This window comes from Phaeobacter porticola, from assembly GCF_001888185.1.
In the GTDB taxonomy this organism is placed as follows: Bacteria; Pseudomonadota; Alphaproteobacteria; order Rhodobacterales; family Rhodobacteraceae; genus Phaeobacter; species Phaeobacter porticola.
In genome coordinates, this window is the sequence record NZ_CP016364.1 from 1867938 (window position 1) to 1979108 (window position 111171).

117 protein-coding genes, 1 tRNA gene and 1 pseudogene (1 of these 119 cut by a window edge) are annotated in these 111171 nt (G+C 58.7%); 44 read left to right on the plus strand and 75 right to left on the minus strand.

Annotation, left to right across the window (positions count from 1 at the left end):
* The first annotated feature begins 117 nt into the window (after positions 1-117).
* Positions 118-723 carry a translation initiation factor IF-3 gene (gene infC / locus PhaeoP97_RS08955; RefSeq protein ID WP_072504787.1) on the plus strand — a complete coding sequence of 202 codons (606 nt, stop codon included), beginning with the start codon at positions 118-120 and terminating at the stop codon, positions 721-723.
* A 201-nt stretch (positions 724-924) separates the two neighbouring features.
* Positions 925-1566: a methyl-accepting chemotaxis protein gene (locus PhaeoP97_RS20835; protein ID WP_269466227.1), complete on the plus strand. Its 642-nt coding sequence runs from the start codon at positions 925-927 to the stop codon at positions 1564-1566.
* 104 nt (positions 1567-1670) lie between these two features.
* On the opposite strand, the gene PhaeoP97_RS08965 is transcribed toward PhaeoP97_RS20835, so the two are convergent.
* From PhaeoP97_RS08965 to phaC, 8 genes are all read right to left on the minus strand, one after another.
* Positions 1671-2459 (minus strand): FAD binding domain-containing protein, encoded by a 789-nt coding sequence (locus PhaeoP97_RS08965; protein ID WP_072504789.1) that lies wholly within the window; start codon positions 2457-2459, stop codon positions 1671-1673.
* 86 nt (positions 2460-2545) lie between these two features.
* Positions 2546-4909 carry a xanthine dehydrogenase family protein molybdopterin-binding subunit gene (locus PhaeoP97_RS08970; RefSeq protein ID WP_072504790.1) on the minus strand — a complete coding sequence of 788 codons (2364 nt, stop codon included), beginning with the start codon at positions 4907-4909 and terminating at the stop codon, positions 2546-2548.
* Between the two features lie 189 nt (positions 4910-5098).
* Positions 5099-5584 carry a (2Fe-2S)-binding protein gene (locus tag PhaeoP97_RS08975; protein WP_027247004.1) on the minus strand — a complete coding sequence of 162 codons (486 nt, stop codon included), beginning with the start codon at positions 5582-5584 and terminating at the stop codon, positions 5099-5101.
* 118 nt (positions 5585-5702) lie between these two features.
* Entirely contained in the window at positions 5703-6707 is a 1005-nt protein-coding gene (locus tag PhaeoP97_RS08980) for a molybdopterin-binding protein (protein ID WP_072504791.1), read from the minus strand.
* Positions 6704-7714: an XdhC family protein gene (locus tag PhaeoP97_RS08985; protein WP_072504792.1), complete on the minus strand. Its 1011-nt coding sequence runs from the start codon at positions 7712-7714 to the stop codon at positions 6704-6706. The genes PhaeoP97_RS08980 and PhaeoP97_RS08985 overlap by 4 nt, the downstream gene beginning before the upstream one ends.
* Before the next feature lie 187 nt (positions 7715-7901).
* Positions 7902-8459: a polyhydroxyalkanoate synthesis repressor PhaR gene (gene phaR, locus PhaeoP97_RS08990; protein WP_072504793.1), complete on the minus strand. Its 558-nt coding sequence runs from the start codon at positions 8457-8459 to the stop codon at positions 7902-7904.
* Positions 8460-8695: 236 nt separating this feature from the next.
* Complete coding sequence (locus tag PhaeoP97_RS08995; RefSeq protein WP_072504794.1) at positions 8696-9139, minus strand: phasin, PhaP; 444 nt, start codon at positions 9137-9139, stop codon at positions 8696-8698.
* 132 nt (positions 9140-9271) lie between these two features.
* Positions 9272-11101: a class I poly(R)-hydroxyalkanoic acid synthase gene (gene phaC / locus PhaeoP97_RS09000; protein WP_072504795.1), complete on the minus strand. Its 1830-nt coding sequence runs from the start codon at positions 11099-11101 to the stop codon at positions 9272-9274.
* Between the two features lie 145 nt (positions 11102-11246).
* Between phaC and phaZ the strand changes: the two genes are divergently transcribed.
* Both phaZ and PhaeoP97_RS09010 read left to right on the plus strand, forming a co-directional pair.
* Entirely contained in the window at positions 11247-12521 is a 1275-nt protein-coding gene (phaZ, locus tag PhaeoP97_RS09005; protein WP_072504796.1) for a polyhydroxyalkanoate depolymerase, read from the plus strand.
* Positions 12522-12586: 65 nt separating this feature from the next.
* Positions 12587-13159 carry a DUF6151 family protein gene (locus PhaeoP97_RS09010; protein WP_072504797.1) on the plus strand — a complete coding sequence of 191 codons (573 nt, stop codon included), beginning with the start codon at positions 12587-12589 and terminating at the stop codon, positions 13157-13159.
* Positions 13160-13179: 20 nt separating this feature from the next.
* Here PhaeoP97_RS09010 and PhaeoP97_RS09015 read toward each other — a convergent pair whose 3' ends face one another.
* The 4 genes from PhaeoP97_RS09015 to PhaeoP97_RS20800 form a co-directional block, all read right to left on the minus strand.
* The gene (locus PhaeoP97_RS09015) at positions 13180-14055 is read right to left on the minus strand and encodes an alpha/beta fold hydrolase (protein ID WP_072504798.1); all 876 of its coding nucleotides are present in this window, start codon (positions 14053-14055) and stop codon (positions 13180-13182) included.
* A gap of 6 nt (positions 14056-14061) precedes the next feature.
* On the minus strand, positions 14062-14505 hold the full coding sequence (locus tag PhaeoP97_RS09020; RefSeq protein ID WP_072504799.1) for a VOC family protein: 444 nt from the start codon (positions 14503-14505) through the stop codon (positions 14062-14064).
* 106 nt (positions 14506-14611) lie between these two features.
* Entirely contained in the window at positions 14612-15391 is a 780-nt protein-coding gene (locus PhaeoP97_RS09025) for an alpha/beta hydrolase (RefSeq protein ID WP_072504800.1), read from the minus strand.
* Positions 15392-15430: 39 nt separating this feature from the next.
* Positions 15431-15559 carry a hypothetical protein gene (locus PhaeoP97_RS20800; RefSeq protein ID WP_257786522.1) on the minus strand — a complete coding sequence of 43 codons (129 nt, stop codon included), beginning with the start codon at positions 15557-15559 and terminating at the stop codon, positions 15431-15433.
* A gap of 74 nt (positions 15560-15633) precedes the next feature.
* Between PhaeoP97_RS20800 and PhaeoP97_RS09030 the strand changes: the two genes are divergently transcribed.
* The 6 genes from PhaeoP97_RS09030 to PhaeoP97_RS09055 all read left to right on the plus strand — a co-directional run bounded on the left by PhaeoP97_RS09030 (position 15634) and on the right by PhaeoP97_RS09055 (position 21518).
* Positions 15634-16638, plus strand: a complete 1005-nt coding sequence (locus tag PhaeoP97_RS09030) for an Lnb N-terminal periplasmic domain-containing protein (RefSeq protein WP_072504801.1) — start codon at positions 15634-15636, stop codon at positions 16636-16638.
* 185 nt (positions 16639-16823) lie between these two features.
* On the plus strand, positions 16824-18770 hold the full coding sequence (gene thrS, locus PhaeoP97_RS09035; protein ID WP_072504802.1) for a threonine--tRNA ligase: 1947 nt from the start codon (positions 16824-16826) through the stop codon (positions 18768-18770).
* Positions 18771-19003: 233 nt separating this feature from the next.
* Positions 19004-19309, plus strand: coding sequence for a BufA1 family periplasmic bufferin-type metallophore (locus PhaeoP97_RS09040; RefSeq protein WP_014880417.1), 306 nt, complete (start codon positions 19004-19006; stop codon positions 19307-19309).
* Between the two features lie 68 nt (positions 19310-19377).
* Positions 19378-20226 (plus strand): MNIO family bufferin maturase, encoded by an 849-nt coding sequence (gene bufB, locus PhaeoP97_RS09045; protein WP_072504803.1) that lies wholly within the window; start codon positions 19378-19380, stop codon positions 20224-20226.
* Complete coding sequence (locus PhaeoP97_RS09050; RefSeq protein ID WP_072504804.1) at positions 20223-20978, plus strand: HvfC/BufC N-terminal domain-containing protein; 756 nt, start codon at positions 20223-20225, stop codon at positions 20976-20978. The genes bufB and PhaeoP97_RS09050 overlap by 4 nt, the downstream gene beginning before the upstream one ends.
* Positions 20979-20981: 3 nt before the next feature.
* Positions 20982-21518, plus strand: a complete 537-nt coding sequence (locus PhaeoP97_RS09055; RefSeq protein ID WP_072504805.1) for a DoxX family protein — start codon at positions 20982-20984, stop codon at positions 21516-21518.
* 77 nt (positions 21519-21595) lie between these two features.
* Here PhaeoP97_RS09055 and PhaeoP97_RS09060 read toward each other — a convergent pair whose 3' ends face one another.
* Positions 21596-21964, minus strand: a complete 369-nt coding sequence (locus tag PhaeoP97_RS09060) for a hypothetical protein (protein WP_072504806.1) — start codon at positions 21962-21964, stop codon at positions 21596-21598.
* 40 nt (positions 21965-22004) lie between these two features.
* Positions 22005-22325, minus strand: a complete 321-nt coding sequence (locus PhaeoP97_RS09065; protein WP_072504807.1) for an ArsC/Spx/MgsR family protein — start codon at positions 22323-22325, stop codon at positions 22005-22007.
* 222 nt (positions 22326-22547) lie between these two features.
* On the opposite strand from PhaeoP97_RS09065, the gene PhaeoP97_RS09070 reads away from it, so the two are divergent.
* On the plus strand, positions 22548-22754 hold the full coding sequence (locus tag PhaeoP97_RS09070) for a cold-shock protein (RefSeq protein WP_072504808.1): 207 nt from the start codon (positions 22548-22550) through the stop codon (positions 22752-22754).
* A gap of 123 nt (positions 22755-22877) precedes the next feature.
* Here the strand turns inward: PhaeoP97_RS09070 and PhaeoP97_RS09075 are convergent, their stop codons facing one another.
* Genes PhaeoP97_RS09075 through PhaeoP97_RS09095 form a run of 5 tightly spaced genes read right to left on the minus strand, consistent with a single transcriptional unit; the run spans position 22878 to position 27709 of the window.
* Positions 22878-24344 (minus strand): aldehyde dehydrogenase, encoded by a 1467-nt coding sequence (locus tag PhaeoP97_RS09075; RefSeq protein WP_072504809.1) that lies wholly within the window; start codon positions 24342-24344, stop codon positions 22878-22880.
* Between the two features lie 11 nt (positions 24345-24355).
* The gene (locus PhaeoP97_RS09080; RefSeq protein WP_072504810.1) at positions 24356-25393 is read right to left on the minus strand and encodes an LLM class flavin-dependent oxidoreductase; all 1038 of its coding nucleotides are present in this window, start codon (positions 25391-25393) and stop codon (positions 24356-24358) included.
* Positions 25394-25406: 13 nt separating this feature from the next.
* Positions 25407-26330 (minus strand): flavin reductase, encoded by a 924-nt coding sequence (locus PhaeoP97_RS09085; RefSeq protein ID WP_072504811.1) that lies wholly within the window; start codon positions 26328-26330, stop codon positions 25407-25409.
* The gene (locus PhaeoP97_RS09090) at positions 26317-27135 is read right to left on the minus strand and encodes an alpha/beta fold hydrolase (RefSeq protein ID WP_072504812.1); all 819 of its coding nucleotides are present in this window, start codon (positions 27133-27135) and stop codon (positions 26317-26319) included. Before PhaeoP97_RS09090 ends, PhaeoP97_RS09085 begins: the two co-directional genes overlap by 14 nt.
* Positions 27107-27709 carry an amino acid synthesis family protein gene (locus PhaeoP97_RS09095; RefSeq protein WP_072504813.1) on the minus strand — a complete coding sequence of 201 codons (603 nt, stop codon included), beginning with the start codon at positions 27707-27709 and terminating at the stop codon, positions 27107-27109. The genes PhaeoP97_RS09090 and PhaeoP97_RS09095 overlap by 29 nt, the downstream gene beginning before the upstream one ends.
* A gap of 102 nt (positions 27710-27811) precedes the next feature.
* Here PhaeoP97_RS09095 and PhaeoP97_RS09100 point away from each other — a divergent pair, with 102 nt between their 5' ends.
* The 3 genes from PhaeoP97_RS09100 to PhaeoP97_RS09110 are packed head-to-tail and all read left to right on the plus strand — an operon-like array spanning position 27812 to position 29244.
* Complete coding sequence (locus tag PhaeoP97_RS09100) at positions 27812-28522, plus strand: GntR family transcriptional regulator (RefSeq protein ID WP_072504814.1); 711 nt, start codon at positions 27812-27814, stop codon at positions 28520-28522.
* The gene (locus PhaeoP97_RS09105; RefSeq protein WP_072504815.1) at positions 28515-28808 is read left to right on the plus strand and encodes a DUF1330 domain-containing protein; all 294 of its coding nucleotides are present in this window, start codon (positions 28515-28517) and stop codon (positions 28806-28808) included. Before PhaeoP97_RS09100 ends, PhaeoP97_RS09105 begins: the two co-directional genes overlap by 8 nt.
* Positions 28809-28821: 13 nt before the next feature.
* On the plus strand, positions 28822-29244 hold the full coding sequence (locus tag PhaeoP97_RS09110) for a carboxymuconolactone decarboxylase family protein (protein ID WP_072504816.1): 423 nt from the start codon (positions 28822-28824) through the stop codon (positions 29242-29244).
* Positions 29245-29294: 50 nt separating this feature from the next.
* Here the strand turns inward: PhaeoP97_RS09110 and PhaeoP97_RS09115 are convergent, their stop codons facing one another.
* Positions 29295-29744, minus strand: coding sequence for an Lrp/AsnC family transcriptional regulator (locus tag PhaeoP97_RS09115; RefSeq protein ID WP_072504817.1), 450 nt, complete (start codon positions 29742-29744; stop codon positions 29295-29297).
* 226 nt (positions 29745-29970) lie between these two features.
* Here PhaeoP97_RS09115 and PhaeoP97_RS09120 point away from each other — a divergent pair, with 226 nt between their 5' ends.
* The 5 genes from PhaeoP97_RS09120 to PhaeoP97_RS09140 all read left to right on the plus strand — a co-directional run bounded on the left by PhaeoP97_RS09120 (position 29971) and on the right by PhaeoP97_RS09140 (position 33878).
* Complete coding sequence (locus PhaeoP97_RS09120) at positions 29971-30810, plus strand: transporter substrate-binding domain-containing protein (protein ID WP_072504818.1); 840 nt, start codon at positions 29971-29973, stop codon at positions 30808-30810.
* Between the two features lie 66 nt (positions 30811-30876).
* Positions 30877-31542: an ectoine/hydroxyectoine ABC transporter permease subunit EhuC gene (gene ehuC / locus PhaeoP97_RS09125; protein WP_072504819.1), complete on the plus strand. Its 666-nt coding sequence runs from the start codon at positions 30877-30879 to the stop codon at positions 31540-31542.
* Positions 31543-31545: 3 nt separating this feature from the next.
* Positions 31546-32211: an ectoine/hydroxyectoine ABC transporter permease subunit EhuD gene (gene ehuD, locus PhaeoP97_RS09130; protein WP_072504820.1), complete on the plus strand. Its 666-nt coding sequence runs from the start codon at positions 31546-31548 to the stop codon at positions 32209-32211.
* Positions 32212-32215: 4 nt separating this feature from the next.
* The gene (gene ehuA, locus PhaeoP97_RS09135; protein ID WP_072504821.1) at positions 32216-33043 is read left to right on the plus strand and encodes an ectoine/hydroxyectoine ABC transporter ATP-binding protein EhuA; all 828 of its coding nucleotides are present in this window, start codon (positions 32216-32218) and stop codon (positions 33041-33043) included.
* 40 nt (positions 33044-33083) lie between these two features.
* Positions 33084-33878, plus strand: a complete 795-nt coding sequence (locus PhaeoP97_RS09140) for a maleate cis-trans isomerase family protein (protein WP_083570346.1) — start codon at positions 33084-33086, stop codon at positions 33876-33878.
* Here the strand turns inward: PhaeoP97_RS09140 and PhaeoP97_RS20290 are convergent.
* From PhaeoP97_RS20290 to PhaeoP97_RS09150, 3 genes are all read right to left on the minus strand, one after another.
* The gene (locus PhaeoP97_RS20290; protein ID WP_157891240.1) at positions 33841-34248 is read right to left on the minus strand and encodes a hypothetical protein; all 408 of its coding nucleotides are present in this window, start codon (positions 34246-34248) and stop codon (positions 33841-33843) included. The two genes, PhaeoP97_RS09140 and PhaeoP97_RS20290, sit on opposite strands and share 38 nt — an antisense overlap.
* A 157-nt stretch (positions 34249-34405) precedes the next feature.
* Positions 34406-34981, minus strand: coding sequence for a YceI family protein (locus PhaeoP97_RS09145; RefSeq protein WP_072504822.1), 576 nt, complete (start codon positions 34979-34981; stop codon positions 34406-34408).
* Positions 34982-35212: 231 nt separating this feature from the next.
* Positions 35213-35794, minus strand: a complete 582-nt coding sequence (locus PhaeoP97_RS09150) for a hypothetical protein (RefSeq protein WP_072504823.1) — start codon at positions 35792-35794, stop codon at positions 35213-35215.
* A 644-nt stretch (positions 35795-36438) separates the two neighbouring features.
* On the opposite strand from PhaeoP97_RS09150, the gene rpsF reads away from it, so the two are divergent.
* The 7 genes from rpsF to PhaeoP97_RS09185 all read left to right on the plus strand — a co-directional run bounded on the left by rpsF (position 36439) and on the right by PhaeoP97_RS09185 (position 42656).
* Complete coding sequence (gene rpsF / locus PhaeoP97_RS09155; RefSeq protein WP_072504824.1) at positions 36439-36792, plus strand: 30S ribosomal protein S6; 354 nt, start codon at positions 36439-36441, stop codon at positions 36790-36792.
* Positions 36793-36820: 28 nt separating this feature from the next.
* The gene (gene rpsR, locus PhaeoP97_RS09160) at positions 36821-37048 is read left to right on the plus strand and encodes a 30S ribosomal protein S18 (protein ID WP_005982441.1); all 228 of its coding nucleotides are present in this window, start codon (positions 36821-36823) and stop codon (positions 37046-37048) included.
* A gap of 12 nt (positions 37049-37060) precedes the next feature.
* A complete protein-coding gene (gene rplI / locus PhaeoP97_RS09165; protein ID WP_072504825.1) occupies positions 37061-37675 on the plus strand; it encodes a 50S ribosomal protein L9 in 615 nt (204 codons plus the stop codon).
* Positions 37676-37940: 265 nt separating this feature from the next.
* Entirely contained in the window at positions 37941-38123 is a 183-nt protein-coding gene (locus PhaeoP97_RS09170) for a peptidyl-tRNA hydrolase (RefSeq protein WP_072506384.1), read from the plus strand.
* A 387-nt stretch (positions 38124-38510) separates the two neighbouring features.
* Complete coding sequence (locus PhaeoP97_RS09175; protein WP_072504826.1) at positions 38511-38981, plus strand: transglycosylase SLT domain-containing protein; 471 nt, start codon at positions 38511-38513, stop codon at positions 38979-38981.
* 149 nt (positions 38982-39130) lie between these two features.
* Positions 39131-41089 carry a bifunctional 2',3'-cyclic-nucleotide 2'-phosphodiesterase/3'-nucleotidase gene (locus tag PhaeoP97_RS09180; protein WP_072504827.1) on the plus strand — a complete coding sequence of 653 codons (1959 nt, stop codon included), beginning with the start codon at positions 39131-39133 and terminating at the stop codon, positions 41087-41089.
* A gap of 298 nt (positions 41090-41387) precedes the next feature.
* On the plus strand, positions 41388-42656 hold the full coding sequence (locus PhaeoP97_RS09185) for a calcium-binding protein (RefSeq protein ID WP_072504828.1): 1269 nt from the start codon (positions 41388-41390) through the stop codon (positions 42654-42656).
* Between the two features lie 188 nt (positions 42657-42844).
* Here the strand turns inward: PhaeoP97_RS09185 and tig are convergent, their stop codons facing one another.
* The gene (gene tig / locus PhaeoP97_RS09190) at positions 42845-44176 is read right to left on the minus strand and encodes a trigger factor (RefSeq protein WP_072506385.1); all 1332 of its coding nucleotides are present in this window, start codon (positions 44174-44176) and stop codon (positions 42845-42847) included.
* Between the two features lie 229 nt (positions 44177-44405).
* A complete protein-coding gene (locus tag PhaeoP97_RS09195) occupies positions 44406-45524 on the minus strand; it encodes a porin (RefSeq protein WP_072504829.1) in 1119 nt (372 codons plus the stop codon).
* 477 nt (positions 45525-46001) lie between these two features.
* Between PhaeoP97_RS09195 and PhaeoP97_RS09200 the strand changes: the two genes are divergently transcribed.
* From PhaeoP97_RS09200 to istB (PhaeoP97_RS09210), 5 genes and pseudogenes are all read left to right on the plus strand, one after another.
* Complete coding sequence (locus PhaeoP97_RS09200; RefSeq protein WP_237028914.1) at positions 46002-48182, plus strand: methyl-accepting chemotaxis protein; 2181 nt, start codon at positions 46002-46004, stop codon at positions 48180-48182.
* A 284-nt stretch (positions 48183-48466) separates the two neighbouring features.
* Positions 48467-48910, plus strand: coding sequence for a hypothetical protein (locus tag PhaeoP97_RS20495; protein WP_217525901.1), 444 nt, complete (start codon positions 48467-48469; stop codon positions 48908-48910).
* Between the two features lie 12 nt (positions 48911-48922).
* A pseudogene (locus tag PhaeoP97_RS20900) lies at positions 48923-49360 on the plus strand (IS21 family transposase); the annotation flags it as partial.
* Entirely contained in the window at positions 49337-49966 is a 630-nt protein-coding gene (locus PhaeoP97_RS20905; protein WP_420849006.1) for a Mu transposase domain-containing protein, read from the plus strand. The pseudogene PhaeoP97_RS20900 and the gene PhaeoP97_RS20905, both read left to right, overlap by 24 nt.
* Positions 49963-50694, plus strand: a complete 732-nt coding sequence (gene istB, locus PhaeoP97_RS09210; protein WP_072503358.1) for an IS21-like element helper ATPase IstB — start codon at positions 49963-49965, stop codon at positions 50692-50694. The genes PhaeoP97_RS20905 and istB (PhaeoP97_RS09210) overlap by 4 nt, the downstream gene beginning before the upstream one ends.
* Positions 50695-50954: 260 nt before the next feature.
* Here istB (PhaeoP97_RS09210) and PhaeoP97_RS09215 read toward each other — a convergent pair whose 3' ends face one another.
* From PhaeoP97_RS09215 to PhaeoP97_RS20500, 36 genes are all read right to left on the minus strand, one after another.
* Positions 50955-56615: a hypothetical protein gene (locus PhaeoP97_RS09215; protein ID WP_157891241.1), complete on the minus strand. Its 5661-nt coding sequence runs from the start codon at positions 56613-56615 to the stop codon at positions 50955-50957.
* Between the two features lie 271 nt (positions 56616-56886).
* Positions 56887-57087 (minus strand): transposase, encoded by a 201-nt coding sequence (locus PhaeoP97_RS09220; RefSeq protein ID WP_237028915.1) that lies wholly within the window; start codon positions 57085-57087, stop codon positions 56887-56889.
* Between the two features lie 382 nt (positions 57088-57469).
* A complete protein-coding gene (locus tag PhaeoP97_RS09225; protein ID WP_072504832.1) occupies positions 57470-58477 on the minus strand; it encodes a phage late control D family protein in 1008 nt (335 codons plus the stop codon).
* Positions 58468-58689 carry a tail protein X gene (locus PhaeoP97_RS09230; RefSeq protein WP_072504833.1) on the minus strand — a complete coding sequence of 74 codons (222 nt, stop codon included), beginning with the start codon at positions 58687-58689 and terminating at the stop codon, positions 58468-58470. The genes PhaeoP97_RS09225 and PhaeoP97_RS09230 overlap by 10 nt, the downstream gene beginning before the upstream one ends.
* Positions 58658-59068 (minus strand): phage tail protein, encoded by a 411-nt coding sequence (locus tag PhaeoP97_RS09235; protein ID WP_083570426.1) that lies wholly within the window; start codon positions 59066-59068, stop codon positions 58658-58660. The genes PhaeoP97_RS09230 and PhaeoP97_RS09235 overlap by 32 nt, the downstream gene beginning before the upstream one ends.
* Positions 59068-61563, minus strand: coding sequence for a phage tail tape measure protein (locus PhaeoP97_RS09240; RefSeq protein ID WP_072504835.1), 2496 nt, complete (start codon positions 61561-61563; stop codon positions 59068-59070). Before PhaeoP97_RS09240 ends, PhaeoP97_RS09235 begins: the two co-directional genes overlap by 1 nt.
* Before the next feature lie 114 nt (positions 61564-61677).
* Positions 61678-61971: a phage tail assembly protein gene (locus PhaeoP97_RS09245; RefSeq protein WP_027247859.1), complete on the minus strand. Its 294-nt coding sequence runs from the start codon at positions 61969-61971 to the stop codon at positions 61678-61680.
* Between the two features lie 9 nt (positions 61972-61980).
* Positions 61981-62487 (minus strand): phage major tail tube protein, encoded by a 507-nt coding sequence (locus PhaeoP97_RS09250; protein ID WP_014880200.1) that lies wholly within the window; start codon positions 62485-62487, stop codon positions 61981-61983.
* Complete coding sequence (locus PhaeoP97_RS09255; protein WP_072504836.1) at positions 62487-63704, minus strand: phage tail sheath C-terminal domain-containing protein; 1218 nt, start codon at positions 63702-63704, stop codon at positions 62487-62489. The genes PhaeoP97_RS09250 and PhaeoP97_RS09255 overlap by 1 nt, the downstream gene beginning before the upstream one ends.
* Before the next feature lie 99 nt (positions 63705-63803).
* A complete protein-coding gene (locus tag PhaeoP97_RS09260; RefSeq protein WP_072504837.1) occupies positions 63804-64286 on the minus strand; it encodes a hypothetical protein in 483 nt (160 codons plus the stop codon).
* Between the two features lie 11 nt (positions 64287-64297).
* A complete protein-coding gene (locus PhaeoP97_RS09265) occupies positions 64298-65164 on the minus strand; it encodes a hypothetical protein (protein WP_072504838.1) in 867 nt (288 codons plus the stop codon).
* On the minus strand, positions 65161-65499 hold the full coding sequence (locus PhaeoP97_RS09270) for a hypothetical protein (protein WP_072504839.1): 339 nt from the start codon (positions 65497-65499) through the stop codon (positions 65161-65163). The genes PhaeoP97_RS09265 and PhaeoP97_RS09270 overlap by 4 nt, the downstream gene beginning before the upstream one ends.
* 4 nt (positions 65500-65503) lie before the next feature.
* The gene (locus tag PhaeoP97_RS09275) at positions 65504-66061 is read right to left on the minus strand and encodes a phage tail-collar fiber domain-containing protein (RefSeq protein WP_072504840.1); all 558 of its coding nucleotides are present in this window, start codon (positions 66059-66061) and stop codon (positions 65504-65506) included.
* Positions 66058-66777 carry a phage tail protein I gene (locus PhaeoP97_RS09280; protein ID WP_082760469.1) on the minus strand — a complete coding sequence of 240 codons (720 nt, stop codon included), beginning with the start codon at positions 66775-66777 and terminating at the stop codon, positions 66058-66060. Before PhaeoP97_RS09280 ends, PhaeoP97_RS09275 begins: the two co-directional genes overlap by 4 nt.
* The gene (locus tag PhaeoP97_RS09285) at positions 66770-67669 is read right to left on the minus strand and encodes a baseplate assembly protein (protein WP_083570348.1); all 900 of its coding nucleotides are present in this window, start codon (positions 67667-67669) and stop codon (positions 66770-66772) included. The genes PhaeoP97_RS09280 and PhaeoP97_RS09285 overlap by 8 nt, the downstream gene beginning before the upstream one ends.
* Positions 67669-68145, minus strand: coding sequence for a GPW/gp25 family protein (locus PhaeoP97_RS09290; RefSeq protein ID WP_237028916.1), 477 nt, complete (start codon positions 68143-68145; stop codon positions 67669-67671). Before PhaeoP97_RS09290 ends, PhaeoP97_RS09285 begins: the two co-directional genes overlap by 1 nt.
* A complete protein-coding gene (locus tag PhaeoP97_RS20845) occupies positions 68057-68347 on the minus strand; it encodes a PAAR domain-containing protein (protein WP_044041510.1) in 291 nt (96 codons plus the stop codon). Before PhaeoP97_RS20845 ends, PhaeoP97_RS09290 begins: the two co-directional genes overlap by 89 nt.
* A complete protein-coding gene (locus tag PhaeoP97_RS09300; RefSeq protein WP_014880209.1) occupies positions 68347-68772 on the minus strand; it encodes a phage baseplate assembly protein V in 426 nt (141 codons plus the stop codon). Before PhaeoP97_RS09300 ends, PhaeoP97_RS20845 begins: the two co-directional genes overlap by 1 nt.
* The gene (locus tag PhaeoP97_RS09305; protein WP_072504842.1) at positions 68769-69302 is read right to left on the minus strand and encodes a hypothetical protein; all 534 of its coding nucleotides are present in this window, start codon (positions 69300-69302) and stop codon (positions 68769-68771) included. The genes PhaeoP97_RS09300 and PhaeoP97_RS09305 overlap by 4 nt, the downstream gene beginning before the upstream one ends.
* A gap of 3 nt (positions 69303-69305) precedes the next feature.
* Complete coding sequence (locus PhaeoP97_RS09310; protein WP_083570350.1) at positions 69306-69899, minus strand: phage tail protein; 594 nt, start codon at positions 69897-69899, stop codon at positions 69306-69308.
* Complete coding sequence (locus PhaeoP97_RS09315; protein ID WP_072504843.1) at positions 69859-70170, minus strand: head-tail joining protein; 312 nt, start codon at positions 70168-70170, stop codon at positions 69859-69861. The genes PhaeoP97_RS09310 and PhaeoP97_RS09315 overlap by 41 nt, the downstream gene beginning before the upstream one ends.
* Positions 70170-70400, minus strand: coding sequence for a hypothetical protein (locus PhaeoP97_RS09320; protein ID WP_072504844.1), 231 nt, complete (start codon positions 70398-70400; stop codon positions 70170-70172). The genes PhaeoP97_RS09315 and PhaeoP97_RS09320 overlap by 1 nt, the downstream gene beginning before the upstream one ends.
* A gap of 74 nt (positions 70401-70474) precedes the next feature.
* Positions 70475-72562, minus strand: coding sequence for a phage major capsid protein (locus PhaeoP97_RS09325; RefSeq protein ID WP_237028917.1), 2088 nt, complete (start codon positions 72560-72562; stop codon positions 70475-70477).
* Entirely contained in the window at positions 72498-74024 is a 1527-nt protein-coding gene (locus PhaeoP97_RS09330; RefSeq protein ID WP_027247873.1) for a phage portal protein, read from the minus strand. The genes PhaeoP97_RS09325 and PhaeoP97_RS09330 overlap by 65 nt, the downstream gene beginning before the upstream one ends.
* A gap of 65 nt (positions 74025-74089) precedes the next feature.
* A complete protein-coding gene (locus PhaeoP97_RS09335) occupies positions 74090-74620 on the minus strand; it encodes a hypothetical protein (protein ID WP_072504845.1) in 531 nt (176 codons plus the stop codon).
* A gap of 9 nt (positions 74621-74629) precedes the next feature.
* Positions 74630-76579: a phage terminase large subunit family protein gene (locus PhaeoP97_RS09340; protein ID WP_072504846.1), complete on the minus strand. Its 1950-nt coding sequence runs from the start codon at positions 76577-76579 to the stop codon at positions 74630-74632.
* Positions 76576-77052 (minus strand): terminase small subunit, encoded by a 477-nt coding sequence (locus tag PhaeoP97_RS09345; RefSeq protein WP_237028918.1) that lies wholly within the window; start codon positions 77050-77052, stop codon positions 76576-76578. Before PhaeoP97_RS09345 ends, PhaeoP97_RS09340 begins: the two co-directional genes overlap by 4 nt.
* 246 nt (positions 77053-77298) lie before the next feature.
* Complete coding sequence (locus PhaeoP97_RS09350; protein WP_072504847.1) at positions 77299-77682, minus strand: bacteriophage spanin2 family protein; 384 nt, start codon at positions 77680-77682, stop codon at positions 77299-77301.
* Positions 77682-78410, minus strand: coding sequence for a lysozyme (locus tag PhaeoP97_RS20080; RefSeq protein ID WP_083570352.1), 729 nt, complete (start codon positions 78408-78410; stop codon positions 77682-77684). Before PhaeoP97_RS20080 ends, PhaeoP97_RS09350 begins: the two co-directional genes overlap by 1 nt.
* A 41-nt stretch (positions 78411-78451) precedes the next feature.
* The gene (locus tag PhaeoP97_RS09360; RefSeq protein ID WP_072504848.1) at positions 78452-78688 is read right to left on the minus strand and encodes a hypothetical protein; all 237 of its coding nucleotides are present in this window, start codon (positions 78686-78688) and stop codon (positions 78452-78454) included.
* Positions 78689-78761: 73 nt separating this feature from the next.
* The gene (locus PhaeoP97_RS20295) at positions 78762-79301 is read right to left on the minus strand and encodes a hypothetical protein (protein WP_157891242.1); all 540 of its coding nucleotides are present in this window, start codon (positions 79299-79301) and stop codon (positions 78762-78764) included.
* 42 nt (positions 79302-79343) lie between these two features.
* Complete coding sequence (locus tag PhaeoP97_RS09365; protein ID WP_072504849.1) at positions 79344-79892, minus strand: hypothetical protein; 549 nt, start codon at positions 79890-79892, stop codon at positions 79344-79346.
* Positions 79893-79952: 60 nt separating this feature from the next.
* Entirely contained in the window at positions 79953-81488 is a 1536-nt protein-coding gene (locus PhaeoP97_RS09370) for a DUF6161 domain-containing protein (RefSeq protein WP_072504850.1), read from the minus strand.
* Positions 81489-81930: 442 nt separating this feature from the next.
* A complete protein-coding gene (gene istB / locus PhaeoP97_RS09375; protein ID WP_072503358.1) occupies positions 81931-82662 on the minus strand; it encodes an IS21-like element helper ATPase IstB in 732 nt (243 codons plus the stop codon).
* Entirely contained in the window at positions 82659-83675 is a 1017-nt protein-coding gene (locus tag PhaeoP97_RS09380) for a Mu transposase domain-containing protein (RefSeq protein ID WP_237029005.1), read from the minus strand. Before PhaeoP97_RS09380 ends, istB (PhaeoP97_RS09375) begins: the two co-directional genes overlap by 4 nt.
* A 39-nt stretch (positions 83676-83714) precedes the next feature.
* Positions 83715-84158, minus strand: coding sequence for a hypothetical protein (locus tag PhaeoP97_RS20500; protein ID WP_217525901.1), 444 nt, complete (start codon positions 84156-84158; stop codon positions 83715-83717).
* Positions 84159-84260: 102 nt separating this feature from the next.
* Between PhaeoP97_RS20500 and PhaeoP97_RS09385 the strand changes: the two genes are divergently transcribed.
* Positions 84261-84743, plus strand: a complete 483-nt coding sequence (locus PhaeoP97_RS09385; RefSeq protein WP_237028919.1) for a tyrosine-type recombinase/integrase — start codon at positions 84261-84263, stop codon at positions 84741-84743.
* A 95-nt stretch (positions 84744-84838) separates the two neighbouring features.
* Here the strand turns inward: PhaeoP97_RS09385 and PhaeoP97_RS09390 are convergent.
* Positions 84839-84923, minus strand: a tRNA-Leu gene (locus tag PhaeoP97_RS09390).
* Between the two features lie 110 nt (positions 84924-85033).
* Complete coding sequence (locus PhaeoP97_RS09395) at positions 85034-86734, minus strand: bifunctional ADP-dependent NAD(P)H-hydrate dehydratase/NAD(P)H-hydrate epimerase (protein ID WP_072504851.1); 1701 nt, start codon at positions 86732-86734, stop codon at positions 85034-85036.
* A 192-nt stretch (positions 86735-86926) separates the two neighbouring features.
* Between PhaeoP97_RS09395 and PhaeoP97_RS09400 the strand changes: the two genes are divergently transcribed.
* The 3 genes from PhaeoP97_RS09400 to PhaeoP97_RS09410 all read left to right on the plus strand — a co-directional run bounded on the left by PhaeoP97_RS09400 (position 86927) and on the right by PhaeoP97_RS09410 (position 90248).
* Positions 86927-87265 (plus strand): P-II family nitrogen regulator, encoded by a 339-nt coding sequence (locus PhaeoP97_RS09400; RefSeq protein WP_014874894.1) that lies wholly within the window; start codon positions 86927-86929, stop codon positions 87263-87265.
* A 93-nt stretch (positions 87266-87358) separates the two neighbouring features.
* Positions 87359-88765 carry a type I glutamate--ammonia ligase gene (gene glnA, locus PhaeoP97_RS09405; protein ID WP_072504852.1) on the plus strand — a complete coding sequence of 469 codons (1407 nt, stop codon included), beginning with the start codon at positions 87359-87361 and terminating at the stop codon, positions 88763-88765.
* A 508-nt stretch (positions 88766-89273) separates the two neighbouring features.
* Entirely contained in the window at positions 89274-90248 is a 975-nt protein-coding gene (locus PhaeoP97_RS09410) for a hypothetical protein (RefSeq protein WP_072504853.1), read from the plus strand.
* Positions 90249-90271: 23 nt separating this feature from the next.
* Here the strand turns inward: PhaeoP97_RS09410 and PhaeoP97_RS09415 are convergent, their stop codons facing one another.
* Positions 90272-91036 (minus strand): heme-dependent oxidative N-demethylase family protein, encoded by a 765-nt coding sequence (locus PhaeoP97_RS09415; RefSeq protein ID WP_072504854.1) that lies wholly within the window; start codon positions 91034-91036, stop codon positions 90272-90274.
* Between the two features lie 151 nt (positions 91037-91187).
* Between PhaeoP97_RS09415 and dddP the strand changes: the two genes are divergently transcribed.
* On the plus strand, positions 91188-92540 hold the full coding sequence (gene dddP, locus PhaeoP97_RS09420; RefSeq protein ID WP_072504855.1) for a dimethylsulfonioproprionate lyase DddP: 1353 nt from the start codon (positions 91188-91190) through the stop codon (positions 92538-92540).
* A gap of 78 nt (positions 92541-92618) precedes the next feature.
* On the opposite strand, the gene PhaeoP97_RS09425 is transcribed toward dddP, so the two are convergent.
* Positions 92619-93104 carry an NUDIX hydrolase gene (locus PhaeoP97_RS09425; protein WP_157891269.1) on the minus strand — a complete coding sequence of 162 codons (486 nt, stop codon included), beginning with the start codon at positions 93102-93104 and terminating at the stop codon, positions 92619-92621.
* 170 nt (positions 93105-93274) lie between these two features.
* Between PhaeoP97_RS09425 and PhaeoP97_RS09430 the strand changes: the two genes are divergently transcribed.
* The 5 genes from PhaeoP97_RS09430 (at position 93275) to PhaeoP97_RS09450 (ending at position 99499) form a co-directional block, all read left to right on the plus strand.
* A complete protein-coding gene (locus tag PhaeoP97_RS09430) occupies positions 93275-94531 on the plus strand; it encodes a bifunctional alpha/beta hydrolase/OsmC family protein (RefSeq protein ID WP_072504857.1) in 1257 nt (418 codons plus the stop codon).
* A gap of 281 nt (positions 94532-94812) precedes the next feature.
* Positions 94813-96117 carry an adenylosuccinate lyase gene (gene purB / locus PhaeoP97_RS09435; RefSeq protein WP_072506389.1) on the plus strand — a complete coding sequence of 435 codons (1305 nt, stop codon included), beginning with the start codon at positions 94813-94815 and terminating at the stop codon, positions 96115-96117.
* Between the two features lie 239 nt (positions 96118-96356).
* A complete protein-coding gene (locus PhaeoP97_RS09440; RefSeq protein WP_420849007.1) occupies positions 96357-96905 on the plus strand; it encodes a tetratricopeptide repeat protein in 549 nt (182 codons plus the stop codon).
* Between the two features lie 76 nt (positions 96906-96981).
* Entirely contained in the window at positions 96982-98169 is a 1188-nt protein-coding gene (locus PhaeoP97_RS09445; protein WP_072504859.1) for a flagellar motor switch protein FliG, read from the plus strand.
* A 394-nt stretch (positions 98170-98563) separates the two neighbouring features.
* Entirely contained in the window at positions 98564-99499 is a 936-nt protein-coding gene (locus PhaeoP97_RS09450; RefSeq protein ID WP_072504860.1) for a lysophospholipid acyltransferase family protein, read from the plus strand.
* Between the two features lie 26 nt (positions 99500-99525).
* Here PhaeoP97_RS09450 and PhaeoP97_RS09455 read toward each other — a convergent pair whose 3' ends face one another.
* Complete coding sequence (locus PhaeoP97_RS09455; RefSeq protein ID WP_072504861.1) at positions 99526-100257, minus strand: DUF1223 domain-containing protein; 732 nt, start codon at positions 100255-100257, stop codon at positions 99526-99528.
* A 245-nt stretch (positions 100258-100502) separates the two neighbouring features.
* Here PhaeoP97_RS09455 and acnA point away from each other — a divergent pair, with 245 nt between their 5' ends.
* Both acnA and PhaeoP97_RS09465 read left to right on the plus strand, forming a co-directional pair.
* Positions 100503-103190 carry an aconitate hydratase AcnA gene (acnA, locus tag PhaeoP97_RS09460; protein WP_014880253.1) on the plus strand — a complete coding sequence of 896 codons (2688 nt, stop codon included), beginning with the start codon at positions 100503-100505 and terminating at the stop codon, positions 103188-103190.
* Positions 103191-103457: 267 nt separating this feature from the next.
* Entirely contained in the window at positions 103458-103742 is a 285-nt protein-coding gene (locus PhaeoP97_RS09465) for a putative quinol monooxygenase (RefSeq protein WP_237028920.1), read from the plus strand.
* An 88-nt stretch (positions 103743-103830) separates the two neighbouring features.
* Here the strand turns inward: PhaeoP97_RS09465 and PhaeoP97_RS09470 are convergent, their stop codons facing one another.
* From PhaeoP97_RS09470 to yajC, 9 genes are all read right to left on the minus strand, one after another.
* Complete coding sequence (locus PhaeoP97_RS09470; RefSeq protein WP_072504862.1) at positions 103831-104370, minus strand: DsbE family thiol:disulfide interchange protein; 540 nt, start codon at positions 104368-104370, stop codon at positions 103831-103833.
* Positions 104363-104533, minus strand: a complete 171-nt coding sequence (ccmD, locus tag PhaeoP97_RS09475) for a heme exporter protein CcmD (protein ID WP_072506391.1) — start codon at positions 104531-104533, stop codon at positions 104363-104365. The genes PhaeoP97_RS09470 and ccmD overlap by 8 nt, the downstream gene beginning before the upstream one ends.
* Positions 104533-105264, minus strand: a complete 732-nt coding sequence (locus tag PhaeoP97_RS09480) for a heme ABC transporter permease (RefSeq protein WP_014874910.1) — start codon at positions 105262-105264, stop codon at positions 104533-104535. The genes ccmD and PhaeoP97_RS09480 overlap by 1 nt, the downstream gene beginning before the upstream one ends.
* A 45-nt stretch (positions 105265-105309) precedes the next feature.
* Positions 105310-105966, minus strand: a complete 657-nt coding sequence (gene ccmB / locus PhaeoP97_RS09485) for a heme exporter protein CcmB (RefSeq protein ID WP_014874911.1) — start codon at positions 105964-105966, stop codon at positions 105310-105312.
* The gene (ccmA, locus tag PhaeoP97_RS09490; protein WP_072504863.1) at positions 105963-106589 is read right to left on the minus strand and encodes a heme ABC exporter ATP-binding protein CcmA; all 627 of its coding nucleotides are present in this window, start codon (positions 106587-106589) and stop codon (positions 105963-105965) included. Before ccmA ends, ccmB begins: the two co-directional genes overlap by 4 nt.
* 97 nt (positions 106590-106686) lie before the next feature.
* The gene (locus tag PhaeoP97_RS09495) at positions 106687-107040 is read right to left on the minus strand and encodes an Mth938-like domain-containing protein (RefSeq protein WP_014880259.1); all 354 of its coding nucleotides are present in this window, start codon (positions 107038-107040) and stop codon (positions 106687-106689) included.
* A gap of 168 nt (positions 107041-107208) precedes the next feature.
* On the minus strand, positions 107209-108177 hold the full coding sequence (gene secF, locus PhaeoP97_RS09500; protein ID WP_072504864.1) for a protein translocase subunit SecF: 969 nt from the start codon (positions 108175-108177) through the stop codon (positions 107209-107211).
* Position 108178: 1 nt separating this feature from the next.
* Positions 108179-109840: a protein translocase subunit SecD gene (gene secD, locus PhaeoP97_RS09505; protein WP_072504865.1), complete on the minus strand. Its 1662-nt coding sequence runs from the start codon at positions 109838-109840 to the stop codon at positions 108179-108181.
* A 34-nt stretch (positions 109841-109874) separates the two neighbouring features.
* Positions 109875-110159, minus strand: coding sequence for a preprotein translocase subunit YajC (yajC, locus tag PhaeoP97_RS09510; protein WP_027247153.1), 285 nt, complete (start codon positions 110157-110159; stop codon positions 109875-109877).
* Positions 110160-110335: 176 nt separating this feature from the next.
* Here yajC and PhaeoP97_RS09515 point away from each other — a divergent pair, with 176 nt between their 5' ends.
* A protein-coding gene (locus PhaeoP97_RS09515) for a pentapeptide repeat-containing protein (RefSeq protein ID WP_072504866.1) crosses the window boundary here: on the plus strand, positions 110336-111171 show its 5' portion. The gene runs 580 nt beyond the window's last position; only the first 836 of its 1416 coding nucleotides appear in the window; its start codon is at positions 110336-110338; its stop codon lies off the right edge, out of view.

Here is a 111171-nt window from a genome sequence, read left to right on the forward strand (position 1 = left end):
CCCCCGCTCGCTGACATCAGCGCACGTCGAAATTAACCCTTTGCTGACAGTCCATGGTGCAAAGAAACCTTGAAAACCGCGATATGCGCGGTCATACCCGCAATTGACTTGAATCGAATGCCCGGTACCGTTAGTTTCCGGGCACTTTTCCGCAGTGACAGAAGGATAGACGTCATAGCCCGCAGACCCCATAACGCGCCGCCGCAACGCGACACCGGCCCGCGCATCAACGAAAAAATCCGTGCTCCTGAGATTCGCCTGATTGGCGCTGAGGGAGAAAATGCCGGGGTTGTTCACCCCGCCAAGGCGATGCAGATGGCAGAAGAGGCCGGTCTCGATCTGGTCGAGATCTCCCCCAACGCCACCCCGCCCGTGTGCAAAATCATGGATTACGGCAAGTTCAAATATGAACAGCAAAAGCGGGAAAGCGAAGCACGCAAGAAGCAGAAGATTATCGAAGTCAAAGAGGTGAAGTTCCGTCCCAATACGGACACCCATGACTACGAAGTCAAAATGCGCAACGTGTACAAATTCCTGGAAAACGGCGACAAGGTAAAGATCACCCTGCGGTTCCGTGGCCGCGAGATGGCCCACCAGAACCTGGGCCGTGACCTGCTGCTGCGTGTGGCCGAAGATACCAAAGAAATGGGCAAGGTCGAAAACATGCCCAAGATGGAAGGCCGCCAGATGATCATGCTGATCGGTCCCCTGCCGCAGAAATAACCCGCAGCGACAGACCCGTATGTTTGAACCCCGCCCCACCTGGAGCGGGGTTTTTTCATGTCCCGCGTCATCTGGTCGTGAATTCTGGCGTCGTTTGCAATTGATGCATCCCATCGTCACGTTTTCTTTACCCCCGACGCTTAGCTCCTGAAAGGAGATCGGTCGCCTCCGACAAAAACCAATGCACATATGGAGCCTCCTTTGAAGCCTCTCAGCGACGTACAAAATAGCGCCTTCATGGCCATCGCCCCCTGCCGCGCCGCCTCTCTGGCGCTGGTGGTTCTGGCCAGCGAAGACACCCAGCATGCACCGGACACAAAGCAGGACCTGCTGGAGCAATCTGTGCGCCGGATCACTGCCGCCTATGAGATGCTGAACACCGGCCTGGACAAGCTCTTGGCCGAAAGCGAGCACGAGCTTCCCGAGGCGCTGAGCGCACAACGTCAGAAATCCATCGACGCCCTGGCCCCTTTTGCCGAGGTTCTGGACACCCGCGCCGATACCGATCTGCTGAAACGCGTCCGCGGCATGCCCTCACTAACCGCACAGGCGCTCTATAAGGTTGAGCCGGATGTCTCAGCCTTTTTGATCGACATGACAAAGAATATGTTCGACACGCAAAAGTCCCGCGACAGCGCCCGCGATGATGGCATGCGCGAGGCAATTGAAAACGCAGGTACGGTTGGTCGCCACATTCAGTTGATTGCCTTCAATGCCTCGATCGAGGCGGCGCGCATTGGCGATCAGGGCAAGGGGTTTGCGGTGATCGCCTCAGAAATCCGCAACCTATCGGGACGCACCCAAACGCTGCTGGACACAATGTCAGGTTACCTGCGGGCCTGAGCCGCGCATCCGGTTCCGAACCTCGGATAAAAAACGACACCGGCCCCGACAACAGGTCAGGGCCGGTGCTTTTTGCATGTGTTTCCTTTGCCGGTGCAGGCGGATTATCCTGCGGCAGCAACGGCCCGCTTGGTGATGACCCCAACCAGATGCGCCCGGTAGGCCTTGCTGCCATGCAGATCGCCGATCATCCCCTCCGGATCCACACTCAGCCCATCAATCGCATCGGGGGAGAAATTCGCCGATAGCGCCGCCTCTGCCGCGCTCCAGCGGAACACGCCTTCTTCCGAGGCGCCGGTGACCGCCACACGCACAGCGTCAGCAAAGCGCGCCACAAACACCCCAACAAGGGCAAAGCGCGAGGCCGGCTGGACAAATTTCTCGTAATGCGCCGCCGCAGGGATCGGCATACGGACCGATGTGACGATCTCCCCCTCGTCCAGCGCGGTGGTGAACAGCCCCTGAAAATAATCATCCGCCTCAATCTCGCGGGTGTTGGTCACGATGGTGGCCCCACTGGCGAGTGCTGCCGCCGGATAACAGGCAGACGGGTCGTTATTGGCAAGCGAGCCGCCAATGGTGCCGCGGTTGCGCACCGCCGGATCGCCGATCTGCCCTGCCAGCGCCGACAAGGCGGGGTAACTCCCTGCGGTGGCCGCTTCGACCTCGCCGTGGGTGGTGGCGCCGCCGATGGCCAGCCCGTCGCCATCCGGGCAGACGCCGCGCATTTCTGCAATACCGCTGAGGCTCACCAATGTGCTGGGCATCGCCAGGCGCTGCTTCAACGTCGGGATCAGGGTCTGCCCCCCACCAAGCGCCTGGGCGTCCTCTTCGCCCAATGCTTTAACCGCATCGGCGATGGTCGAGGGTTTCTCGAACTCGAATTCATACATGTCGTATCCTTTCCGAAAACCGGCTGGCCGGCTGTCATCTTTCCGAAAATACTCCGGGGGTATGGGGGCAGCGCCCCCATGAACCCTTAGCCATTCATCGCCGCCCAAACCCGCGCGGGGCTCAGCGGCATGTCGATATGGGTGACATCCTTGCCCGCCGATTGCAGCGCGTCTACCACGGCATTGACCACCGCAGGCGGGGTGCCAATGGCGCCCGCCTCACCGCAGCCCTTCACGCCCAATGGGTTATGCGTGCAGGGCGTCTGGCAGGAATGATCGACGGTGTAGAATGGCAGATCATCGGCGCGCGGCATGGCGTAATCCATGAAGGACGCCGACAGTAGCTGCCCGTCATCGTCATAGACGCACCCCTCCAACAGCGCCTGACCGATGCCCTGGCCAATGCCGCCATGGACCTGGCCGTCGACGATCATCGGATTGACGATATTGCCAAAGTCATCCGCCGCGGCAAAGCGCTCGATGGTGACTTTTCCGGTGTCAGGATCAACCTCCACCTCGCAGGCATAGGCACCCGAGGGATAGGTGAAGTTCGCCGGATCATAGAACGCTGTTTCCTCCAGCCCCGGTTCGATATCCTCCAGCGGATAGTTATGCGGCACATAGGCTGCGAGGGTCACATCGCCCCAGGCCAGCGATTTATCTGTGCCGGCAACAGTGAACTGACCGTCCTTCAGCTCGATATCGGCGTCCGAGGCCTCCAGGATATGGGCCGCGATTTTCTTGGCCTTGGCGATGATCTTCTCGGTCGCGCGCACCATGGCAGAGCCACCCACCGCCAGCGAGCGCGAGCCATAGGTGCCCATGCCCATCGGCGCCTTATCGGTGTCGCCATGTTCGATCTCAACCATATCCTCGGGGATGCCGATCATATCGGCGATCACCTGCGGGAACGACGTCTCATGCCCCTGCCCATGGCTGTGGCTGCCGGTCATGACCACAATGCCGCCGGTGGCATTCACCCGCACTGTCGCACTTTCATACAGGCCCGCGCGGGCGCCCAGCTGCCCAACGAGGTTGGAGGGCGCGATGCCGCAGGCCTCGATATAGCAGTTGACGCCAAGCCCCCGCAGCTTGCCTTTGACCTTGCTGGCAGCACGGCGCGAATCAAAGCCGGCGAGATCAGCGATCTCCTCCAGCTTGTCCATCGTCGCCACATAATCCCCGGTGTCATATTCCACCGCCACCGGCGTGGCATAGGGGAATTCAGTGATGAAGTTCTGGCGACGCAGTGCAATCGGGTCCACGCCCAGCTCGCGCGCGGCCTTATCAATGACGCGCTCCAGCTGATAGGTCGCCTCCGGTCGACCAGCGCCACGATAGGCATCAACGGCAACGGTATTGGTGAACACAGCCTTCACGTTCACGTAGATCAGTGGCGTCTTGTAATTGCCGGCCATCAGCGTGCCATGCAGCCAGGTTGGAACCGAGGGCGCAAAGGTCGACAGATACGCGCCCATATTGGCATAGGTTTCGGTGCGCAGCGCGGTGAAGGTGTTGTCCGCGTCCAGCGCCAGCTCAATCTTGGTCACGTGATCGCGGCCATGGGCGTCAGACATAAACGCCTCCGACCGCGAGGAGGTCCATTTGACCGCCCGGTTCAGGGCCTTGGCGGCAAAGGTGCAGAACGCCTCTTCGGCGTAGTGGAAGATCTTGGAGCCAAACCCCCCGCCCACATCCGGGGCCACAACGCGCAGTTTATGCTCGGGGATGCCCAGTACAAAGGCGCCCATCAGGAGACGGATCACATGCGGGTTTTGCGAGGTGGTATAAAGCGTGCTGTCGCCGGTGGCGCGGTTGAAATCTCCAACCGCCACGCGCGGCTCCATCGGGTTGGCAACCAGACGGTTGTTGACCAGCTCCAGCGTGGTGACATGGGCCGCCTCCTTGATGGCCTTGTCCACAGCATCGCGGTTTTCCTCGACAAATCCCCAGTCATAACAGAGGTTTGAAGTCAGATCGTCATGCACCTTTGTGGCGCCATCCTTGATCGCTTCTTTCATATTGATGACGGCAGGCAGGTCCTCGATCTCGACCGCGATGGCCTCTGCGGCATCGCGCGCCTGCTCGGCCGTTTCGGCGACAATGGCAGCGATGGGATCGCCGACATGGCGCACCTTACCCTGAGCCAGAACCGGGTGAGCCGGTTCCTGCATCACCTCGCCATGACGGTCGGTCACCTGCCAGCCGCAGGGCAGCCCGCCGACGCCTTCAAAATCAGCGCCGGTAAAGATCCGCACCACACCGGTCATGGCGGCTGCGTCAGAGGTATCAACCGAGGTCAGTCGACCATGGGCCACATCCGAGCGCAGGAAATGCACATAGGCTTGGCCACGCATATTGATGTCATCTGTGTAATTGCCGGTTCCGGTCAGGAACCTCACGTCTTCGCGCCGTTTTGGGCTGGCGCCGATGCCGCTATCCTTTGGCATTGTCCAAATCTCCTCCCTGGACGGTCTGCGCGGGGCAGACCTCTTGGTCATGCTTTGGTTCTGTCTGTCGCCGGATGCCCCTTGCGGGATCTGTCCGATGCCCGGCCGCGTCTTGTGGCGGCCTGTTGCGAAATCTGCTGGGTTGCTGCGGTCAGATGCCTCTTTGCATCGCCCGCATCCTGTCGCGCGTTATTCCGCGGCGAGGACAGAAACATCCTGACCCGAGGCCGCCATGATCGCCTTGACGATATTGTGGTAGCCGGTGCAGCGGCACAGGTTGCCCTCAAGGTATTCGCGGATTTCCTGTTCGCTGGGTTTTGGGTTGTCCTTCAACAGCGCGGCGGCGGACATCACCATGCCCGGCGTGCAAAACCCGCATTGCAACCCGTGGTGGTCCTGAAATGCCTGCTGGATCGTGTTCAACGTGCCATCTGGGGCGGCCTGCCCCTCGATCGTGGCAACATCTGCGCCGTCAGCCTCTGCCGCCAGCATGGTGCAGGCTTTCACCGCCTTACCATCCACATGGACGACGCAAGCGCCGCATTGGCTGGTGTCGCAACCGATATGGGTGCCGGTCAGCCCCAGTTCCTCTCGCAGGAAACCGGACAGCAGCGTGCGCCCCTCGACCTCTCCGCTGGCAGTCCGACCGTTTACGGTCATTGTGACTTTCACCATCAACTCCTCCCTTGGCTCGCATAAACTCGCTGAACGAAGTTAAGCACGGGGAGGTTGCTGGCGCGAAGCATTAATCGCAGCGTCACGACTAAAGTCGCAGGGAACCGCCAAGGCCCGCTCAGACGTCGCTGCGGCGTGGGCGGGGGCGTGTGGGGATTTCTTTCAGCAAACCGCCAACACCCATGGCGGCGATATCGGCACTGCTGACATCGATCCCGCAGACCAGCCGTTCCAGCACCCAATCGGCGCCATTCAAGGCGGGCGAGCGCGCACAGCCCGGCAGGCCCAGCACCGGACGCCCCGCTAGATGGCCGAGGAACAGCAGGTTGCCCGGATCCACCGGCATGCCAAAGCGCGTGACCTCTCCGCCCGCGGCACGCACGGCGGCGGGTGCCACATCCACCGGGTCCGAGGTGGCAGACCCGGTGAGGACCAGGATCAGATCGCTGTCAGCGCCAACCGTTTGCAGGGCCGTCGCCAGCTCTGCCTCGCGGTGCGGCACTACCTGCCGGGGGGCCATCGACATGCCGAACCGGTCGAGCCGTCCGATCATCGCCGCGCGCCCCTTGTCTGGCGGGGTCTCCGCGCTGGTGCGGGTTTCGATCAGGGTGGCGCGGCGCAGCTGTGGCGAGATGAGGCGGATCGCCCCGGCCACATCACGGGTGGCGGCTGCAAGCGCGCTGTCCTCCACCGCGTAGGAGATGATCTTGGCCGTGGCCACCATCCCCCCCGCATCTGCGCGGTGATAATCGGGCACGGTCGCCAGCGTGATCATCGGATCGACCGCATTCAGCGCATTGATCCGTTCAGCATCGACCCGGATCAGACCGGGGCCAAGCGCATAAAGGTTGACCCGCCCTGCCCCGGCACCGGAGATCCGCAGACCCAAGGCTGCGGCGTCGGGCAGCAGCGCCTCTGCCAGCATCTCTGCGGCACGGTCCTCGTGGATATCGCCCGGTTCCAGCTGCGCCACGGTCAGTTGTCGATGGCCAGCGGCGGCAAGATCGGCCAGATCCTGCGCCGCCAGCCTGGTGCCCTTGGCGATACGATGCTCCGCGCCCTGCAGGGAATGCGCCAGATAACAGCCTGACGCCTCATTCAGGGGCAGCGCGCCAAAGATCATAGGCTGCGCCCGCGCAGGGTGGCCGTCATCTCGGCAATGATGGACACAGCGATTTCAGCCGGCCCAGCGGCACCGATATCCAGGCCGATGGGGCCGTTGATGCGATCAATAGCGGCTGCGTCAAATCCGGCCTCCTGCATCCGCGCGACCCGTTTGGCATGAGTGCGGGTTGATCCCAACGCACCGATGTAAAAACACTCCGAGCGCAGGGCGACCTCCAGCGCGGGGTCGTCAATCTTCGGATCATGGGTGAGCAGCACAACGGCGGTACGTGCATCGGGCGCAAGCTGCGCCATCGCCTCATCCGGCCAATCCTCCGTCAGTGTCTCTCCCGGAAAGCGGTCGGCGGAGGCAAAGGCCGCGCGCGGGTCGATAATCACGGGGTCATAGCCCGCAATGCGCGCCATCGGCACCAGCGCCTGCGCGATATGCACCGCGCCCACCACGATCAGCCGCAGGGGCGGATTATGGACCGCAACAAAAGTCTTGCCATCCACCTCGACCCCTGATTGGTCCATGCGCTTGCGATCAGTGTAGCCATCCGCGTCCAGATGTCCCGCGCCACTGTCGAGATCGACAACATAGGCCACCGCGCGGCGTTCGGCGCGGGCGGTGACCAGATCAGCCAGCGTGCCCTCGGCCAACGTGCCGCCGATGGGTTCAACCAGAATGCGGATGGTGCCGCCACAGGCAAGCCCCACGGCAAAGGCATCCTCATCGCTGACGCCAAATTCAAGGAGCTGATGACGGCCTGAAGCAATCGCCTCCTGCGCCGCAAGAATCACCGCGCCCTCGACACAGCCGCCTGAGACGGAGCCTTCGATCCGACCATCACTGGCGACCACCAGTTGGGAACCGGTGCGACGCGGGGCAGATCCCCAAGTCTCCACCACTGTAGCAAGTGCCGCGCCCCGGCCGTTTTTCTGGCAGGTCTCCTTCCCCGCCCGGTGCCAATCGAGCGCCGTTTCAGGAATATTATCAAAGCGCTGCAAACCGGACGTAGACATAAGAAACCTCTGGGTTGGGGGGCGAATGCCGCGTCATGATCCATCGCAGGACGAAGCCGACCACAAACAGGGCGGGTCGTGACCAGACGGGGATAGTCTAGCGCCAGTGCGCAACAAGCGGGAACAAAAACACAAGAGCGACCCCTGCGACTTTGGTCGCGGGGCGGCTCTGGGGGTGTCGCTCGGATCACTTTAGTTTGGACAGCTTGTCCTGTAGTTCAGCCAACTGGCGCTTGATGTCGTCCAGCCCATCACCATCGCCGCTTCCGCCAGCCTCTTCAGTGCTGCTGCCCTGTGGCCAAGTGCCAGAAAACCCGCCCGTCATCGCCTTCAGGAACGCTTCCTGCTGGGCTTTCATCGCCTCAAACCCCGGCATCTGTGCCATTGGATTCATCGCGCTCATATTCTCGACCATCTTGCTTTGGTTTTCGCGCAGCATCTCGAACGAGCTTTGCAGGAACTGCGGCATCACACCACCACCGGGCACCATATAGCTGCGCACCAGATCGTTAAGCACATTGACCGGCAGAATGTTTTCGCCCCGGCTTTCGTGTTCAGCGATGATCTGCAGAAGATACTGACGCGTGAGGTCGTCGCCGGATTTCAGATCAACGATCTGGACCTCCCGGCCTTCGCGGATAAACCCGGCGATATCCTCCAGCGTGACGTAGTCGCTGGTCTCAGTATTATAAAGCCGCCGGCTGGCATATCGTTTGATCAACAAGGGCTTATCCTTATCCGGCATGTCGCTTCTCCCCAGACATGATGCGTTGCAGCAAAGCCTATGCGAGTGCAGAACAAAAGGGAAGCGTTACGCCTGGTGGCGCAACAAATGATCGCCGGATTCAATATCAACGCGTTGACCCTTTGGGAATGCGCCGCCCAAACGAAAAAGGGGCAGGTCCGGTGACCTGCCCCTCTTCAGTGCAAAGAGATCTCATGGGGAGGAGTGCGAAACCTCTTTACACACACACTCAGCGCTTACTTCGCTGCGGCTTTTTTCGCAGCAGTGGTCACGTCATCGGTGGCCTTTTTCACAGCGGCGGACGCCTCTTCGGACATGTCTTTGCCAGCCGACATCAGCAGCTCAACCGTGTCCATCTGGACCTTTTTAGCAACTTCAGCAAAGGCTGCCATGTTTTCAGCTGCGACTTCTGCGGACGCAGAAGCGAAATCGGTTGCCGCTTTTGCATAGTCAGCAGGCTCGGTCTGTGCTTTGGACACGCCACCCAGCTTGTTCAGGGTTTCTTTGGCCCAGCTGTTGGAAATCTCGGCAGATTTTTCGGCAGCCTGCAGAGCAACGCTGGACAGTTTTTCGTTCAGGGCTGCGGTGGTCTTGAACGCATCTTCCATCGCGGTTGTGTCAACCGGGAACGCACCCATCATGTCTTTCATCATCGCGGTAAAATCTTGGGTCTTAGCCATTGTACTGGTTCCTCTTGGTTACGCGGCCAGATCGTTCTGCCGCCTTCGCATGACATCAATATTGTTTCTGCATTGCAGCATTTCAAGATTTTTCTTGCTGCAATGCAGAATAATTTGCGAAATCGCGCGAAATCAGGAGGTTGCCTGACGGCTTGCCTTGACCCGCACATAGTCGCCCGGCGCAGGTGTCAGCGGTGAATGCTGCGAATCGCCCGGATCACGGGCCTCGACCTGCTTGCCAGATCGTTTGGAAAGCCATCCCTCCCAACGTGGCCACCAGGAACCTTCGTGAAAGCTGGCCGCCTCCATCCAGGCATCGGCATCGCCCTTGAGATCGGTATTGGTGTAATGGCCGTATTTGTTGCGGCTCGGCGGGTTGACGATGCCCGCGATATGACCAGACTGCGCCACGACAAAGGTCTTGGACCGCGACCCCATCTGCTGCACGCCGCGATAGCAGTCTTTCCAGCGGGCGATATGGTCAGTCTCGCAGGTGATTGCCATCACCGGCACGGTCACATCGCGCACATGCAGCGTGTGGCCCATCAGCTCAAACCCGTCACGCACAAATTCATTGCGTTGGCACAGGCCGCGCAGATATTGCATCGCCATTCTGCCCGGCAGGTTTGCCCCGTCGCCGTTCCAGTATAGCAGGTCAAAGGCGGGTGGCGTCTCCCCCATCATATAGCTGCGGATCGCAGGCCCGTAGACCAGATCGTTGGAACGCAGGAAGGAAAACGTCCGCGCCATGATATAGGACCGCAGCAGACCGTTGTTGGTGATCTCCTCCTCGATTCCATCGATGAAATCATTTTGCAGGAAGGGCGTGAATTCCCCCTGATCGGAGAAATCCGTCAGCGCCGTAAAAAACGTCGCCGATTTGACCGAGGTATCGCCCCGCTGTTTCAGAAGCGACAGCGTCAGGCATAGGGTGGTGCCCGCGATGCAGTAGCCGACAGCATTGACCTGTTTGACCTTGCAGATCGACTTGGCGGCTTCAATCGCAGTCAGGAAGCCTTTGTCGACGTAATCTTCCAGCCCCAGTTCGGCCTGCTCCGGGCCGGGGTTGAGCCAGGACACCACAAACAATGTATAGCCCTGTTCGGTCACCCATTTGATCAGGCTATTCTGTGCCTTGAGGTCGAGGATATAGAATTTGTTGATCCAAGGCGGGAACAGCACGATGGGGATCTCATGCACGGTTTCCGTGGTGGGGCGATATTGGATCAGCTCCATCATCTCGTTGCGGAACACAACTTCACCGGGTGTGGTAGCGATATTGCGGCCAATTTCAAAGGCGCTCTCATCCGCAAGCCGCACCACCAATTCGCCGTCGTTGGCCTCCAGATCGGCAACCAGATTCTCCAGCCCATTGATCAGCGACTGGCCTTCCGTTTCCACCGCTTTTTCCAGCGCGTCGGGGTTCGTCGCCAGAAAATTGGTGGGGGCCATCATCTGTACAATCTGATCGGCAAAATAGCCAAGCCGACGTTTGTCGAGTTCGTCCAGATCCTCAACCTCGGCCACGGCGTTGCGGATCGTTTCGGCGTTGGTCAGATATTGCTGCTTGATGTAGTGAAAATACGGGTTGGATTGCCACATAGGATTGCCAAACCGCCGATCAGCGGGTTTGGGTTCATCCATAACTTTGGGACCCTCGCCTTCGAGGGATTTTGCAAAAAGCGTCTGAGCTTCGGCGAAATTGACCACCGCCTGTCCCCAATACGACACCTGATTTTCGAGCAGCTTGGCCGGATTCTTGGCCATCTCGGACCAATAGGCTGTTGCTGCGCGTGCAAAAAGCTCCTGATTCGGACCATCCAGAGATGTGGGGTGAGATTTTTTCTGAGCAAGGACATCCATCAGGCGTTTTGAAAGTTGCTCAACCTGCTCCATGTTTTTTTTAATTCGTTCAATATGTTCCGGCGATACTGCCGGATCCGTACTGTCGCTTGTTGTCATCTTAACAAATCCCCCGTAATCTTTCTGCTATGCAGAATACTGTCCGCCCATCATACGACAAAGTCGTGAAACATCCGATGGGTTGTGACACAACCGCACGTGGATTCAGATCGGATCTGGGCGGTCAACGCAATGGAGATATAACATGCGTTACATGATGTCGTACGATCTGATGGAAACCATGCGCAACACCAACCAGTGGCTTGGCGCAACGGCCCTATCTATGGCGTCAAACCCCGCCCTTGCCGCAATCCCCAATCCAGCCCTTAGCTGGATGGCCGCCTGGGGCGAGGTCACAGAACGCAGTTATCAGCGTATGGTGACCAAGCCGGACTGGGGCATCTACACCCAGACCTGTGCTGATGGCCGCGATCACGTGGTGGAGATCGACACGGTGGTGGAACGCCCCTTTGGCGATCTGATCCACTTCCGCGTGGCAGGCCGCGCCGAACAACCACGCAAGGTCCTGCTGGTCGCCCCGATGTCCGGGCACTACGCAACCCTGCTGCGCTCCACCGTCAAGAGCCTGATCGAAAATTGCGAGGTCTATGTCACCGACTGGCATAATGCGCGCGATATTCCGGTGTCCGCAGGCAAATTCGATATCGAAGATTATACGCTCTACCTCGTTGATTTCATGCGTGAGATGGGCCCCGACACCCATGTGATTGCGGTCTGTCAACCAGCCCCGCTGACATTGGCCGCCACCGCCTATCTGGCGGAACAGGACCCGGAGGCGCAGCCCTGCTCGCTGACGTTGATCGGCGGGCCGGTGGATCCCGATGCGACACCCACAGATGTCACCGATTTTGGCCGCCGGGTCACCATGGGCCAACTGGAAGAGACTATGATCCAGCGCGTCGGCTTCAAGTATAAGGGTGTGGGCCGCAAGGTTTATCCGGGCCTGTTGCAGCTCAGCTCCTTCATGTCGATGAACGGCGAGCGCCATTCCAAGGCGTTCATGGACCAGATCCAGCGGGTCAGCCGGGGCGAGGCATCGGATCACGATGCCCATAACCGGTTCTATGATGAATATCTCGCGGTGATGGACATGACGGCAGAGTTCTATCTTTCCACCGTGGAGCGTGTCTTCAAAGGGGGCGAAATCGCGCGCAATGAATTTATTGTGGCCGGACACAAAGTGGATATTGGCAAGATTACCAATGTGGCGGTCAAGACCGTCGAAGGTGCCAATGATGACATCTCCGCCCCCGGCCAGTGCATCGCGGCGCTGGATCTCTGTACCGGTCTGCCGGAGGCGAAGAAGGCCAGCCATGTGGAACCGGGTGCGGGACATTATGGCATCTTTGCCGGACGCAGCTGGCGCGATAACATCCGCCCGCTGGTGATTGAATTCATGAACGCCAACGCCCGCAAGACAAAGACACCGGCTGCAAAACGCGCCAAGGCCAACGCCTGATCGGTTAAGGTCGGGCGCAACCACTCATAAACGGGCGTTGCGCCCCAACCGAGGATTTACTGGCGATGGCTGACCCGCTGATATTTGCATGTGACTGCGGCAAAATCCGTGGCGAGCTGTCCCAAGACGCGCGCAAGGCAGGCACCCGCATCGTCTGTTTCTGCGCCGATTGCCGCGCCAATGAGATCTATCACAACCAGCCTGACCCGGCCCCCGGCCCGGTCGATCTGTTTCAAGTCAATCCCGACGGGCTAACATTTCATCAAGGTGAGGATCTGCTGCGGCTCATGCGGCTCAGCCCGAAGGGGTTGTTTCGCTGGTACGCAGGCTGCTGCGGCACACCAATGGCCAATACGCTGGCGAAACCCACGCTGCCCTTTGCCGGAATACGTTCAGATCGGTTTGTCGATAAGAATGCCCTTGGCAAGGTGCGCGCGCGGGCATTTGTACAGAAACCGGGCAAACAACCGCGCACCGAAGGCGCATTTCGCATGGTCACCTCTCTGCTTAGCCGGATGATTTCGGCACGGCTGTCGGGCCGTTGGAGAGAAACCCCCTTTTTCGACATCGAGAGCGGCGAACCGGTATCAAAGCCAGAGGTGATCAGCAAAAAAGAGCGCGCAGCCCTGCTCCGCTAGACCTCTTACAATCTACTGATTTAGCTGGTCTTTAGTGGGTTGGTCAGCGTCAATGGCGGCAGTGGTGGCGCTGAGGACTGCGCCTCGCCCGCTGCGGCGATTGCGATATCCGGCACCGGGTCTGACCTTTCGTCCTGACGGGGAGTGACCTCCGCCAACCACTCGGCCATGGCGCCGGTCACCTGATCCGGTTGCTCCAGCGTTGGCAGATGGCCTGCCCCCTCAACTACACGTAGCCGGGCGTTTGGCATCAGGGCAGCCATGAATTCATGACGTTTCAGCGGGGTCAGCCGGTCCTGCGCACCGCAGAGGATCAGCGTCGGCCCTTTGAAACGGCGCAGCGCCGCCTGCTGATCAGTGCGCCGCTGCAAAGCCCGCGCCTGCGCCACAAACAGCTCTGACCCAAGGGCGCAGCCCTGCTTGTAGATCATGTTGAGGATATCAAGCCGCTGTGGCGACGGCGCCAGACAGTCTACCGGCAGGCAGCTGCGCAGAACATCCTCCAGCCGACCACTGCGGGCTGCGATGATCAGCGGCTCCCACTCAGCGGCCTGCGTCGGCGTATCGGGCAAGGGGCTGGTCGATATCAGGCAAAGCCTGCTCACCCGCTCCGGCGCGCGACGCAGGATTTCCATCGCAACGATGCCGCCCATCGACAGCCCGGCCAGCGAAAACCGCGCAGGCAGCTGTGTCAGCAGATGATCGGCGATGGTCTCAATCCGCTCGCCCCCCAGCAGCGGCGCCACCATGGTTGGCATCACACCAGAGAGCGCCCGCAGCTGCGGCACGAAGACCTCTGCCGTGCCCATCAGCCCCGGCAGCATCACTAAGGGGGCAATGCCCTGCCCGCCTGCGCGCGTTTCGGTCTGCCCTGCTCCGCCCTGCTGATCTGCCACCTGCGCCTATCCCCCTGCCTCGGTCCCGTAGCCGTTCCAGCGAAACGCGCCTGCGTCAGACAGCGGCGAGAACGGGTTATGCGCGATTTCCCAGATATGGCCGTCAGGGGCGCGAAAATAGCCGATGGTGCCCCCCCAGAACACCTCTCCTGCCGGGCGCAGGACGCTCGCGCCCGCCGCCTCGGCCTTGGCCAGAAGCGTGGCCACATCCGCAGCACTGCGGGTGTTGTGGCTCAGGGTCATCGCCCCGGTGCCCAGGTCTTCCACCGGCAGGCCGATGTCCTCAGCGAGCGCCGCCAGAGGATACAGCCCCAAGGTCTGCGAAATCAGGTCAAACGCAATGACGCCATCGGGGCTCTCCGCCCGCTGCCAGCCAAGCGCCTCGTAGAAGGCTGCGGCCTGCTCCATATCCGGCACCCCAAGGGTGATCAGGCTGATGCGTTGTTCCATCGGTTCCTCTCCTGCCCGTGGCGTCCCTGATGAGGGAGGCCTCGTATTTTCGATAACTCGTGGTGCGCGTTAGGATGCCCCCTGCGAAGGGCGCTCTCCTTCCAGCTTAGCTGATCCCATCCGCGCCAGATAGCCCCAGAACCTCTGCAACAGCCGTTTCGATCAGGGCCAGACAGGCGGGATCCGAAAACCGGTGATCGGCATCTTTGACCAGTTGCAGGCGCATATCGGCGCAGCTGGCATGATCCAGCAACCGCAGCGCGGTTTCCGTGCTGACGGCAGTATCGGCGGTGCCTTGCAGGCAGCGCACCGGCATCGACATCACCAGCGGATCGCGCAACACCAGATGGTTGCGCCCATCCTCGATCATGCGTTTGGTGATCACATAAGGCTCCATATAGTCGCTTGGCAGTTCGACCTGCCCGCGCGTCTCCAGCTCCGCTTTCTGGGTATCTGTGAAATTGGCCCAATAGCCATCCTCGGTAAAATCAGGCGCGGCGGCGATGGTGACCAGACCGGCCACCCGTTCGGGCAGGGTCCGCGCCAGCAAGAGCGCCTGCCAGCCACCCATGGAGGATCCAACCGGCAGAATTTGCCCCTTCGTCAGCGCCTGAACCGCCGCCAGCGTGTCCTGATGCCAATCGCCAATGCAGCCCTCTTCAAACGTGCCGGAGCTTTCGCCGTGGCCGGAGTAATCAAACCGCAGAAAGCCTAGCCCCCGCGCCTTGGCCCAGGCTTCCAGATGTATCGCCTTGGTGCCTTCCATGTCGGATTTCAGTCCGCCCAGAAACACCACCGTGGGCGCCGTTGCATCGCTGCTTGCGGGGGTCAGATGATAGGCCAGGCGGCGGCCCGTATCGGTGTCCAGAAATTGGGTTGCGGCCATGGTCTCCCCCGCGCTGAAAATATGCCAAATCACATACCCTCAGATCTGCCACGGCAACAGCGCCACGGCAATGGCGTGTTTCACCGAAGCCCTATGCGATGTCAGCACAGGTTGGCCAAGATGCAGCGCGGCAACGCCTTCGCGTTTGGCGACTTTTGTCCGGCGCAAGAGCCTTGCGACCCATCGCCGCCCTGCATAGGGTCCGCGCGATATTCCTATTTGCCCCGATCAGGAGCCAGCCCTTGCCCCGTGCCCTTCGTCTTTTCTGTCTCGGCCTCCTCTGCCTGCTGATCCTTTTGACCACCCTCTGGGGGGCCATGGCGCTGTGGTATCGGCTGCCCGTCGACAGCCTCTGGCGTACAGCTGCGGCCTCCGGCTTTGAGGGCCTCGGTCTGGCAACCCTCTGGGCGGTGATCCGGGGCCGCGCGCTGCGTGGGCTGTCGACCTTCTGTCTCGCGCTTGCGGCGCTGATCTGGTGGTGGTCCAGCCTGACCCCACCGGCCGAGGCGCATTGGTCGCCCGATGTTGCGCGGCAGGTCACTGGCACCCGCGACGGCGATATTCTGACGCTGACAGATGTGCGCAATTTCGACTGGACCACCCCAACCGAATTCACCCCCCGCTGGGAAACCCGCAGCTATGACCTCAGTCAATTGAACAGCGTCGATCTCTTCATGTCCTATTGGGCGGGGCCGGAAATGGCGCATATGGTGGTCAGCTTCGGCTTTGAGGATGGCGCACATATTGCCTGGTCGGTTGAGGTGCGGCGTCAGGTCGGCGGCGGTTTCTCCCCCATCGCGGATCTGTTCAAGACCAACACGCTGGTGCTGATCGCCGCCGATGAGCGCGACGTTGTGGGCACCCGCACCAATGCCCGCGGCGAGGATGTGCAGCTGTTTCGCATCAATACCGATCCGGACACGACCCGTGCGCTGCTGATGCAATATGTCGAGGCCGCCAACCGGCTGGCCGCACAGCCGCAGTGGTACAACTCGCTCACCTCAAACTGCACCACCGTGGTCATGACGATGATCCGCACCATCGTTGAGGACGTGCCGCTGGACTGGCGGGTGCTGGCCAATGGCTACCTGCCCGAATACGCCCATGATCAGGGGGTACTGGCTGCAGGCTACAGCACCGAGGAGCTGCGCAAGCGCGGCAGTATCACTGCCAAGGCGCAGGCCCAGGGCATCACGCCAGACTACTCAGCCCTGATCCGCGAAGGCGTGCCAGTCCCCGCCCCCTAAGTCCGACCCGTGATCCAGCCCCCTGATCTGGCTTTTGCATCTTCTGGCAAAAATATCCCGTGGCGGGCGCGGGGCAGGCCCCTCGCCCGCTTGACAGCCTCGCGCGCCCCTGCCAAACGGGAAAAACACATATAACCCGCAACCGGGCGTTCAGTGGGCGCCAAACCGACGAGGAGTGCCGATCTATGGCCCAAATCTCTCTCACCTTCCCCGATGGCAATGCACGATCCTATGACGCAGGCGTCACCCCTGCCGAGGTCGCCGCGTCCATCTCGACCTCGCTGGCCAAGAAGGCAATCTCCGCCACCGTGAACGGTGCGCATTGGGATCTGCAGTGGCCCATCGATTCCGATGCCGCCATCGCCATCCACACAATGAAAGACGAAGAGCAGGCCAATGAGCTGATCCGTCACGATCTGGCCCATGTGATGGCGCGCGCGGTGCAGGAGATCTGGCCCGACACCAAGGTCACCATCGGCCCGGTGATTGAAAACGGCTGGTACTACGACTTTGATCGCGCGGAGCCATTCACCCCCGAAGATCTCGGCACCATCGAAAAAAAGATGAAAGAGATCATCAACAAACGGGATGCCGTCCGCACCGTGGTCTGGGAGCGCGACCGCGCGATCCAGCACTACACCGACAACAATGAACCCTATAAGGTCGAGCTGATCGAGAGCATCCCCGGCGATGAGCCGCTGCGGATGTACTGGCATGGCGACTGGCAGGACCTTTGCCGTGGCCCCCACCTGCAGCACACTGGCCAGTTGCCGGGTGATGCCTTCAAGCTGATGTCCATCGCAGGCGCCTATTGGCGCGGCGATAGCGACCGCGCCATGCTGCAGCGGATCTATGGCGTTGCCTTCACCGGCAAGGAGAAGCTGAAAGCGCATCTTCACATGCTGGAAGAGGCTGCCAAGCGCGATCACCGCAAGCTTGGCCGCGAGATGAACCTGTTCCACATGCAGGAAGAGGCTCCCGGCCAGATCTTCTGGCATCCCAACGGCTGGAAAATCTATACCACCTTGCAGGACTACATGCGCCGCATGCAGGACCGCGACGGCTATGTGGAGGTCAACACCCCGCAGGTGGTGGACCGCAAACTTTGGGAAGCCTCCGGCCACTGGGACAAATACCAGGAAAACATGTTCATCGTTGAGGTCGACGAGGATCACGCCCGTGAAAAGGCCGTGAACGCGCTGAAGCCGATGAACTGCCCCTGCCACGTGCAGGTGTTCAATCAGGGCCTCAAATCCTACCGCGATCTGCCGCTGCGCATGGCCGAGTTTGGCTCCTGTGCGCGCTATGAACCCTCGGGCGCGCTGCATGGCATCATGCGGGTGCGCGGATTTACGCAGGACGATGGCCATATCTTCTGCTCCGAGGATCAGATCGAGTCGGAAACTGCAAAATTCATCGCCTTCCTGTCCAAAGTCTATGCTGATCTCGGTTTCCACGATTGGACCATCAAGCTCTCGACCCGCCCGGAAAAACGGATCGGCAGTGATGAGAGCTGGGATCTGGTCGAGAAGGCCCTTGGTGATGCCTGCAAGGCGGCGGGCTATGAGTATGAGCTGCTGGAGGGCGAAGGTGCCTTTTACGGTCCCAAGCTGGAATTCACCCTGACCGACGCCATCGGCCGGAACTGGCAGTGCGGCACCCTGCAGGTAGATCCTAACCTGCCGGAACGGCTGGATGCGAATTTCATCGGTCAGGACGGCAGCAAGCATCGCCCGTTCATGCTGCACCGCGCCACGCTGGGCAGTTTTGAACGCTTCATCGGCATCCTGATCGAAGAACACGCAGGCAAGCTGCCGTTCTGGCTGGCCCCGCGTCAGGTGGTTGTCGCCTCCATCACATCGGATGCAGATGACTATGTGAACGAAGTGGTTGAGACCCTGCGCGCCGCCGGTGTGCGGGCCGAGGCCGACATCCGCAACGAGAAGATCAACTACAAGGTCCGCGAGCATTCGGTGGGCAAGGTGCCTGTCATTCTGGCCGTGGGCCACCGCGAAGTCGAGGAGCGCACCGTTTCCGTCCGGCGTCTTGGCGAGAAGCAGACCAAGGTCGAAGCGCTGGACGCTGTAACAAAAGCATTGGCGGTTGAGGCAACTCCGCCGGATCTTCTGTAACATTTCTGCGGTCTTTTGCTGATCTTTACCGATTTACCGGCCCCCACTTGCGGGGCCGGTTTCTTTTTGCGCATGTTTTAAGGGTTATGCAGCTTCTGGTATGTCATACCCGCTCACAGCTGCTGACGCCCGCGTGAGACACAGGCTCGTGAATTCAAAGACTTCTCGGCCTGAGCTAATGTCTGACTTGTAACACCACCCTCGCAACCAAGTTCCAAAGAAGGAAGACACCGATGTCCAACACTGCAAAATCCCTCGCCGTCGCTGGTGCCGTTGCTGCCGCGCTGACCTCTGCCATGGTCACCCCGGCTGCCGCCCAGTCCAAAGAGAAATGCTATGGCGTCTCCCTCGCCGGTCAGAATGACTGCGCCGCCGGTCCCGGCACCACCTGCGCCGGCACCTCCACCGTTGACTATCAAGGCAACGCCTGGACCCTGGTGGACGCAGGCAGCTGTGAAGGCATGGACCTGCCTGCAATGGCGGATGGCGGCGACCGCAAGGGCTCGCTGGAGCCGCTGGAGCGTGACCTGCCTGCATAAGCAAAGGCTTAAGGCCGAGGGCGGGGGTAGTCTCCCGCCCTTTCTGTAACCGGATCAGAGGACCTGCCATGCTGGACGCCGCCCCTTTCCTGCCTGCTGCCACAGGTGTTGGCTACAAGCCGCAGCATTTTGCCGATATCCTCGCCGATGCAGGCCCGGTGAAATGGCTGGAAATCCACGCCGAAAACTACATGGGCGACGGTGGCCGCCCGATCGCGCAGCTGCGCCACCTCAGCGAACAGTTTGCCATCTCCGTCCATGGCGTCGGCCTCTCCATCGGCGGCGAGGGGGCACTGGATGCCAATCATCTGGCACGGCTGAAACATCTGGTCGGCTGGCTCAATCCCGCCAGTTTTTCTGAGCATCTCGCCTGGTCCACCCATGACAGCCATTTTTACAACGATCTGCTGCCGCTGCCCTATACAGATGCCACGCTGGCGCGGGTCTGCGATCATATCAATCAGGTGCAGGACACCATCGGCCGCCGGATGCTGCTGGAAAACCCCTCCAGCTACCTCGCTTTTGCCGAGAGCAGCTGGTCCGAGCCGGAGTTTCTGACCGAGATCACCCGCCGCACCGGCTGCGGGCTGCTGCTGGATGTGAACAATGTCTTTGTCTCCGCCACCAATCTCGATTTTTCGCCTCAGGGTTATATCGACGCCTTTGCTCTGGATCAGGTCGGTGAAATCCACCTTGGCGGCCATGACGAGGATGAGGACGACCACGGCAAGCCGCTGCTGATCGACAGCCACGGCGCTGAGGTGGTGGATCCGGTCTGGGCGCTGCTGGATTATACGCTGGCGAAATCCGGCCCCAAACCTGTGCTGGTCGAATGGGACACCGATGTGCCCGACTGGCCTGTGTTGGCAGCTGAGGCCACCCGCGCCGCAACCGCGCTGGAGCGCGTGTCGGCATGACTGTAAGCCAGACAGAATTCACCCACGCCATGATGGATGCGGGCCAGCCGGTGCCCGAGGGACTGCTGGATGCGACCGGCCAGCCTGCCGGGCGGCGGTTCAGCGTCTATCGCAATAATATCGCGGTCTCCCTTTCCGAGGCGATGCAAAGCGCCTTTCCCCTGATAGGGAAGCTGCTGGGTGAGCAGAACCTCGACGGGCTGGCGGGCATGTACCTGCGCGCCCATCCGCCCTCCTCGCCGCTGATGATGCACTATGGCGCTGAATTTCCCGCGTTTCTCGCCGGGATGGAGCAGCTGAAACACCTCGGCTATCTGCCCGATGCGGCGCGGCTCGACCTCGCCCTGCGCCGGGCGTATCACGCAGGCGACGCCACAGCGGTTGCCCCGGCGCGTCTGGCAGCCCTGCCCCCGGAGGCGCTGATGGCGACCCGACTGACGCTGGCCCCCGCCGTTGCCCTGCTGCGCTCGCCCTGGCCGGTCTATGACATCTGGCGCTTCAACACCGAAGAGAACGCGCCAAAACCCCGGCATATGGCGCAGGATGTGCTGATCACCCGGCCCGAATTCGACCCCATCATTCAGGAGCTACCTCCGGGTGGCGCGGACTGGATCACCGCCCTCACCTCCGGTGCCACATTGGAAGAGGCCCTGACCGAGGTGCAGGCCGACCACCCGGATTTCGACCTCTCACACCCGCTCGCCCTGTTGCTGCAAGGCGGTGCAATCATTGACCTAGATCGCAAAGGATAACCGATGCACGCGCTTGTTTCCTCCTACACCTCTCTCACCGGCAGGGCCGACAGATTGTCGGCGTTCCTCGTCCCAACCCTGGCGCGGCTGGTTTTTGCGGCGGTCCTGTTGGTTTACTACTGGAACTCCGCCGGGCTGAAGACGGACGGGTCGATCTTCTCGCCCTCCGCCGGGGCCTTCGGCCAGATCTTCCCCCATGCGGCTGAGGCAGTGCTCTATGATGTCTCCCAGCTCAATATCTTTCAGCGGCTGGTGATCTTTGCCGGGACAGTGGCAGAATATGTCCTGCCTGCACTGATCCTGGTCGGGCTGCTCACCCGGCTTGCCGCCCTTGGCACTATTGGCTTCATCTGGGTGCAGACCATCGTCGATGTGACCGGCCATGGCGTCAAGCTGGGCAGTCTTTTTGACAATGCCATCGGTCTGGTGGATCAGCGGGTTATGTGGACATTCCTACTGCTGGTTCTGGTGTTCAAGGGCGCAGGCCCGCTGTCGCTGGATGCGCTGGCGCGGCGCGCCACGGCACCTGCCGCCGCCTGACCTGCTGAGCTCTCAAACACAAAAGGCGCCCTGCATCCGCAGCGGCGCCTTTTTTCATGACCGTTAGTCACCTCGGGTCAGAAATGCGCCTTCGGCTCATCCGGTTTGCCCGCCGCCAAGGCCAGCAACCCGCCCAGAAGCGCCAGTGAGATCGGGAAGATGGTAAAGACGTTCAAGCCGAACCCGGCATATAGCCCTGCCGCCGACGCAAGCAGCAGCACCCCGCCCCACAGCGCGCGGGAGATTGCCATCGCGCCGCCCGCCAGCGCCAGAATGGGCGAGATCACCGCCAAGAGCCGCAGCTGATCAACATTCTCGACCTGCCGGGCAATCCCGTCGACCTCACCAAAATACGCCACGGCGGCGGTATAGCCATAGCCCGCAAACCCAACCACCATCCCAATCAGCCCGGCCACGATGCCCAGCACCAGCGCTGCATTGCGCATTGCCGCTCTCCTCATCTACTCTGGAACTGACATGGGGATCCTAGCCCTCAACGCCAAGGGCCGCCTTGGTTTTGGCATCCCAGCCGAGATGCAGATCGTCCCCTGATTTGATTAGCGGACGTTTCATCAGCGTAGGATGGGCCTTAAGCAGCGCCATGGGATCCTCCGCCCGCTCCGCCTCGCTCAATCCGCGCCATGTGGTGGAGCGGTTATTGACCAAACGGTCGCCAAACTGCGCCAGCGCTGCGGTGAGAATGGCATCAGGCACACCATCGGCGCGCACATCGACCAGCTCCGCCTCCGGCAACTGTTTCAGCGCCTTGCGACAGGTGTCACAGGTCTTCAATCCGTATAGCTGCACGTTTTTTCCTTTCCCGAGGGGGCCACTCAACACAATTTATGGTAGAGCCACACTGTTTTGCTTGATTTTTACACGGTCCGTGCAAAAGTTAAAACCGGGTTGGGAAAGAATTCCCCCAACCTGTTTTGTCAGCACACTGCGGCAGAACCGATCACACCGCCCTGTAACGCAAAAATACTGTGTATTCAGAGCGGATCACTAACAAGAAGGAGACACGGGAACATGGCAAGTGGCACCGTGAAATGGTTCAATACAACCAAGGGCTATGGCTTTATCGAGCCTGAAGGCGGCGGCAAAGACGTGTTTGTACACATCTCACAGGTTGAGCGATCTGGACTTACCGGTTTGGCGGATAATCAGAAAGTCGATTTTGAGATGTCCGAGGGGCGTGACGGTCGCCAGATGGCCAGCGACATCCGCCCCCAATAGATGAAGATTCGGCTGCGCCGGGATCTAACCGCGGGCGCAGCCAATCTGTTGTGGGCCGGGACTGGCTCCGTTTGTGTTCGGTTCCGCCCCAGTCTCGCAACAGTCTCGCCTCTGGCACCATCATCACCGCATCACAAACGGATCCGGGATCGGGTCATCGCTGGTGCGCAACCAGACTGTCTTGACCCTTGTGTAGTCCAGTGCTGCCTGTAGCCCACCCTCGCGGCCATGACCGGACAGCCCTTGCCCGCCAAAGGGCGCAATCGGGCTGACGGCACGATAGGTATTGACCCAAACAATGCCTGCACGAATGCCCCGGATCATCCGGTGCGCCCGTGTCAGGTCGCGGGTAAACACGCCAGAGGCCAGCCCATGGGCGGTATCATTGGCCAGCGCCAACGCCTCTGCCTCGGTGTCAAATCCGCACACCGACAGGACCGGACCAAAGAATTCCTCCCGCAAACAGGGCGCCTCGGGTGCCTCAGAGCAATCGAGTATGGTCGGTGGAAAGAAATTGCCCTCCCCCTCCAGCGGCTGGCCTCCGGTCACGATCCGCGCACCCGCTGCAAGTGACGCTGCCACCAGCTCTACGGCCCGGCGCATTTGCGCGTCGGTGCAAAGCGGACCGACCTCGGTCTCGGGTAGCTCTGGCGCACCAATGCGGATGTTTTCGGCCTTTTCCTTCAACCGGTGCAGAAACTGCGCCTTGATCTGATTGGAAATAATCAGCCGTGAACCGGCCACGCAGCTCTGTCCCGTAGCGGCAAAGATGGCAGAGACCTGCGCATTGACCGCGCTGTCGATGTCGACATCCTCAAACACGATAAAGGGCGATTTTCCGCCCAATTCCAACGAGGTGGAGGCAAGGTTTTCCGCCGAATTGCGCACCACATGGCGGGCGGTGTCCGGCCCGCCGGTAAAGGCGATGTGATCAATGCCAGGATGGGCTGTCAGCACCGCGCCGCAATCCGCACCAAAACCGGTAATGGCATTGAGCACACCGCGTGGAAAACCGGCCTGATCAAAGATGCGGGCAAATTCCAGCAGCGGCGCAGGCGCTTCCTCAGACGCTTTCAGCACCACAGTGCAGCCCGCTGCCAGTGCCGGGCCGATCTTGACCGCCGCCAGAAACAACTGCGAATTCCACGGCACCACAGCCGCCACCACCCCAAGCGGTTCGCGGCGCAGCCAGACCTCTATATCCGGTTTATCAATCGGCAGATGGGCGCCTTCGATCTTGTCCGCGAGGCCCGCGTAATAGCGATAGTAGTCGGCCACATAGGCAATTTGGGCCGAGGTTTCGCGGATGATCTTACCGGTATCGCGGGTCTCCAACTGGGCCAGGGTCTCTGCATTCTCTGCAATCAAATCGGCCAGCCGATAAAGCAGCTTGCCGCGCCCAGTGGCGGTCATGCCCGCCCAATCCGGCGCGTGGAAGGCCGCGCGCGCGGCTGCAACCGCGGCGTCCACATCCGACGCACGAGCCTCTGGCATCATCGCCCAGACCTCTCCGCTTGCCGGATCACGGCTCTCAAAACGGGCGGAGCCATCGGAGAACACCCCGCCGATATATTGCTGGAATTGCTGCATGGTGATCCCCTTCAGGCAAAGGCCGGCATGACATCGCGGATGAACCGCTCAAGCGAGGCGCGCTTGCGTTCAAAACTCATGCCGCTGTCGATCCAGAAACTGTATTCATCATACCCGAGTGCCTCATATCCACGGATCCGGGCAATCGCATCCTCAGCGGTGGCGATCACATTGTCACGCAACATCGCCTCCGGCGAATAGAAGGGATGGGCCGCGATTTCGGCTTCGCTCAGCGGCGCGATCAGCCCCTGCGACACCGGGCGCTCGTTTTTGAACCAGGCGCCGAAGTAGCAGTAAAACCGGTTGATTTCTTCCGCCGCCTGCTGCGCATCGGCGGCATCTGCGGCAATATAGGTGTGGTTCAACAGCATGATATCCGGGCGCTGCACGTCAGGGTATTTGGCGCAGGCATCGTTGAACGTCTCGATCAGCCGGGTGATCTCCTCATCCCCTTGCCATAGCGGCGTCACCTGCACATGGCAGCCATTGACGACGGCAAATTCATGGCTGTTGGGATCGCGCGCGGCGACCCAGATCGGCGGGCCGTTTTCCTGTCGCGGCTTGGGTGAGGACGTCGTGGCCGGGAAGGAATGATAGGTGCCCTCCTGTGCGTGGTCACCCCGCCACAGCCCCTGGATCGCCGGGACCAGCTCCCGCATTCGCTGGCCTGCGTCCCAGGCATCCATACCCGGCACCATCCGTTCGTATTCGTAGCTATAAGCCCCCCGCGCAATGCCAAGTTCCAACCGCCCCTCGGTAATCAGATCGGTCATCGCCGCCTCTCCAGCCAGACGGATCGGATGCCAGAAGGGCGCGATAATCGTGCCGGTGCCCAACCGCACATGCCGGGTCTGGCGTGCCAGATCGACAAGGTTCAGAAACGGGTTTGGCGCGATGGTAAAATCCATCCCGTGATGCTCCCCGGTCCAGACCGCGTGCATTCCGCCATCGTCGGCAATCTTGGCCAGGGCGACGAACTCGTCATAGAGCCGCTGTTGATCCTGTTCCGCCGAGGTCCGTTCCATATGGACAAAAAGAGAAAAGCGCATGTGTCACCTGTCGTTATGCGATCTGGCGGATTTCGCCGCTGCGTTGATTGCCGGAATAAATCCCGAAATCTCCCAATGTTGCCTCGCGGGCGAACCGCTCCAGCATGGTCAGGATCGCCGGATCGCTGATGTCCTCAAGACCCGCTTCACCCGCTCCATCCTGCGCCAGCGGCACAAAGGTTCCGCGCACCGGCGCGCCTGCCCCTGCCTGACAGAGAAAGGCGATATGCTGGCGTTTGCGCGCTACATCCTCAAACACCGAATAGACAAAACCCGGCTCAGCCGTGAGCCCGGTGTCGGCGATCAGCTGGCGCACCGTGGCAGAGGCACCATCGGGACCTGCCAGCGCCTCTGGCAGCATCGCGCCACCTTGACCATCATCGACCAGCAGCACCTCTCCGTTGCGCTCAATCAATGCTGAGACCACCAGATCGGGACCGGTTCCGGCAGGCTCTGCCGTGGTGGCCGCCGTTACATAGGCACCACGCGCGTAGCCCAGCCCCGGATGCGGGCTGACGTCGAAGGCCTTCACCTCGCCAATCAGGATCACATGATCGCCCGCCTCAACCGTCTTGTGCAGGGTGCAGTCAAACCAGGCAGACACCCCGTCGATCAGCGGTGATCCCGCTGGTCCCTTGTGCCAGTTGACCCCGGCAAAGCGATCTTCGGCCGGTCGGGCAAAGGTGTTGGATATCTCAATCTGGGTTTCCGCCAGCACATTGACGGCAAACCCGTCGCCGTTGACCAGCGCATCATAATTGCGCGACTGGTTGGCCAAGCACACCAGCACCAGCGGCGGATCAAGCGAGACAGAGGTAAAAGAATTGGCGGTAAAACCAATCGGCTGGCCGCTTTGGTCATGCGAGGTCACAACCGTCACCCCGGTCATGAAACTGCCAAAGGCATGGCGCAAGGCGCGCGGATCAAGCGATGTCATGATACGTCTCCTCAGAGGGGATTGCCAGCCAGTCGCGCAGATGGGCCGTGACCACATCAGGCGCTGTCAGGTTCAGCATGTGGCGGTGGCCGGTGATGACGATGGCGCGTCCGTGCCGCACTTGCGCGGCCATCTCCTGCGCCATGGCCGGTGTGGAATTGGGATCGCCGTCGCCGGTAATGGCAAGGAAGGGGTAAGTGATCTCGTCCAGACGGTCGGCGTAAGTGGCATCGCCCCGCGCAAAAGCGCCATAGGCGGTGGCATAGCCTGCCGGATCAACCGTCCCCAGCCAGCCCGCAACCCGGTCGCGGGCGCTGATGTCAGCAGGCGTCTTACCAAACCAGCGCGCCAGCGGCGTTGCCAGATCCACCTGACCGGCCCCGATTTCGGCAGCACGGGCGAGCACAGCCGCGCGCGCCTGCGGTGTGCGGCGGTAGACGCCATTCAGCAGCGCCACCCGGCGGGTCATAACAGGATGGTCGACGGCAAAACCAGTCGCGATCAGCGCCCCCATCGAATGGCCAGCCAGGCTGACAGGGCCGAGATCCAGCGCCAGCACCACATCATGCAGCCAGCTCACGAAATCCGGCAGGTCACTGCCCGCAGGCAAGGGGTCGCTGCCGCCATGACCCGGCAGATCAAGGGCGATGACCCTGTGGCTGCGGCTCAGATCCGCAATCTGCGGTGCCCAGGCGGCGGATTGCATACCGACGCCATGCAACAGGACCAGCGGCGCACCCGCCCCGGTCTCCCGCAGGGCGACGGTAGGTCCAGCCTCAGACAGCTGCAGGGTTGTCAACGTCATGGCCAAGCTCTTTCAGGTCCTGATAGCGGTCGCCGATCCGGTGGTGCGGACGCCCCCCGATAGAGGCCCCCAGCGCGATCAGGATTTCGTCCGCCGCGGGCGCATCCGCAACCGAGGTCTGGATCGTCAGATAATGCGACCGCCTGCCCCCGTCGTTCTTGTCCATCAGCGGGATCATCAAGGGCGCATTGGCCGGCCCGCGCGTGTTGCAGAACGACAGATAGGATTTCGCCCCCACCGCATTGCGGTAATGATTGCCGAATTGCAGTGTGTGGATCAGGGCGGAGGCGTGTTCGACCTCGCCGCTCAACCCGACAATCGCGGATTTCCCATAGCCCTCAACCCGGTCACCGCCGCCTGAGGCCTCCAGAATCATCTCTGTCAGCAGGGTTCCCAGACCCGGTGCGCAGTCGCGGATCATCGGACCCAGATCCTCAACAAAGCCCTGCCCGGCCCAAGGGTTCCGAATGACCGCCATAGCCGCGATCAGCGTCAATGGTGTCGGCGCCGCCTTGCCGCCCTCAATCAGTGTTTTTTCAACATGAAGCAGCGTTTTGCGGATTTCTGCGGGCATGGGAATCTCCTGGTCGCTCGGTTAGCTCATATCATGGTATACCATTATACGATATGTCAATCATACTTGCCGGCCGGAAGCCGCGCTGCTATTGAGATCCCTATGAACACCAGCCAGACGACACTCCGCAAAATCGACAAAGCCCCGAAAACCCTGCGTGATATCGTGCAGGAGAGAATGCGCGAGGCCATCATTGACGGACATTTTGCGCCCGGTGAACGTCTGGTGGAACGTCCGCTCTGCGACCAGCTGGGTGTCAGCCGCACTGTCGTGCGCGAAACCATCCGCTATCTGGAGGCCGAAGGGCTGGTCGAGATTATTCCCAACCGCGGCCCTGTGGTTGCTCGGCTGTCCTGGGATCAGGCGCAGCAAATCTATGACGTACGCCGCCAGCTGGAAGGCTCTGCCGCAGCGGTCTGCGCCGCGGTCCAAGGCCCGGAATTTGCTGATGCACTCAGCCGTGCGCTGGCGGCGGTCAAGGTCACGATGAATGATACCGAATGGGGCAGCCTATTGCGGGCCACCACCGATTTTTATCGGCTTATCTTTCTGGAAGCGGGCCACAGTATTGCCTGGGACATCGTGCAGCGTCTGAATGGGCGGATCAGCCGGTTGCGGGCCCTGACCATCGCGGCAAAGGACCGCGAAACCTCTGGGATGAGCCATATGACCGCGATCCATGACGCCATCCTCAGCCGCGATCCTGACAGGGCGCGCAAGGCGGTTGAGGCGCATATTGCCGATGCGGCCCAAACTGCGCAGCGGTTTCTGAAAGAAACTGCGCCAGCAGCTGGAGAGGCGCCAAATGGCTAAAGGCTATTGGATCGCGTTTGTCACGGTCACCGATCCTGACCGCTATGCGGGCTATCAACAGCAGGCACCTGCCGCCTTTGCCAACTATGGCGCGCGGTTCCTGGCACAGGGTGGCGCGGCTGAGACGCTGGAGGGCACGGCCTATCAGCGTCATGTCCTCATCGAATTTGACAGCAAGGCCACCGCCCTCGCCTGCTACCACTCGCCCGAATATCAATCCGCCCGCACCCACCGACAGGCCGCCTGCACCGCGCAGATCGCTATCGTCGAGGGGCTAGAGCCATGAAGGACCAATCCCAATGAGCAGCACGCCCTCTGACGCCGCGCCGAAAACCAGCAGCTTTGACGAAGATCTGTTTCTGAAAGGTCTGGAGCAGCGCAAGGCGACACTAGGTGCCGCGTATGTGGAAAACAACCTCGCCGCCGCCGATGAGTTCACCCGCCCCTTTCAGGAGGCCATGACCGCCTGGTGCTGGGGGTTTGGCTGGGGCGATGACACAATTGATGCCAAAACCCGGTCGATGATGAACCTCGCCATGATTGGCGCCCTGGGCAAGATGCACGAATGGGAACTGCACTGCCGGGGCGCGCTGAACAACGGGGTCAGCCGCGAGGAAATCCGCGCGATCATCCACGCGATCGCGATTTACTGCGGCGTCCCGCAGGGGCTGGAATGTTTCCGTGCCGCCAAAGCGGTGCTGGATCAGCACGAGCAAGGCTAACCCCATCTGATCCCCGTGCGACTGAGCAACGCCCCAGCGATCAGCCCCTGTCAGAGGATATCAAGCGAGACCTTAACCCGGTCCATCACCACCGACGAAGTAAAGCGGCTGACGTTGGATTCATCAAAGAAGTACTCCTGCGTGAAAGCCTCGTATTCCTTGATATCGCTGACTGCGACAACCAGAATAAAATCGGCCTCGCCGGTGGCATAATAGCACTGCTGTACCTCGCGCGCCTGTCGCATCCGTCGCTTGAACAGGTCCAGATGCATCCGGCTCTCGCGTTCGAGGACCACACCGACAATCACCGTCATATCCCGCCCCAGCTTGGTTGGGGATAAAACCGCGATCTCCTTTTCGATGGCCCCTGTTTCGCGCAGTTTCTTCAGACGTTTCTGTACTGCGGGCGCAGAGAGGCCGATCTCGTAACCCAGCGCCTCAGCCGTGAGTTGTGCGTTGGCTTGCATCAGTTTGAGAATCTCGAAATCCTTGTCATCCATAAATGGATTTTCTCCCGTTTTCTCAAAATATCAACTGATTTCATCGCGCCAACGGGAATTTTCGACGCGATCCATCACCACTGCTGACTAGTGTTAACCACACGGAACGACATACAGGCCTGGGAATGGGCTGCGTGTTCGTTGTGGCAATTGCCTGAGATCGGCACCGACACACAACGCAGACGCAGGCCATACCGGGTCAAAGAACGACCAAAGGGAGATCACTATGCAGATTCGGATTTCATCCACCATACTGGCCGCAGGAATCGCGGTTCTGGCCGGTGCCGCCGCCTATGCAGGCCCGTTGCAGGACCGCATCGACGCGGGCGAACCGCTTCGCATCGGTTTCTCCAACATACCGATCTGGGGCTACCCGGATGAGAACGGCGATGCCAAGGGTTTTGTGAATGAGATCACCATCGGCATTCTGAAGAAGATGGGTCACGACACTGTTGAGGCCACAGTCACCGATTGGGGCGGCCTGATCCCAGGCCTGCAAGCGAACCGCTATGACATGATCACTGGCGGTCTTTATATCCTCAACAGCCGGTGCGAGAACATCACCTTCTCCGAGCCGATTGCACAATCCGGTGACGCCTTCATCGTTCCGGTCGGCAACCCCAAGGGAATCCAGACTTATCAGGACATTCTGGCCGCCGAGGCGCTTTTGGCGGCCGGGTCTGGCTACAACACAGTAGAGGCGGCCAAGAAAGAAGGGCTGACCGACGCAATGATCATGCAGGTGCCTGGCCCGACCGAAATGCTGGCCGCCGTAAAGGCTGGCCGCGCCGATGCCGCCGGCATGACCTATTTCGAAGCCGCGCATCTGGCAGACAGCGACGACAGCATCGACGTGACCGATCCGGCCGCGCTGCCGGACTGGACGCTGAACTGGGTCGGCGTTGGCTTCCGGGATGCGGATAGTGAATTCGTGGCCGAGTTCAATACTGCCCTCGCAGACTACATCGGTTCTGAGGAAATGATGCAGACTGTCGCGCAATACGGCTACACCAAAAGCACTCTGCCAGGTGACATAACCACCGAATGGACCTGCGCCAACCGCTGATCCATCTAGGCGGCGGAGCCTTGGGTTCCGTCGCATATTACTCTCCTCGTGTCATACGGAATACTGATGGGTCTTTACGAATTCTTGGTCCAGTACTGGCCACGGCTGCTGTCTGGGGCGGGCGTCACGATCGTCCAATTCCTGCTTGCCGCAGCCATCGGCGTTGCCATATCGCTTTGTATGGGGCTGATGAAACTGTCCCCCAATCGCGCGATCCGCTGGAGCGCCGTCACCTATATCGAGATCTTTCGCGGCACCTCGCTGGTGGTGCAGCTCTACTGGATCTTTTTCGTCCTACCGCTCTTTGGGATCACCATCGAGAAATTCACCGCAGGCTATCTGGCCATCGGCATGAACATTGGTGCCTATGGGGCCGAGCTGGTGCGCGGCGGCATCCTCTCCGTGCCAAAGGGCCAGTGGGAGGCCGCATTGGCCATCAACATGAGCCCGGCTCAGCGCATGCGCCGTATCATCCTGCCGCAGGCCTTGGTCAATATGCTGCCGCCCTGGGGCAATCTAATGATCGAGCTGTTGAAAGGCACCGCTCTTGTCTCGCTGATCTCGGTAGCGGACCTGATGTTCGAATCCCGGCAGATCAACGCCACCACCTATCTGTCCGCACAGGTCTTTGGCGCGGCACTGATCATTTACTACATGATGGCGCGGTTCTGCGTGACACCGTTCATGCGCTGGCTGGAACGCTTCATGGCCCGCAAAATGGGGAGGGCATGAGCCATGTTTGACTGGAAATGGGAGTTTGTCTGGGAGATCACGCCCCGCCTGATTCAGGCGGCCGGCAACACGCTGATCGCCGCCGGTGCGGGCTATGCCATCGCGCTGGTTCTGGGGCTGGTGCTGGCGCTTGCGCAACGCACCCCCTACCGACCGCTGACCTTTGTGGTGCGGGAGCTGGTTGAATTCATCCGCTCAACCCCGCTGATCCTTCAGGTGTTCTTTGTGTTCTATGTCGGCCCTCAGTTTGGCGTCCGCCTCAGCCCCTGGATGTCGGGCATGATTGCCATCGGGCTGCACTACGCCTGCTACCTCTCTGAGGTCTATCGCGGCGGCATCGAAAGCGTGCCCAAGGGCCAATGGGAGGCTGCAACCGCGCTGAATATGACGGTGATACAGAAATACCGCCGGGTGATCATTCCGCAAGCTGTTCCCCCGGCCTTGGCCGGGATGGGCAACTATCTGGTCGGCATCTTCAAGGACACGCCGATGCTGTCGGTGATTGGGGTTGCCGAACTTATCCACACGGCCAATGCCATCGGCGCCGAAAACTACCGCTTTCTTGAGCCCTATACGATGGTGGGCATCATTTTCCTGGCGATCTCGCTTCCTGCGGCCGGCCTGATCCGGTTGTTCGAAAGCTATGTCCGCCGCAAGTTGGGTCTGTAGAACCATGTCGAATACCAATACTTCCCCCAAGACCTTTCCGACTGAGCTGGCCGGCGATTCCACCCCTATGGTGCGGTTTCAGAAAGTGCGCAAATCCTATGGCGCGCTGACCGTTCTGGATGATCTGGATCTGGACGTGGCCGCAGGCGAAATGGTGTCGATCATCGGCCCGTCCGGGTCGGGCAAAACCACCGTGCTGCGAATGTTGATGACGCTGGAGACGATCAACGAGGGGGTCATCTATGTGGATGGCAAGCCACTGACCCATATGCCCAAGGGCGGCACCTTAGTGCCCGCCAATGAACGACATCTGCGCAGTCGGCGCGCGGATATCGGCATGTGCTTCCAGCACTTCAACCTGTTCCCACATATGACCGCGCTCGAGAACTGCATGGAAGGACCGGTACATGTGCTGGGTCTCTCCAAAGCCGAGGCCCGCGACCGATCAGAGGAACTGCTGGAGCTGGTCGGCATGATCTCCAAAAAGGATCAGCATCCGTCGCGCCTGTCTGGTGGTCAGCAACAGCGCGTCGCCATTGCCCGCGCACTGGCCATGCGCCCCAAAGTCATGCTGTTTGACGAGGTCACATCGGCGCTGGATCCGGAAGTGATTGGCGAGGTGACCAATGTGATCCGCCAACTGGTCTCTGAACATCAGTTGACCATGCTGATGGTCACCCATCAAATGGGTTTTGCCCGTGATATCTCAGATCGGGTATGTTTCTTCTACGGCGGCAAAATCGAAGAACAAGGCACCCCGGCCGAGATCTTTGGCGATCCGCAACGAGAACGGACACAGCAATTCCTGAGCGCCGTCCGCGAGGCGGTCTGATACCCAATCATCCACAGCCCACAGGCAAGGTTCCCTTCTGATGTTCCAACCCGGTCAAACCGTTCAGTCCAAACCCCGCACCCCGCTGATGGGCAAGGGCATCGCTCACCGTGGCAGCTTGGGGTTTATCCTGATGTCCACCGATCTGGCCTGCGAGGCGGATATATTTGCCATGGCCCCCGAGGGTCTTGGCATCCATATCACCCGACTGAAGACCGATGATTACACCACCAATGAAACGCTGGCCCGGCATATCGACCATATGGCCGATGCGGCCTCTCGCATTCAGCCGGACATGAAGCCTGAGGTCATCGCCTACTGCTGCACCTCAGGGTCGATTGTCTGCCGTGAAGAAAACGTGTTTCGCGAGATCCGCAGAGGCGCGCCCTATGCGCAGCCAATGTGTATCGTCACTGGCGTGATGGATGCCCTACGGGAGGTTGGCGCTAAACAGATCGTGGTCGGCACGCCCTATCTGGACGACGTCAACACCGCCGAGGCAGAGTATCTGGCGGCTGCCGGATTTGATATTCTGGACATACAGGGCCTGCGACTGGAGACCGGCGTGGAATTTGGCCAGGTGGAACCCGCGTATTGGAAAGACTTCGCACTGGAAATCGACCAACCCGAAGCGGATGCGATCTTCCTCTCTTGCAGCGGCGTCCGCTCGCTGGAAGTGGTCGACGAGATTGAACAGGCCACAGGCAAGCCAGTCATCACCTCCAACCAGGCGCTGATGTGGTCTTGCCTGCGCCGTGCAGGCATCATGGATGAGCTGAAAGGCTTTGGACAGATCTTCAAACATCCTGGCCTAAGGCTGAAACCAACGGTTTGAACCGGCTTATCCGCACGCGCCCGTTTGACCGGATCGTTTGAAACGAACCGGTGTGGAAATCCACTTGCAGCTCAACTAACTGCAAAGCGGGCGTCATCGCCCAGCCCTTTACATGTCGTGGTGCCGGATTGAGCGTCAGCGGCCGATGGTGCGGGACAAGGACGAAACCGCTGTCGGGGAACTGGTGCTTGTTGCGCGTTGATGTGAGTGGCGTGGTTTTTGCGAGCTCGTGAATTAATCTCGATGTGATCTGACACCGCCCCTTGGGCTCTATATCGCAGACCAGATCGCTAGAGCCCATTCCGGCAAGATCGCTGCGACGTCGGATGAAACGGGCACCGTGCTCCGACTGAACATCCCACTGGAACAAAATAGCTGACCTTAGTGCATCTCGCGGCATCATGCATTTTGGACTTAGAGTGGACCAACATGGTCTGCGAAAACAAAAAAACCGCCACCCCGTGAGAGGCAGCGGTTTCTGATTACGCGCAGTGAGCCTGACGACACACCGTCATGTCGGCTCCGGCTTATTCGGCTTTCATCGCCTCGACCGAGATCTTCACATCGACCTCATCGCCGACGAAGGGGGCGAATTTGCCCAGTTCGTAGTCGGAGCGCAGCAGCGTGGTGGTGGCGTCGAATCCGGCCCAGGGCTTGCCCGCCATCGGGTGATCGCCGACCTGGTTCAGTTTGGCGTCCAGAACCACCGATTTGGTGACTCCGTTCAGGGTCAGATCGCCGGTGATTTCAGCAGTATTCTCGCCGGTCACCTTAATGCCGGTGGAGGTGAAGGTGATCATCTCCTTGTCATCGGCACCAAAGAAATCCTTCGACATAAAGTGGTCAAAACGCCCTTCCCAGCCGGTCAGCATGGATTTTGCAGGCATGGACACGGACACGCTGGAGGCTTCGGGGTTTTCCTGATCAAAGGCGATCTCGCCCTCAAAGCCGGAGAACATGCCATAGGTGGTGGAGAACCCGAGGTGGTTGTAATTAAACACAACCTGGCTGTGGCTGGCGTCCAGCGTATAGGCCTCGGGCGCGGCATAGGCCGTGGTGGCGGCAGCGCCCATAAAGGCAGCGGCGAGAAGAGTGTTTTTCATAATTTTGGCTCCGTTGGACCGAATAACATCACTTCCAAGTTGACCGTTTTGGCGTTCAAAAAGGAAGTCGGCAATTCCCAACACTATCTGTGTTCAGATGAACAACCAAAGCTGCTTCTGCCACACAAGCAGGTTCTCGCGCGTTTGTGATACCCGCAGGGCGTTGGCGCGCGAATATAAGGGAGCCGCGCGCTTGCCCATTGGTCCCAGCCTATGGCGCCGATAGAGTTTTCAGTTAATGATGGGTAATGTGCCGCTTAATTGGTCGCGCAGGCGCAGACAGGTGTCGTTGCTGTCGATTGGCAGCTCCATCAGCACCGAACCATCGGCGTCCAAAACGGAAATCGCATGGGCTGAGAGCCGCACCCCGCCAAGGCTGTGGTAACTGCGGCGCAGGACAATCCGGGGCGTGCCGCGACGGGTTTTGCGCAGGATCCGAAGCTCACGCCGGATCGGATCGAAACAGGCCTCCGGCTGGCTGTCGGGATGGTGGGTTGTCAACAGGATCAGGCCGAGAAACAGGAAGGCAATAGAGATACCAATCCGGATCAGCGACATTTGCGGGTCGACTCCGGCATCCGGCAGCAACCACAGTCCGGTTGCACCAAGCACCATGCCGCCACCAAGGATGCGCAACAGGATTGACCGTATGGGCCAGTTGGCCTGGACTCGCAGGTTCAATGGCGCAGAGCGTGCCAGATCGGCCAGGCGTTGCGCCGCACGGGACTGAGCCGACAGGCCATGCCCGTCATGATGGGATCGACCCCTTTGCACCGGCTGAAAACCCATGCTGGATGGTTCAAGGAGGCTCATCTCTGTTCCCTTTCACTCATAAACTCAGTCGCGGTTGCCTGTCCTGCCTTGCATGCGGCGCTTGCTGCGCCTTTGGTCTGTGCCTGGCCGACCGGTTAACGCTTCATTAACCAAGATTGACGCCGGCATTGGGGCTGAAATGGGGCGGAGTTGGGGTAAATACGGGTCCAGCCTACACGCCCGGTATATTGTACGATCACTTTGTCCTGCGGATCCGTCCGCATCACTGCGTCGTCCGGCCTACTGGGCGGCGCCCTCCCCTGATCAGGCGGTAGCATTCTGTCCCCTGCTGACTTGGCCTGACGCAGAGCAGATACGGGGGTGGCGACGCACGACCGTCGCTTGAAATCCATGGGCATCTTATGGCGGCCTTCTGCGGGCCACCCTCAGACTTGCACGATTTTCCTAAAATTTAGTTCACATCCACAGGACCCACCGCTAAGCCCAGTTATGCCCTCTATCTGCCACTGCGGTCTCGCCCTCATGCACCCTGCCGGGAAACGGGCCTTGCCCTTTTGGGCGCAGCCTGTATATGGGGGCTTCCTTCCGCGATATTTTCGATCCGCGCAGACTCTCGTGACAGGGCAGCGGAGGGACAAACCGCCCGGTCTATGAAATGCGCCTAGACAAAAACTGGAGTTCGCATGCCACTCTATGAGCATGTCATGATTGCGCGTCAGGACCTGTCCAACTCGCAAGCTGAAGGCCTCATCGAACATTTCGGTGCTGTTCTGTCCGACAACGGCGGTAAGCTGGTTGAGCAGGAGTACTGGGGCGTCAAGACGATGGCCTATAAGATCAACAAAAATCGTAAGGGCCACTACTCCTTCCTGAAAACCGATGCATCCGCAGCGGCGATCCAGGAAATGGAGCGTCTGATGCGCCTGCATGATGACGTGATGCGCGTTCTGACCATCAAGGTTGACGCACATGAAGACGGCCCCTCGGTTCAGATGCAGAAGCGCGATGAGCGCGACTCGCGTCGTGAGCGCCGCTGATCAACGCTTGAGAAAAGGACGCTAAACCATGGCAGCCAAACCGTTTTTCCGTCGTCGTAAAGTATGCCCGTTCTCGGGCGACAATGCGCCGAAAATCGACTACAAAGACACCCGTCTTCTGCAGCGCTATATTTCCGAACGTGGTAAGATTGTGCCTTCGCGCATCACCGCCGTTTCGGCAAAGAAGCAGCGTGAACTGGCCCGTGCTATCAAGCGCGCCCGCTTCCTCGCCCTGCTGCCCTACGCCGTGAAGTAAGGAGATAAGCACATGCAAGTTATCCTTCTGGAACGTGTGGCCAAGCTGGGCCAAATGGGCGAAGTCGTGGACGTAAAGCCCGGCTATGCTCGCAACTTCCTGCTGCCGCAAGGCAAGGCGCTGACCGCGTCGCAGAACAACATCGCTCGTTTTGAGGACCAGAAAGCGCAGCTCGAAGCGCGCAACCTGGAAACCAAAAAAGAAGCAGAAGCACTGGCTGAAAAGCTGGACGGTCAGCAGTTCATCGTGATTCGCTCCGCTTCTGACGCGGGTGCGCTCTACGGTTCCGTCACACCTCGTGACGCCGCAGACGCAGCCACCGAAGAAGGCTTCTCGGTCGACAAGAAGCAGATCGCTCTGCTCTCGCCGATCAAGGATCTTGGCCTGCACAGCGTTGTTGTGAAGCTGCACCCTGAAGTCGAAGTTCAGATCAAACTGAACGTTGCACGTTCGGCTGAAGAAGCTGAGCTGCAGGCCTCGGGCAAATCGATTCAAGAGCTGGCCGCTGAAGAAGAAGCCGCTGCTGAATTCGAAATCTCTGAGCTGTTCGACGATATCGGCTCCGCCGCTTCGGACGACGACGACGATGCAGCCCCGGCTGCAAGCGACGAAGAGACCAACGCCTAAGCGGCATTGGATCTGTTGAGATTGAGAGAGGCCGTCCTTTGGGGCGGCCTTTTTCATGATCTGGCGATGCTGTGACCGCTCCATTCCAAACGTCAGATCTGCCCTTGGGCGGATCAACATGGACGCATTAAAATCTACTCAAACTCTCAGCATAATGCGGCGCAAGGGTAACCTTGCCTTTGACTGTTTCTGCAACCTTAGGGCCCGCCTTGGGCGCCGCCCATGGCCGATGTGTTTGACGTTGTTCAGTCATCTGGGGGTGACCATGAAAGAGGATCTGATCCGAGAAGAAACCGCTCTGCGCCGGCGCCTGTTGTTGCGGCTGTTGCGCGGGTTCAGTTTTGAAAACCCAAGATACAAGGGAGAGGCTATCAGCAATCTGGTGCCGACAGAGCTGATCACTGCCGAGCTGACGCAGCACAACCCTGACCGAATGATCCAGCGCTAGGTCTTGTGCGCTGTGCCCGTACTGGCCAAATGCTAAGTCTACGGGAAACGGGACCGCAAAGGCTCCCCCTTGCGATCCCTAGCATGGACGTCCCAAGCGGGCCGCAGGCACGGGAGCCGAGTTGGAACGGGGGCTGACCCCAGATCATGCGCGCAGAAACCATGCGGCAGCACGCAGCTGCAAACAACGAGATTGCCCCTAAAACTTGATGGATTTCAGCGGCACACTGCGCCTCGCCGCAAGAGGCCGTCGGGCGCTGGACTCTCGGCGCAATTGACACGGCGGTAGATATCCGCCGATCGGTCAATCCGATGTTTGCCCTGCCCACCCTGCCCGCCTAATCTGCCGCTGATCCGTAGATATCGGATCCTACACACGGCAGTATCCATGATTGATCGCAGAACGGCTTTGGCCTTTATTCTTGCCCCTCTGGCCCTTGCGGCCTGCGGCGATGCACCCGCCGCAACAAAGCGCGCCGCCGAACCGCCGCTCTATCCCAATGAGACCCCCGAACTGCGGCGTAAGATCAATTTCTGGGCGGATCATTATGAGGTGCCGCGCCCGCTGGTCCATCGCCTCGCAATCCGCGAGAGCACCCATCGGCCCTGGGCCATTAACCGGCCCTATTACGGGTTGTTGCAGATCCTGCCCGCCACCGCCCGCTCCATGGGGTTTCGTGGCAAGAACAAGGATCTTTTGGATGCGGATACCAACCTGAAATACGCGGTGAAGTACCTGCGCGGTGCCTGGCTCCTCTCCGATGGCAGCTATGATCAGGCGGTAAAGCACTATTCGCGCGGCTACTATTATGCTGCCAAACGCCGGGGCATGTTGCGTGAAACCGGGCTGCGCCCCTAAGGCGACGCTCACAACCACCTGACAGAAAACATATTCTTAAGAATGCGCGACAGGCTGCCGCCAAACCTGTTAGCGCAAAACTGTCACATGACGATGCGCATTTTTCTGCTAGCATGGATGTCTATTACAAAAAGACGTCGGAGTGAAAAATGCCTATCCAACTTGATCGCCGGTCCTTTCTGGCTGGCAGCGCCGGGCTTATCGCTCTGCATCCGTTTTCTGTTCAGGCGGCCTCCAACCAGGTGCATCTACGCCTGATGGAGACAACTGATCTGCATGTGCATGTGTTTCCCTATGACTATTATGCCGACAAACCGCGCGACACGGTCGGGCTTGCGCGTACGGCCTCGCTGATCGGCGATATTCGCGCCGAAGCCACCAATTCCGTACTGCTGGACAATGGCGATTTTCTACAGGGCAATCCGATGGGCGACTATATCGCCTATGAGCGCGGCATGAAGGAAGGTGACACCCATCCGGTCATTCAGGCAATGAATGCCGTGGGGTTTGATGGCTCAACGCTGGGCAATCATGAGTTCAACTACGGGCTGGATTTCCTGATGAAATCCCTCGCCGGGGCCGATTTCCCGGTGGTCTGCGCCAATGTCGCCAAATCCACCGGCGCCGGTCCGCGTGACGACACAACCCTGCTGCCCCCCTATGTGATTATGGAACGTCAGCTGACTGATGGCGCGGGCAACACCCATCCAATCAAGATTGGCCTTATTGGTTTTGTGCCCCCGCAGGTGATGAACTGGGACCGCCGCCATCTGGAGGGCAACGTTCAGGCGCGCGACATTCTGGAAACCGCCCGCGCCTATGTGCCAGAGATGAAGGAAAAAGGGGCCGATATCATTATCGCGCTCTCACATTCCGGCATTGGCAGCGCGCAGGAAGCTGATGGCATGGAGAACGCCTCGGTCCCGCTGGCGGCGGTTGAGGGCATTGATGCGATCATGACCGGCCATTCGCATCTGGTCTTCCCCTCCTCCACCTATGCGGATTTTGCCGGGGTCGATGTCGACAAGGGCACCATCCACGGCACCCCTGCCACCATGGGCGGGTTCTGGGGCAGCCATATGGGTCTGATTGATCTGATGCTGGAACGCGATGGCGCTGGCTGGCGCGTCGTCGGCCATGCGTCAGAAGCGCGGCCAATTTCTCGGCGCGAAGAGGACCGCTCGATCACCGCCCTGGTCGACAGCGCCCCAGCAGTGCTGGCGGCCGCGCAGAAAGAGCATGATGAGACGCTGCAATATGTGCGCCGCGCCGTGGGCAAGACCGACGCACCCCTGCACAGCTATTTTGCACTGGTTGCCGATGATCCATCGGTGCAGATCGTGTCGATTGCGCAGACTTGGTATATCGAACAGATGCTGAAAGGTACTGAACACGAGGGGCTGCCGATCCTCTCTGCAGCGGCCCCGTTCAAGGCTGGCGGTCGCGGTGGTGCGGAGTATTACACCGATGTGCCCAAGGGCGATGTGGCGATCAAAAATGTCGCGGATCTCTACCTCTATCCCAACACCGCCCGTGCGGTGCGGGTGACCGGTGCGCAGGTCAAGGACTGGCTGGAACGCTCTGCCGGTATGTTCAACCAGATCACCCCCGGTGAGACGGATCAGGTGCTGCTGAACCCGGCCTTCCCCAGCTACAACTTTGACGTGATCGACGGGGTGACCTATCAGATCGACCTGTCGCAACCCTCCAAGTTCGGGGCTAAGGGCGCGTTGGAAAATCCCGACGCCAGCCGCATTGTGAGTCTGGAGTTCAACGGCGCGCCGATTGACCCCGCGCAGGAGTTCATTATCGCCACCAACAATTACCGCGCAGGCGGCGGTGGCGCCTTCCCCGGCGCGATGGGTGATACGGTTGTCTTTGAGGGGCCAGACACCAACCGCGATGTCATCGTGCGCTATATCGTTGAGAAAGGCACTATCAGCCCACGTGCGGATGCCAATTGGCGCTTTGCGCCGCTTGCGGACACATCGGTGCTGTTTGACACCGGTCCAAAGGCGGCCGCCTATGTCGACAGCGTCGAGAGTATTGCAATTGAACCTGCGGGTGAAGGCCCGGATGGTTTTGCACGCTATAGAATCTCGCTGTGAACAGACTGTTTCCGATTTGCGAAAAATGAAATGATTCTCGCCGCCCGGCCAAACGTGGTCGGGCGGCAGATCTAGGCGTACACGCCCCGCTTGCACACTATTTGTTGAGGCGCGCCCTAAAGGTTAATTTTTACAAATTTCGAGCAAAATTACGCTGTCCTTACTCCTTTTTAGGCATTTGTTTGCCAAATTTCTGCCCCCTTCTTGCGACAGAGTTTTCCGGCATGCCATGTGTCGGACAACGCTGAACACCAGCAGTCCGCGTCAAGACGGTTGATACGCAAGAGGAGCAGTTACGATGCCAAACGGCAGTTTCAATGACTTTCGCAATGCGCTTCTGGCGTTTGAATCCGGCTGGGACCGGGACCGCTATGATGCGGGGCAGATCAGCGATGCGCAGCTGACGCAATGGGCAGGTGCGCCGGTTGGCAGTTTCTATCCGGGTCTGAGCAGCTGGGGCCAGCTGAACGCCACCGATTGGCGCGATATGGCGTATCATTCGACCAACTCGCTGGGGTTTGTCGGCTATCAATTCGGCGAAGCGCTGCTGATTGATCTGGGTTATTATCAGGACGATGTTTTCTACCTAGGCGGTGATACGATCAATCGCTGGGATGGCACCTGGACCGGTAAGAACGGCGTCAACAGCCTGGATGACTTCAAAACGCACGCCGCACAAGACACCGCCATCAACGAGGCGTTTGGCTATAACTTCGAGATGCTGGAGTATTACCTTGGCCGACAAGGCCGCAGCATCAGTGACTATATCGACCAGTCTGTCTCATACCGTGATGTCAACGGCGCGATGGTTGATGTCACGCTGTCTTTGACCGGACTGATGGCCGCGGCCCATCTGCGTGGCGCATCTGGGCTCGCTACACTGTTGCTGAGCGATACGGCCTCCACCGATGAATACGGCACTTCAATCCTGAAATACGTGAAGGATTTCGGCGGCTACGACAGCCCCACAACCGAGGCGCTGATCGCTTTCTGGCAAGATCGCAAAGCAGGCGGCAATGCCCCGCTTGATATCGGCGCTCCTGAAATTGGTGAAACGCTGCTCGGCACGGTCAGCCGAGATGTCCTGGACGGCAGCAATGCCGATGATCTGCTGTCAGGGCGTGGTGGCAATGACCGGCTTGTCGGACGCGCAGGTGATGATGATCTGCGCGGCGGCAGTGGGCGTGACCGCCTGATCGGTCAGAACGGCGATGATGTGCTAAATGGCTCGCACGGGGCTGACACCATTCGCGCTGGTGCCGGCAATGACACGCTGATCGGTGGCAACGGCAACGACAAACTGTTTGGCCAGCAGGGCAATGACTTGTTGATCGGCGGCGCGGGTGCCGACAGCTTTGCCTTTGGCAGCAACCATGGCCGTGGCCGCATCCGCGACTTTGAACTGGGCATAGACAAGATCGACATCCTCAACGGTGCGCAAAACATCAACCAGATCGATTTTTCCGCAAAGGGTAACCATGTGGTCATGTCCTTCGACAATGTTGTCGTGACGATTGAGAATGTCTCAGTTTCTGAGCTGTCCAGCTCTGATAATTTCTTGTTCTAAGCCTTGAGCTACCCGACGATCATTCGGGATCACACGTCAGATAGGCACCAGCCGCCCGGGGGAACCTAGGGCGGTTTTCTCTTGTCCAACCGTGACTAAACACACCCACAATACAGAAAGGCCGCCCCAAGGGACGGCCTTTTCAAATCAAATCCTTAAACCTGCGCAGGGCGCAGATCTAGGCGTGATTACTCGTCTTCCAGAGCTTCAACTGCAGTTTGCAAATCGTCCTTGGAGACTTCTTTTTCAGTCACTTTTGCCTGTTCAGCAATGAAATCGATGACTTTGTCTTCGAAAATCGGCGCACGCAGCTGCTGCTGCATCTGAGCATTCTGCTGAATGAACTCAAAGAACTGGCGTTCCTGACCCGGGTACTGACGTGCCTGTTGCATGATGGCCTGGGTCATTTCCGCGTCGGTCACTTCGACTTCGGCTTTCTGGCCCAGTTCTGCCAGCAGGAGGCCAAGGCGCACGCGGCGCTCGGCCAGCTTGTTGTGCTCGTCAGTGGCTTCGATCTCATCGTGATCATGGCCCTGAACCTCTGGGTTCTCCTCGTGCCACAGCTGATGTGCAATCTGCTTGGATTCTGCTTCGACCAGCGAGGGCGGCAGGTCGAAGGAAACCAGATCGTCCAGCTTGTCCAACAGGCCACGCTTCATCACGGCACGGGCGGCACCGGCGTATTCTGCTTCCAGGCGCTCAGAAATCTGCTCTTTCAGACCTGCGAGGTCTTCGGCGCCGAATTTCTTGGCCAGTTCATCATTGATCTCTGCCGCTTTGGGGGCTTTCACCTCTTTCACGGTGCAGGAGAACACGGCTTCCTTACCGGCCAGGTGCTCGGCCTGGTACTCTTCGGGGAAGGTGACGGTGACGTCTTTTTCTTCGCCCGTTTTGGTGCCGACCAGCTGCTCTTCGAAGCCCGGAATAAAGGAGTTGGAGCCCAGTGTCAGCGGGTAGTCGTCGCCTGCGCCGCCTTCAAAGGCTTCGCCGTCAACCTTGCCAACAAAGTCAATGACAACCTGGTCACCGTCTTCGGCCGCAGCGCCGTCTTCACGGGCTTCAAATTCCTGCGCAGTCTCGGCCAGATTGGCCAGCGCTTCGTCGACGGCTTCGTCTTCGGCTTTAACGATCAACTTTTCCAGCTCAACACCGGAAAGATCAACGTCTGGAATCTCGGGCAGCGCCTCGTAGGACATCTCGACATTGACGTCGTCGCCCTCTTTCCAGTCTTCGTTGGTCATTTTGACATCGGGCTGCATGGCCGGACGGTCACCGCTGTCTTCGAAGTGCTTGTTCATCGCACCGTCGATGGTTTCCTGCATAGCTTCGCCAATCAGACGCTGGCCGAACTGCTTTTTCAGCATCGCCATAGGAACCTTGCCTTTGCGGAACCCTTTCATCTCGACTTCGGGCTGCGCCTCGACCAGTTTTTCGTTGACCTTCGCGTCCAGTTCGGCGGCGGTAACGGTGATCGCGTAGCCGCGTTTCAGACCTTCGTTCAGCGTCTCGGTGACCTGCATCATATTCCCCATAGAGATTCGGGGCGCGCGCGCAGGCGCTCCCCCAGACAATTTGACGCCTTCTATTTGCACATGACCGGCGGCGCAAGGGGGATTGCCATCACAGGCGCTCTGACAGGCAGTGTTGACGCGATTTTTGGCTCAAAAAACGTCAAAACACGCCCCGAAGGGCGTGTTTCAATTCGCGTGATCGTGGGGTGATACCCAGACGGGTCGCCCTCTCCTAGGATCAGAACTTCCAGCGCGCGCCTGCCATGATGGAGGAGCTGTCCTGATAGCTTGTCGCGCTGGTATCCGAATAGGAGTAGTCGCGATAAGCCACATAGGTTTCCAGGTTCAGATTGTCGAAGTTCTGAACGGCGGCAACACCCCAGGATTCTGCGTTGTCGCCGCTGGTGACCATGTCAGAGCCATCGTAATAGTCGACGGCAAAGGAGGTCGCGCCAACCGACAGGAAGTTCGTGGTATATCCCAGCTTAGCAAAACCATAGTCGCCGCCCGTGTCACGGTCTCCTGCGGCAACTGCAAAGGACACGCCAGTTGGTTCGTGTAGTGCCGCAAAGGATGCAACGATATCGCGGGTCTTGGTGCCCGGCCCATTTTCATTCCACACCGCGCCCAATGCGCCATTAATGGTGAAATCGCCAAGGTCGTCGTTGGTATACCGCACCGCGATGTCATAGGCTTCGCGGTCAGAGTTGGACCGTAGGATTTCCTCGCCGTAGGACGCTGATACGGTAAAGCCGCTGAATTCAGGTGTGTCATAACGCACCCGGCCCAATCGGCCACCGTCAAGGCTGCGGAAGGCCGAACCAATGCTGACGGACGAAAGCGTACCGGTCGAGCTACGGAACAGAAAACCGCCCGCAGAATCTGCGATAGCCGAGGTCTGGATCACGCCTGTGCCTGACAGGTCAGATTCCGCCAGCCCGTCAGAGGCCATAGACCCCTGACCAAAAGAGAACGTGCCATAGCGCGGCGTTGCATATTGAATATCAACTTTGCGGATCCGGGTCCGGTCCCAGCTGATATTCTGCGGACGACCGTTCTGGTCAACGCCATCGGAAGAACGCAGTCCAAAGGCGGTTTCGAAATTGAACCGCAGCGTGTTTTCACCAAAAGGCTGCTCCAGCCAGAACCCAATACGCGAATTGGAATTGGCGTTATCGACCAACGCGCTGAAATCGTCGGCTCCGTCGTCAAACGACTGGAAGGACGGGTTGAACTGACCATAGTAGCGGAAAGTCCCGCCCGAGCTGTTCTCATATGTTGGGCCAGCAAATGCCGGCGCACCCAGGGCGGCGACAAGGGCTGTCACCCCGACTTGAGAGGCGAGTTTGGTGTTCATGAGGAGATGCTCCAATATTGTTCGGGCAGGCTCCCTCTCCATCCCTGAGGGGCCAACCTTAATCAGGCGCTATCACGCGGATTTTCGGTGCTCTACTCTTGAAATATGCCGTGTTGCTTCCCTTGCCAGCCAGATAGCGGATTCTCGCCTTTTTGTGATCAGCTCGCACCATTCTCTTCGTGACTTACCGTTGTTCGACGGATGCTTAGCCTTGGCGCCAGTGCTGTGTTCGACCCGTCGCGCGATCAACAGTCGGCGCCATGTCATTCGACCGCCACCGGCACCGGCACCGGCACCGCAGGCCGCCCTCTGCAAATGTATGGATAGTCCAATAATTTCCTGAAATATCACGATCTGTTTGCGGTCTATCAACAGAATTCCACAGTTTTTTAACGGCCTGCCCCTAGTCGTCTAAGAGACGATAGAACGGGTACTACAACTATGATTTTCAAAACATCCATCAAAACAGCTGTGTTTATGATCGTTTTCCTGGCCAGCGCCGTGATGTTCGCACTGATCGGCCTGTCGCGCTATACAGACCAGTTGCGCACCGATATCGAGGCCGAGGTCACAGCCGTCGAAGGGTTTGCACTCACCTTAGACCAGATCAGCTCCGACTTTCAGATCGCGCGCATCACCGAGATGAATTTTCGCCTGAAGCCGAGCGATGAGATTATCGCCACTCAGGCCGAAACCATGGCACTGTTGGCAAGTCATCTGGAGACCGCCACAGCCCAGGCAGCAAACCTCGCGCGGATGGGCGAGATGTCTGAAAATCTCGCACTGCTTTCCGCGGCCATCAGCAGTTATGAGGCGGGATTTTCCGATGTCGCCGCGAGCCAGCAGCGTCTGGGCTTCGACGAGAAGACCGGCCTACAGGGCTCATTGCGCAGCTCCGTCCAAGGCGTTGAAAAAGCGTTGGAAGCCACCGCTGAGCCGGAAATGAAAGTTAAAATGCTGATGATGCGGCGACATGAGAAAGATTTCATTATGCGCCATGCTCCCAAATACATAGAACGGCTGAATGCCCGCGTTGATGAATTCCGTGACTTTCCCGGCAGCTACTACAAAAACATCTCGCAACGTGCCCGTATCGGCAGCCTCCTGACCGCCTATCAGAATTCTTTCAACGCCTACGCCGCAGAAAGAACGGTCATTGATGGACACTACGACGCGCTGGATGCGATCGAAGCGTCAACACAGCCGCTGCTGACGACCATCGGCAATCAGATTTCAGCACAGCTCAACACCATTCACACCAGTGCCGCAGGGGCGATTGCCACGGCCAATTCCAACGCCCTGAAAGCGGGATTTGGCGGGCTTGGCGTCTTTATCGTCGTCGCGTTTGCCCTGGCAATTGGCATTTCGCGGCCGCTGTCACGTGTCAATCTGGTGCTGCAAAAGATCATGGCAGGCGATTTTTCCTCTCCTGCCCCGCAGACCCGCATAAAGGAAATCTCGACCATCTCAGCCGCAGTAGAAGAATTGCGCGCAGACAATCAGGTCAAAGACACATTGACCCGTGAAATCTCTGAGGTGATCAGCGCCTGTGCGGCCGGAGATTTTTCCAAGCGTCTGCACGTTGAGGGCGTCAGCGGCTCCTTCGCCGATCTCGGCCGGGGCGTGAATGCCATTGGTGATGCTGCCGAATCCGGCCTTGGCGACATTCGTCAAGTGCTTGCTACGCTGGCTGAAGGCGACCTGTCGCAGCGGATGCCGGCCGGGCAACAAGGTATTTTCAAGGAAATTGCCGCGGCGGTCGACAATCTTAGCGACAATTTGACTGGCATGGTGCGCCAGCTGTCCCACAGTAGCGAGGTCCTGAATTCCACCGCCGCAGAAATCGCGGCCGCCGCCGAGGACGCCTCACGCCGGGGCGAGAACTCTGCCGCCTCACTCGAGGAAACGGCCGCTGCGCTTCAAACTCTTGACGATACCGTGCGCGGCACCGCAGAAGGCTCGCGGCAGGCCAATGACATCGTCCGCGATGCCTTTACCCAAGTCCAAACGACCAGTGAATTGGCCCGCCAAACCATTGCCGCCATGCAGCGGATTAAGGATTCGTCCGGCGCTATCGCCAAGATCACCGACCTAATCGAGGATCTCGCCTTTCAGACCAATCTGTTGGCCCTGAACGCCGGTGTCGAGGCCGCCCGCGCAGGCGAAGCCGGCCGTGGCTTTGCGGTGGTGGCCTCAGAGGTGCGCGGTTTGGCGCAGCGGTCAGCCGATGCGGTGCAGGAAATCAACGGGCTGATCGAAGTCAGCACAACCGAGGTGGCACAGGGGGTCACTCTGGTCGACCAGACCGGCACGGCCCTCACGTCGATCCAGAGTTCGGTCGAATCCGTTGTCGGCAAAGTTGAGCAGATTGCCTCGACCACGGTGGCACAATCCAACGGGCTGTCAGAGGTCAATACAGCCGTGGTCAGCCTGGATCAGAATGCCCAGAAGAATTCTGCAATGCTGGAACAGACCGCCGCCGCCGGGCAGATGTTACGCGATGAGGCTCAGACACTTGTGCAGGCTGTATCCGGCTTTACCTTTGATCCATCTGCCGCTGCAACGGATACATGGGCAGAGGCGGGTTCGTCTCCCGCCGATGATTGGGATGACGTAACCTGCGACACGTCACAGATATCATACGCACAATCGGCCTAATCGCGACGACACCGGCTGCGGCCTTCGCCGCAGTCGGCAATCAGGGGCGCACCCAAAAACCATATGCTATAGCGTGCCATCCAACGTAGCCGAATGGCAATACGCGCCCACATCGACGCCACAAGTCTCTGGACCAACGGCTGACGTCACACAGCCCCGGTGCACAGGGTGTGAATCGGCATGCGAAATTGACCCACTTAGGTGGGTTATGAGCGAGTAAAATTGACCCACCTGTTTCGTTAACATCCGCGCTTCAAGTGCGGAGGAAAGAGCAGGTGTTATTGATGGAAAGTGTATCGAAGATCCGTCTGTGGGTGCTGGTTGAAGGGCGCAGTATCCGGTCTGTTGCGCGGGCGACGGGATTATCGCGCAACACGATCAAGAAGTATTTGAAGGATGAGAGCCCGCCGAGCTACCAGCGCCAGGCTCCACCGGTTCGGCACAAACTGTGCAACGGGTTTGATCTCCGGCTTCAGGAACTGTTCGATCAGGACCAGAAGCGACCACGTCGGGAGCGGCGAACGGCCCAGAAGCTTTATGAGCAGCTCGTGGTGGAAGGCTACACCGGGTCCTATTCTCCAGTTCAGCGATTTGTCCGCGATCTGAAGCGGGCTGGCGCCGGTTCTGGCGATGCTTTTATCCCCCTGCATTTTGCTGCTGGTGACGCCCTTCAGTTTGACTGGAGCGAAGAACGGGTTGTCCTGGGCGGCGTTGAACAAAAGATCTAGGTTGCCCATTTCCGCCTGTGCCACAGCCGCAAGCCTTTGGTGATCGCCTATCCCGGCGAAGCCCAGGAGATGGTTCTGGATGCTTTTGTGCAGGCACTGTCTTTCTATGGCGGGGTTCCACGACGGGTGATCATTGATAACCCCAAGACCATGGTGACCTATGTGTCCCGCTCGAAGGACCGGATATTCCATCCCCGGTTCCTGGCTCTGATGAACCACTATGTGATGGAACCTGTTGCCTGCACGCCCGCAGCGGGTTGGGAGAAGGGGCAGGTCGAGAACCAGGTCCAGTTTTTGCGCGGCCGGTTGTTTGTGCCCAAGCCTGCCTTTGAAGATCTTGATGCGCTGAACAACTGGTTGCGCCTGCGCTGTGAAGAACTGGCCAATCGTCCCCATCCCGAACAGCAGGATCGCACGATTGCCGAGGTGTTCGAAGACGAACGCGCCGAGCTGCGCCCCTTGGGTCGGCCTTTTGACGGCTATGTTGAGAAGACGGTTCGTGTCCGATCCACTTGCCTGGTTCAATATGCCAGCAACCGCTACAGCGTCCCGTCCCACTTTGCCGGTCAACATGTGTCGCTGCGCGCTTATGCGGGCCGGATTATGCTGGTGTCGGGCCAGGATATCATCGCCGAGCATAAGCGCCGCTTCACCCGCAACGTCAGCTACTTTGAACCCTGGCACTATGTTCCTCTGCTGGATCGCAAGCCCGGCGCCCTACGCAATGGCGCACCCTTCGTGGACTGGCAACTGCCTGAGGCCATGCACCAGATCAGGGAACATTACATGGCAGACAAGGGCGGGGATCGGGAGTTCGTTGATCTGCTTCTGCTCGTCCAGGATCACGGGATCGAGGTTGTCGAGATGGCTTGTGAACTGGCCGTGGCACAAAACACCCTCCGCCTGCCCGCCATCATCAACCTGATTAACCAGTTGGTGGAGCCGGTCATCACGCCGCTCAGCGAAGCCTATGCCTATCCGCAACTGACCCTGCGACCCGAGGCCGACTGCAAGCGCTATGAGATCCTGTGCTCGACTGAGGAGGTTGCCGCATGAACGCCCTGATCGACCAACTGACCGCCCTGAGGTTGCACGGAATGGCAGCTTGCGCACATGATTTGCTGTCCGCGCGCAAGCCACCAAGTCTGACCACAGCGATAAAGCAACTGATCGACGCGGAGACTGTAGAGCGGCGGGCGCGCTCTATCCAGTATCAAATGAGGATCGCGAAGTTCCCCCATCATAAGGACTTCGCCACCTTCGATTATGGTGCTGCCGCCATCACCCAGACCCAGATCGAACCGTTCTGCACAGGGCAGTTCACCCAAGAGGCGCACAACCTCATCCTGGTGGGCGGAACCGGCACCGGCAAAACCCATATCGCCATCGCTTTGGGCACCACCCTGATCACCAACGGCAAGAAGGCACGCTTCTTCAACGCCGTCGATCTGATCAACGCCCTGATCAAGGAACAGGCCGAGGGCAATGCCGGGAAGATCATCCGGCAACTCTCGGCTCTGGATTGCGTCATCATCGACGAGCTGGGCTACATCCCGTTCCCCAAGTCTGGCGGAGCATTGCTGTTCCATCTGATCAGCAAGCTCTACGAGAAAACCAGCGTCATCATCACCACCAACCTGGAGTTCGGAGAGTGGGTCTCGGTCTTTGGCGATGCCAAGATGACCACCGCGCTGCTGGATCGCGTCACCCACCATTGCGCAATCATCGAAACCGGCAACACGTCCTATCGCTTTGCTCAGAGCAAAAGCCGCAGAGAAAAGTAACCGTCCCGAAAGCAAAGCCCCCAGACGGACTCGCTATATGAGGGCGGCCCGCCTGGGGGCTTTGCGCCACATGGGGTGGGTCAATTTTAAATGCTGAAACCGGGTCAACTTTGAACGCTCATTGACAAGGTGTGGAATAAAACACTAGTTCGCTGTGACTGCGTGAATATTGACTTTTCGAAATCAAATGACGTGGCCGCTTCCTCTGAAAGCGTTGTTTGCGAGATTGACAGTTTTATTCCCTTTCTCCAGCTTATCCCTCAGGAGAAGTAGAATAGATCGTCGGCTAAGACGCCTCTATAATCAGTACCTTCAATAGGCGAAGAAGCGACGAATATGTTAGGATCGTATTCATACCGCAATCTTTCGGTTTCCAACTCTACTATTGACGTGTCCTCTTCGCTAACACCATGAGAAACATTATCGTCAGTTCCGGCAAAAACAAAATCGTCAGCTTGGACGACTACGCTAGCACTGTCGCGCATGAAACTACCTGACGTTGTATTTGGCAACTCAACAGTGCTCCCTTCTGCGGGGGGCGGTGGTGGCGCGTCAATAGATTGTTCGTAGATACTGCCATTCTCATCCCATGTGAGCACGATGGAACCATTGGGATATTGGTCAAGATCGAAGGTCGATGACCCCTCGGCCAAAATCAAAGTGGCATCCGTAAGGGCACTGCCATCCAGCGCAAAGCTCTGCACTGCCAAATTGCTCTCGCCATCAACAAGTGTCCACCAGGCTACGGCAATCCCTCCGCCCTCAAGAAGGATCACCTTCCCTCCTTCGGCGCCAAACATATTTGTTGTCTGAGTACCGAGATCCAGCGTGCCTTCAGTGCCAATCACCGTGCCATCACTTGCGTAATGCTGGAACCGGAACTCGGTTTCATTATGCTCCCACAGCGCCATAAACCCGCCGTCAGCCATTGCCACAAGTTCAGGGTCCTTTTGGGAGCCGATCACCTCTGTGTTGATGTGGAATTCCATACCAACAGGGGCTCCGTTTGCATCATAAATCTGACCAAAAATCCCATAGCTACCGTCTCCGCCCCACACACCACCTGGAGAGGCCCAAGCTACGACAAACCCGCCATCGGCGAGCTCAACAATCGAAGGATCCCGCTGGCTAGACCCCTGTGCCGTGTTGGCCAGAAAGGGATCCCCAAGCGCCAAGCCATCTGCTCCGTAGCGCTGCACAAAGACGCCGTGCCCGCTGCTGTCCGGGGCAACCCATGACAAGATGAACCCGCCATCCGATGTTGATGTGACCGTGACTGGGTTGTCTCGGGAGTACCGTGCATCGCCAAACGTAAACTCATCCCCAATACTTGTACCGTCAGGGTCAATAATCTGACCGCGCTGGACATGGTCGTAAACCTCCCAGGTAACCAACACACGCCCGTTGGCCAGCAAGGTCGCTTCGGGCTCCCATTGACGGCTTAAAGTGGTCGTATTGATTTGAAAGGCCTGCCCCACCTCGGACCCCATGGCATCATAACGCTGCCCATAAATGCCGCTACCGGACCAGACCAACAGCTTGCCGCCATCAGGCAAAACAACCACAGATGGATCTTGGACGTAGAGACTGGTCGGCAACAACTCAACAGTGCTCCCTTCTGCGGGGGGCGGTGGTGGCGCGTCAATAGATTGTTCGTAGATACTGCCATTCTCATCCCATGTGAGCACGATGGAGCCATTGGGATATTGGTCAAGATCGAAGGTCGATGACCCCTCGGCCAAAATCAAAGTGGCATCCGTAAGGGCACTGCCATCCAGCGCAAAGCTCTGCACTGCCAAATTGCTCTCGCCATCAACAAGTGTCCGCCAGGCTACGGCAATCCCTCCGCCCTCAAGAAGGATCACCTTCCCTCCTTCGGCGCCAAACATATTTGTTGTCTGAGTACCGAGATCCAGCGTGCCTTCAGTGCCAATCACCGTGCCATCACTTGCGTAATGCTGGAACCGGAACTCGGTTTCATTATGCTCCCACAGCGCCATAAACCCGCCGTCAGCCATTGCCACAAGTTCAGGGTCCTTTTGGGAGCCGATCACCTCTGTGTTGATGTGGAATTCCATACCAACAGGGGCTCCGTTTGCATCATAAATCTGACCAAAAATCCCATAGCTACCGTCTCCGCCCCACACACCACCTGGAGAGGCCCAAGCTACGACAAACCCGCCATCGGCGAGCTCAACAATCGAAGGATCCCGCTGGCTAGACCCCTGTGCCGTGTTGGCCAGAAAGGGATCCCCAAGCGCCAAGCCATCTGCTCCGTAGCGCTGCACAAAGACGCCGTGCCCGCTGCTGTCCGGGGCAACCCATGACAAGATGAACCCGCCATCCGATGTTGATGTGACCGTGACTGGGTTGTCTGCGGAGTACCGTGCATCGCCAAACGTAAACTCATCCCCAATACTTGTACCGTCAGGGTCAATAATCTGACCGCGCTGGACATGGTCGTTAACCTCCCAGGTAACCAACACACGCCCGTTGGCCAGCAAGGTCGCTTCGGGCTCCCATTGACGGCTCAAAGTGGTCGTATTGATTTGAAAGGCCTGCCCCACCTCGGACCCCATGGCATCATAACGCTGCCCATAAATGCCGCTACCGGACCAGACCAACAGCTTGCCGCCATCAGGCAAAACAACCACAGATGGATCTTGGACGTAGAGACTGGTCGGCAACAACTCAACAGTGCTCCCTTCTGCGGGGGGCGGTGGTGGCGCGTCAATAGATTGTTCGTAGATACTGCCATTCTCATCCCATGTGAGCACGATGGAGCCATTGGGATATTGGTCAAGATCGAAGGTCGATGACCCCTCGGCCAAAATCAAAGTGGCATCCGTAAGGGCACTGCCATCCAGCGCAAAGCTCTGCACTGCCAAATTGCTCTCGCCATCAACAAGTGTCCACCAGGCTACGGCAATCCCTCCGCCCTCAAGAAGGATCACCTTTCCTCCTTCGGCGCCAAACATATTTGTTGTCTGAGTACCGAGATCCAGCGTGCCTTCAGTGCCAATCACCGTGCCATCACTTGCGTAATGCTGGAACCGGAACTCGGTTTCATTATGCTCCCACAGCGCCATAAACCCGCCGTCAGCCATTGCCACAAGTTCAGGGTCCTTTTGGAAGCCGATCACCTCTGTGTTGATGTGGAATTCCATACCAACAGGGGCTCCGTTTGCATCATAAATCTGACCAAAAATCCCATAGCTACCGTCTCCGCCCCACACACCACCTGGAGAGGCCCAAGCTACGACAAACCCGCCATCGGCGAGCTCAACAATCGAAGGATCCCGCTGGCTAGACCCCTGTGCCGTGTTGGCCAGAAAGGGATCCCCAAGCGCCAAGCCATCTGCTCCGTAGCGCTGCACAAAGACGCCGTGCCCGCTGCTGTCCGGGGCAACCCATGACAAGATGAACCCGCCATCCGATGTTGATGTGACCGTGACTGGGTTGTCTCGGGAGTACCGTGCATCGCCAAACGTAAACTCATCCCCAATACTTGTACCGTCAGGGTCAATAATCTGACCGCGCTGGACATGGTCGTAAACCTCCCAGGTAACCAACACACGCCCGTTGGCCAGCAAGGTCGCTTCGGGCTCCCATTGACGGCTTAAAGTGGTCGTATTGATTTGAAAGGCCTGCCCCACCTCGGACCCCATGGCATCATAACGCTGCCCATAAATGCCGCTACCGGACCAGACCAACAGCTTGCCGCCATCAGGCAAAACAACCACAGATGGATCTTGGACGTAGAGACTGGTCGGCAACAACTCAACAGTGCTCCCTTCTGCGGGGGGCGGTGGTGGCGCGTCAATAGATTGTTCGTAGATACTGCCATTCTCATCCCATGTGAGCACGATGGAGCCATTGGGATATTGGTCAAGATCGAAGGTCGATGACCCCTCGGCCAAAATCAAAGTGGCATCCGTAAGGGCACTGCCATCCAGCGCAAAGCTCTGCACTGCCAAATTGCTCTCGCCATCAACAAGTGTCCGCCAGGCTACGGCAATCCCTCCGCCCTCAAGAAGGATCACCTTCCCTCCTTCGGCGCCAAACATATTTGTTGTCTGAGTACCGAGATCCAGCGTGCCTTCAGTGCCAATCACCGTGCCATCACTTGCGTAATGCTGGAACCGGAACTCGGTTTCATTATGCTCCCACAGCGCCATAAACCCGCCGTCAGCCATTGCCACAAGTTCAGGGTCCTTTTGGAAGCCGATCACCTCTGTGTTGATGTGGAATTCCATACCAACAGGGGCTCCGTTTGCATCATAAATCTGACCAAAAATCCCATAGCTACCGTCTCCGCCCCACACACCACCTGGAGAGGCCCAAGCTACGACAAACCCGCCATCGGCGAGCTCAACAATCGAAGGATCCCGCTGGCTAGACCCCTGTGCCGTGTTGGCCAGAAAGGGATCCCCAAGCGCCAAGCCATCTGCTCCGTAGCGCTGCACAAAGACGCCGTGCCCGCTGCTGTCCGGGGCAACCCATGACAAGATGAACCCGCCATCCGATGTTGATGTGACCGTGACTGGGTTGTCTGCGGAGTACCGTGCATCGCCAAACGTAAACTCATCCCCAATACTTGTACCGTCAGGGTCAATAATCTGACCGCGCTGGACATGGTCGTAAACCTCCCAGGTAACCAACACACGCCCGTTGGCCAGCAAGGTCGCTTCGGGCTCCCATTGACGGCTCAAAGTGGTCGTATTGATTTGAAAGGCCTGCCCCACCTCGGACCCCATGGCATCATAACGCTGCCCATAAATGCCGCTACCGGACCAGACCAACAGCTTGCCGCCATCAGGCAAAACAACCACAGATGGATCTTGGACGTAGAGACTGGTCGGCAACAACTCAACAGTGCTCCCTTCTGCGGGGGGCGGTGGTGGCGCGTCAATAGATTGTTCGTAGATACTGCCATTCTCATCCCATGTGAGCACGATGGAGCCATTGGGATATTGGTCAAGATCGAAGGTCGATGACCCCTCGGCCAAAATCAAAGTGGCATCCGTAAGGGCACTGCCATCCAGCGCAAAGCTCTGCACTGCCAAATTGCTCTCGCCATCAACAAGTGTCCACCAGGCTACGGCAATCCCTCCGCCCTCAAGAAGGATCACCTTTCCTCCTTCGGCGCCAAACATATTTGTTGTCTGAGTACCGAGATCCAGCGTGCCTTCAGTGCCAATCACCGTGCCATCACTTGCGTAATGCTGGAACCGGAACTCGGTTTCATTATGCTCCCACAGCGCCATAAACCCGCCGTCAGCCATTGCCACAAGTTCAGGGTCCTTTTGGAAGCCGATCACCTCTGTGTTGATGTGGAATTCCATACCAACAGGGGCTCCGTTTGCATCATAAATCTGACCAAAAATCCCATAGCTACCGTCTCCGCCCCACACACCACCTGGAGAGGCCCAAGCTACGACAAACCCGCCATCGGCGAGCTCAACAATCGAAGGATCCCGCTGGCTAGACCCCTGTGCCGTGTTGGCCAGAAAGGGATCCCCAAGCGCCAAGCCATCTGCTCCGTAGCGCTGCACAAAGACGCCGTGCCCGCTGCTGTCCGGGGCAACCCATGACAAGATGAACCCGCCATCCGATGTTGATGTGACCGTGACTGGGTTGTCTGCGGAGTACCGTGCATCGCCAAACGTAAACTCATCCCCAATACTTGTACCGTCAGGGTCAATAATCTGACCGCGCTGGACATGGTCGTAAACCTCCCAGGTAACCAACACACGCCCGTTGGCCAGCAAGGTCGCTTCGGGCTCCCATTGACGGCTTAAAGTGGTCGTATTGATTTGAAAGGCCTGCCCCACCTCGGACCCCATGGCATCATAACGCTGCCCATAAATGCCGCTACCGGACCAGACCAACAGCTTGCCGCCATCAGGCAAAACAACCACAGATGGATCTTGGACGTGCCCGTTTAAATCAAAAGAAAAAATGCTATCCGACACAATAATCTCTCCGCAATAAATGATCGCATGCTCACCGCAAAAAGTTAATTCTTCGTGAAACGCGCTAGGAATTTTCAGCGATATCAACGCCCCAAGTTATGTTATGAATTTTATAGAGCATACTATCAATCTAGACGAATCATTACTCTGTCGCCCGACACGCTGTCTCTCTTGCACAGATTATTCAGTCCCTCGCGAAGGCTTTGTTGCGCAAATCCTATGAAGGTCGTGCATCACCGGTCTCTTCTTCCGGCGCAAAGCGCGGATCGCGCAGCCATTTGTGGATCAGGTTGGTGTTCATCGAATACCGACGCGCCACCTGCGCAACAGAAACACACGGTGCCCGCGTCTGCCCGCAGATTGAAACCTTCTCTTCGTCCGACCAGCACCGCTTCTTCTGACCCTTCTCGCCCCCCATATCATCCCTCAAGATGTCTACTATCAATGGTGGATACTATCTGCTCACTCTACTAGCCGTTAGATCGGGTATGCCGAACGGATAAATCACTGTGGCAACACCCAACCTTGAACACTGACCTGCTGGCCTAAGTTAAGTGCTATAGAAACTATTCGGAAGTCCGATGCGGACATTCAATTGATCCGACCCAGTGGCAGCAAAGTGCCGCACTGTGTGAGCTCAACGGCTCCGGAACCTCGCTATCGCAGCGAACGGCCGCAACGGCGGGCTGCGCCGCAGCACAACACCTCAGCTGGTTGCGTAATACTGCCGATTTTGCAAAGGGCGCTTCCTGCGCTTTGCTGACTCTGGAATCAATAAAAACTTGGATGCGCTACCGTTCCTAAATCAACGGCTCAGCCCTGATCGCAGTGCGATAGCCTCCGCTGTCGAGGCTGTGCTCTGCCTTAGTGATCAGCCACTCTCCGTCGACGTAGGACCGAAACCCGGCCACAGATAGCTTTGCCTCGGCCATCGCGTCAGGATCGCCCGGCATGGTGACAGATAGGCCGCGCCCTGCCCTCTTGAGCCGCTGCAACTCCGACGCTGCGGCCTGCTCTGCTGCATCCTTGTTCGGGAACCGGCGCTTGAGGCGTTGCTTTGGCTCGCCTTCACCCGCGGTGCATTCGATCGGTTTGCCTTTGCCGTGATCCTGATAGACCGCAACGACAGAGCCCGCTTTCTCTCGGGTTGAATTTTGGTACTGCCAGCGACTGATCTTCTTCGGCGTGATGCTGAGCACCGGCATAGGTGCGCCGGATGCCGTCAGGCTTTCACCACGCTTTGCCATGATCAGTCGGCCATTCCCCGGCTTTGCGATTGCATCATGGTCCCGCGCGATCCGAGACAGGAGATTGATATCGCTCTCGTCAATCTGGTCGATATGAGACAGAGCCACCTTTGCCAGGCTCTCAGAAACCGCATGCTCGAGGCCATGCTCTCCCGCGATCTTCTGCACCAAGGCGCTGATCGTGGTCCCGCTGGGCCAGCTGCGTTTCTTCTGATCGGTCAGCGCGGTCTTGCCGCTTGAGGTTTCGCCATTCACCGACGCAATACCGGTGATCGTCATCTGATCCGGCGGCCCTCCGACAATTACGTTGTCCGCGATAAACAGACCCATGTATTTCAGCTGAAAGGGATATCCGAGCCAGACCCGGATCTCGGCCTCGGCCTTTGGCTCAGCCAGCCGCCCGAATAAGGTGGTGTCACTCAGGGTGATCTGCACATTGTCAGACTGGACACCAGCTGCGTCGGTCAGCGAAAGGCTGATCAGCCTGGGGGCCAAGGTGTTGCTGATGTCTTTTCCGTCCACCTCGACCCGAAAAAACTGCCTGAAATCCATCAATCCCATAGGCGGATCGCCTCCGCTTCCTTGGGGGTCTCAATTTCCGGCAGCCTGATCCGAGTGCCCAGTGGCAGCACCGGCCCCAGAGCCGCAAGCCCTGGGTTGGCCTCGAGCACGATCTCAAGCGCCCCGGCTATGCGGTTGCCGTAATGCCGCCAGACGATTTCGTCTGCGGTTTCACCCTCTTTAGAACGGTAGAAGACTGCGGAGTCCGCCATCATATCTCCTGATGCTGATCGTAAATTCCTGTCGAAGCGGAGCGCCTTGGGTCGCAAAAATGCGTTGCCCTTCGCTGACGGATTCAACCACCCAAATGCCAAGCACCCGACCAGTGCCAGCGACAAGCGGCAGCGGAAAGCCAAGCGAGGCGGTGCCGCGCATCTTGTCGACCTGCCCCAGCCCGCCCCGAAAATGCGGATAGATCACTCCCTGCAGAGTGATGGTGTCGGACCCGAACCCGGTGAACTGCAGGGCGTCTAAAGCGCCGACCCGCTCCTGTGCGGCCCAGCGGTATTCGGTCGAGCGTTGCAAGCTCTGATATGCAGCATTGTTGATGCTGAATTGATAGGTGCCGAGCCGCAGCATTGTTCCTGCCATCATGCGCCCCCGTATTGGCCATAATCATGCGCCTGGTCGTAAAGCGCGCCAGCCTGGGCCGCTCTCCCCCTGCGTTCCAATTCTTCGGCGATCTCGTTCGCCGTCATATGTTGCGCGTTGATCTGGGCGTAGATTGTTACCGGTGCAGCTGCCGCAGGGGATGGCGCGGGTTGTACTGCCGGGGCTATGCGATCTGCTGCCAGCTGAACCTGCTGTATCATGGGCGTCGACACGTTCTCCGCTTTGGACATTGCGGATCGTAGCCCGCCCCCAATCGCATCTAGCAGCGGTCCGGCGCGCTCAGACAAGCGGGCAAGCCGTTCGGTTGCATTGGCATGCGCGACATAGCCCCCTTTTGAGGTCCAAATCGTTTCGGGGCCCTGCTCTCCTACCTCGCGGAACCCACGGCCGATGCTGCCCCCCAGATAAGATCCAGAGACCTTTTTCGGGACAGCTTTGCCTGAGCGCGGATTTTGGGTCGCTGGGGGTTGGGTTGGTCCAGAGGGATCACCACTAGCCGGGGGAGCTTCCCCCGGATCCTCACCAGTCAACAAGCCTCGGATTCCCGACCCGATGTCCTGAATACCGGCAACAGCCCCAGCACCCTTGTCGCGCAGCCAGGACAGGCCATCCAGGACCGGCTGCAGCTTTCCCATGAGCCAGTCAAATTTCTCTGCAAGCGATTCGATCACCTTACCTATTGCGGTTTTGATCTCATCCCACGCCGCAGAGATCCCCCCAGTGGATCCCAGCGCGTCGATCACTGGCTTGATTGTGCCGTTGTAGCCCTTCTGCAGAATAGACCCGATGCCGCTCACCACGGTGCCGATGGTCGCCTCGGCGCCCTCCCATGCCGTCGTGATGGCGTCCGTGACCCCCAGCTTATCCGTTACCGGCTTGATGACGTTGACCCAGGCGGTCTTAAATACCGAACCGATGCCATCAAGCACCGTGGTCAGGTAGCCCTTGGCCCCCTCCCAAGCGGTCGACAGGCCGTCCGCTGCAGCGTCCCAATCTCCGCGCCACACCCCAGTGATGAACCCGCCAACGCCGGAAAAAGTCTGTTTGACGTTCCCCCAGAGCTTCCCGAACCAAGGGCCGACCTGGTCCCAGTGCTTGTAGATCAGATATGCGGATCCGGCGATGGCTCCGACAGCAAGTCCTATTGGGTTCATCATCAGCGCACGGCCCACGGTGATAATGCCGGTTTTTACCAGCGCCAGACCACCTGACAGCACGCCCATCGCCCCGCCCGCGCCGGTGGCAAGCGGTACGAGCGCGGCGACAGACACGCCCAGCCGTGCAACCGCAAAGCCAAAACTGAGGACGCTGCCAATTGTCCGCGCGGCAAAGAGGCCGCCAATGATCATGCCAAAGTTTTCCCAGCCGCCGACCATCGTGGCTACCTTGGAAATCACCCCGCCGATGGTGGTGGATACCTTACCCATGCCCTCGACCACCTGGCCGATCACCGGCAAGGCAGCCTCAAGTTTCCGCGCTGCGGTGTCTGCAAAATCGGCAACATCCTCGCGGTTCGATATCGCCCATGCGCTGAAGGTCTTCATGGACCGCGTCACAACCGGCATCAGCTCCGCGCCGATGGTGTTTTTCAGGCCCTTGACCGTCAATTGTGCGTCGAGTTGAGCATCGGCAAAGGCCTCTGCGTCGCGGGCGGCTTTTTCGCTCAGCACATACCCCGTCTTGCGCGCATCTTCGCGGAGCTGTCGCAGAGCCTCAGAACCGCCGCCCAGCATGTTGATCATGCCAATCCCTGCACGGCTGAACAGCGCCGACGCGATGGCCGCGCGCTCTGCAGGGTTCTCGATGGTCTGCAGTTTATCCGCGATCTGACCCATGGCGCGCTCTGGCCCCATCGCAACCAGATCTCTTGCAGACAAGCCCATTTGGTCCAGCGCCTTCTTGGCAGCGCCGGAGCCCTTTGCGGCCTCGCCAAGCCGTTTTTGCATCGCCGTCAAAGAGCTATCGAATGTGTCGGTTGAAACCCCGGAACGCTCAGCAGCGTATCTGTATTCCTGCAGTGCCTCGATGCCGATGCCCAACTTGGCCGCAGTTTTTGCAACCTGATCGCCATAAGATGCGGTCGAGCTTGCCAGCACAAACACGCCAGCGCCGACGGCTGCGACGCCAGCACCAACGCGGCGGCCCATCCGCCCGAAGTTGCTGGTCATGCGGTCGAAACTCTCACCAACCCGACGGCTGTCGCGCATAGCGCGTTCCCAGCGTCGCTGCTTTCGGGCCAAAGCCTCCAAGGTGCGTTCTAGGTCTTCATATTCACGGTCGAGCGCTTCCACCGACCGGCCCTGTTTGACCAGATCCACGCGCTGTCGCGACAGCTCTTTCTGCCGGGCCTTTACCGACTTGATACCGTCGCCAATGTTCTCGAAGCCTGACCGGATCAGGCCAATGTTCTTTTTGAAGGATTTCTCGAGAACGCCGCCGATTGTGATGCTGGCGCTAAGGCGTTGTTTTGCCATTGATACCCCCCAGCCACCATTTGAACTGGCTGACGCTCATTGCGGTAATCTCGGTACGTGACCACCCGGTATGTCGGGCAAGGATCAAAACCCCTGCCCGGCAGGATTCAGGCGTCAGCCATTCAAAAAACCCAGCGCCTCTTGCAGCCGGTCGTAGTCTTTCATCTTGGCCACTTTGATTGCGTCGGGCGGCACCTCCGCAAGGTTTGCAATCAAGATCACCTCGGCAAGGGCGTTGTCATTCTTTCCCGTTTGGCGCGCGGCGATATGATCGCCCACGCTTGGCTCGCGCAATGTCAGGGTTGTGCGCTTTTCACCGTCGACGGTCACACCTTTCAGCAGGGAAACGGAAATGGAATCCTCTTCCCCGTTTGAGTGCAGGGTAAGGTAGTCAGGCAATTCGTCCATGAGAGCTCCTTAAATGCCCAGTGCTGCGCGGATCTGAGCGAGGCGATCCACGCCGCCGGTTCTGCGCACCATATTGATGATGTCGATTTCGGTGATCAGCTGACCACCGATGGTTTCCTTGAACGCCTCAAGCGTCATGTTGACGGTGAGGCTGGCAGTCTGACCGGGAGACCAGGTGCCCCGGTCAGGCTGGATGATCTTGCCGCGCATGTTGTGAATGACCGGCGTTACGGTCCCGTCCTCGCTTTCCAGCGCACCGCGGGCGGTGACAGGGATCAGCACCCCCGGCGCGATGCCCCAGAGGGACAGCACGTCCGCGCTGTAGTTGCGCAAGACAAAACTGGTGGTCATCTTCTCGGTGCCCATATCGATATCGATGGGGCCATCCATGCCACCGGCGCGGTATTCTTCAGCGGCGATTGACGGGCTGGCCGGGGTGTAATCCCCGATCTCACCCGCAAAGCCGCGCCCGTCGACAAAGAGATTGAAGTTTTTCAGGATGTTCCGAATAGCCATCAGCCCAGTGCCTCCGCGATGTATTCATTGGTGAGGTGAGAGCGGAACGTCACCCGCTCGGCAGGATAAGGCGGCGTGAAGTCGAAATTGAACCACACCTGCCCGTTCTGAATGCTGGTCGGCGTATTCAGATCCGGATCCGCCCAGCAGCTGCCGCCCAGCAACGCCCCCTGGGCAATCAGCGTTGCGATGAACCCGTTCACCCCCTCGACGACGTCATCCATGTAGGTTTTGGTGATCGCGCGGTCGACGGCCCACATATGCGCCCGCTGAATGCTCTCGTTGAGGACGTCAGCGGTGCGGCGCACACACAGGAACTGCCACTTAGGGTCAGCTGTCGGAACCCGGTTGCCCCAGAGGCGATAGCCATCTTGGCGGATGATGGTGGCGACGTCGTTTTCGTTCAGAAGGTTGGCCCGGCTGGCCTTATCCCCGAGTTTGAAGTCGACCGGCCGCGATGTGCCAATAATGCCAAAAATGCCTTGGTTGGATGGCGAAACCCAAAACCCCCGGTCATTGTCAGTGCGTGCGATCACACCAGTTACGCGGGCCGATGCCGGTTGATCTACCGGAGTGCCGTCGCTGCCGAGCACCTTGACCCATGGGTCAACCACATAGATGCGGCCGGAAGTGCCCCAGTCGCCAGCGTAGGCCTGCGCCGCGGCGTCGGTTGTGTTGGGCCCATCCGCGATGATCACTGCGCCGATGCGATCCGCGATCCCTTCCAGTTCAGCCACGACCGGGTTCGCAAGATAGGTGCCCGGATTGCCGCTATCCTCAAGGCGCTGATGTGTCCAGCCGGGCGCGCAAAGGATACGCGGAGCATGGCCGACAACGCTCTCAGCCCCCAAGAGCGCATGCACACCCTCAAACTGTCCGGTTGTGGCGTTCACGCCGCCAATCATGTTCGCGAGTGTTTCGGTGTCGTCGGCACCTTCCTCGATGCGGACGGCGATCACGACCGCGCCAATCTGGTCGAAAATGCCATCGAGCGCGCCCGGCAGTGTCCCGCCACCGGTGCCGTCAGCTGTCATATCCAGCTTTGCGGCCTCAGAACGGCTACCCGCGATCAAAACGGGCTTATTGAGGGGGAAGGCGTCCGCATCAGCTGCGGGCGCAGTGCCCACAATACCGATAACGCCGGTCGAGATTGTGCGGATCGGGCGCGGGCCTGTGTCGATCTCGAGCACCTCGACGCCGTGAAGAAAACCAGACATTAGAGCCTCGCTGATGATTGCAGTTCCCTGCGATCATGCGAGGTCGGCAACCTCATTCCCTCTGGCGCATTTTCCGAACGCACGCCCGCCCGATAAGCGTCAACCCTCCTGCGGCCAGGCGGCCAGCATGGCGGCCTTGTGTTCCGTGGTGGCGTAATCTGCTGCGATCAGGCCATCCAAGAAAATGCCGACAACCGCGTGCTCTCGGCGAATGCTCTGGGGCACATCGGTTTCCCACTTCATCCACAGCAGCTTGATTGCGGGATCTTCCCGCATGGCCAGCTCGCCCGCGTCATCCATGCCGGTGATGTGCCGGAACAGGGTCATAGCTTCCAGCTTGGTCAGGGGGCGGTAGACCGGATCGCGGGGCGGTAGCGGCTCAAGCGCCCAATTTCCATCCTGCCAGTCCAGCCGCTCGGTGGCCGGATCATAGGCGGGCCTGGCCGGGGCCGGTGCATATCCCGCAGCCGTCAGATCCGCCTCGGTATAGGGGGCTGTCCGCCAGCGACCATTGGGCAGGCGCAGTTTTGCCGGTGGCAAGGCCGGGCGCGCGCCATTCAAGGAATAAAGGGGCTGTGTCATGTGCTTTGACCTCACATCAGTTCATAAAGGTATTCGCGCCCCGCATAGGCGTTCAGAACCCGACCCGGCGCGAAGGCGATTTGACCGCTGGAATCGGGCAATTGCATTTGCCCCATGTATTCAAGTGTCGTGATGTCGCCGGGAGATGCGAACCGATAGGTTTGTCCACCATAACCCGAGTTTTGCGTCCGGTTTGCCGTGCTGATCAGATCCTGCCTTGGCATGAACAAGCCGTGCCCGCCGTCGTTCCAAAGATCCGGCAAGTGCTGGCTCTGATCTGGAGCATCGACATCAATGCCGGAAAAATCCCACGGTGTGGCCACGTTCCATTTCTCTAACGTGGTGACATAAGGGCTAGACCCCACCGTCAAAATTCGCAGGAGAAATGCCCCGTCAGGTGAGACGCAAGCATACCTCACTGAGGGTATCGACAGCTGGACAGCCGTTGTCAGATCCCAAGGCGTTGACAGGCCGTAGATGCGGCAAGGCGAGGATCCAAAAAAGGCGATGTGACTGCCATCACTTGCCATGGTGATGCGGTAAGATGACCCCGGCGACATTGGCGCATAGCTGACGACCGAGTTTGCCGGATCGCTGAAGTCGTCCCAATTCTGAATATCGTAGATGACGATATTGCCACCCGTGGTCGCCGAATTGATGATCAGCTTGCCGGTGCCATCTGAGTTGACGACAGTAAAGATCCCAGGAATGTAGCCCGTAGTTGGGGAACCCGGTACATCACGCGGGCGGATGGTTCGTTTCAGGAACCCCATTCCGGCAATGCCAGCGGCCCCAAAGCCTCCCCCGGCCTGACCGGCGCTGCCCAGCGACAGCAGCGGGCTGCTCAATGCGCCGTCATGTCCGACAACGCGCCTCATTCTGGAACCGCCTCTGCCACCGGACGGTCATGGTAGCTGACCCAGATATCAAGGGCGGCATCGGCACTCGCCACGAAGCGCAGTACGTCACCGGCCAAGAGGGTTCCGGGGCCAACCATGCTGGCGCGGGCGTCGCCTTCGGTGATGGTCTGGGCGGGCGTCACTTTGTAGGTCTCGCCGCCTGCGTCGATTTCGCAGGTCAGAATAACGCCGGATGCCGCGTCATTGCTGGTCTGGATGGTGGCGATATGGCGGGTGTGATCCGCCGGAACCGGCGGCATGGTGACACCGGCTTGCGTGACATGCGCCAGAAAACGGCTTGGGATGATGCTCATGGGGTCAGGCTCCTGCGATCATGGCGAGGTGTTCGGTGTCGTTCATTGTTTGGAGCGCGCCTGGATCAAGAGACAGATTAAGATTGCCGGAAAGGTCTCCACCGCCGACCAGACCTGATCCGGTGTCAATGCGACGCTCTTCTGGCACCAGAGAACCCGGTGTAAGAACGTTGATATTGAGGTTCTCGAGATCCGAAAAGGCGACCATAATGTCAAAGGTCAGCGCAAAATTCAGCGGCTTGGGCATCGGCACCGGATAGGTAACGATTGCCAGCATATTGCCCGCGGCGTCGAACAGCCCCGCCTCACTGATGATATAAGGGCCATCCTGTGCCGCGAAATCATGGCGGAAAAACGCGACGCTGCTATTGTCCGGATGGATCCCGGAAGCGATCACGGGGGCACGCCCAGTTTCGTTCTCAAGCGAGGTTTCCCCACCGGTGATTGCACGGGCACCCGTGCCCCAAGCGATCTCGGCAACGTTCAGTGCAGTTCCGTTTGCCAGGGCGGCAGCTTCCAGCTGGCGGCCCTTATTCGTCAGAAAACCATAGGGTTCGCTCATGCTGGCGCCTCCAAAATTGGTGAATAGATGTATCCTCGACCACCGGCAGTCATGCCGTAATGCCGAAAGGCCGTAATATCCGGGGCATCCGGTATGCTGACGCCGTTCCCAAGACGGGCTTTGATGATGACCGGGGCGGCCCCGCCATAGGTTTGCAGTGCGACCGGCGGTGCATCTGGTATGCGAGCGGTGTTGAAGGTGGCCCCTTTTGCGGTAGCGAAGGCACCACAATAAACTGGGGCTGGGCCGGTCACTCTCGCATGTGCAGTGTAGTGACTGCGTACAGGTTTGGCCGCATCGATCGCCCGCCGCAGTTTTACCAGTTCGGCGGACAGATCAGCACCGTTGCGCAGCATCGCCCGCAGGTCCAACCACACTTTGAAGGTGTAAGGCGCTGATCCATCTTCGAACCATTCAATGATCTCTGCAGGCGTGCCGATAGCCTGCAGAGCGCGCTTCACTGCACCAACGGTTCCCTTGCGGCGATGAACCTGCACGGACTGCCGAACAACTTCGCGCTTGGCGGCCTCGCTCCACGATGGGTCCCATTCGTCGACGGAAAACGCAAACGCAAGCCAGGGCAGCAATTCAACAGGGCATGTGTCTGGGTCCCAGATTGCCCGCAACGGCACCTGCGGCAAAAGGCCTGCGCGGATCACGGCCTCGAGCGCGCGCTCTTCGGCAGTTGCATTATGAGGAAGCAAGCTGTCAGACACCGGATCCCCCAACGGTTACACTGATCCCGGTGCAAAAGGCGGCACCGTCATTGCCAATCACGATATCCGCTGCTGGGCTTGTGAGCGTCACGTTTTGAACGCCCGGCTGGTGCAGCGCGGCGTAAATGCCCGACAATGTCACATCCCGCCCCAGTCGATGCTGCGCGGCGGCATAGGATGTTGCCGCCTCTTGAGCCGCGCTGCGTGCCACCTCACTATCAGGCCCTGGCAACACAATGAGGCTGGCATCAATTGAATAAGTGGTGATTGCGGCACTCTGGACAATCACCATATCGGCAAGCGGCCGCACGTCATCGGCGCTCAACACCTCGAGCGTGGATGCCTGCAGTTCCGGGCTTGCAGAACCATCGGCGACGCGCGACAGGATCGTGACAAGCACCTCACCCGGCGCCGGACTTTCGACGCTGGCATCTGCAATATCGGGGTGAGCGCTCAGAGCGTGGAAGATATAGGACCCTGCAGAGCCTGCGGTCGTAAGCCCCTCAAAAGCGACCAGCATTCGGCGCCGGAAATCATCATCACTTTCGAGAACCGCCGGGACTGGCGGCAATGCTTCTGGATTACCCGGATCGATCACCTGTCGCGCAACCCCATAACGGGCCGCGATGTTATCCAGATCCGCGCCAGTTGCTGTGGCGGGCATGACCGCCCGACCTGCATCGTTGATCTGCTGCAGCGTCAGAGTTTGGAAAAACGCGGCAAGCTCAACCAGTTTGAACGCCGGGTCACTTTCAACCAGCGCATCAAAGGCCGGGGCCCGCGCGCGCAACTCACCCAGCATGGCGGATAATGCTGCCTCATAATCGACAGACTGAACCAGATCTGGTGCTCGCAACAGCGACATATCGATGGCAGAGAATCCACCAGCCATCAGCGCACCTCAATGCCGTCGAGTGTTACCGGCTCACCAGTCGGCAAGTATTGGCCCTGGATGGACACAATGACCCCGCCCGGTTCAGGCATATCAACTGCAACCTGATCCAGCTGCAGCCGCGGCTCCCATGTTTCAAGCGCCTCATAGGTCGCCGCCATCATCTCAAGGCGGGTCGCATCATTCATCGGAGCGTCGACCAAGCGATACAGCCGACTGCCATAATCGCGCCGCATCACGCGGGTGCCGATGGGAGTGGTCAGGATATCGCGCACGGACTGGCGCAAATGAGCCAGACCCGAAAGCGGTTTTCCCGTGGATGCGTTGATGCCGTTCATGTCGCCATGATGGCGCAGACTGCGACACCCGGTCCTCTGGCGATTTTCCCTACCCCCCGGCGAATACATCCCCGGAACCGCTCGCGACAGCTGACCCACAATCGACGGGATCACCAATCCGGCCCAGCTGTTTGCCATTTGCATATACCGTGCTGGACCCTGCCCCTAGGCTGCCGCCGTGGCACACGGGTTGTGGATCACAATGCACCGCCCAGGCGTCGCCCTGCCTATGCCCGGCGATACCATTTATGAAAACTGACCCGCTGCCGCCGGTGCTGGCCCGCGGCGGAAAGGGGCCATGGCCGGTGCAGCTGTCACCTTTTCTGGTCACGCCCGGCATCAGTTCAGATCGATCCGGACACCGTTCACAGACACCCCGCCCGCATCGATCACAACAGACGATCCATTGCTGGACAAAGTGATTGCATCTGCGGTGATGGTAATCGATGAGCCTGCGATCTTCACGCGGTGTGTGGCTTCATTGGTTCCGGGTCCAGGGTTATTGCTGCTGAACACAGATCCAAGAATGACGCCCTGCGCCGTATCCCCGGATTCGGACAGGATGACGACTTGTTCGCCAATGCTGACCGGCGCCCAGACCGCGATTTCGGCTGCCCGCTCTGCCATCCACGCCAGCCAGTCACTTTCGCTTTCACCGCCAAAGGAGACTTTTGCCCGGGCCCGCCCCGTGTCCACCGCAGTAACAACGCCAAACCGGACTATTCCTTCCCGTACCTGCTCGTTTCGCGCAGCTGAATAACTCATGAATCACCCCCAACTTCGCTGTAGTCACCTTCCTGACCCGGCCCAATTTTCGGCGCGTAGCCGATCATCACGCGATCCGGTGTGACACCCTCGCCTGTCCATACACTTTGCCCCAGATCGATCTGTTGATCCCATTCGACGGCCCAGACCTCGACATTGTCGAAGTCTGGGTCGAAAGCATCCGGCCCGATGTAAGTCACCTGGGCAGGGCCTGCCTTCAGCGCCCAGCGGTTTTGATGCACCAGAACCCCAAGCGCACCCGCAAGTTTGCGGATTTCACGTTTTACGTTGTCATCCCGAAAGCTCAGAACCACACGCGCGGCCCACTTGGAGATGACCGGCAATTGTTCTGTGCCAGGGTCGTTATCCGGATCGACCTCCATATCAACCAACTCAACCAGGATGGCGGGCAAAGCGAGGTCTTTGCGCGGAGCGCCATAGTCTTCGACGGTCGCGACGGCGGGAAACTCTGCAGATATCTCCGCCTTGATGGCCTCATGAAGATTGTCCAGATCGATACCGTCAGCCATGTCTTACCTTTTGCCCACATTGTAGATTGTACGGGCGCGGATTTCGGCCCGGAAATTCTTGAAAAACACCTCTTCGATCTCGTCGAAAACCTGATCCTCGATAAAGATCTGGGCCTTATCCTCAATCGGCATGCGTTCCTCTTTGATCGGATAGGCCCGCTGAGTGGCGCGGCGCATCACGGTTGGCCGGCCCTTTGAGTTTTTGGCAATAAATGCGCCTGCAAACTGCTGGCCTGCATAGGAGGCACCGCTACCGGTGCGAAGTGCGCGCCCCTTAAAGGCAGAAACGCGCATGTTGTTGAGGCCAAACCACATGCGGACCTCACCCATGCCTTTGCCCCGCGAGAACCGGAACCCTTGCAGGCGTTTGCGCAGCTCCGCTGCCGTGCGCAATTCCAACTCTGTGCGCAGCCCCTTGCGCGCGCGGCTTTTCATTGTTTGAGCCGTGCGACGCAGCGCCCGGGAATAGGCAAATTGCAGATCCTTTTCGCTGGCGCCGAATTCTTCCGCGATCTTCGCCAACTCGCGTGCGTCGAAGTCGAAAGACAGCACTGCCTCAAACCCGTGCCAATTGCAGGACCGCCATTCCGGTTCCATCTTCCTGCGGATTGGTCAGCAGGAAGTAAGGCTGGCCGTTGATTTCGACCTCGGCCTTATCCTGCAAATCGGCAACATCAACGGCCTTGCAGGTGAAACGGGGCTGCGTTGCGTCCGCCTCATACTCGCCAAGTTGGGTATTGAAATACGGCTCGTCGAATACCCCCTTGATCTGACGCGGAACGCCTCCCCGCGGCGTGACAGTCGCCTCGATGGCGAAATCGTCAACCTGCAGGAAGGCGTCCAGATCATCCCAGGCGGGCGAAACCATCAGCTGCCTTTGCCGGGATCTTGCTGGGGCGCGGCAGGTTTGCTGTTGGCAGCCTTCTTGGCAGGCGCCTGACGCCCGGTGCCCTCTTCAATCTTGCCGCGCTTGATCAGCCCATGGGCTTCTGTTTTCGTCAGCGACACTTTCATTCCGGGTTTCTGGATCTTGCCCTCCCAGACAAACGCGCTCGCGACCTTGTAATCGGACTTCTGGGCCTTGGTCTGTTTTTCCATCTTCTCACATCCTTTCAGGGAGTATTCAGGCCCCGGCCCTAACAGGGCCAAGGCTCAGGATTTGTTCGCAGTCGTTAGCTGGCGTCGGTGCCGTAGCAGAGGCCAGCTGCGTGACGCAGGACAAAATCCGCATCCTGCATCGCAACCAGACGCAGGCGACCACGGCGGCTGTGCGTGTAGGGGTCGACGGTAAGATCCAGGCCACCCCACATGCCAACCAGCACATTGCCAAAGTCGCCGTGGAACACGTCACCCTGTTTGATCTGGTTGGTGACTTCGCCGCGATACCCGTTGACGGTGTTGTCGCTTTCCCAGATCGGCGCCCCATTGGTGCCAGCAAACTTCTGTTTGCTCTTGAAGTGACCGCGCATCTTGGCGTTCTGGACGTAGGCCATACGATCAACATCCGCATTGGCGGCGGCGATCTCGCTTTCCATCTGGATCACATCTTCCCAGGTCGGCATCGCCGCGCCACCACCGGAACCCGCGCCGCCGAAGTCGACCACATTCACACCATTGGTGTTGGCGATCCCCAGGGGCTGATCATCCGTGCCGGTACCGTAGAACCCCGCAAGGTCCAGAGATGTCGCAAGTGCAAGCGCCAGATCACTGCGGACCAGTGCCTCGATATCCATGCTGGTCTGTTTCAGAGTGCGCCGTGTGATCTCCGAATAGGCGGCCACAGTCTTCGGCGAGAACTGGCGCTGACCAAGGCTCAGAATATCCTCGGCGGCCTCGCCATCTTCGCCAATCCAGTAGCCAGTCGCGCCACCTTCCTGCGTCGGGATATCGGGATTGCCAACCAGCCCCATAAGAGGCGTAGCAAGACGCAGCAGGATCGCGCGAACCCGCAGCATCTGAATAAAGCTTTGACTCAGCAGCGGGTTTGCAATCGCATTGCCGCCAGTGTCCCCAGCCCCGACGCCGCCGGTGCCGGTGTTGAGCGGGGCACGCATCAGAACATTCATCGGAACCATGACGCCCTGCGCATCACGGCCCTGGGCTTCTGCGGCGGCGTCGGAGGCTTCAAATTCGAACGCCGCGGCTTCCTGGGCCGCCCGGTCTGTCGGATTGGCCAGCGCACGGATTGCACGCAGGAAAGAAAATTGATCGGCCTCGTCATCCGTCATACCGATATCGGAACGGTCCATGATCTGACGGTGATTGGTGCTGCGCTGGTGCAGATGGTCCAGCAGTCGGGCGTTCATATCCTCGACACCTTGACCGCTGCGGATCAATTCCAACGCCAGATCCTCTGCATCATACTGACTGCCAATCTCGGTCAGTTCGCGCACCCGGGTTGCTTCCTGCTCGCGCCCGCGTTGCAGCAGGGCCGCATCACCTGCACCTGCCCGTTCAAGCATTTCCACGACTTCGACAATATTGCCGTTATCGTCAACTTTTGCCCGGACAAGATTGCCCTCATTGTCGCGGGTGATGATGGTTTCCATCTCAAATTCCCTTTGCTGATTACCTGCGGCCTCGTTGCCCGCGCCTGTTTCATTCTCTGCAATCTGCCCGGTATCGTCCCCCGTCACCTCTGGCAGATTTTCTCCGGAACGCCCGACGCCCACGGTCTGATCTGCAGGGACTGCAACCATTGAAACTTCAAAAGGAGCCCAGCGGGTGACGGTCACCAGATTGGCCTGGCCGTCCCGTTTTTCTTCTTTGATCTCGCTGACGGAGTAACCAACCGACACGTGGCTGCGGATACCGTCCACCACGTCTTGAAAGATCTCATCGGCCCGCGCGCTGCGACTGAACCGAACGACAGCACGGCCAACCTGATCGGCATCGATCCGGGACGACACAATGACGCCGACCTGGTCGCGCCAATTGTGGTCCATCAAAAGCGCGCCACCATTGTTCAGCCGCTCAAGATCGACCGCTCCTGGTCCATGGGAAAGGACTTCCTCACCGAACCACCGCATGACCGGCGTCGTGGACGAAAACGCGAGCTCAACTGTGCGCGCCTCTTCGTCAATGGTGACAACCTCGGCCACCCGCTGCAGGCCCTGGCCTCCGCCACGCTGCCCAGCGTTGATCTGTTCAGGTGTCAGCGACCGCGTCAGGGATTTCCCGATCAGGTCACTCGGCTTACGCACTGTCGTTTCCTCCGCCTGCAACGGTTTCATCGGAGTCGGTTTCGACTGCTGGGACACTTGGGGACCCTCCTTTTGATTTCGCGGTGATCAGCGCTGCTATGACTTCGGGCGGGATGCCTTCGTCTTTCATCGCCTGAATGTCCTCGGCAAATTCGCGATACACATCACGCGGGTTGCGGCCCCGCTCGCGGATCACTTGGCCGCGGGACTTGAACAGGTTGTCGACCGCATCCGCGTCGGCCTTCACATCCTTGGAAGGGTCCATCCAATCCCACCGGCGGGCATGGAAAATGGCATCGAGGTATTTGGACAGGTGGCGAGGTGACAACGCCGCGCCGTTGCCCAAAGTGATCTTTCCGGCAACCAGCGAATACTCGAGCCATTTCTCAAAAACCTCTGAGACAAAGCTCTCGATCAGGCTTTCCTGGAGCTCTTTCCAGCGGTCCCGCTCAGCCTGCATGCCATGGCGCATGCTCGACAGGTTCACGCCCTCAAGATCATTGGCGAGATCGTTGTAAGCCGCCCCCAGTCCAGAGGCGACGCCGCGCAGGTTGTGCTTAGAAAACACGGCCATTTCACCATTGGGATACGGGCTCTCAACCCGTTTGAGACGCTGGCCTTGCAGCATCTCATGATAGATCCCCTCTTCACTGCTGAGCTCTACCTCTGCAGCCTCGCCGTCATCATCATCGCTTTCAGGCTCTGGCCCGAAACCTTCATCCCACTCAATCACGCCCAGCTTGTTCGCGCTCTCGCGCGCATTGGTCAGCGCCGCGCGCTCGAATTGATCCAGTTGACGCATCCGCAGAAGTGCCGTTGCCATCCAGGGCAACCCCCGCTTTTGCCCGATCAGATCCTCTTCGAACCAGTGAATGATCTGATCCGCAGGCACCCGAATGAAGGCGCGGCCTGCATGGGAATAGTCAGACTGCGACACATCGAGCGTGTGGAAGTAGTAATAAACCGGCCGCCCCATTTTGGTGTACTCGATGCCCGCCCGGATAAAACGACCATTGGGACGGCGGTCCTCATCGAAATCGACGGGGCAGTTGACCGGATCGAGGATCTGCAGCCCATAGCCCCAAGGCCCCGCGTCTCGGCCATAGACGTGACGTACCATGAATTCGCCATCGCTCGGCAGCCCGTTAACCAGTGTTTTCTGGATCTGCAGGAAGGATCTAACCCCCTTCACATCGCAGTTCTTGGCCTTGCTCCACGTCTTAAACGCCGCCTCAATTGCGCGGTTTGCATCTGCATCAGGCTTACCATCAGCACCTTGCACCTGAGCCTGCAGGATGAACCCTTTTTGACCGATGACATTGCGGCGCACGCTGCGCTGAAACGCCTTGCCATAACTGTTGTTCACCAGCTGTTCACGGGAGCGAGCAACCAGCGCGCGCCAGTTCCGGCGCACAATCTGATCAGCAGGAAGCGGTGACGTTGACCAACCAGACGTAACCCGATCCGCCTGCGCTGCCTGATACAATCGCGCGCCGCGTCGACGCGCTGGCGCAATCATGGGCGGCGCTCCCCGCTGCACCTCATCGGCGACTGTTGCTTGAGAACGGCGGAACCATTTTCCGATCATGGCATGCGCACCTTGATTGTGCGGCCCATGCCCCGGCGCTTACGGCTCGCACTCTTCGATGCCAGCTCTGCCCGATAGCGGGAACGCAGCTTCAACAGCTCATTCAGTGGCGTCCGCTGCAGGGACCGGTTGTTGATTTGGTAGCTCTGCTGATCGATGCTGGCCCGGTTTTCGATCACGGCCTCAATCGCATCGAGCACCTTGCGCACGTGGTCACGATTGTCGACACCAGCACCCTGCGCCGAAAGATCCGGCGCGATCCGCAGCTCGCCCACCTTGACCGTGATCACGTCTGAACCATCGGCCACCCGTAGTTCATAGCGGTAGTGACCGGGCAACCAACCGGCAGTCTCGCTGGCCGCTGCATGTAGGTTGTGATTTTCGCCGTCACTATCCGCCACCAGATCAATCTGGCTGGCGCCGCGCATGATCAGCGAAAGTCCCCATTCCGTCGCAGGGTAGACCGGCAGGCATACAGTCGCCCGAAAGGTAACCCCTGCCCCGATTTCAGCTGGTAGTGCGCCCACGTTTTTGCCCTATTCAAGGTTATGGCGCCGCCTGCGTTTTCGTCGGTTCGTCCGTCGGCGCTTTGGGCCACTGTCGGAGTTTGCGGGCGATGTATCCTCTGGCATATTTTCCGGAGCATCGCTTTGCGGTGCCTGATCAAGGTCTTGATCCTCGCCCCCCTGAACCTCCAAAGCCGTCAACAAGCGCTTTATGTTGGGTCGCAAGATGCTGAGTGCGGCATAAGCGTAGACGCGGCAATCAAAGGCCTCGTTTCGCGGACGCACCTTCTGCCATTCCCGCATCGGGAAGCCTTTCAGATATTTGGTACGCAACGTCTCCGCCGTGAACATGTCATACCAGGCAGGATCTCGATTTACCGGGAAGTGACAATGACCGGGGCCCGGGGCCGGGATCCGCGCCAGCTGAGCCACCACAACTTTGGCCTCATCCACACCAATCGAATGGAGCCATACCGGGCCCACGCCGCGCTGACGGATCTTGCTGGGTTGGGTCACGATGGGGCGACCCCAGCCCCCAACGCCTTTCACAGCAAAGATTTTGCGGCCCAGCCGCTCGCGCGCGTAATCATAGGCGGCCTGCGTCCGCCCGCCCTCGCCGCCGGTGTCCAGACAGGCGGCAGAGATCCGTAACTCTGCCCCGCTCTCATAGGTCCAGGTTTCCGCGAGCACCTCATCCAGTTCATCCCAGACGTCCCCCTGCAGCGGATCGCCCCACAGGACCTTGTAATCGACAGACCACGACTCTTCGCCCAACCCCCAAGCCACGATTTCGACTTCCAGCCGGTCATTCTGCATGTCGATCCCGGCGGTCAAAACCCCAGCGCCCATTGGCACCGGCGCACGGAATTCCTCCGCGCGCGCCATCAGAACTGATGATTCCAGCTGGTCGCCTGCCTCTTCCCACGTTTCGGCCAGCGACACGTTCACAAACGTCTGAAGATCCCCGGCAGCGCGTTTGTCCAGGAATGACTGCACAACGTCTTTCAGATACCGAAAGCAGCTGTAGAGCTCCGACAGATGATAAGAGGCATGGCCGCGAAACGGCTTCTTTGCGATCCACCCGCCGCCTTGGTCTTCTGCATTGCGGATCGCGGCGCACCGCTCGGCATCATTCCAAGCAGTGTGGCAACCCTCACCTTCGCAAAGATAGGTAGCGGTTTCTGGCAGGTGCTGCCTGTCGTCGTCTTTACACCAAGAAACCTGAGACCATTTCAGCGTCTGTTTATGGCTGCAATGAGGGCAAACAACGTGGAAGTGTCGCTGATCCCCCTCAAGAAAGGCGGTTTCAATCCAGCTCTCGCCCTTGATGGTCGGGGTGCTGATCTCCAACAGGAGTTTCTGATCGCCGAAGGTCGCAGCCCGTTGCCACAGAAGGCCAACCGGATGGCCCTCACCGGTTCGATCATAGCCGTCTGTTTCGTCGCAGACGATGAATGGCGCCGACCGGCCACGCATGGTCTTGGGCGATCCTGACCAGCTGAACATCAAGAACCCGCCGGGGTAGCTTTTCATCCGCTGGTTATTCACACCGTCGCGGCCACGTGGTTTTGCCAGAACGTTCTGCAATCCCTCGTTGGCCTCAACCATTGGATTGAACTTGGTTTCTAGCCACTTAGTCAGGTCACCCTGGCTGGGCTGCATCATCATCTGCGAAACGGGGTTGAAACCAATCCGGTAGGCCTGCGCGGCAAGCGCAGTCTGCGTCTTCCCAACCTGCGCGCCCCACATCAACGTGATGCGATCGCACCGCGAGTTGGCGGTCATGTCGATCACTTCACGCTGATACGGCGCATTGTCAAAGCGCATCGGTCCCGGCACGGCATTGCCGACCGGGATCTTGATATTTGCCTCCGCCCAATCTGAGGGTTTCAGATCCGGTGGCGGCCGGAGAAATTCACGCGCGCGCCGGGTTGCCTGAACCACCGCGCGTGCATTGGAGAAATCAGCCCGGGCGTTCACTCACCGTCCGCCCCCTCGCCCTCATCGTCTGCAAGCGCGATATCCGACTCCTCAACCAGATCCCGATCTGCAAGCGCCTCGAGTACGTGGTCGACCTCCTCCCGCAACACATCCTTGAACCTGGTTTCGTCGCTCTCGCCCATCAGTCGACGCGCGGCCCGTTGCGGCAGGACGTTGCGCAGACCCGCCCGCACCTCACCAAAAGCCTTCGTCAGGGCCCGTTCATATTGCTCGACCGGCACAACCTGTTCCTTGGCTTTCGCTAGGTCCAGTTCCGCCTGCTCTGTTTCCGCCGCCAACTTGCGCAGCAGCAACTCGCTCTTTGACGCATTTCCGGTGTGGCTTGTCTGGGCCCGAATATCGTCATCGCGCCAGCTGCGCACATCCGCCGTATTGAAGATCCACGCCCGACCGCGAGCCCCATGCTGAATGACAGGGCAGCCGCGGCTCACCCAGTCGTCAACCGTTGGCATGGACACGCCGTTGATTTCAGCCAGTTCGGTCCGGTTTACATTCCGCCCACGTGATTTTTTATTTTTTACAGACACTTAACGCCTCGCGAGAAAAAACCGGGCAGTCGCCCAAACCTGCCGCCACTTTACATTTCGGATCTGGATTGCTGTTTTATTTCAAACGCTTGGGCGATCTATATAATAAACAACCCTATACCCCAGCCGCACCCACACATAAATTTCTGCGCATATGCATACCCACAGGCCTTACCCCCCAGGGAGGGACCCGCGAAAAGGTCGGGCGATCAGAGAGACGAACGCGGCGCCGATCTGTTGTGGCGTCGGGAGCAGCCAGCCAATCAGAGCCACCAGCAGCAACCAGGCTGGCGGATCTTCTCGCAGGATCACGGTCTCAACGCGCTCGATTCTGAGCTGAGTATCGCCGGAACTCTGTTCGATATTGCGGGCTTGCGTGTCATCGATCCGCTGATCCTGCAGCGTGGTTTGCCCAACGGTCTGAGTATTGGCGCTGCCCGCCTGAACATTGGCGGCCACATTGGGACCACCCGCAATCGCCCCGGTGATAATCCCCGCCCCCTTGGCACAGGATACCAGAACCACGCAGAGCATCAGCAGCGACAGAGAGCGCATTATGTGAGCCCCTGCAGGCAGATTGTTTCTTTGCTATCAGCCCGTCGGTTCGACAGGCCACGCACGCGCTTGCCGCCCGCAATCACCCAACGTCGCAGTTCGTCACACGCGAGGCGATATTTGCCCGCATTGGCCAGACGCATCATCGTGGATCGACACACCGGACGTGATCCCACATTGAAGGCCAGTTCGAGCATTGATGCCTGAACACCAACCGGAATATCCGGATTTGTCATGCAGGCCGCGATCTCGGAATAGAAAGCCTGGACATCCTGCTCGAGCCGGTCGACGCATTCGCCCATGGTTGCCGTATCACCCAACCGCACACCATGGGTATCGCCGAAACAGATCGTCGGCACGCCGACAATATCGCGGTAGGCCTCAAGCCTGACACCTTCCCATTTCGCGATGAATGGCGTGGCCAAGGCAATGACCAGCGCGCCTGCCCCCACCTGTTTGACGAAACGGGTGCTCACAGCCCCCGATGTATCACGTCGGAATTCGGACAGCAGGTCGGTAAACCCAACCTGTGCGATCAGGCGGGCCGGAATGGCAAGAGCGTTGATCACCGTGGCAACCGCCGCGAAAATCACTGGGTCAATGCCCAGCAAGCCGGGAGACACAAGCGAGAGGAAAACAGGGACGGCTGACACCAGGCACGCGATTGCGATCAGGCGAATTGACCAAGCTCCTTTAAGTGTTTGCTTCCAGTTTTGAATGAGCTGCATGGCAAAGATCTCCTTTCACCCCTCACGGGGCGCTGCCCCGTTTATCTGCGGTGAAGGAATTCACGGATTTCACGAACATCCGTTCTGACGTCGGAAAGGGCCTCGCGATCCTCGTCGCGCTGCTTATCGCGCGCCTCGAGCGATTGCTGCAGGATCTCAATCTGCTTTTGATTGGTGAAAATCCGACGGACAAGCCAGACAGCACCCGACGCGGCCGCGGTCATCGCTGTCACTGCAAGGCCGGTTGATGCCTGTTCTATGCGTTCGATAAGCGTCATGCGCGCGACCCTCTGCCCTTTTGGACAGCATCGCGCGTCTAGAAATCGAGTTCCTCTGGCAGGTTTTCTCGCGTCATAGGCCGTTCTCAATTAGGTCGACACAAGGATCTATAATATCCAAGATAGGAACCCATGAGAACAATGGGCCCGGCCGAACTTCCCTGTCACTTCCATCTCTCCAACATTCCAATAATTTGTCGTATTGCCAATCTAAATCAAGTACTATTTGACTCCCCCAATGAGACACCCCTGAAAAGTATCCGGCATATCCATCGATCACAGCAGATTGTACGCAAGCTGAGTTTGGAATGTCAGATTTCTTAGATTTTCGCAAGGCGTGCTTGGTTGCATTGGAGGCTTCTCTCACAATCCTGAACTTCCAAGCGTGAGCATTTGGTGAGCATTGAAGGCTGTTTTTGAAATTAACTTCTATTTTTCCACGACTTTTCTCATTTATCGTGTAAACATCCACACCCTCAAAGGCGACATGAGACGCGTAAGCGTCAATAGACCAAATAAGAGCAAAAGCTTTTGACAAACTGTCAGGTTCAGATCTAAAAGAGGCAACGGTTGGATTCAGTACTTTATCTTTAAAATCGTTTGGACTTAGCATAAAATTCACCTTGCGGAACCACCAGTCAAGTAGCGCAATTCTCTAATCACACAAGATTGCAATACCATAGCGACCATCAAAATTTACGGACTCAAAATCACAATTCTCACTCTCACCGATAGAGTCATAAATAGATCTCTCTGTATCAGAAAAAGCAACGTACTCATCTATTGCCACCTCAACGTAAGGCACGGTCAAGCTGAGCGTCTTTAAACCTATTGCAGCATAGTCAGCTCCATCCTTTCTTATTTCCTTTCCTCCACTAGATAGCATAGTATTTCCAGCTCGTATCAACTCCCAAGCAATTTTATACGAACCACAAACACTATTGTAGCTCTCAAAATCGACTTCTGCCCAACCGACCTGCAATGTACGCCTGAGAGACAAGTGGCTCTTACACGAAGAGTTATCAAATGCAGTTTCCGAAAAACTCTTCTGAAAGTTCATGACAAAGTACTTAGGAGCGAGAATAAAGCATACTACCGTGGCAGTAGCTAGAAGACCCAGCATGATCTCTAAACCACGTCCAATACTTGAGAAAAAAGACTTAATCCAGAGCCAGTTAAGGTTCGCTCTTGAGTTAAACTTCATAACTTCACCTATTCAGCCTATTTATCAATCACAGTAAAAACCTAACAAGGCGGCACGAGTCTATTTTACGTTTGCAAGTAACTTTGACAGCGCTGCTGAGATCGATGGGTCCATCCCGCCCTCGTCCTTTACGATACCATCTGAAGAAGGTCGAAAGAGTGATGCGTATACGATTGACCTCTGACCAATAGCTTCGTCTGATGTATCAGACATAGCTACGAGCCGCACGTATGAATCTGCAAAAGCTGCACGTTCTTCAGAGTCCATCGATAGATGGCGTTCTGCGAGATATATTTTCATTTGCAATCTTGCGAACCAAAGCACAAGCGTAATCATGGTGACTAGTAACGAGAGAGTTGCCCAAAAATGCCCGGATGGAAGAACCCTAGTTATTAAAGAAAACTCAGTAGTTTGAGAATCCCCTGCGTCTTTAAGGGCCCATGAAAGGTTATCGATGCCGAGATAGGCAATAGCCATGATCACTAGCAATGAGAAAAGGAATAGCAGAAAGCTAAAGACGCTTCTTTTTCGGTGTTTTTTAGATTTATTGCTCCAAAGTTCGATTGGACTTTTTAAGTTTTCCGTTTCAAGGGCTGCTGATATCTTGGAGTCTATTTCCGAATTTATATCTGAGACCCTACCCTCAACCTCAGTCAAGATATTGGTGGCCTCTTTGCGGGAAACCGCCAAGACATCGCTTGCATTCTGCATTAGGCTCTTATACGCATCTTTCGATGACACAATAGAATCCTCAATCCCATCCAAGTCACTTTTCATTTTCTCGATCTTGGATTCAATGATTGGTATACGCTCTTCCGATCCTGACACGCCCCCCTCTTCAAACAAAAGAGCAATTGCCCTTCTCATCAAAACCATTTCAAATTCTGCCGTTGACTTCCAGATCTGCGGACTCGTCCAAACAATTTCTTGGCCCAGCTTCCAACTAGCTCCACTTCCAGAAACAACAGATTTAAACCATCCCAACCAAAACGCTCCAATGGTATCACTGCTAGAAAAATCTTTTCTTCGCAAACCCGCTATCGCATTTCTATCGGCTACCTGATCAACGCAATACAGGGGGGCATCTAAGATCCGATCCAAATCTTTACTATTTAAATCAAGCACTACCCCCTTGACAATGTTAAATCTATCATCAAAGTCACCAGACACAAATATATTCAGTATATTAAGAAACCCACCTTTCGCTTCTTCGATCATGCGTGGCTCGCGATGATACTTAAAGACTTTTAAAGTAAATAAAAACGACCTTGATAGCTTTAGAACCATGTACATTGAAGACTGCTGATCCACATTCGATTTCGCACACTCCTCTAATCGCTTTGTTAAGTTATTTTTTTGTTCATCTATATTAAGCTTTTGGATTTGCTCGATTGTCGCTTGGGACACATCAAGCGCGTACACAGAAAGTAGAGCGCGAAGAACTTCGGACAGCCTAGAGTACGTTGCTGCGTCATCCCTCGCCTCCAATAATGCATGCGGAATCAACCGTAAGGCAGCTCTTGCACTGAGTGCGGCAACCTGAAGAACAGAAAGCCGATTGATTTCGTTGAAATCAGCCTGTGAAAGGTTGCCCATGATTTACCTCTGTTAATAAGCACACAACTTTCGAATGATATCGACGGCTAGATATCCATCCACGGAAGAACATGAACCGAATTTGCTTGCAGTTGCAACTAGCCCGAACCTGTTTTCCGATCCAGAATTCCCAGCCCTTGTCGCGGTCCCCAAGACATTACCCCTCCCCCCTAAACCAAACGCGGTGCCCAGTAGTCCGCCAGATCCAGGAGGCTGGCGACCGTCTTGCGCTCGACCCCGAGCTCTGAGGCGATTTCGGCCTGATCCGCACCCTGCCCTGCCATTTTGACCACAACGTCGGCCAGATAGGCTTTCTGTCAATGAGCGTTCAAAGTTGACCCGGTTTCAGCATTTAAAATTGACCCACCCCATGTGGCGCAAAGCCCCCAGGCGGGCCGCCCTCATATAGCGAGTCCGTCTGGGGGCTTTGCTTTCGGGACGGTTACTTTTCTCTGCGGCTTTTGCTCTGAGCAAAGCGATAGGACGTGTTGCCGGTTTCGATGATTGCGCAATGGTGGGTGACGCGATCCAGCAGCGCGGTGGTCATCTTGGCATCGCCAAAGACCGAGACCCACTCTCCGAACTCCAGGTTGGTGGTGATGATGACGCTGGTTTTCTCGTAGAGCTTGCTGATCAGATGGAACAGCAATGCTCCGCCAGACTTGGGGAACGGGATGTAGCCCAGCTCGTCGATGATGACGCAATCCAGAGCCGAGAGTTGCCGGATGATCTTCCCGGCATTGCCCTCGGCCTGTTCCTTGATCAGGGCGTTGATCAGATCGACGGCGTTGAAGAAGCGTGCCTTCTTGCCGTTGGTGATCAGGGTGGTGCCCAAAGCGATGGCGATATGGGTTTTGCCGGTGCCGGTTCCGCCCACCAGGATGAGGTTGTGCGCCTCTTGGGTGAACTGCCCTGTGCAGAACGGTTCGATCTGGGTCTGGGTGATGGCGGCAGCACCATAATCGAAGGTGGCGAAGTCCTTATGATGGGGGAACTTCGCGATCCTCATTTGATACTGGATAGAGCGCGCCCGCCGCTCTACAGTCTCCGCGTCGATCAGTTGCTTTATCGCTGTGGTCAGACTTGGTGGCTTGCGCGCGGACAGCAAATCATGTGCGCAAGCTGCCATTCCGTGCAACCTCAGGGCGGTCAGTTGGTCGATCAGGGCGTTCATGCGGCAACCTCCTCAGTCGAGCACAGGATCTCATAGCGCTTGCAGTCGGCCTCGGGTCGCAGGGTCAGTTGCGGATAGGCATAGGCTTCGCTGAGCGGCGTGATGACCGGCTCCACCAACTGGTTAATCAGGTTGATGATGGCGGGCAGGCGGAGGGTGTTTTGTGCCACGGCCAGTTCACAAGCCATCTCGACAACCTCGATCCCGTGATCCTGGACGAGCAGAAGCAGATCAACGAACTCCCGATCCCCGCCCTTGTCTGCCATGTAATGTTCCCTGATCTGGTGCATGGCCTCAGGCAGTTGCCAGTCCACGAAGGGTGCGCCATTGCGTAGGGCGCCGGGCTTGCGATCCAGCAGAGGAACATAGTGCCAGGGTTCAAAGTAGCTGACGTTGCGGGTGAAGCGGCGCTTATGCTCGGCGATGATATCCTGGCCCGACACCAGCATAATCCGGCCCGCATAAGCGCGCAGCGACACATGTTGACCGGCAAAGTGGGACGGGACGCTGTAGCGGTTGCTGGCATATTGAACCAGGCAAGTGGATCGGACACGAACCGTCTTCTCAACATAGCCGTCAAAAGGCCGACCCAAGGGGCGCAGCTCGGCGCGTTCGTCTTCGAACACCTCGGCAATCGTGCGATCCTGCTGTTCGGGATGGGGACGATTGGCCAGTTCTTCACAGCGCAGGCGCAACCAGGTGTTCAGCGCATCAAGATCTTCAAAGGCAGGCTTGGGCACAAACAACCGGCCGCGCAAAAACTGGACCTGGTTCTCGACCTGCCCCTTCTCCCAACCCGCTGCGGGCGTGCAGGCAACAGGTTCCATCACATAGTGGTTCATCAGAGCCAGGAACCGGGGATGGAATATCCGGTCCTTCGAGCGGGACACATAGGTCACCATGGTCTTGGGGTTATCAATGATCACCCGTCGTGGAACCCCGCCATAGAAAGACAGTGCCTGCACAAAAGCATCCAGAACCATCTCCTGGGCTTCGCCGGGATAGGCGATCACCAAAGGCTTGCGGCTGTGGCACAGGCGGAAATGGGCAACCTAGATCTTTTGTTCAACGCCGCCCAGGACAACCCGTTCTTCGCTCCAGTCAAACTGAAGGGCGTCACCAGCAGCAAAATGCAGGGGGATAAAAGCATCGCCAGAACCGGCGCCAGCCCGCTTCAGATCGCGGACAAATCGCTGAACTGGAGAATAGGACCCGGTGTAGCCTTCCACCACGAGCTGCTCATAAAGCTTCTGGGCCGTTCGCCGCTCCCGACGTGGTCGCTTCTGGTCCTGATCGAACAGTTCCTGAAGCCGGAGATCAAACCCGTTGCACAGTTTGTGCCGAACCGGTGGAGCCTGGCGCTGGTAGCTCGGCGGGCTCTCATCCTTCAAATACTTCTTGATCGTGTTGCGCGATAATCCCGTCGCCCGCGCAACAGACCGGATACTGCGCCCTTCAACCAGCACCCACAGACGGATCTTCGATACACTTTCCATCAATAACACCTGCTCTTTCCTCCGCACTTGAAGCGCGGATGTTAACGAAACAGGTGGGTCAATTTTACTCGCTCATAACCCACCTAAGTGGGTCAATTTCGCATGCCGATTCACACTCTTGAGTGGGAATTGACCGCATATATGCTGGGGGTAGGCACTGGGCAGCGGATCGGCGACGTGATCGGTATGGAATGGGCGCACTATGACGGCCAGTTCATTTCTGTTGTCCAGGAAAAGACTGCGGCGCGCCTCTGGGTCGCCTGCCCAGAGTTTCTGCGCACGTACCTCGACAACCTGCCGCGCAGTGGTCGCTTTATCATTGCGCAGTCGCTGCATAAGGGCGTTGCCAAACGCACCATTCAGCAGCGCGTCATGGCGGTGCGAGAAAAGATAGGCGCGCAAGCGTTCGTGATCCATGGTTGGCGATACACCGCGGCGGTCCATTTGGCCGAAGCGGGTGCCAGCGATAGCGAGATCCAGGCGGTGACCGGACACAAGACGCTTGAGATGGTGAAGAAATACCGCAGCCAGGCCAATCAGAAGCGCCTTTCGCAGGCAGCGCAAGCGCGTCGGACCAGAACGTGAACGAAACGAGAAAACGGGAAACTTTCTGGGAAACTCGCCCAGCGCCCATTTTTAGGCACGCTCTGCAGCTTCTGTTTTTCACATGAAAATCAAAGTGGTGCGGGTGAAGGGACTCGAACCCCCACGCCTCGCGGCGCCAGAACCTAAATCTGGTGCGTCTACCAATTCCGCCACACCCGCAACCTGACGGTGGGCGCACCCACCGTGACGCGCTCAATAACAAAGCTTTTCAACGGATGCAAAAGGGAAAGCGACCTTGGAGCAAACTTTTCTACGTCTACCGCCCAGCGTCACCTAAGAACATCAAGCCTGCGCAGAACAGCAGGTATTTGCTCTGGCAGGTCCTCGGCAATCAGCCCCGGGCCGAAGTCCAGCGCGCATTCGACATGCAGATATGCAGCTGTTTCTGCTGCCTGCATCGGGTCCAATCCGCGCGCCATCAAGCCTGTGATGAACCCGGCCAGCACGTCGCCGGACCCGGCAGTCGCCAGCCAGGGCGCGGAGCGGTCGTAGTGGGCGGAATTCACTGAGCAGAGCCCGTTCGGCGCGGCGATCACCGTGTCCGGCCCCTTGAACAGCACCACGCAGCCCGCGCGTTTGGCGGCCTCGCGGGTGGCGTCCACCTTGGAATAGGCGGGGCCGGTTGTGGCGGGCGCGTTCAGTTTCTCTGCCAGATCTGGAAAGAGCCGCGCAAATTCACCGCCATGCGGGGTGAGGACACAGTTTTCGTGCAGCACCTCAAACAGCGCCTCAGCACGGTCCTCGAACTGCGTCAGCGCATCTGCATCCAGAACCGTGGCGCGGTTTGCCTGCAAGACCTCCAGAACCAAGCCCTCCCGATCAGCCGCCAGCCCAAGCCCCGGCCCAAGACAAACGACGTTGAAACGGCTGTCCTGCAACAGCGTGCGCAGCTCATCCGCGCCATCCATCTGTCGCAACATAATCGCGGTCAGCTGACAGGCGTTTTCCATCATCGCCGCACGTGGCGCGCCAACCGTGACCAGCCCCGCCCCGATCCGCAAAGCGCCGCGGGCGGCAAGACGGGCGGCGCCGGTCTTGCCGTGGCCGCCGGAGAGGACGAGGGCGTGGCCGTGGGTGTATTTGTGGCCCTTTGTGGATGCCTTTTTGCATCGGACGAAACCAAAACGAGAGATCCATGGCTTCCGACGATCTTTGACTAATGGCCTCTCTCCCAGCAGAACTGAATGAGGCAGTCGCAATGACCGAGGAGGCGTACCGGGTTTAGTTCCTTTCAGCACTCGCCATTGTTCCAACCCGATGTCTTTAACAACGACTTGGCCGCACACAGACGGGCCTTCATTTACAAAATGACCGAACTTTGGGCTGTCGAATGTAACTGTCAGGGCTGCAAATCTGTCTTGAAACGGCTTTCGACCTCGAGGTTCCTGCCCCTGTTGGTCAAAGATCGGATGGCCCAGGCTGGGCGGCGCTTCCTCAAGAACAGTTCCGCTATCCAAGCAGAGGCCGGACGGGGCATCTATGGCGACAACGCTATCACTGTAATCATCACCGTTGCGCCCCGACATATGGGAAGCAACATTAAAGGCTTCACCCTCCAACGGGCGAGATAGCCCGGTCCCGAACAGGGCGTCAATATGCAAGCTGTAAGGCTCCTTTCGAAACGCTCTTTCAGTGAGTTCCTCGACCTGATTGTCAGCCAGCCAAATCTCATAATTGGTGCGCGCATCAGCTGGCAGCTTATCTGGATCACCATACAAGAAAACCTTTACCGTCCAGCCTTTCCCAGCAAGCAGCCGGGCCACGACAAAACCATCTCCGCCATTGTTGCCGGGACCGCATAGGACTGCCACACTTTGAGGCGCACTTTCATATTCCGGCCACTCCTCGAAGATGGCCTCAACCACCCCCTGCCCGGCCCGTTCCATCAGTTCCAGCCCGGTGACTTCACCGGACGCGATGGCGGCCTGCTCAATGGCCCGCATTTGGGCAGCGGTCAGCAATTCGGTCATGTCAGGGGCCTCTTTTTCATGTCGTGGTCATGTCGCGATTCAAAATTGCGCAGAAATCAGGCGTTATGCGTATTTTTTAGGCAGAGACCGCGAAAACATGCGCAGTTTCGCCACAGCGCTTGCGGCTATTATTGTCGCGGCCCAGTAGAAGTGATCTGACCTCTCTCGACAAGGTTGCGAGGAGCCATCCCGATGAAAAAGATCGAAGCCATCATCAAGCCGTTCAAACTGGACGAGGTGAAGGAAGCCTTGCAGGACGTGGGCGTGCAAGGCCTGTCGGTGATCGAGGTCAAGGGCTTTGGCCGTCAGAAAGGCCACACCGAACTTTACCGCGGTGCCGAATATGTCGTCGACTTTCTGCCAAAGGTGAAAATCGAGGTGGTGCTGGACGATGATCAGGTTGACGCCGCTATTGAGGCTATTGTGGCCGCGGCCAAGACCGACAAGATCGGCGACGGCAAGATTTTTGTCTCCCCCGTAGAGCAGGCCATCCGCATCCGCACCGGCGAAACCGGCTCGGACGCGCTCTGAGCCTGACACCAGAACACGCGGTTGTCCGCCGTCGCTGATGGGCGCGGCAGCCTGAATACACTTAAGATTACAAGATCAGAAGGACCATTGGAAATGAGCGCAGACGCAGTTCTGAAGATGATCAAGGACGAAGACATCGCCTATGTCGACATCCGTTTCACTGATGTGCGGGGCAAGCTCCAGCACGTGACCGTTGACGTCGACCTGGTGGACGAAGACTTTATCGAAGAAGGCTTCATGTTCGACGGTTCCTCCATCGCTGGCTGGAAGTCGATCGAAAACTCCGACATGAAGCTGATCCTCGACACCGAGTCTGCTTATGTCGATCCCTTCTATGCCGAAAAAACCCTCTGCATTCATTGCTCTGTGGTTGAGCCCGACACCGGCGAAGCCTACCCGCGTGACCCACGCGGCACCGCACAAAAAGCAGAGGCCTATCTGAAGGCCTCCGGCATTGGCGATGTGGCCTATATGGGTCCCGAGGCGGAATTCTTCCTGTTTGATGATGTGCGGTTCTCCAACACCATCAACAAAGTGTCCTTTGAGGTCGACGCGACTGACGCCTCCTGGAACACCGACACAGAATATGAGATGGGCAACATGGGCCACCGGCCCGGTGTCAAAGGCGGCTATTTCCCGGTGAACCCCATCGACGAAGCCCAAGACCTGCGCTCTGAGATGCTGTCGACTATGAAGCGTCTCGGCATGAAGGTAGACAAGCACCACCACGAGGTGGCCTCCTGCCAGCACGAACTGGGCCTGATCTTTGACAGCCTGACCAAACAGGCCGATGAGCTGCAGAAATACAAATATGTGATTCACAATGTGGCCCACGCCTACGGCAAATCGGCAACCTTCATGCCAAAGCCGATCTACGGTGACAATGGCACCGGCATGCACGTGAACATGTCGATCTGGAAAGACGGCAAGCCGCTCTTTGCTGGCGACAAATACGCGGATCTTAGCCAGGAAGCGCTGTATTTTATCGGCGGCATCCTGAAGCACGCAAAAACGCTGAACGCCTTTACTAACCCGGCGACCAACTCCTACAAGCGTCTGATCCCCGGTTTTGAAGCCCCGGTTCTGCGCGCCTATTCCGCCCGTAACCGGTCCGGCTGCGTGCGGATCCCATGGACCGAGAGCCCCAAAGCCAAGCGCGTCGAAGCCCGTTTCCCCGATCCGGCGGCGAACCCCTATCTGTGCTTTGCCGCCCTGCTGATGGCCGGCCTGGACGGCATCAAGAACAAGATCGATCCGGGCGAAGCCATGGACAAGAACCTCTATGATCTGCCCGCAGAAGAGCTGGCCGATATCCCCACCGTCTGCGGCAGCCTGCGCGAAGCGCTGGAAGCACTGGCTGGCGATCACGACTTCCTGGTTCAGGGCGATGTGTTCACCAAAGACCAGATCGAAGGCTATATCGCCCTCAAGATGGAAGAGGTGGAAACCTACGAACACACGCCGCACCCTGTTGAATACGGCATGTATTACAGCTGCTGATCCCCGATCATATATGCTGACTGGGCGTCCCCATCCGGGGACGCCTTTTTCGTTTCATGAACATGGTCCACATGCGTTCTGCCCTGCACGGGTCGTTTGTACAGACCACCCAAACACCAGCGTGTCACGGGCAAGCCACCCACCGGTTGTCACAGTGCGGATGACACTTTATCAACCCCGCGCGCCCTGGCGGGGCCAGTCCGCACCGTCTGTGGCATCCGAAGACGCGCCCCCGCGTTAACTTTTCAGAAACACTGACCTCGCAAACGCCGGTTTTGTAATGGCTGCGGCATCAATATGGCCACAGGCTGCCCCGGTTTTGCCCAATTGTCTGCCAAACACTCTATCAATATTTAATTTTCATTATTAAAATCAACTATTTATATGAATACGTGGGCAATCCCCAAAACCGAAACGAATATTTTACGCTTCGACCGCTCGCGCCTCACTTTCCACCATTTCAAATTTTAACTTAATTGCTGAAGCACCTGAGCGGAGGACCCTGACGGTGACACAGGTAGATCAGTACAAAGGCAAGCTTGGCTTTGAAGCCCGGCACCCGGATGCGTTGTCCATCGGCTCGACCGCAGTGGTCGACACGCTAGAGGAATATGGCCACGTTGTGCGTCAGTTTCAGGCGCGAAGTCCAAACCTGATCCAGCTGGACTGTGATCACTACCGGATTGAACTGCGGTATCGCCGACATCCAATCAAACCCACACAGGCAAGCGAGATGGGGTCGGGCGCAATCGAGACGCGGCTGCGCAGCTCTCTGGGTGTCAGCCTGGTGCCAATCTACCCTGATCATTGCGACGCTGAGCTGAGCGAGCTGTTATTGGCCGTGATCTTGCAAAGGCTGGTTGAAGATCTGGAGGTTGCGACAGTCGATTGGTTAGACGCGCCCATGACGTTGACCCGCGCCGCCTTTCTGGGGGCCTTCCACGACGCCGCAGAACAGCCACCTGCAGTGGTCGCCCGCTCGGGACCCAACGCGTCCGAGCTTCCGCAGGGGCATCTGGCAGAAACAGACGAACTGAGCGAGCTGCAGCTGACACCTCCCATGGCCGAACCGGCAGCGCCCATCGCCGCAATGTCGCCAGCCCCCATCCAGACAACAGCATCCGCGCCACAGCCTGCACGGCTGCGCGGACGCGCCTGTTTTGAACCGGTAGAGGAAACCGCGGCCCAGCTGGAGCAGCATTGCCAGGCGATGCTTGAGACATCACAGACCCGCGCCGCTGGTCGCCACGCAGTCGAAGCGCGCAACCGGGCCCGTGCCCGCGCGACCGCCGTTCTTGGGCAGAAAAACCGCCGGTCGCTCCGCCCGGCAGATTTGGTAGAGCGCCTGACACATGTGCCATTGTGGGTTCTTTCTGCAACCACGCACGCCCTGCGGAGTCCGCAATTGCGGGGACCTCTGCATATTCTCTGTGGTGCCACAGCCCTGCTCGCCCTACAAAGCTCGGCCGCAATCGCTTTCTAGGCCCCCCTAGTCCCATGTGGTGCCTAACCGGATGCCGCCTGCGACCCCCAATGGGCCATCACATCCGCACGACGTAACACACTGGTGTGAATGCTGAATATAACGGCGCGACTGCGCGGCAGGCGCAGGATTGTCTGCCGCTCGCTGCGCAGGAACCCGGCCTGCGCGGCCTCTGGTCGCGGACGGTCGCCGGTTGCGCGTCGCGGCTGGTGCAGCGTCGCATCAGCATACCACAGCGCATTGAACCGCCACATGGGCCGCCCGACCTGCACCCCGTCAAACAACCGCTGAACCCGTGCCGCAATGTCCGCATCATAGCTGTCGACCGGGTCATGAATGGCGATCAGCGGGCGTTGAAATTTCTGCGCCAATGTCCAATTCGCCGGAAAGCACAGCACCGCACCGGTCAGCACATGCTCCACCGCCTCTTCCGGTTTTTCCAGAATGCAAAAATCCTGCTGTGTGATCCGTCCCAGCGTGCCCAGTGGGTCTTGCCAGTCCAACGTCACCTCTGCGCCATCAGCTCGTCTGACACGGGCCTGCCCACAATTCGGATATAGCTGTGCCAGCACAGCCTCCAACAGCTCGCAGGCGGCGGGCATGGCAGCGACGGAGCATTGCAGCACCTTAGCACGATGATGGGTCAACAGCCGGTCCCGCTCTGCCATCTGCGTGGCAAAAGCATCATCGGTATAGAGCCAATCCTCAGCGCCCAAGGGTTGGATACCAGGCAGCTTGCGCTCTTCCAGTGGATTGTAAGACAGGCGGGTTTGCAGAATCTCAGTCATGCCACAGTTTTAGCAGTCAATCCGAACCACACCATCCACAACCTTGCCGCATAAGTCTGAAAACGACTGCCCGCGCGGTCGCAATTGGCAGCGACTCTTCTCTGAATAGCGCTCCAGATTAGACAGAGCTGTACAGAAATGGAGCCCCGAGATGAACGAGCACTACCGTGACATCCGCAAGATCGACCCGACGCGCGGTGCCACACTTGGCGACAACACCCCCAATGATCAGGACCGAGTCGAAATTGGGCCGACCCGGCTGGCCTTTGGTGAATGGGCGGCTGCGGGTCTTCAGCTGCCCGATCTTCAGGCCATGCGGCGCTATCGCTGGGAGCGGCTCACCCGGTTCATCAACGATCGCGATTATGCCGGACTGTTGGTGTTTGATCCCATGAACATCCGCTACGCGACGGATTCCACCAATATGCAGCTGTGGAACACCCATAACCCATTTCGCGCGCTACTGATCTGCGCCGACGGCTATATGGTGATGTGGGACTACAAACAGGCGCCTTTTCTCAGCGAATTCAATCCACTGGTGCGTGAACAACGGGCCGGGGCCGATCTGTTCTATTTTGATCGCGGCGACAAAGTGGATGTGGCGGCCGACGCCTTCGCCGATGAGGTGCGCACGCTGCTGGCGGAGCATAGCGGCGGCAACACGCGTCTTGCGGTGGACAAGATCATGCTGCACGGGCTGCGCGCGCTAGAGGCGCAGAGGCTTGAGGTCTTTCCCGGCGAAGAGCTGACCGAAAAATGTCGCGCAGTGAAAGGCCCGGACGAAATCCTCGCCATGCGCTGCGCCAATCACGCCTGTGAAACCGCCGTCGCAGAGATGGAGCACTATGCCCGCACAGTCATTCCCGGCGGTGGCATCAGTGAAGATGACGTCTGGGCCATTCTCCACGCTGAAAACATCCGCCGGGGCGGTGAATGGATCGAAACAAGACTGCTGACCTCAGGCCCGCGCACCAACCCCTGGTTTCAGGAATGCGGCGGGCGCATCATCCAGAACAATGAAATCGTCAGCTTTGACACCGATCTGGTCGGCTCCTACGGGATCTGCATCGATATTTCGCGCAGCTGGTGGATTGGCGACCGCGCGCCGCCAGCCGATATGGTCTATGCCATGCAGCACGGGGTTGAGCATATCCAGAGCAATATGGAGATGCTGAAACCCGGCGTGAACCTGCAGGACTTGTCGCGCAACTGCCATCTGCTGGATGCCCAGTTCCAGAAGCAGAAATATGGCTGCATGATGCACGGCGTCGGGCTTTGCGATGAATGGCCGCTGGTGGCCTATCCGGACGCCATGGTCGAGGGCGCTTTCGATTATGATCTGGAGCCGGGCATGGTGCTCTGCGTTGAGGCGCTGGTCAGCCCCGAAGGCGGCGATTTCTCGATCAAGCTGGAGGATCAGGTCCTGATCACCGAAACTGGCTATGAAAACCTCACCACCTACCCGTTTGATCCGGCTCTGATGGGCACCACCCGTTGGGGGTGAGGTTTCTGCTGCCTGCGGGTGCGACGACCAAACGGCTGCTCTCGCCCCTTGTGGAGAGACGGTTGAACCTGGGTGCCGTCAGGCGTCTCCGCTGTGCAACCGGGCCAGTTTATCCTGCAGGATCAGTACACTGTCCGCCTTGCTATATTGCGAGAGTTCGGCCAGCGGCACCCAGGCCAACGCCTTTGACTCGGCGCTGGCACGGATTTCGCCCGCCTCGGCGCGAAACAGGTAACGCACATCGTAATGCAGATGCCCGCCCTCGCGGGCATTGGCCGGAATCTCATGAATGTCTATGTCGAAAACCCGGTCAGACATCAGGCTGATCCGCGTCAGGCCGCTTTCCTCATAGGCCTCTTTCCAGGCGGTAAACCGTGCATCCGCGATGCCGTCACAATGCCCTCCGAGCTGTAACCAACGGTCCAGCTTGGCGTGATGGGTCAGCAGCACCGCATCCAGATCCGGTGACAGGACAAACGCCGATCCGGTCACATGACCGGTCGTCGGATCCCGCTCAAACGCCCTTGGCTCTCTTGCACAAAATGCGGTCAGGCACTGCCACATTTCTCGGTCACGCGCATCCTGCGGGGTGAACACGCCGATCCCTGCGCATCGCCCAATACTGTCGAATGTTGTCAATATCCCTCACCTTCCCGTGACGTCGGGGCCTGATCCCTTGTGCCCGCGCGCCTGTCGCCGCACGTTAGGGGAACCCCCAATCAAAGGCCATCCACATGCCCACCGAACGCATTTCTTTTTCCGGCCACTCCGGTGACCAGCTGGCTGCGCGGCTCGACCTGCCCGAAGGTCCAATATTGTCCACCGCGTTGTTTGCCCATTGTTTCACTTGCTCCAAGGACATCCCCGCAGCGCGCCGCATCTCGGCCCGTCTTGCCGCGATGGGGATTGCGGTTCTGCGTTTTGATTTCACTGGGTTAGGGCATTCGGATGGAGAGTTTTCCAATACCAATTTCACCTCCAACGTGGCGGATCTGGTGGCTGCCGGGCATTATCTCGCGGGCCGCGGATTGCCGCCGTCGCTGTTGATTGGGCATTCTCTGGGCGGGGCTGCCGTTTTGCGCGCACGCGCCGGGCTTCCATCTGTCCGGGGCGTTGTAACCTTGGGCGCGCCGTCGGATCCGTCGCATGTCGCACATCAATTTGGCGACGCGCTTGGCAAGATCGAGACAGACGGCGCAGCAGAGGTCTGTCTGGCGGATCGTCCGTTTACCATTCGCAAGCAGTTTGTCGAGGACATCCGTGCCGCCGCTCTCAGCGACGCGGTCGCAGCGCTGGATGCAGCCCTCTTGGTGATGCACGCGCCGATGGATGCCACGGTCAGCATCGACAATGCCGCCGAGCTGTTTGTCGCCGCGAAACATCCCAAGAGCTTTGTTACGCTGGATGATGCCGATCACCTGATCAGCCGCCCTCGCGATGCGGAATATGCCGCTGATGTCATTGCCGCCTGGGCCGGGCGCTACATTGATCTCTCCCCCCCTGCACCGCCCCCCGGCGCGCCCGAAGGCGTGTTGCGTGTGACCGAGGCCGATCCCAACGGGTTTCTGCAAGACGTGCAGGCCGGACCGCGCCATCACACCTACGCCGATGAACCGCTGGCCTATGGCGGCAGCAACCGCGGCATGACACCCTATGGGTTTATTGCAGCGGGGCTTGGGGCGTGTACCTCCATGACGATCCGTATGTATGCCCGTCGCAAAGGCTGGCCACTCGAGAGCATCAGCGTCGATGTCTGCCATGACAAGGTCCACGCTCAGGACGCCCTGCCCTCAGGTCCGGCACAGATTGATCAGTTCACCCGTGTGATCTACCTCAGTGGCAATCTGACCGCAGACCAGCGCGCCAAACTCTTGGACATTGCCGATCGTTGCCCGGTGCATCGCACCTTGGAACATGGTGCAAAGGTCACCACCCGACTGGACCTGGCAGAAGCTGACAGCCAGATGGATCCCGCACATTTGCCGTTCTGATTGAGACCTGACCTGAAGAGTGTGAGTGGCCTCTGGTTAACCGGGTGCCACCGCTTTCTGCGACGGGACGCCCAGCCGTGCGCTGTGTGTTTGCGGGCTGTGCCGTAACGGCCCTCGTAACTACCATTGAAAATTCTGCATGTCACAGCGGTAAGGCATCAGAAAAGTGGGCTTTCTGTCGCTGCCCGCCCCCATACCCTTGCTCTGGCGGGCGCGCTGCTCTAAGACGCGCGGCATCATCCGCTTCCCTTCTGCCCTGCTACATAAAGGTGCTGCTGCCCATGATCCTCCGCTATTCCCGTCCTGAAATGGTTGCCATCTGGTCGCCGGAAACCAAATTCAAGATCTGGTACGAGATCGAGGCGCACGCCTGCGAAGCCATGGCCAATCTGGGTGTGATCCCGCGCGAGAACGCCGATGCCGTCTGGAAAGCCAAGGATGTGGACTTTGACGTCGCCCGTATCGACGAAATCGAAGCGGTCACCAAACATGACGTTATCGCCTTTCTGACCCATCTCGCCGAACATGTGGGCAGCGAAGAGGCACGTTTCGTGCATCAGGGCATGACATCCTCTGACGTGCTGGATACCTGCCTCAATGTGCAGCTGGTGCGCGCCGCCGATATCCTGCTGGACGGTATGGACAAATTGCTGGCCGCCCTGAAGAAACGCGCGCTGGAGCACAAAGACACCGTCCGCGTCGGCCGCAGCCACGGCATCCACGCTGAGCCAACCACCATGGGTCTGACTTTTGCCCGTTTCTATGCCGAAATGGATCGCAACAAACAGCGCCTGCAAAATGCTCGCGCCGAAGTCGCCACCGGCGCGATCTCCGGCGCGGTTGGCACCTTTGCCAATATCGACCCTCGCGTTGAAGAACATGTTTGCGAGCAGCTCGGCCTCAGCCCTGAACCGATCTCGACCCAAGTGATCCCGCGCGACCGCCACGCGATGTTCTTTGCCACGCTGGGTGTCATTGCCTCGTCGATTGAAAATGTCGCTGTGGAAATCCGCCACATGCAGCGCACCGAAGTGCTGGAAGGGGCCGAATTCTTCTCTATGGGGCAAAAGGGTTCGTCGGCAATGCCGCATAAGAAGAACCCGGTTCTGACCGAAAACCTCACCGGTCTTGCACGTCTGGTGCGCATGGCGGTGATCCCGGCGATGGAAAACGTGGCCCTGTGGCATGAGCGCGATATCTCCCACTCTTCTGTGGAGCGCGGCATCGGCCCCGATGCCACCGTGACCCTGGATTTTGCGCTGAACCGTCTGGCTGGCGTCATCGACAAAATGCTGGTTTTCCCGCAGAACATGCTGGACAACATGAATAAATTCCCCGGTCTGGTGATGTCGCAGCGGGTGCTTTTGGCCCTGACACAGGCCGGCGTCAGCCGCGAAGATGCCTATTCCATGGTACAGCGCAATGCACTGAAGGTCTGGGAAGATCGCGTTGATTTCCGTGAACTTCTGCTGGCGGATGCCGACGTTGTTGCCGCTCTTGGCGAACAGGCCATCAACGAGAAATTCGACATGGATTATCACACCAAACATGTCGACACGATCTTTGCACGGGTGTTTGGCGCCTAAGCTACCCCCGATCATGGATCTGACAGTATTTTGAATTCGGGGCCGCTCTGCCATATGCAGGGCGGCCCTTTTTATTGGCTTTCACCGTCTCACTGTCTTGTTATCGCGCCCGTGCACGGTTCCGTCTAAGGTAGAGCAAAGCAATTTGCTGCGGATCGGCAGCGCGACAAAAGGACAAACTGATGCTCCCCATGCAAACCGACCATGCGACCCTCGCTTGTTCCCTGCCCTTGCCCGCGATGAAGGCCACCAGATGGACCTTCTCTGCGCTGCTCCTCTCTTGCAGTTTTGCCGCGACGGCTTTTGCCGCAGGTGGCGGCGACAGCGCCGCACCAAAACCGACAAACACCACCAAGACCTGCAAGGGAGCAAGGGTCTGGGACGATCAGAAACAGCGCTGCGTCGCGCCCAAGCAATCCTCCCTGGACCCTGACGAATTGTACGATGCGGTGCGCGAACTCGCCTATGCCGGGCGCTACAGCGACGCTCAGATGGTGCTAGCGGCGATGCCTGACCAAACGGATAGCCGGGTGCTGACCTATTGGGGCTTTACCTATCGTAAGCAGGGCTATCCCGATCAGGCGATGTCCTATTACACTCAGGCCATCGCGCAGGATCCGCAGAACCACCTTGCACGCTCTTACATGGGGCAAGGATTTGTTAGCGAAGGGAAATATGGACTCGCGCTGGAACAGTGGAAGATCATCCGCGCCAATGGCGGCAGCGACACCTGGGCCGAGATATCTCTGCGCGAGGCTCTTTTGTCCGGGCAGACGCAAAGCTACTGATTTTCAGCATTTATTTACCGCTTACGCCCTAGGTTGGAGACAACAGAAAGAGAATCTTTTTGGCTAGGGCTCTTAAATGCAGAATGAAAATGCTTTGGCGCTTCCCATGGCGGCCTCCTCAGACGACTTTGGCGATTTTTCCGCCCCGGCTCCGCTTGGCGGAATGGATTTCGGCGGGGATCTCGGCGGTGGGGATCTCGGGATGGGCGGCGCGCTTGACATGCCCGCCATGGGTGGCGGCATGACCGCCGCCAAATCCAAGCTTAGCGGCAAAGCCAAGGCCGCTATCGTTGTCCGCCTATTGTTGAACGAAGGCGCGGATATTCCGCTCGAATCCCTTCCCGATGACCTGCAGCTCGAATTGACCCAGCAGATGGGTCGGATGGGGCTGATCGACCGCACCACCCTGCATGAAGTTGCTGGTGAATTTGCCGAGATGCTTGACAATGTGGGCCTGTCCTTCCCCAACGGACTGGCCGGTGCGCTTTCGGCGATGGAGGGCAAGATCAGCCGCCAGACTGCAAGCCGCCTGCGTAAAGAGGCGGGCGTTCGCCAGTTTGGTGACCCTTGGGAACGCCTGCGCGCCCTGCCGCCCGAAGACCTGGCCGAACTGGCAGAGGCCGAAAGCACCGAAGTTGCTGCCGTGCTGCTGTCCAAGCTGGACACCACCAAAGCTGCGCAGATGTTGATTCACCTGCCCGGCCCGGTGGCCCGCCGCATAACCTATGCCGTCAGCCAGACCGGCGCGGTGACCCCCGACACCGTTGATCGTATTGGCCTGTCGCTGGCCGGCCAGATCGAAGCCCGCCCCGAAGTCGCCTTTGACGAAACACCGGGCCAGCGGATGGGCGCGATCCTGACCCAGGCCGCAGCCGGTAAGCGTGACGAGGTGCTCACAGCGCTGGATGAAGAAGACGAAGAATTCGCAGGTGACGTCCGCAAGTCGATCTTTACCTATGCGTTGATCGCCCAGCGTGTCAGCCCGGTCGATGTGCCCAAGATCGCACGCGTGCTTGCACAGCAGGATCTGGTCACCGCGATTGCCTTTTCCACCGACGAGGAAGATGTGGAAAGCAGCGAATTCATGCTGTCCAACATGTCCAGCCGCATGGCCAATAACATCCGTGACGAAGTCGCGGAACGCGGCAAGGTTAAGCGCAGCATCGGCGAAGGTGCAATGAGCACCATCGTAAATGCACTGCGTGAACTGGTGAGTTCCGGTGAGATCGAATTGCGCTCCACTGAAGAAGATGACGAGGACTAAAGCCTTGGCTCTACAAAGTTAGGATCTATGCGTGTTCTGCGACGTCCAAGGCAGAGCAGGCCAATACTAGGCCCGAACGTCGTCAACAGTTTAAGGTATGTAATCCCGCCAACCTGACCTAAAGTCGCAGACGCAGATCGTTGGGCATTATTAGGCGACATCTCTAAGGGGCCTTCACCAGTCAAAGACCTTCTGTGCGCTCTTGTGCCTGATAGTCCTTGGCCAATGCACGAACCACCGCTGAGAGCGCCTGTTTCGAACTCTCATCGACGCTTGCCGCCTCAACAACACATGCGCCGGATCTGCCATCTTCCGGCTGGCTCGCTTGTGCCTGCTCGCTCCGGCGTTTATGCTGGCGACTGACCTACTCCACCGAAAACGCAGGCCCCCGGACATGCCAGTCGATCCTTCCACATTGGCCCCAGGCCGTCGTGCCAGTTATTATGCCAGCAATCTGGCACTACGTGGTATTATCGGCGCGCTGGGTTTGATCCCCTATGACAAACGTATACCCGCGATGGGCTGGGTGATGCGCAAAGTGGCGCCTCTGGTGGGGTTTCACAAACGGGTTCGGGACAATCTGGCGTTGACCTGTCCCGAGCTGCCGGAGCGTGATGTCAAACAGCTCTGTGATGAGGTAAGCGACAATGTCGGCCGCGTGGTGGCCGAGCTTTATGCCGGACAGCCCTTCCTTGAGCGTGCCTGGGCAGCGCCTGTCTCTGGCCCCGGCCTGCCGGCGCTGGAGCGCGCCCGCGCTGAAGGGCGACCGGTCATTCTGGTCACTGGGCATTTTGGCAATTACGATGCAGCCCGCGCCAATCTGATCAAACGCGGCTTTGCCATGGGGGCGCTTTATCGTCGTATGGCGAACCCCTATTTCAACGATCATTATGTGCGCGCGATAGAAAAAACTGGCAAGCCGATGTTCGAACAGGGCAAACGCGGCATGATGGAAATGGTCCGTCACCTGAAACAAGGGGGAATCATTGCAATTGTCGCCGATCTGCACGCCCATGGTGGCGTCAACATTGATTTCTTCGGTGAACCCGCCGTGACCTCCATCGTGCCTGCAGAACTGGCGTTGAAGTACAAAGCGGCGATGATCCCGGTCTATGCCATTCGCCAGCCCAATGGTCTTGATTTTGAGATTGTCGTGCAGGAGGAGATCGCTCCGTCTGATCCGATAACCATGACCACGACCGTCTGCAAACGGCTGGAGGAGCTGGTGCGCCAGCACATGGGGCAATGGTTCTGGGTCCATCGCCGCTGGAAACCCTATGTGCCGATCCCAAAACCCACGCCCACAGAACAACGGTCAGATAAAACCTGAAACCAGGCGTCCTGCTCTGCTTGGTCCTAGTTCAGCTTAGCCGCCGCAAGGATAGCGCCATAGGGGGCCTGTTGAACCAAAAGGGCAGCAGGACGAGTGTCGGTGAGTGTGATGCTCAGTTCCAATGTGCCCTGCCCGTCCCATTCGGCGACACGGTCCAGCTGCTCCACCACATTGGCGTAGTCCAGCCGCCGCCCCGCCAGTTCACCACGAGAGATATCGACCGTTTTCAGCGGCGCATAGCGGACCAATTGGATAGAGATCGGTCCCGACAACAGCGGAGCGGCATCGGCCCGGCGCAGGGCAAGCGAAATGTCTCCGGTACCGCTGCTTGTGCCATCGACTGCGATTGCAACCAGGCTTGGCTGCACCTTATGGGCTGCGATGGCGTCAGAGAGTTTCATCGCATTGGCCCCCACCACATCTTCCTGACCGTTGATGATCATCTGCGGCGTATAGACCATCTGGCGTCCGCCCTCATGGGCATAGCCCTTTTGGCGGCGGGTAAAGGCAGGATCGGCAAATTGATCCTTCCAACCGATATAATCCCAATAATCCACATGCAGCGCCAGCGGCAGCACATCGCTCCGCGCTGTCAGCTGCTGCAACAACGCATCAGCGGGCGGACAGGACGAACACCCCTGCGAGGTGAACAGCTCAACCACCACCAGATCCGTGGCCGGTCCACCGCTCTGGGCTGAGGCCTCGATTGGCAGCGTCATCCACACGGCCATAACAAGCGATGCGATAATTTTCATGCAACGAACCCTTATTGCTCTGATCTACCGATGTAGCGGCGCCGGGTTGAAATGACCAATCAATCATTCTTGAGACCGTCGTGCGCAGGGCAATTTGAGGCGAAATGCGACGTTGGTGCAAATTTTGTGTACTATTGCATACAAAAATGCTGCCTGCGGCGTTTCAGCTATTGAATGCACGCCCGACCTGTTGCAAATACCCGGTAGCGAATTCCCTGTTTTCACATCCCAGAGGGAGGCCAAACATGCCTATCACCGTCGGACAGGACAATGCCAAGACGCGCCGCAAGCTGAGCGCAGGTGGCAAGTCAATCTCCTATTACTCGATCCCCGCAGCCACCGAGGCCGGTCTTGGCGACTTTGCCAAGCTGCCCGCCGCCCTGAAAGTTGTGCTGGAAAACATGCTGCGGTTTGAGGACGGCGGCTTCTCCGTCTCCACTGACGACATCAAGGCCTTCGCCGAATGGGGCGCCAACGGCGGCAAGAACCCCCGCGAAATCGCTTATCGCCCGGCCCGCGTACTGATGCAGGATTTCACCGGTGTTCCCGCCGTTGTAGATCTTGCCGCCATGCGTGACGGCATCAAGGCGCTGGGGGGCGACGCCCAGAAGATCAACCCGCTGAACCCGGTTGATCTGGTCATTGACCACTCCGTCATGATCGACGAGTTCGGCAACCCGCGCGCGTTTCAGATGAACGTCGACCGCGAATACGAACGCAACATGGAGCGCTATCAGTTCCTGAAATGGGGCCAGGGCGCGTTCAACAACTTCCGCGTTGTCCCGCCGGGCACCGGCATCTGTCACCAGGTGAACCTGGAATATCTCGCCCAGACCATCTGGTCGGATGAGGATCAGAACGGCGATATGGTTGCCTACCCTGACACGCTGGTCGGCACCGACAGCCACACCACCATGGTCAACGGCGCCGCCGTTCTGGGCTGGGGTGTTGGCGGTATCGAGGCCGAAGCCGCGATGCTGGGTCAGCCGATCTCCATGCTGATCCCCGAGGTTATCGGCTTTGAGCTGACCGGCGCCATGGTTGAAGGCACCACCGGCACCGACCTCGTGCTGAAGGTCGTGGAAATGCTGCGCGCCAAAGGCGTGGTTGGAAAATTCGTGGAATTCTACGGCAAGGGTCTGGACACGCTGCCGCTGGCAGACCGTGCCACCATCGCCAACATGGCGCCGGAATATGGTGCCACCTGTGGCTTCTTCCCGATCGATGATGAAACCATCCGCTACCTGCGCAACACTGGTCGCGACGAAGACCGTATCGCGTTGGTCGAAGCCTACGCCAAAGAAAACGGCTTCTGGCGCGATGCGGATTACGCCCCGATCTACACCGACACGCTGAGCCTCGACATGGGCACCATCGTGCCTGCAATTTCCGGCCCGAAACGTCCGCAGGACTATGTTGCCCTAACCGGTGCCAAGGCGGCCTTCCAGAAGGAAATGGAAGAGACCTTCAAGCGCCCCATGGGCAAGGAAATCGCCGTCAAAGGCGAAGACTACACCATGGAAAGCGGCAAGGTCGTGATCGCCTCGATCACCTCCTGCACCAACACATCCAACCCTTATGTGATGATCGGTGCGGGCCTTGTGGCGCGCAAGGCCGCCGCATTGGGTCTGGATCGCAAACCCTGGGTCAAAACCTCGCTCGCACCCGGTTCACAGGTTGTGTCTGCCTATCTGGAGGCCGCAAACCTTCAGGAAGATCTGGACAAGATCGGCTTTAACCTCGTGGGTTATGGCTGCACCACCTGTATCGGTAACTCTGGCCCGATCCAGCAGGAACTGTCCGACGCCATCGCCGAAGGGGATCTGGTCGCGACCTCCGTCCTGTCCGGCAACCGCAACTTCGAAGGCCGTATCAGCCCCGATGTGCGCGCCAACTATCTGGCCTCGCCGCCGCTGGTTGTCGCCTATGCGCTGGCGGGCACCATGGACATTGATCTGGCAACCGATCCGATCGCACAGGACAAGGACGGCAATGACGTCTACCTGAAAGACATCTGGCCGAGCCAGAAAGAGATCGCGGATCTGGTCGAAGCGACCGTGACCCGCGAAGCCTTCCTGTCAAAATATGCCGATGTGTTCAAAGGTGACGAGAAGTGGCAGGCGGTGGAAACCACCGATGCAGAAACCTACGACTGGCCTGCAGCCTCCACCTACATCCAGAACCCGCCCTACTTCCAGGGTATGGGCACTGAGCCGGGCACCATCTCCAACATCAAGGACGCCAAGCCGCTCTTGATCCTTGGCGATATGGTCACCACCGACCACATTTCCCCGGCGGGTTCCTTTGCGACCACCACCCCGGCTGGCCAGTATCTGCTGGACCGTCAGGTGCAACCGCGTGAGTTCAACTCCTACGGTTCGCGTCGTGGCAACCACGAGATCATGATGCGCGGCACATTTGCCAATATCCGCATCAAGAACGAGATGCTGGACGGTGTCGAAGGCGGCTACACCAAAGGCCCCGATGGCGAACAGACCTCTGTTTACGAGGCCTCCATGGCCTATCAGGAACAGGGTATCCCGCTGGTGGTCTTCGGTGGTGAGCAGTATGGTGCTGGTTCCTCGCGCGACTGGGCGGCCAAGGGCACAGCCCTGCTGGGCGTCAAGGCCGTGATCGCCGAGAGCTTTGAGCGAATTCACCGCTCCAACCTGGTCGGCATGGGCGTCATCCCGTTTGAGTTCACCGGCGGCGACACCCGCAAATCGCTGAACCTCACCGGGGATGAAACCGTCTCGATCCACGGTCTGGACACGATCAAACCTCAGGAAGAGGTCTCCTGCGACATCACTTACGGCGATGGCACAACCAAGACCATCACCCTGAAGTGCCGCATCGATACCGCGCCGGAAATTGAATACATCGAACATGGCGGCGTGCTACATTACGTGCTGCGCAACCTCGCCAAATCGTAAAACCGGGCCAAGATCCCATCTCAGCGGGCACCCTTGGGGGTGCCCGTTTTCGTTACATAACCTGTAGAAGAAACAGTCTTGGCAGACCGGAACCGGCAAAAATCCGCGAAGATACCCTTACGTCAATCTCCATTTGGACCGCGCGCCCTGCGCCGATCTAGGATCCAATAGGTCCATTGGTAACGGTTTGTTGTTGTTAAAGCTCCAAACTTAATTGAAGCGGCCAAACAGTTGCAGGCCGTGCACCTCAATCGGACGAGACTGCTTGTGAAAGAAGCTATAGTTGTTACCATTAACTCGATACCGGAGCTGTTTGACGAGCTGGTCGCTGCAACGGCTACGATGATGCCTGAAACCCGTGCGTTTCCCGGCTGCATCGAGGCACATATGTTGCTGGCGCCAGAGCGCCATGAAATGGTGATCTTTCAGATCTGGGAAAATAGCGAAGCGCAGAACGCATATCTGACGTGGCGCGCCGAGCGTGGCGATTTTGAACGGCTGACAGAGTTCATCGAAGACGAACAAATCTTTCGCACCTACACGCTGGGTTGATATTAGCGTGAAGATAACCTGAATTTTTACGATGTTTCAGAACCTTACAGCACTGCATTAAGCTGCGCGTTGCCAAGGTTAAGCGTGATTACTTGCCCGCCGCCTTTTCCAGCGCTGGACCTATGGTGGTGTCGATCACCCGCTGCGTTATGGGACCGGCAAAGCGCAGGATAATGGTTCCCTTCCCGTCGATAACATAAGTTTCCGGCACGCCATAGACGCCCCAGTCCAGCGCCATCCGTCCGGCCTCATCCCGGCCAATGGCGCGATAGGGGTTGCCCAGCTCCTGAAGGAACCCGACCGCATTGTCTTCCTGATCCTTGTAGTTGACGCCATAGATCGCCAGACCTTCCTCGGACAATGCGTCAAGACTCGGATGTTCCACCCGGCAAGGGCCGCACCAGCTGGCCCAGAAATTCACCAGTTTCACCGTGCCGTCACGCAGGGTAGCATCATCAAATCCGGGATCATCGGCAAAGCTGGTCAGCACCACCGGCGGAGCCGTCTGCCCTTCACGCGCAGACGGCAGGCTCTCGGGATCGTTGCGAAACATGCCTGCCAGAAACAGGGCCACAAGACCACCGAACACCAGCACCGGCAGTGCCATCACGGGGGAAATCTTAGTCACGGGGCGTTCCTCCCTGGCTTTGCATCTGCTGTTCCATCTCCTGCATCTGCCGCCGTACGCGGCGACCACGGGCAAATGTCATCAGCAGCAGCGCCAACAAAAGCAACAGGGAAGCGGCATAAGACGACAGCACCTCAACCGCATATTTTCCAAGATCTGGCATCATGCTTGCATCCTTTCCCGCAGCATCAGGGCTCGCATCCGCCGGGCCCGGATCTCTGTGCCGGTGCGATAGAGCACCAAAGCCAGAAACAAGAGGCCAAACCCGATCATACAAACATACAGCGGGTTGGAAAACGCATCCGCCACGTTCTCTTCCTTGTCCAGCGACAGCGAGGCCCCCTGATGTAGCCCCTGATTCCAGAAATTGACCGCATAGCGGCTGAGCACCGCAAAGACCGAGCCTACCAGACATAGGATGGAGGTCAGATCAGCGGCAGTATCCGGGTCCTCGATCGCCTCCCAGAGGGCGATATAGCCAAGGTAGAACAGGAACAGCACCAAAAAGGAGGTCAGTCGTGGATCCCATTCCCACCAGGTGCCCCACATCGGCTGGCCCCAAAGCGCCCCGGTGATCAGTGCAATCAGCGTCATCACCACCCCGATGGGGGCCGCAGCCTTCGCCGCCAGCGCGCTCACGTGATGGCGACGTACCACCCAGATCAGCGAGGCGACCAGCATCATGAACCAGGCATTGATCGCAATCAGTGCTGCGGGCACATGCAGGAAGATAATCTTGACGGTGGATCCCTGCCGGTAATCATCCGGCGTGAAGAAGAACCCCCAGATCAGCCCAACCGTGCACAGCACAGCGGCTGAGACCCACAGTGCGGGCATCACCCGTTCCGACGTGGTCAGGAACTTCTTTGGATTGGCGTATTCCCAGATCGACATAGTGGCTATTTAGCTCTTGCTTGAAGGGATCTCAATTCATTCATCCTAGCGCAAATTGACGCGCAGGACGGCGGCGCTGGCAAAGGGCAGCAGCGCCAGCGTGGCGGCCGAAATACCGGCCAGCATCAACAACGGCGTCTCCACCGCCATACCCGCCGCGCCGCGCCGCGCGGCCTCTGCGCCGAATATCAACGTCGGCACGTAAAGCGGCAGCACCAAGAGCGACATCAACAGCCCGCCCCGCTTCAGCCCCACTGTGAGTGCCGCACCAAAGGTGCCGATCACCGACAGCGCAGGCGTGCCCAGCAGAAGCGAGACAACCAGCCACAGAAAGCCCGCCGTCGGCAGGTTGAGAAGGACACCCAGCACAGGTGCTGCCAGTACCAGCGGCAGGCTGGTGGTGATCCAATGGGCAAGCGCCTTGATCGTCACGACCGCTTCCAGCGGCAGCGGGGCGGTGGCCATCAGATCCAGCGTGCCGTCCTCCCAGTCCAGCGCCAGTAGCCGGTCCAGCGACAACAGGCAGGCCAAGAGCGCGCCCAGCCACAGCACACCGGGGGCAATACGGCCCAGCAGCTCCGATTGCGGCCCGACCGAAAACGGCACCAGCACCGTCACGATCAGGAAAAACGCCAGCCCTAAACCAAAGCCGCCGCCCGCGCGCAGGGCCAGCCGCAGATCCCGCAACAACAGCGCCCTCACAGGAAGGCCCCGTCGAAGTTGTCCAGATCCGGCAGCTTGGCGCGAAACCGGCTGACGTCCAGCGTGTCGCCGTCAAGGCCAAGGTCGATATGGGTGGCAATCAACGCCGCACCGCCGCCCGCCAGATGGCCCTGCACCACATCCGCAAACTGCTGCACTGACGCGCGATCCAGACTGACAGTCGGCTCATCCAATATCCAGTAGCGCCGCCCGGTGACCATCAGTCGCGCCAGCCCCAGCCGGCGTTTCTGCCCGGCAGAAAGCGCCCCGGCCTGCCGATCACGCAGGGACCGCAGGTCAAAGGCATCCAATGCGCTGTCGATCTCATCCATGGCAAAGATCGCCGCCCAGAATTTCAGGTTTTCCGCCACCGTCAGGGTCAGCTTGATCCCGTCGGCGTGGCCTGCATAGGCGATATCGTCGCCCTCGCTGGCTCCGTCAATTTTCACCTCACCGGCCAGCGGCGGTTGTAGCCCGGCGATGGTGCGCAACAGCGTGGTCTTGCCACAGCCGTTCGGCCCGCGCAGGATCAGCGCCCGACCCGGCGTCAGCGCAAAGCTCACGCCTTCCAGCACCGGAACGCCGCCACGCGCGATGCTCAGCCCTGCGATGGTCATTGTCATGAAACCCGCCTACCTCTTTGGTTCTTGGTCGAAAAACCCGATCCCGCGCGACCTGTCCTTGCGCAAGATCAAGCCCGCGGCTCGCATCGGCAGTGTGTCAGACCGCAAGGGCCGCAAGGGCGATCCGGCGCCCCTCGGACAGGAGGACGTTATAGGTCCGGCAGGCCGCGGGAGAATTCATCGCCTCAACCCCGATCCCGGCCCCTTCCAGCTGCTGACGCAGGCTTGCGGGGATATGCGCGACCTCGGCCCCGGTGCCGATGAACAGCACATCAACCTCACCGACAAGTGCCAACAGCGGGTCCGCATCCTCATAGCCGCCCCAGCCCGTGGTCCCGGTTGCCCCGGTCAGGATATGACCCTGATGCACCTCACCGCCCACGCGAAAGAAACCCGGCCCGTAGCCGTCAATTGGCAGGGCGTCCGTATAGGCAACTTCGTTCAAACGCATGGCGTGCATCCTCTATTCGTGATCGGCGGCGGGCGCGTAATTCTGCGCCCTGCCCGGCTGCATAACATGTTCGCTCCCCTGACAAAACACCAGCCCGGTTGAAGCCAATAAAAAGAGGCCGCACCCTTGTGGGATGCGGCCTCTGACATTTGCAATATGCCCGAAGACTCAGGCGTCGATATTGGCGAACTGATTGCCTGCGGTGTTCGACGGCTTCGTCCAGTCGCGCTTCACGCCCAGCCACAGCAGGATGGTGGAGGCCACAAAGATCGACGAATAGGTGCCGATAATGACGCCCCAGATCATCGCAAAGACAAAGCCCCGGATCACGTCGCCACCCAGAACATAAAGCGAGACCAGCGCCAGCAATGTGGTCACCGAGGTCATCACCGTCCGGCTGAGGGTTTCGTTGATCGAGATGTTCAGAACCTCGGCCAGCGGCTTCTTCTTGTAGCGGCGCAGGTTTTCGCGCACCCGGTCAAACACCACCACCGTATCGTTCAGCGAATAGCCGACGATGGTCAGCAGTGCCGCGATGATCGCCAGGTCGAACTTGATCTGGAGTTCCGAGAACACGCCGATGGTCAGCACCACGTCATGCACCAGCGCCGCGACGGCCCCCAGCGCGAACTGCCATTCAAAGCGCAGCCAGATGTAGATCAGAACCGCGCCAATCGCGAGCGCAACCGCCAGAACTGCCGTCTGCACCAGCTCGCCCGAGACCTTGGGGCCTACCGATTCCACAGACACAAATTTGATGCCCGGCGCCACCGCATCCAGCGCGGCATTCACCTCGGCAATCACCTCACCAGAGATCGACTCGTCATCAGCCTGCGCCTGAATACGCACCATGGCGACATGCTGGTCCTCGGCGAATGTCGGATCAAACACCTCGCTGATAGTGATGTCGCCCAGCTCCAGCGGCTCCAGCGCAGCACGATAGGTGCCCACGTCAATCTCGGTCGTGCTTTCGGTGCGGATGGTTGTACCGCCCCGGAAGTCGATGCCGAAATTCAGCCCCTGCAAGGCAAAGGAGGCAAAACCGACAACAATCATCAGGGCAGAGATGCCCAGCCACAGTTTCCAGCGCTTGAAGAAATCAAACGAGGTATTTTCGGGAATAAGTTTCAGCCGCATATTATACCTCGATCGTTTTCGGACGACGCCGTTCAAACCACATCACGATGATTACCCGTGTCACAAAGATCGCGGTGAACACCGAGGTCATGATCCCCAGCCCCAGCGTGATCGCAAAGCCGCGCACCGGGCCGGAGCCCATGGCAAACAGGATCACAGCCGTGATGAAGGTGGTGATATTGGCGTCCAGAATGGCGCTCAGCGCCTTGGAATACCCTTCATCAATGGCCCGTGCAGGACCACGACCGGCCTTCAGCTCCTCGCGGATCCGCTCAAAGATCAGCACATTGGCATCCACGGCCATACCAACCGTCAGAACAATGCCCGCGATCCCCGGCAGGGTCAGCGTGGCACCAATCAGGCTCAGCGCGCCAAAGATAAGCGCAATATTGAGGATCAATGCGATATTGGCAAAAAGACCAAACAAACCATAGCTCAGCGCCATGAAGACCAGCACCCCGACAAAAGCGACGATGGTCGCAACCTTGCCAGCGTCGATGCTGTCCTGACCCAGTTCCGGACCGATCGTGCGCTCTTCCAGGAACTCCAGCCCCGCAGGCAATGCGCCCGCCCGCAGCAGGATCGCCATATTGGTGCTTTCCTCAATGTCGAAATCACCGGTGATAATGCCAGAGCCACCCGGAATATGTGACTGGATCACCGGGGCGGAGACCACCTCCTCATCCAGCACAATCGCAAAGGGCGAGCCGATGTTTTCCGCCGTATAGTCGCCGAACTTGCGCGCGCCTGTGGTGTTGAAACGGAAGCTGACCGCCGGGCGGCCGTTCTGATCAAAGGACGGCTGCGCGTCCACCAACTCCTCACCGGTCACAACCGGTGCGGCCTCAACGGTGTAGAACACGCCGTCCTCATCAAGCGACGGCACAACCTTGTTACCGACACCCGCATTGGCATCGGCGTCCGTGCCGCGCCCTACGACGGGGTTAAAGGTCAGCTGCGCGGTGGTGCCGATGATCTCTTTCAACTCCGACGCCGACCCGATGCCCGGCACCTGAATCAGGATCCGTTCGCTGCCCTGACGTTGAATGGTCGGCTCGCGCGTGCCCACCTCGTCAATCCGGCGGCGGATGATTTCCAGTGCCTGACGCACGGTGCGGTCATCAGAGGCCAGCTTCTCCTGCTCGCTCAGCTCCACGGTCAGAATGTCACCGGTCCCGGACACGGTGATATCGGTGGCCCCGGCCCCAGTCAGACTGGTGATCGGATTGGCCAGACCACGCACAACCTCCAGCGCGCGGGCCATGCCCTCGGGCTTGGAGATCTTCAGACGAATCTGCCCCTCCGGTGCCTGCTGGCGGCGAAAGGTGCCGACCTCACCACGCTCAGGCCGCAGCGCGTCACGCACCTCAGGCCAGAGCGCGTCCATCCGCGCGCCGTAGACGTCGGCGACCTTCACCTCGGCCAGAAGATGCGCGCCACCGCGCAGGTCCAGACCAAGGTTGACCAGCGACGACGGCATGAACGACGGCCATTGGCCCGCCACGTCCAGCCGCGCGGGGCTTTCGCCCTTCGCGATTATTTCGGCGGCGGCGTCATTGGCCTGCTCGACGCGCGTGTAAAACGCATTTGGCAGGGCAAGCAAAAGGCCGGTCACACAGACCAGCCAGATGAGAACCCGCTTCCAGAGATCAATTTGCAGCATTGCCCTGCCTTTTCAGTTGGTTAAGCGGGGATACTTACGCTGCCGGCTCGGTCTTGTTCAGAACCTGTGCGATGGTGGATTTGATCACGCGGATTTTGACACCCTCGGCGATTTCCACTTCGATTTCACCGTCTTCCTTGACCTTGGCCACCTTGCCGATGATGCCACCCTGGGTCACCACCTGATCGCCACGGCGCAGCGCTTCGACCATCGACTGATGCGTCTTCAGCTTTTTCTGCTGCGGACGGATCAGCAGGAAGTACATGATTGCAAAGATCAGAATGAGCGGGAGAAACTGGGCGAGTGCGCCACCATCCATGGGATATTCCTTCTATGTGACAGGCGCTTGTGACGCCCTTAATTTTGCAGGGGAACCTATGCGCTGGCCCGGGGCTTTGCAAGGCTAAGGGGGCCTTATCTGATACCGCAAACGCAGTTGACCCGATGCAGGGGCGGTGAGAGGGTGAAAGCGCATTTTTCAGCAAGGTTATTTTCGTGCTCAACACCTATCTGGCGATTGTCAGCCACCCGCTGTTTTTCACCTTCATTGCGCTGTGTGGCGGGGTCTATGCGCTTCTCTGGGCGACAAGCCTCAAACCCTCCGCGCTCCCGCAACCGTTGGTTTGGTTGCGCCGACACTACGTCAGCGCGCTGTTGATCGTGGTTGGCATACTCTTCGTCCTCGCGATGACATTTTATCTGGTCGAAATCGGGCTGAGCGTGCGTCGCCTTGTCGATCTTCTTGGGAACGAACTTGCCAAAGCAGAACCGCAGGCCGAAGCGCTGCGCTTTCTCGCTCACAGCATCGGCATCTTGGTCGCCATACTTGCAGGCTCCGCCACCATATTCTTTGCTTCGATCCGGGTGTGGACGAATGAACGGAACACGACGGCAACCGAACAGGGGCTGATCACGGACAGGATCAACAAGGCCGTTGAAGGGTTGGGGGCCGAGAAAACGGTGAAGCAGCAAAGACAGGGTTCCGAAGGCGCTTTGCTCTATGAAGATGACATTAATGGTAATCCAGATCTGAAAAAGCCGATCATGGCGGAAGTCACCAAACCAAACATCGAAGTCCGAACTGGGTCGATTTTGGCGCTGGAGAGACTGGCGAAAGAGAATTTGGATTTTCACATCCAGATTATCGAGATCCTCTGCGCCTATGTCCGAAACAATGCGATGTGTGACGATCCTAGCCCCACAGGGAAGCTGGAAAGAGTTCCTTCACTGAGGGACGACATCCAAATGGCCATAAAAGCAATCGGTCGGCGTGGACAGAAGGGAAAACAAGCAGAAGCTTTTCTGCGCTTCAGACTGGACTTGCGAAACTG

Excerpts from the sequence above, each read along its gene's own strand:
- PhaeoP97_RS09360 (WP_072504848.1), bottom strand. The coding sequence starts at position 78,688 with ATGACGCTTATCGAACGCATAGAACAGGCATCAACCGGCCTTGCAGTG.
- ccmA (WP_072504863.1), bottom strand. The coding sequence starts at position 106,589 with ATGACAATGACCATCGCAGGGCTGAGCATCGCGCGTGGCGGCGTTCCG.
- PhaeoP97_RS09025 (WP_072504800.1), bottom strand. The coding sequence starts at position 15,391 with ATGGCCGCAACCCAATTTCTGGACACCGATACGGGCCGCCGCCTGGCC.
- PhaeoP97_RS09055 (WP_072504805.1), top strand. The coding sequence starts at position 20,982 with ATGCACGCGCTTGTTTCCTCCTACACCTCTCTCACCGGCAGGGCCGAC.
- PhaeoP97_RS09395 (WP_072504851.1), bottom strand. The coding sequence starts at position 86,734 with ATGACCGAATTGCTGACCGCTGCCCAAATGCGGGCCATTGAGCAGGCC.
- PhaeoP97_RS09255 (WP_072504836.1), bottom strand. The coding sequence starts at position 63,704 with ATGTCTGGTTTTCTTCACGGCGTCGAGGTGCTCGAGATCGACACAGGC.
- secF (WP_072504864.1), bottom strand. The coding sequence starts at position 108,177 with ATGCGGCTGAAACTTATTCCCGAAAATACCTCGTTTGATTTCTTCAAG.
- PhaeoP97_RS09305 (WP_072504842.1), bottom strand. The coding sequence starts at position 69,302 with ATGGCTGACGGTATCGATCTGGACAATCTTCATGAGGCCATCAAGGCG.
- PhaeoP97_RS09245 (WP_027247859.1), bottom strand. The coding sequence starts at position 61,971 with ATGGACGAATTGCCTGACTACCTTACCCTGCACTCAAACGGGGAAGAG.
- infC (WP_072504787.1), top strand. The coding sequence starts at position 118 with ATGCCCGGTACCGTTAGTTTCCGGGCACTTTTCCGCAGTGACAGAAGG.
- PhaeoP97_RS09365 (WP_072504849.1), bottom strand. The coding sequence starts at position 79,892 with ATGAAGTTTAACTCAAGAGCGAACCTTAACTGGCTCTGGATTAAGTCT.
- PhaeoP97_RS09075 (WP_072504809.1), bottom strand. The coding sequence starts at position 24,344 with ATGCAGCAATTCCAGCAATATATCGGCGGGGTGTTCTCCGATGGCTCC.
- PhaeoP97_RS09010 (WP_072504797.1), top strand. The coding sequence starts at position 12,587 with ATGGCTGACCCGCTGATATTTGCATGTGACTGCGGCAAAATCCGTGGC.
- PhaeoP97_RS09450 (WP_072504860.1), top strand. The coding sequence starts at position 98,564 with ATGCCAGTCGATCCTTCCACATTGGCCCCAGGCCGTCGTGCCAGTTAT.
- bufB (WP_072504803.1), top strand. The coding sequence starts at position 19,378 with ATGCTGGACGCCGCCCCTTTCCTGCCTGCTGCCACAGGTGTTGGCTAC.
- PhaeoP97_RS09220 (WP_237028915.1), bottom strand. The coding sequence starts at position 57,087 with ATGGGGGGCGAGAAGGGTCAGAAGAAGCGGTGCTGGTCGGACGAAGAG.
- PhaeoP97_RS09330 (WP_027247873.1), bottom strand. The coding sequence starts at position 74,024 with ATGATTGCGCCAGCGCGTCGACGCGGCGCGCGATTGTATCAGGCAGCG.
- PhaeoP97_RS09290 (WP_237028916.1), bottom strand. The coding sequence starts at position 68,145 with ATGGCAAACAGCTGGGCCGGATTGGTGATCCCGTCGATTGTGGGTCAG.
- PhaeoP97_RS09195 (WP_072504829.1), bottom strand. The coding sequence starts at position 45,524 with ATGAACACCAAACTCGCCTCTCAAGTCGGGGTGACAGCCCTTGTCGCC.
- PhaeoP97_RS09115 (WP_072504817.1), bottom strand. The coding sequence starts at position 29,744 with ATGGATGACAAGGATTTCGAGATTCTCAAACTGATGCAAGCCAACGCA.
- PhaeoP97_RS09385 (WP_237028919.1), top strand. The coding sequence starts at position 84,261 with ATGCCGATTCACACTCTTGAGTGGGAATTGACCGCATATATGCTGGGG.
- PhaeoP97_RS09225 (WP_072504832.1), bottom strand. The coding sequence starts at position 58,477 with ATGGGATTGATGGATTTCAGGCAGTTTTTTCGGGTCGAGGTGGACGGA.
- dddP (WP_072504855.1), top strand. The coding sequence starts at position 91,188 with ATGAACGAGCACTACCGTGACATCCGCAAGATCGACCCGACGCGCGGT.
- PhaeoP97_RS20500 (WP_217525901.1), bottom strand. The coding sequence starts at position 84,158 with ATGGAAAGTGTATCGAAGATCCGTCTGTGGGTGCTGGTTGAAGGGCGC.
- PhaeoP97_RS09200 (WP_237028914.1), top strand. The coding sequence starts at position 46,002 with ATGATCGTTTTCCTGGCCAGCGCCGTGATGTTCGCACTGATCGGCCTG.
- thrS (WP_072504802.1), top strand. The coding sequence starts at position 16,824 with ATGGCCCAAATCTCTCTCACCTTCCCCGATGGCAATGCACGATCCTAT.
- PhaeoP97_RS09310 (WP_083570350.1), bottom strand. The coding sequence starts at position 69,899 with ATGGAACCGGAATGGCGGTCCTGCAATTGGCACGGGTTTGAGGCAGTG.
- PhaeoP97_RS09070 (WP_072504808.1), top strand. The coding sequence starts at position 22,548 with ATGGCAAGTGGCACCGTGAAATGGTTCAATACAACCAAGGGCTATGGC.
- glnA (WP_072504852.1), top strand. The coding sequence starts at position 87,359 with ATGAGCGCAGACGCAGTTCTGAAGATGATCAAGGACGAAGACATCGCC.
- PhaeoP97_RS20495 (WP_217525901.1), top strand. The coding sequence starts at position 48,467 with ATGGAAAGTGTATCGAAGATCCGTCTGTGGGTGCTGGTTGAAGGGCGC.
- rpsF (WP_072504824.1), top strand. The coding sequence starts at position 36,439 with ATGCCACTCTATGAGCATGTCATGATTGCGCGTCAGGACCTGTCCAAC.
- PhaeoP97_RS09095 (WP_072504813.1), bottom strand. The coding sequence starts at position 27,709 with ATGCCCGCAGAAATCCGCAAAACGCTGCTTCATGTTGAAAAAACACTG.
- PhaeoP97_RS08985 (WP_072504792.1), bottom strand. The coding sequence starts at position 7,714 with ATGTCTACGTCCGGTTTGCAGCGCTTTGATAATATTCCTGAAACGGCG.
- ehuD (WP_072504820.1), top strand. The coding sequence starts at position 31,546 with ATGTTTGACTGGAAATGGGAGTTTGTCTGGGAGATCACGCCCCGCCTG.
- PhaeoP97_RS20845 (WP_044041510.1), bottom strand. The coding sequence starts at position 68,347 with ATGCCGGGCGTGACCAGAAAAGGTGACAGCTGCACCGGCCATGGCCCC.
- PhaeoP97_RS09275 (WP_072504840.1), bottom strand. The coding sequence starts at position 66,061 with ATGAGCGAACCCTATGGTTTTCTGACGAATAAGGGCCGCCAGCTGGAA.
- PhaeoP97_RS08975 (WP_027247004.1), bottom strand. The coding sequence starts at position 5,584 with ATGGTGAAAGTCACAATGACCGTAAACGGTCGGACTGCCAGCGGAGAG.
- PhaeoP97_RS09140 (WP_083570346.1), top strand. The coding sequence starts at position 33,084 with ATGTTCCAACCCGGTCAAACCGTTCAGTCCAAACCCCGCACCCCGCTG.
- PhaeoP97_RS09080 (WP_072504810.1), bottom strand. The coding sequence starts at position 25,393 with ATGCGCTTTTCTCTTTTTGTCCATATGGAACGGACCTCGGCGGAACAG.
- PhaeoP97_RS09175 (WP_072504826.1), top strand. The coding sequence starts at position 38,511 with ATGATTGATCGCAGAACGGCTTTGGCCTTTATTCTTGCCCCTCTGGCC.
- PhaeoP97_RS09370 (WP_072504850.1), bottom strand. The coding sequence starts at position 81,488 with ATGGGCAACCTTTCACAGGCTGATTTCAACGAAATCAATCGGCTTTCT.
- PhaeoP97_RS09110 (WP_072504816.1), top strand. The coding sequence starts at position 28,822 with ATGAGCAGCACGCCCTCTGACGCCGCGCCGAAAACCAGCAGCTTTGAC.
- PhaeoP97_RS09235 (WP_083570426.1), bottom strand. The coding sequence starts at position 59,068 with ATGGCAGGAACAATGCTGCGGCTCGGCACCTATCAATTCAGCATCAAC.
- istB (WP_072503358.1), top strand. The coding sequence starts at position 49,963 with ATGAACGCCCTGATCGACCAACTGACCGCCCTGAGGTTGCACGGAATG.
- ccmD (WP_072506391.1), bottom strand. The coding sequence starts at position 104,533 with ATGCCAGATCTTGGAAAATATGCGGTTGAGGTGCTGTCGTCTTATGCC.
- PhaeoP97_RS08980 (WP_072504791.1), bottom strand. The coding sequence starts at position 6,707 with ATGATCTTTGGCGCGCTGCCCCTGAATGAGGCGTCAGGCTGTTATCTG.
- phaC (WP_072504795.1), bottom strand. The coding sequence starts at position 11,101 with ATGACAACAAGCGACAGTACGGATCCGGCAGTATCGCCGGAACATATT.
- purB (WP_072506389.1), top strand. The coding sequence starts at position 94,813 with ATGATCCTCCGCTATTCCCGTCCTGAAATGGTTGCCATCTGGTCGCCG.
- PhaeoP97_RS09300 (WP_014880209.1), bottom strand. The coding sequence starts at position 68,772 with ATGAGTTATTCAGCTGCGCGAAACGAGCAGGTACGGGAAGGAATAGTC.
- PhaeoP97_RS09265 (WP_072504838.1), bottom strand. The coding sequence starts at position 65,164 with ATGAGGCGCGTTGTCGGACATGACGGCGCATTGAGCAGCCCGCTGCTG.
- PhaeoP97_RS09145 (WP_072504822.1), bottom strand. The coding sequence starts at position 34,981 with ATGAAAAACACTCTTCTCGCCGCTGCCTTTATGGGCGCTGCCGCCACC.
- PhaeoP97_RS20295 (WP_157891242.1), bottom strand. The coding sequence starts at position 79,301 with ATGCTAAGTCCAAACGATTTTAAAGATAAAGTACTGAATCCAACCGTT.
- tig (WP_072506385.1), bottom strand. The coding sequence starts at position 44,176 with ATGCAGGTCACCGAGACGCTGAACGAAGGTCTGAAACGCGGCTACGCG.
- PhaeoP97_RS09240 (WP_072504835.1), bottom strand. The coding sequence starts at position 61,563 with ATGGCAAAACAACGCCTTAGCGCCAGCATCACAATCGGCGGCGTTCTC.
- yajC (WP_027247153.1), bottom strand. The coding sequence starts at position 110,159 with ATGGATGGTGGCGCACTCGCCCAGTTTCTCCCGCTCATTCTGATCTTT.
- rpsR (WP_005982441.1), top strand. The coding sequence starts at position 36,821 with ATGGCAGCCAAACCGTTTTTCCGTCGTCGTAAAGTATGCCCGTTCTCG.
- PhaeoP97_RS09425 (WP_157891269.1), bottom strand. The coding sequence starts at position 93,104 with ATGTGGCAGTGCCTGACCGCATTTTGTGCAAGAGAGCCAAGGGCGTTT.
- PhaeoP97_RS09415 (WP_072504854.1), bottom strand. The coding sequence starts at position 91,036 with ATGACTGAGATTCTGCAAACCCGCCTGTCTTACAATCCACTGGAAGAG.
- PhaeoP97_RS09100 (WP_072504814.1), top strand. The coding sequence starts at position 27,812 with ATGAACACCAGCCAGACGACACTCCGCAAAATCGACAAAGCCCCGAAA.
- PhaeoP97_RS09495 (WP_014880259.1), bottom strand. The coding sequence starts at position 107,040 with ATGCGTTTGAACGAAGTTGCCTATACGGACGCCCTGCCAATTGACGGC.
- PhaeoP97_RS09445 (WP_072504859.1), top strand. The coding sequence starts at position 96,982 with ATGCAGAATGAAAATGCTTTGGCGCTTCCCATGGCGGCCTCCTCAGAC.
- PhaeoP97_RS09185 (WP_072504828.1), top strand. The coding sequence starts at position 41,388 with ATGCCAAACGGCAGTTTCAATGACTTTCGCAATGCGCTTCTGGCGTTT.
- PhaeoP97_RS09040 (WP_014880417.1), top strand. The coding sequence starts at position 19,004 with ATGTCCAACACTGCAAAATCCCTCGCCGTCGCTGGTGCCGTTGCTGCC.
- rplI (WP_072504825.1), top strand. The coding sequence starts at position 37,061 with ATGCAAGTTATCCTTCTGGAACGTGTGGCCAAGCTGGGCCAAATGGGC.
- PhaeoP97_RS09440 (WP_420849007.1), top strand. The coding sequence starts at position 96,357 with ATGAAGGCCACCAGATGGACCTTCTCTGCGCTGCTCCTCTCTTGCAGT.
- PhaeoP97_RS09120 (WP_072504818.1), top strand. The coding sequence starts at position 29,971 with ATGCAGATTCGGATTTCATCCACCATACTGGCCGCAGGAATCGCGGTT.
- PhaeoP97_RS08995 (WP_072504794.1), bottom strand. The coding sequence starts at position 9,139 with ATGGCTAAGACCCAAGATTTTACCGCGATGATGAAAGACATGATGGGT.
- ehuA (WP_072504821.1), top strand. The coding sequence starts at position 32,216 with ATGTCGAATACCAATACTTCCCCCAAGACCTTTCCGACTGAGCTGGCC.
- PhaeoP97_RS09350 (WP_072504847.1), bottom strand. The coding sequence starts at position 77,682 with ATGCGCTCTCTGTCGCTGCTGATGCTCTGCGTGGTTCTGGTATCCTGT.
- PhaeoP97_RS09285 (WP_083570348.1), bottom strand. The coding sequence starts at position 67,669 with ATGGCTGGTGGATTCTCTGCCATCGATATGTCGCTGTTGCGAGCACCA.
- PhaeoP97_RS09315 (WP_072504843.1), bottom strand. The coding sequence starts at position 70,170 with ATGGTTTCGCCCGCCTGGGATGATCTGGACGCCTTCCTGCAGGTTGAC.
- PhaeoP97_RS09230 (WP_072504833.1), bottom strand. The coding sequence starts at position 58,689 with ATGGCGGACTCCGCAGTCTTCTACCGTTCTAAAGAGGGTGAAACCGCA.
- PhaeoP97_RS09150 (WP_072504823.1), bottom strand. The coding sequence starts at position 35,794 with ATGAGCCTCCTTGAACCATCCAGCATGGGTTTTCAGCCGGTGCAAAGG.
- istB (WP_072503358.1), bottom strand. The coding sequence starts at position 82,662 with ATGAACGCCCTGATCGACCAACTGACCGCCCTGAGGTTGCACGGAATG.
- PhaeoP97_RS09345 (WP_237028918.1), bottom strand. The coding sequence starts at position 77,052 with ATGCCAACGGTTGACGACTGGGTGAGCCGCGGCTGCCCTGTCATTCAG.
- PhaeoP97_RS09260 (WP_072504837.1), bottom strand. The coding sequence starts at position 64,286 with ATGACACAGCCCCTTTATTCCTTGAATGGCGCGCGCCCGGCCTTGCCA.
- PhaeoP97_RS09090 (WP_072504812.1), bottom strand. The coding sequence starts at position 27,135 with ATGACGTTGACAACCCTGCAGCTGTCTGAGGCTGGACCTACCGTCGCC.
- phaZ (WP_072504796.1), top strand. The coding sequence starts at position 11,247 with ATGCGTTACATGATGTCGTACGATCTGATGGAAACCATGCGCAACACC.
- ehuC (WP_072504819.1), top strand. The coding sequence starts at position 30,877 with ATGGGTCTTTACGAATTCTTGGTCCAGTACTGGCCACGGCTGCTGTCT.
- PhaeoP97_RS09320 (WP_072504844.1), bottom strand. The coding sequence starts at position 70,400 with ATGGAAAAACAGACCAAGGCCCAGAAGTCCGATTACAAGGTCGCGAGC.
- PhaeoP97_RS09250 (WP_014880200.1), bottom strand. The coding sequence starts at position 62,487 with ATGGCTATTCGGAACATCCTGAAAAACTTCAATCTCTTTGTCGACGGG.
- acnA (WP_014880253.1), top strand. The coding sequence starts at position 100,503 with ATGCCTATCACCGTCGGACAGGACAATGCCAAGACGCGCCGCAAGCTG.
- PhaeoP97_RS08965 (WP_072504789.1), bottom strand. The coding sequence starts at position 2,459 with ATGTATGAATTCGAGTTCGAGAAACCCTCGACCATCGCCGATGCGGTT.
- PhaeoP97_RS09085 (WP_072504811.1), bottom strand. The coding sequence starts at position 26,330 with ATGACATCGCTTGATCCGCGCGCCTTGCGCCATGCCTTTGGCAGTTTC.
- PhaeoP97_RS09170 (WP_072506384.1), top strand. The coding sequence starts at position 37,941 with ATGAAAGAGGATCTGATCCGAGAAGAAACCGCTCTGCGCCGGCGCCTG.
- PhaeoP97_RS20080 (WP_083570352.1), bottom strand. The coding sequence starts at position 78,410 with ATGCAGCTCATTCAAAACTGGAAGCAAACACTTAAAGGAGCTTGGTCA.
- PhaeoP97_RS09020 (WP_072504799.1), bottom strand. The coding sequence starts at position 14,505 with ATGGAACAACGCATCAGCCTGATCACCCTTGGGGTGCCGGATATGGAG.
- PhaeoP97_RS08970 (WP_072504790.1), bottom strand. The coding sequence starts at position 4,909 with ATGCCAAAGGATAGCGGCATCGGCGCCAGCCCAAAACGGCGCGAAGAC.
- secD (WP_072504865.1), bottom strand. The coding sequence starts at position 109,840 with ATGCTGCAAATTGATCTCTGGAAGCGGGTTCTCATCTGGCTGGTCTGT.
- phaR (WP_072504793.1), bottom strand. The coding sequence starts at position 8,459 with ATGCCGGATAAGGATAAGCCCTTGTTGATCAAACGATATGCCAGCCGG.
- PhaeoP97_RS09430 (WP_072504857.1), top strand. The coding sequence starts at position 93,275 with ATGCCCACCGAACGCATTTCTTTTTCCGGCCACTCCGGTGACCAGCTG.
- PhaeoP97_RS09400 (WP_014874894.1), top strand. The coding sequence starts at position 86,927 with ATGAAAAAGATCGAAGCCATCATCAAGCCGTTCAAACTGGACGAGGTG.
- PhaeoP97_RS09050 (WP_072504804.1), top strand. The coding sequence starts at position 20,223 with ATGACTGTAAGCCAGACAGAATTCACCCACGCCATGATGGATGCGGGC.
- PhaeoP97_RS09455 (WP_072504861.1), bottom strand. The coding sequence starts at position 100,257 with ATGAAAATTATCGCATCGCTTGTTATGGCCGTGTGGATGACGCTGCCA.
- PhaeoP97_RS09060 (WP_072504806.1), bottom strand. The coding sequence starts at position 21,964 with ATGCGCAATGCAGCGCTGGTGCTGGGCATCGTGGCCGGGCTGATTGGG.
- PhaeoP97_RS09105 (WP_072504815.1), top strand. The coding sequence starts at position 28,515 with ATGGCTAAAGGCTATTGGATCGCGTTTGTCACGGTCACCGATCCTGAC.
- PhaeoP97_RS09480 (WP_014874910.1), bottom strand. The coding sequence starts at position 105,264 with ATGTCGATCTGGGAATACGCCAATCCAAAGAAGTTCCTGACCACGTCG.
- PhaeoP97_RS09180 (WP_072504827.1), top strand. The coding sequence starts at position 39,131 with ATGCCTATCCAACTTGATCGCCGGTCCTTTCTGGCTGGCAGCGCCGGG.
- PhaeoP97_RS09270 (WP_072504839.1), bottom strand. The coding sequence starts at position 65,499 with ATGAGCATCATCCCAAGCCGTTTTCTGGCGCATGTCACGCAAGCCGGT.